General features: G+C 64.0%; 101 protein-coding genes, 9 tRNA genes, 1 other RNA gene and 1 pseudogene (1 of these 112 only partly in view). 43 read left to right on the top strand and 69 right to left on the bottom strand.

Annotation, left to right across the window (positions count from 1 at the left end; all coding sequences use genetic code 11):
- From CYJ10_RS18610 to CYJ10_RS18620, 3 genes are all read right to left on the bottom strand, one after another.
- A partial coding sequence (locus CYJ10_RS18610) for a DNA polymerase III subunit gamma/tau (protein ID WP_180862987.1) occupies positions 1–1764 on the bottom strand: 1764 nt, incomplete at its 3' end.
- Between the two features lie 128 nt (positions 1765–1892).
- Positions 1893–3569 (bottom strand): L-lactate permease, encoded by a 1677-nt coding sequence (locus CYJ10_RS18615; protein ID WP_101682976.1) that lies wholly within the window; start codon positions 3567–3569, stop codon positions 1893–1895.
- A gap of 336 nt (positions 3570–3905) precedes the next feature.
- Entirely contained in the window at positions 3906–6410 is a 2505-nt protein-coding gene (locus CYJ10_RS18620) for an adenosylcobalamin-dependent ribonucleoside-diphosphate reductase (RefSeq protein WP_101683179.1), read from the bottom strand.
- Between the two features lie 160 nt (positions 6411–6570).
- Between CYJ10_RS18620 and ffs the strand changes: the two genes are divergently transcribed.
- Positions 6571–6669: signal recognition particle sRNA small type (gene ffs, locus CYJ10_RS18625), an RNA gene on the top strand.
- Between the two features lie 246 nt (positions 6670–6915).
- Here ffs and CYJ10_RS18630 read toward each other — a convergent pair.
- The 3 genes from CYJ10_RS18630 to CYJ10_RS18640 all read right to left on the bottom strand — a co-directional run bounded on the left by CYJ10_RS18630 (position 6916) and on the right by CYJ10_RS18640 (position 13850).
- Positions 6916–10572, bottom strand: a complete 3657-nt coding sequence (locus CYJ10_RS18630; RefSeq protein ID WP_101682977.1) for a UvrD-helicase domain-containing protein — start codon at positions 10570–10572, stop codon at positions 6916–6918.
- Positions 10569–13511, bottom strand: a complete 2943-nt coding sequence (locus CYJ10_RS18635) for a PD-(D/E)XK nuclease family protein (RefSeq protein WP_101682978.1) — start codon at positions 13509–13511, stop codon at positions 10569–10571. The genes CYJ10_RS18630 and CYJ10_RS18635 overlap by 4 nt, the downstream gene beginning before the upstream one ends.
- Before the next feature lie 69 nt (positions 13512–13580).
- Positions 13581–13850 (bottom strand): hypothetical protein, encoded by a 270-nt coding sequence (locus CYJ10_RS18640; RefSeq protein WP_101682979.1) that lies wholly within the window; start codon positions 13848–13850, stop codon positions 13581–13583.
- 463 nt (positions 13851–14313) lie between these two features.
- On the opposite strand from CYJ10_RS18640, the gene trxA reads away from it, so the two are divergent.
- The 6 genes from trxA to CYJ10_RS18670 all read left to right on the top strand — a co-directional run bounded on the left by trxA (position 14314) and on the right by CYJ10_RS18670 (position 20865).
- Positions 14314–14640, top strand: a complete 327-nt coding sequence (gene trxA / locus CYJ10_RS18645) for a thioredoxin TrxA (protein ID WP_066734371.1) — start codon at positions 14314–14316, stop codon at positions 14638–14640.
- 181 nt (positions 14641–14821) lie between these two features.
- Positions 14822–16084, top strand: coding sequence for a transcription termination factor Rho (gene rho / locus CYJ10_RS18650; RefSeq protein WP_061959700.1), 1263 nt, complete (start codon positions 14822–14824; stop codon positions 16082–16084).
- A gap of 96 nt (positions 16085–16180) precedes the next feature.
- Positions 16181–17026 carry a M90 family metallopeptidase gene (locus CYJ10_RS18655; RefSeq protein WP_101682980.1) on the top strand — a complete coding sequence of 282 codons (846 nt, stop codon included), beginning with the start codon at positions 16181–16183 and terminating at the stop codon, positions 17024–17026.
- A 171-nt stretch (positions 17027–17197) separates the two neighbouring features.
- A complete protein-coding gene (locus tag CYJ10_RS18660; RefSeq protein ID WP_101682981.1) occupies positions 17198–17455 on the top strand; it encodes a type B 50S ribosomal protein L31 in 258 nt (85 codons plus the stop codon).
- A 156-nt stretch (positions 17456–17611) separates the two neighbouring features.
- The gene (locus CYJ10_RS18665; protein WP_101683180.1) at positions 17612–19396 is read left to right on the top strand and encodes an ArnT family glycosyltransferase; all 1785 of its coding nucleotides are present in this window, start codon (positions 17612–17614) and stop codon (positions 19394–19396) included.
- 83 nt (positions 19397–19479) lie between these two features.
- Positions 19480–20865, top strand: coding sequence for an MATE family efflux transporter (locus tag CYJ10_RS18670; RefSeq protein ID WP_101682982.1), 1386 nt, complete (start codon positions 19480–19482; stop codon positions 20863–20865).
- Between the two features lie 278 nt (positions 20866–21143).
- Here the strand turns inward: CYJ10_RS18670 and CYJ10_RS18675 are convergent.
- The 7 genes from CYJ10_RS18675 to gltX form a co-directional block, all read right to left on the bottom strand.
- Positions 21144–21220, bottom strand: a tRNA-Asp gene (locus CYJ10_RS18675).
- Positions 21221–21282: 62 nt separating this feature from the next.
- Positions 21283–21358: transfer RNA gene (locus CYJ10_RS18680), tRNA-Glu, on the bottom strand.
- A gap of 112 nt (positions 21359–21470) precedes the next feature.
- A tRNA-Ala gene (locus CYJ10_RS18685) sits at positions 21471–21546 on the bottom strand.
- A gap of 164 nt (positions 21547–21710) precedes the next feature.
- Positions 21711–21787: transfer RNA gene (locus CYJ10_RS18690), tRNA-Asp, on the bottom strand.
- 68 nt (positions 21788–21855) lie between these two features.
- A tRNA-Glu gene (locus tag CYJ10_RS18695) sits at positions 21856–21931 on the bottom strand.
- A gap of 8 nt (positions 21932–21939) precedes the next feature.
- Positions 21940–22015, bottom strand: a tRNA-Ala gene (locus CYJ10_RS18700).
- 211 nt (positions 22016–22226) lie between these two features.
- Positions 22227–23624: a glutamate--tRNA ligase gene (gltX, locus tag CYJ10_RS18705; RefSeq protein WP_101682983.1), complete on the bottom strand. Its 1398-nt coding sequence runs from the start codon at positions 23622–23624 to the stop codon at positions 22227–22229.
- Between the two features lie 216 nt (positions 23625–23840).
- Between gltX and CYJ10_RS18710 the strand changes: the two genes are divergently transcribed.
- Entirely contained in the window at positions 23841–24791 is a 951-nt protein-coding gene (locus CYJ10_RS18710; protein WP_101682984.1) for a patatin-like phospholipase family protein, read from the top strand.
- Between the two features lie 203 nt (positions 24792–24994).
- Here CYJ10_RS18710 and CYJ10_RS18715 read toward each other — a convergent pair whose 3' ends face one another.
- From CYJ10_RS18715 to CYJ10_RS18735, 5 genes are all read right to left on the bottom strand, one after another.
- Positions 24995–25669: a C40 family peptidase gene (locus tag CYJ10_RS18715; RefSeq protein ID WP_066734394.1), complete on the bottom strand. Its 675-nt coding sequence runs from the start codon at positions 25667–25669 to the stop codon at positions 24995–24997.
- 349 nt (positions 25670–26018) lie between these two features.
- Entirely contained in the window at positions 26019–27689 is a 1671-nt protein-coding gene (locus tag CYJ10_RS18720; protein WP_445347043.1) for an ABC transporter ATP-binding protein, read from the bottom strand.
- Complete coding sequence (locus tag CYJ10_RS18725; RefSeq protein ID WP_101682985.1) at positions 27686–28804, bottom strand: ABC transporter permease; 1119 nt, start codon at positions 28802–28804, stop codon at positions 27686–27688. Before CYJ10_RS18725 ends, CYJ10_RS18720 begins: the two co-directional genes overlap by 4 nt.
- A complete protein-coding gene (locus tag CYJ10_RS18730; RefSeq protein WP_092594140.1) occupies positions 28801–29850 on the bottom strand; it encodes a microcin C ABC transporter permease YejB in 1050 nt (349 codons plus the stop codon). The genes CYJ10_RS18725 and CYJ10_RS18730 overlap by 4 nt, the downstream gene beginning before the upstream one ends.
- A gap of 34 nt (positions 29851–29884) precedes the next feature.
- Complete coding sequence (locus CYJ10_RS18735; RefSeq protein WP_101682986.1) at positions 29885–31771, bottom strand: extracellular solute-binding protein; 1887 nt, start codon at positions 31769–31771, stop codon at positions 29885–29887.
- Positions 31772–31986: 215 nt separating this feature from the next.
- Here CYJ10_RS18735 and fabI point away from each other — a divergent pair, with 215 nt between their 5' ends.
- The gene (gene fabI, locus CYJ10_RS18740; RefSeq protein WP_101682987.1) at positions 31987–32769 is read left to right on the top strand and encodes an enoyl-ACP reductase FabI; all 783 of its coding nucleotides are present in this window, start codon (positions 31987–31989) and stop codon (positions 32767–32769) included.
- Positions 32770–32855: 86 nt separating this feature from the next.
- Here the strand turns inward: fabI and CYJ10_RS18745 are convergent, their stop codons facing one another.
- Positions 32856–33755: a LysR family transcriptional regulator gene (locus CYJ10_RS18745; protein WP_101682988.1), complete on the bottom strand. Its 900-nt coding sequence runs from the start codon at positions 33753–33755 to the stop codon at positions 32856–32858.
- A gap of 101 nt (positions 33756–33856) precedes the next feature.
- Here CYJ10_RS18745 and CYJ10_RS18750 point away from each other — a divergent pair, with 101 nt between their 5' ends.
- From CYJ10_RS18750 to CYJ10_RS18760, 3 genes are all read left to right on the top strand, one after another.
- The gene (locus tag CYJ10_RS18750; RefSeq protein WP_101682989.1) at positions 33857–35848 is read left to right on the top strand and encodes an alkyl/aryl-sulfatase; all 1992 of its coding nucleotides are present in this window, start codon (positions 33857–33859) and stop codon (positions 35846–35848) included.
- 35 nt (positions 35849–35883) lie between these two features.
- The gene (locus CYJ10_RS18755; RefSeq protein ID WP_101682990.1) at positions 35884–37533 is read left to right on the top strand and encodes a GMC family oxidoreductase; all 1650 of its coding nucleotides are present in this window, start codon (positions 35884–35886) and stop codon (positions 37531–37533) included.
- Positions 37534–37843: 310 nt separating this feature from the next.
- Entirely contained in the window at positions 37844–38071 is a 228-nt protein-coding gene (locus tag CYJ10_RS18760) for a DUF2188 domain-containing protein (protein ID WP_101682991.1), read from the top strand.
- Between the two features lie 37 nt (positions 38072–38108).
- On the opposite strand, the gene CYJ10_RS18765 is transcribed toward CYJ10_RS18760, so the two are convergent.
- The 3 genes from CYJ10_RS18765 to hmpA form a co-directional block, all read right to left on the bottom strand.
- The gene (locus tag CYJ10_RS18765) at positions 38109–38345 is read right to left on the bottom strand and encodes a DUF2795 domain-containing protein (protein ID WP_101682992.1); all 237 of its coding nucleotides are present in this window, start codon (positions 38343–38345) and stop codon (positions 38109–38111) included.
- Positions 38346–38373: 28 nt separating this feature from the next.
- Positions 38374–39231, bottom strand: a complete 858-nt coding sequence (locus CYJ10_RS18770) for an SDR family NAD(P)-dependent oxidoreductase (protein ID WP_308302980.1) — start codon at positions 39229–39231, stop codon at positions 38374–38376.
- 106 nt (positions 39232–39337) lie between these two features.
- Entirely contained in the window at positions 39338–40549 is a 1212-nt protein-coding gene (gene hmpA / locus CYJ10_RS18775; RefSeq protein WP_101682994.1) for an NO-inducible flavohemoprotein, read from the bottom strand.
- Positions 40550–40966: 417 nt separating this feature from the next.
- Between hmpA and CYJ10_RS34845 the strand changes: the two genes are divergently transcribed.
- Positions 40967–41191 (top strand): GDCCVxC domain-containing (seleno)protein, encoded by a 225-nt coding sequence (locus CYJ10_RS34845; RefSeq protein ID WP_101682995.1) that lies wholly within the window; start codon positions 40967–40969, stop codon positions 41189–41191.
- A gap of 37 nt (positions 41192–41228) precedes the next feature.
- On the opposite strand, the gene CYJ10_RS18785 is transcribed toward CYJ10_RS34845, so the two are convergent.
- Both CYJ10_RS18785 and CYJ10_RS18790 read right to left on the bottom strand, forming a co-directional pair.
- Positions 41229–41585 (bottom strand): c-type cytochrome, encoded by a 357-nt coding sequence (locus tag CYJ10_RS18785; RefSeq protein WP_374703282.1) that lies wholly within the window; start codon positions 41583–41585, stop codon positions 41229–41231.
- A gap of 75 nt (positions 41586–41660) precedes the next feature.
- Complete coding sequence (locus CYJ10_RS18790; protein ID WP_101682997.1) at positions 41661–42542, bottom strand: LysR family transcriptional regulator; 882 nt, start codon at positions 42540–42542, stop codon at positions 41661–41663.
- A 150-nt stretch (positions 42543–42692) separates the two neighbouring features.
- Between CYJ10_RS18790 and CYJ10_RS18795 the strand changes: the two genes are divergently transcribed.
- Positions 42693–43376 (top strand): peroxiredoxin-like family protein, encoded by a 684-nt coding sequence (locus tag CYJ10_RS18795; protein ID WP_101682998.1) that lies wholly within the window; start codon positions 42693–42695, stop codon positions 43374–43376.
- A 612-nt stretch (positions 43377–43988) separates the two neighbouring features.
- On the top strand, positions 43989–44831 hold the full coding sequence (locus CYJ10_RS18800; protein WP_101683182.1) for a lysophospholipid acyltransferase family protein: 843 nt from the start codon (positions 43989–43991) through the stop codon (positions 44829–44831).
- A gap of 165 nt (positions 44832–44996) precedes the next feature.
- On the opposite strand, the gene fliD is transcribed toward CYJ10_RS18800, so the two are convergent.
- The 3 genes from fliD to CYJ10_RS18815 all read right to left on the bottom strand — a co-directional run bounded on the left by fliD (position 44997) and on the right by CYJ10_RS18815 (position 47262).
- Positions 44997–45482 carry a flagellar filament capping protein FliD gene (gene fliD / locus CYJ10_RS18805; RefSeq protein WP_101682999.1) on the bottom strand — a complete coding sequence of 162 codons (486 nt, stop codon included), beginning with the start codon at positions 45480–45482 and terminating at the stop codon, positions 44997–44999.
- 267 nt (positions 45483–45749) lie between these two features.
- Positions 45750–45826: transfer RNA gene (locus CYJ10_RS18810), tRNA-Arg, on the bottom strand.
- 161 nt (positions 45827–45987) lie between these two features.
- Complete coding sequence (locus CYJ10_RS18815) at positions 45988–47262, bottom strand: sensor domain-containing diguanylate cyclase (protein ID WP_101683183.1); 1275 nt, start codon at positions 47260–47262, stop codon at positions 45988–45990.
- A gap of 426 nt (positions 47263–47688) precedes the next feature.
- On the opposite strand from CYJ10_RS18815, the gene CYJ10_RS18820 reads away from it, so the two are divergent.
- Positions 47689–47765, top strand: a tRNA-Pro gene (locus CYJ10_RS18820).
- A gap of 149 nt (positions 47766–47914) precedes the next feature.
- Here the strand turns inward: CYJ10_RS18820 and CYJ10_RS18825 are convergent.
- A complete protein-coding gene (locus CYJ10_RS18825; protein ID WP_101683000.1) occupies positions 47915–48175 on the bottom strand; it encodes a hypothetical protein in 261 nt (86 codons plus the stop codon).
- 662 nt (positions 48176–48837) lie between these two features.
- On the opposite strand from CYJ10_RS18825, the gene infA reads away from it, so the two are divergent.
- The 3 genes from infA to CYJ10_RS18840 all read left to right on the top strand — a co-directional run bounded on the left by infA (position 48838) and on the right by CYJ10_RS18840 (position 50804).
- Positions 48838–49059 (top strand): translation initiation factor IF-1, encoded by a 222-nt coding sequence (infA, locus tag CYJ10_RS18830; RefSeq protein WP_008641674.1) that lies wholly within the window; start codon positions 48838–48840, stop codon positions 49057–49059.
- A gap of 182 nt (positions 49060–49241) precedes the next feature.
- Positions 49242–49718 (top strand): SixA phosphatase family protein, encoded by a 477-nt coding sequence (locus CYJ10_RS18835; protein WP_101683001.1) that lies wholly within the window; start codon positions 49242–49244, stop codon positions 49716–49718.
- 234 nt (positions 49719–49952) lie between these two features.
- The gene (locus CYJ10_RS18840; RefSeq protein ID WP_101683002.1) at positions 49953–50804 is read left to right on the top strand and encodes a GNAT family N-acetyltransferase; all 852 of its coding nucleotides are present in this window, start codon (positions 49953–49955) and stop codon (positions 50802–50804) included.
- Between the two features lie 125 nt (positions 50805–50929).
- Here CYJ10_RS18840 and ppx read toward each other — a convergent pair whose 3' ends face one another.
- Positions 50930–52462 (bottom strand): exopolyphosphatase, encoded by a 1533-nt coding sequence (gene ppx / locus CYJ10_RS18845; RefSeq protein ID WP_101683003.1) that lies wholly within the window; start codon positions 52460–52462, stop codon positions 50930–50932.
- Between the two features lie 113 nt (positions 52463–52575).
- Between ppx and ppk1 the strand changes: the two genes are divergently transcribed.
- Positions 52576–54696, top strand: a complete 2121-nt coding sequence (gene ppk1 / locus CYJ10_RS18850; RefSeq protein ID WP_101683004.1) for a polyphosphate kinase 1 — start codon at positions 52576–52578, stop codon at positions 54694–54696.
- 103 nt (positions 54697–54799) lie between these two features.
- Here the strand turns inward: ppk1 and phoR are convergent, their stop codons facing one another.
- From phoR to CYJ10_RS34195, 12 genes are all read right to left on the bottom strand, one after another.
- The gene (gene phoR, locus CYJ10_RS18855) at positions 54800–56152 is read right to left on the bottom strand and encodes a phosphate regulon sensor histidine kinase PhoR (protein ID WP_101683005.1); all 1353 of its coding nucleotides are present in this window, start codon (positions 56150–56152) and stop codon (positions 54800–54802) included.
- Positions 56153–56292: 140 nt separating this feature from the next.
- Positions 56293–57000: a phosphate regulon transcriptional regulator PhoB gene (phoB, locus tag CYJ10_RS18860; protein ID WP_101683006.1), complete on the bottom strand. Its 708-nt coding sequence runs from the start codon at positions 56998–57000 to the stop codon at positions 56293–56295.
- 37 nt (positions 57001–57037) lie between these two features.
- Positions 57038–57742, bottom strand: coding sequence for a phosphate signaling complex protein PhoU (phoU, locus tag CYJ10_RS18865; protein ID WP_066735943.1), 705 nt, complete (start codon positions 57740–57742; stop codon positions 57038–57040).
- A 57-nt stretch (positions 57743–57799) separates the two neighbouring features.
- The gene (pstB, locus tag CYJ10_RS18870) at positions 57800–58588 is read right to left on the bottom strand and encodes a phosphate ABC transporter ATP-binding protein PstB (protein ID WP_101683007.1); all 789 of its coding nucleotides are present in this window, start codon (positions 58586–58588) and stop codon (positions 57800–57802) included.
- 54 nt (positions 58589–58642) lie between these two features.
- Positions 58643–59545 carry a phosphate ABC transporter permease PstA gene (gene pstA / locus CYJ10_RS18875; RefSeq protein ID WP_101683008.1) on the bottom strand — a complete coding sequence of 301 codons (903 nt, stop codon included), beginning with the start codon at positions 59543–59545 and terminating at the stop codon, positions 58643–58645.
- The gene (gene pstC, locus CYJ10_RS18880; RefSeq protein WP_101683184.1) at positions 59542–60507 is read right to left on the bottom strand and encodes a phosphate ABC transporter permease PstC; all 966 of its coding nucleotides are present in this window, start codon (positions 60505–60507) and stop codon (positions 59542–59544) included. Before pstC ends, pstA begins: the two co-directional genes overlap by 4 nt.
- A gap of 130 nt (positions 60508–60637) precedes the next feature.
- The gene (pstS, locus tag CYJ10_RS18885; protein ID WP_101683009.1) at positions 60638–61669 is read right to left on the bottom strand and encodes a phosphate ABC transporter substrate-binding protein PstS; all 1032 of its coding nucleotides are present in this window, start codon (positions 61667–61669) and stop codon (positions 60638–60640) included.
- A 314-nt stretch (positions 61670–61983) separates the two neighbouring features.
- Positions 61984–63330 carry a phosphoglucosamine mutase gene (gene glmM, locus CYJ10_RS18890; RefSeq protein WP_101683010.1) on the bottom strand — a complete coding sequence of 449 codons (1347 nt, stop codon included), beginning with the start codon at positions 63328–63330 and terminating at the stop codon, positions 61984–61986.
- 4 nt (positions 63331–63334) lie between these two features.
- Entirely contained in the window at positions 63335–64204 is an 870-nt protein-coding gene (folP, locus tag CYJ10_RS18895; protein ID WP_101683185.1) for a dihydropteroate synthase, read from the bottom strand.
- A 115-nt stretch (positions 64205–64319) separates the two neighbouring features.
- On the bottom strand, positions 64320–66221 hold the full coding sequence (ftsH, locus tag CYJ10_RS18900) for an ATP-dependent zinc metalloprotease FtsH (RefSeq protein ID WP_101683011.1): 1902 nt from the start codon (positions 66219–66221) through the stop codon (positions 64320–64322).
- Between the two features lie 198 nt (positions 66222–66419).
- The gene (locus CYJ10_RS18905) at positions 66420–67091 is read right to left on the bottom strand and encodes an RlmE family RNA methyltransferase (protein ID WP_101683012.1); all 672 of its coding nucleotides are present in this window, start codon (positions 67089–67091) and stop codon (positions 66420–66422) included.
- Positions 67091–67252: a hypothetical protein gene (locus CYJ10_RS34195; protein WP_180862989.1), complete on the bottom strand. Its 162-nt coding sequence runs from the start codon at positions 67250–67252 to the stop codon at positions 67091–67093. The genes CYJ10_RS18905 and CYJ10_RS34195 overlap by 1 nt, the downstream gene beginning before the upstream one ends.
- On the opposite strand from CYJ10_RS34195, the gene CYJ10_RS18910 reads away from it, so the two are divergent.
- Complete coding sequence (locus CYJ10_RS18910; protein WP_101683013.1) at positions 67252–67755, top strand: YhbY family RNA-binding protein; 504 nt, start codon at positions 67252–67254, stop codon at positions 67753–67755. The two genes, CYJ10_RS34195 and CYJ10_RS18910, sit on opposite strands and share 1 nt — an antisense overlap.
- A 112-nt stretch (positions 67756–67867) precedes the next feature.
- Here CYJ10_RS18910 and CYJ10_RS18915 read toward each other — a convergent pair whose 3' ends face one another.
- The 16 genes and pseudogenes from CYJ10_RS18915 to gloB form a co-directional block, all read right to left on the bottom strand.
- Complete coding sequence (locus CYJ10_RS18915) at positions 67868–68371, bottom strand: DUF4149 domain-containing protein (RefSeq protein WP_101683014.1); 504 nt, start codon at positions 68369–68371, stop codon at positions 67868–67870.
- 15 nt (positions 68372–68386) lie between these two features.
- Complete coding sequence (gene greA, locus CYJ10_RS18920; protein ID WP_101683015.1) at positions 68387–68863, bottom strand: transcription elongation factor GreA; 477 nt, start codon at positions 68861–68863, stop codon at positions 68387–68389.
- 243 nt (positions 68864–69106) lie between these two features.
- Positions 69107–72355, bottom strand: coding sequence for a carbamoyl-phosphate synthase large subunit (gene carB / locus CYJ10_RS18925; RefSeq protein ID WP_101683016.1), 3249 nt, complete (start codon positions 72353–72355; stop codon positions 69107–69109).
- A gap of 68 nt (positions 72356–72423) precedes the next feature.
- Positions 72424–73101, bottom strand: coding sequence for a leucine efflux protein LeuE (gene leuE / locus CYJ10_RS18930; RefSeq protein WP_101683017.1), 678 nt, complete (start codon positions 73099–73101; stop codon positions 72424–72426).
- A gap of 48 nt (positions 73102–73149) precedes the next feature.
- Positions 73150–74298 (bottom strand): glutamine-hydrolyzing carbamoyl-phosphate synthase small subunit, encoded by a 1149-nt coding sequence (carA, locus tag CYJ10_RS18935; protein WP_101683018.1) that lies wholly within the window; start codon positions 74296–74298, stop codon positions 73150–73152.
- 329 nt (positions 74299–74627) lie between these two features.
- Entirely contained in the window at positions 74628–75041 is a 414-nt protein-coding gene (locus CYJ10_RS18940) for a RidA family protein (RefSeq protein WP_101683019.1), read from the bottom strand.
- A 57-nt stretch (positions 75042–75098) separates the two neighbouring features.
- Positions 75099–75524: an acyl-CoA thioesterase gene (locus CYJ10_RS18945; protein WP_101683020.1), complete on the bottom strand. Its 426-nt coding sequence runs from the start codon at positions 75522–75524 to the stop codon at positions 75099–75101.
- A gap of 23 nt (positions 75525–75547) precedes the next feature.
- Positions 75548–77251 carry an AMP-binding protein gene (locus CYJ10_RS18950; RefSeq protein ID WP_101683021.1) on the bottom strand — a complete coding sequence of 568 codons (1704 nt, stop codon included), beginning with the start codon at positions 77249–77251 and terminating at the stop codon, positions 75548–75550.
- Positions 77252–77283: 32 nt separating this feature from the next.
- A complete protein-coding gene (locus tag CYJ10_RS18955; protein WP_101683022.1) occupies positions 77284–78456 on the bottom strand; it encodes an acyl-CoA dehydrogenase family protein in 1173 nt (390 codons plus the stop codon).
- A 9-nt stretch (positions 78457–78465) separates the two neighbouring features.
- Positions 78466–79317, bottom strand: a complete 852-nt coding sequence (locus tag CYJ10_RS18960; protein WP_101683023.1) for an enoyl-CoA hydratase family protein — start codon at positions 79315–79317, stop codon at positions 78466–78468.
- A 166-nt stretch (positions 79318–79483) separates the two neighbouring features.
- Positions 79484–80278, bottom strand: coding sequence for an SDR family NAD(P)-dependent oxidoreductase (locus tag CYJ10_RS18965; protein ID WP_101683186.1), 795 nt, complete (start codon positions 80276–80278; stop codon positions 79484–79486).
- A 2-nt stretch (positions 80279–80280) separates the two neighbouring features.
- Positions 80281–82656, bottom strand: coding sequence for a bifunctional salicylyl-CoA 5-hydroxylase/oxidoreductase (locus CYJ10_RS18970; protein WP_101683024.1), 2376 nt, complete (start codon positions 82654–82656; stop codon positions 80281–80283).
- A 176-nt stretch (positions 82657–82832) separates the two neighbouring features.
- Positions 82833–84722, bottom strand: a complete 1890-nt coding sequence (locus CYJ10_RS18975; protein WP_101683025.1) for a propionate--CoA ligase — start codon at positions 84720–84722, stop codon at positions 82833–82835.
- 85 nt (positions 84723–84807) lie between these two features.
- Positions 84808–85767: pseudogene (locus CYJ10_RS35245) on the bottom strand (glycerophosphodiester phosphodiesterase family protein).
- A 131-nt stretch (positions 85768–85898) separates the two neighbouring features.
- The gene (locus CYJ10_RS18985) at positions 85899–87602 is read right to left on the bottom strand and encodes a transglycosylase SLT domain-containing protein (RefSeq protein WP_101683026.1); all 1704 of its coding nucleotides are present in this window, start codon (positions 87600–87602) and stop codon (positions 85899–85901) included.
- Between the two features lie 178 nt (positions 87603–87780).
- A complete protein-coding gene (gene gloB / locus CYJ10_RS18990; RefSeq protein WP_101683027.1) occupies positions 87781–88581 on the bottom strand; it encodes a hydroxyacylglutathione hydrolase in 801 nt (266 codons plus the stop codon).
- A 10-nt stretch (positions 88582–88591) separates the two neighbouring features.
- Between gloB and CYJ10_RS18995 the strand changes: the two genes are divergently transcribed.
- The 5 genes from CYJ10_RS18995 to CYJ10_RS19015 all read left to right on the top strand — a co-directional run bounded on the left by CYJ10_RS18995 (position 88592) and on the right by CYJ10_RS19015 (position 91534).
- Complete coding sequence (locus tag CYJ10_RS18995; RefSeq protein WP_101683028.1) at positions 88592–89392, top strand: class I SAM-dependent methyltransferase; 801 nt, start codon at positions 88592–88594, stop codon at positions 89390–89392.
- Positions 89393–89416: 24 nt separating this feature from the next.
- Entirely contained in the window at positions 89417–89854 is a 438-nt protein-coding gene (rnhA, locus tag CYJ10_RS19000; RefSeq protein ID WP_101683029.1) for a ribonuclease HI, read from the top strand.
- A 48-nt stretch (positions 89855–89902) separates the two neighbouring features.
- A complete protein-coding gene (dnaQ, locus tag CYJ10_RS19005; RefSeq protein WP_101683030.1) occupies positions 89903–90640 on the top strand; it encodes a DNA polymerase III subunit epsilon in 738 nt (245 codons plus the stop codon).
- Between the two features lie 139 nt (positions 90641–90779).
- Positions 90780–90854, top strand: a tRNA-Val gene (locus CYJ10_RS19010).
- A 431-nt stretch (positions 90855–91285) separates the two neighbouring features.
- Positions 91286–91534, top strand: a complete 249-nt coding sequence (locus CYJ10_RS19015) for a hypothetical protein (protein WP_101683031.1) — start codon at positions 91286–91288, stop codon at positions 91532–91534.
- A gap of 100 nt (positions 91535–91634) precedes the next feature.
- Here CYJ10_RS19015 and CYJ10_RS19020 read toward each other — a convergent pair whose 3' ends face one another.
- The 7 genes from CYJ10_RS19020 to CYJ10_RS19045 form a co-directional block, all read right to left on the bottom strand.
- On the bottom strand, positions 91635–92207 hold the full coding sequence (locus CYJ10_RS19020) for a DUF2213 domain-containing protein (RefSeq protein ID WP_101683032.1): 573 nt from the start codon (positions 92205–92207) through the stop codon (positions 91635–91637).
- Positions 92208–92271: 64 nt separating this feature from the next.
- A complete protein-coding gene (locus CYJ10_RS19025; protein WP_101683033.1) occupies positions 92272–93108 on the bottom strand; it encodes a hypothetical protein in 837 nt (278 codons plus the stop codon).
- Positions 93109–93236: 128 nt separating this feature from the next.
- Positions 93237–95366, bottom strand: a complete 2130-nt coding sequence (locus CYJ10_RS19030) for a lytic transglycosylase domain-containing protein (protein ID WP_101683034.1) — start codon at positions 95364–95366, stop codon at positions 93237–93239.
- A gap of 53 nt (positions 95367–95419) precedes the next feature.
- Entirely contained in the window at positions 95420–95971 is a 552-nt protein-coding gene (locus tag CYJ10_RS19035) for a hypothetical protein (RefSeq protein ID WP_101683035.1), read from the bottom strand.
- A gap of 1 nt (position 95972) precedes the next feature.
- Positions 95973–96233, bottom strand: coding sequence for a hypothetical protein (locus CYJ10_RS19040; RefSeq protein ID WP_101683036.1), 261 nt, complete (start codon positions 96231–96233; stop codon positions 95973–95975).
- Positions 96233–96385, bottom strand: coding sequence for a hypothetical protein (locus CYJ10_RS34200; RefSeq protein ID WP_180862991.1), 153 nt, complete (start codon positions 96383–96385; stop codon positions 96233–96235). Before CYJ10_RS34200 ends, CYJ10_RS19040 begins: the two co-directional genes overlap by 1 nt.
- Before the next feature lie 33 nt (positions 96386–96418).
- On the bottom strand, positions 96419–97084 hold the full coding sequence (locus CYJ10_RS19045) for a hypothetical protein (protein WP_101683037.1): 666 nt from the start codon (positions 97082–97084) through the stop codon (positions 96419–96421).
- A 224-nt stretch (positions 97085–97308) separates the two neighbouring features.
- On the opposite strand from CYJ10_RS19045, the gene CYJ10_RS19050 reads away from it, so the two are divergent.
- From CYJ10_RS19050 to CYJ10_RS19085, 9 genes are all read left to right on the top strand, one after another.
- Positions 97309–97638 (top strand): helix-turn-helix transcriptional regulator, encoded by a 330-nt coding sequence (locus CYJ10_RS19050; protein WP_101683038.1) that lies wholly within the window; start codon positions 97309–97311, stop codon positions 97636–97638.
- Positions 97635–97922 carry a hypothetical protein gene (locus tag CYJ10_RS19055; RefSeq protein WP_101683039.1) on the top strand — a complete coding sequence of 96 codons (288 nt, stop codon included), beginning with the start codon at positions 97635–97637 and terminating at the stop codon, positions 97920–97922. Before CYJ10_RS19050 ends, CYJ10_RS19055 begins: the two co-directional genes overlap by 4 nt.
- On the top strand, positions 97919–98050 hold the full coding sequence (locus tag CYJ10_RS34860) for a hypothetical protein (RefSeq protein ID WP_257993420.1): 132 nt from the start codon (positions 97919–97921) through the stop codon (positions 98048–98050). Before CYJ10_RS19055 ends, CYJ10_RS34860 begins: the two co-directional genes overlap by 4 nt.
- 2 nt (positions 98051–98052) lie before the next feature.
- Positions 98053–98502 carry a hypothetical protein gene (locus CYJ10_RS19060; RefSeq protein ID WP_101683040.1) on the top strand — a complete coding sequence of 150 codons (450 nt, stop codon included), beginning with the start codon at positions 98053–98055 and terminating at the stop codon, positions 98500–98502.
- Between the two features lie 441 nt (positions 98503–98943).
- Entirely contained in the window at positions 98944–99168 is a 225-nt protein-coding gene (locus CYJ10_RS19065; RefSeq protein ID WP_101683041.1) for a hypothetical protein, read from the top strand.
- 199 nt (positions 99169–99367) lie between these two features.
- On the top strand, positions 99368–101038 hold the full coding sequence (locus tag CYJ10_RS19070; protein WP_101683042.1) for a VapE domain-containing protein: 1671 nt from the start codon (positions 99368–99370) through the stop codon (positions 101036–101038).
- A gap of 661 nt (positions 101039–101699) precedes the next feature.
- A complete protein-coding gene (locus CYJ10_RS19075; protein ID WP_101683043.1) occupies positions 101700–102221 on the top strand; it encodes a hypothetical protein in 522 nt (173 codons plus the stop codon).
- Positions 102222–102409: 188 nt separating this feature from the next.
- Entirely contained in the window at positions 102410–102847 is a 438-nt protein-coding gene (locus tag CYJ10_RS19080) for a hypothetical protein (protein ID WP_101683044.1), read from the top strand.
- 66 nt (positions 102848–102913) lie between these two features.
- Positions 102914–103468 carry a hypothetical protein gene (locus CYJ10_RS19085; RefSeq protein ID WP_101683045.1) on the top strand — a complete coding sequence of 185 codons (555 nt, stop codon included), beginning with the start codon at positions 102914–102916 and terminating at the stop codon, positions 103466–103468.
- Positions 103469–103921: 453 nt separating this feature from the next.
- Here the strand turns inward: CYJ10_RS19085 and CYJ10_RS19090 are convergent, their stop codons facing one another.
- Positions 103922–104809, bottom strand: coding sequence for a hypothetical protein (locus CYJ10_RS19090; protein WP_146002074.1), 888 nt, complete (start codon positions 104807–104809; stop codon positions 103922–103924).
- 393 nt (positions 104810–105202) lie between these two features.
- Here CYJ10_RS19090 and CYJ10_RS19095 point away from each other — a divergent pair, with 393 nt between their 5' ends.
- On the top strand, positions 105203–105697 hold the full coding sequence (locus CYJ10_RS19095) for a hypothetical protein (RefSeq protein WP_146002075.1): 495 nt from the start codon (positions 105203–105205) through the stop codon (positions 105695–105697).
- 81 nt (positions 105698–105778) lie between these two features.
- On the opposite strand, the gene CYJ10_RS19100 is transcribed toward CYJ10_RS19095, so the two are convergent.
- Positions 105779–106810, bottom strand: coding sequence for a site-specific integrase (locus CYJ10_RS19100; RefSeq protein ID WP_101683048.1), 1032 nt, complete (start codon positions 106808–106810; stop codon positions 105779–105781).
- 259 nt (positions 106811–107069) lie between these two features.
- Positions 107070–107864, bottom strand: a complete 795-nt coding sequence (locus CYJ10_RS19110; protein WP_101683187.1) for an aminoglycoside adenylyltransferase family protein — start codon at positions 107862–107864, stop codon at positions 107070–107072.
- A 244-nt stretch (positions 107865–108108) separates the two neighbouring features.
- Between CYJ10_RS19110 and CYJ10_RS19115 the strand changes: the two genes are divergently transcribed.
- The 7 genes from CYJ10_RS19115 to CYJ10_RS19145 all read left to right on the top strand — a co-directional run bounded on the left by CYJ10_RS19115 (position 108109) and on the right by CYJ10_RS19145 (position 113453).
- Complete coding sequence (locus CYJ10_RS19115; RefSeq protein WP_101683188.1) at positions 108109–110484, top strand: ATP-binding protein; 2376 nt, start codon at positions 108109–108111, stop codon at positions 110482–110484.
- An 85-nt stretch (positions 110485–110569) separates the two neighbouring features.
- Entirely contained in the window at positions 110570–111289 is a 720-nt protein-coding gene (locus CYJ10_RS19120) for a methyl-accepting chemotaxis protein (protein WP_146002076.1), read from the top strand.
- Complete coding sequence (locus CYJ10_RS19125; protein WP_257993421.1) at positions 111286–111837, top strand: hypothetical protein; 552 nt, start codon at positions 111286–111288, stop codon at positions 111835–111837. Before CYJ10_RS19120 ends, CYJ10_RS19125 begins: the two co-directional genes overlap by 4 nt.
- Before the next feature lie 37 nt (positions 111838–111874).
- Complete coding sequence (locus CYJ10_RS19130) at positions 111875–112240, top strand: response regulator (protein WP_101683050.1); 366 nt, start codon at positions 111875–111877, stop codon at positions 112238–112240.
- A gap of 193 nt (positions 112241–112433) precedes the next feature.
- Complete coding sequence (locus CYJ10_RS19135) at positions 112434–112712, top strand: DUF3562 domain-containing protein (RefSeq protein ID WP_146002077.1); 279 nt, start codon at positions 112434–112436, stop codon at positions 112710–112712.
- A 27-nt stretch (positions 112713–112739) separates the two neighbouring features.
- Complete coding sequence (locus CYJ10_RS19140; protein ID WP_308302981.1) at positions 112740–112970, top strand: hypothetical protein; 231 nt, start codon at positions 112740–112742, stop codon at positions 112968–112970.
- 24 nt (positions 112971–112994) lie between these two features.
- On the top strand, positions 112995–113453 hold the full coding sequence (locus tag CYJ10_RS19145; protein ID WP_101683052.1) for an MEKHLA domain-containing protein: 459 nt from the start codon (positions 112995–112997) through the stop codon (positions 113451–113453).
- Positions 113454–113607: 154 nt separating this feature from the next.
- Here the strand turns inward: CYJ10_RS19145 and CYJ10_RS19150 are convergent, their stop codons facing one another.
- A complete protein-coding gene (locus tag CYJ10_RS19150; protein ID WP_374703279.1) occupies positions 113608–113964 on the bottom strand; it encodes a DUF6932 family protein in 357 nt (118 codons plus the stop codon).
- Positions 113927–114090, bottom strand: partial view of a DUF6932 family protein gene (locus tag CYJ10_RS19155; protein ID WP_101683054.1) — the 3' portion only. 136 nt of this gene lie beyond the right edge of the window; the window shows 164 of its 300 coding nt (coding positions 137–300); its start codon lies beyond the right edge, outside the window — the gene reads right to left on this strand; its stop codon occupies positions 113927–113929. Before CYJ10_RS19155 ends, CYJ10_RS19150 begins: the two co-directional genes overlap by 38 nt.

The following is a 114090-nucleotide window of genomic DNA, read 5'->3' on the forward strand; positions in this document are numbered from 1 at the left end:
CGCGCGCTCGCGCACGGGTTCCGGCGCAGCCGCTGCCTGCTGGACGCCTGCCGCCGGGGCGGCGGGCTTCGGCGACGCCGGGGCCGCTTGCACGGGTGCCGCCGTGGCGGTGGTCGCCGGGCGCGAAGCCGAAGGCGGACGCAGCGGCTGGGCCGCCGGGCGCTGGCTGGCCGCGGCGACGGCAGCGGCGCCAGCCATCGGCGGCGCGCTGGCACCGGCCGGGCGCGAAGCACCCTTGCCGGCCGATCCCTGTCGAGCAGCTTCCAGGGCAGCACGCGCCGGTGACATGGCCGTGCGGCTGCTGGCCGCCGGCGCGGCCGGAGCGTCAGGCATGACGGGGATTTCGGGCACAGCGGCAACCGCAGGCGCGCTGGCCATGGGCGCCGCAACGGGTTCCGCCATCGGTGCCGGCGTAGGCGGCGTAGGCGGCGTGGCGGCCCTGGCCACATCGGCAACCGGCATCTCAGCCTTTGGTGCCGCAGTCTGCGCCACGGGCGCTTGCGGCGTGGCGGCCTTCGTCGGCGTGGCCACAGCAGCCTGCGCAACCGGCGCAACCGGCGCAGCGGCCATGGCACGCGGCGATGCGACCGGCGGGCTGGCCGGACGCGGCCGCGCCACCGCCTGGCCGCCACCGCCCTGCCCGCCCACCGGCGCGGCAGGCGTGGCCGACGGCCGGAAGGCCAGCATGCGCAACAGCGTCATCGTGAAGCCGGCATATTCGTCCGGCGCCAGCGCAAGCTCGCTGCGGCCAAGGTTGGCAATCTGGTAGAAGAGCTGGATTTCCTGCGCGTCGAACTGGCCGGCCAGGCGGCGCACGTCCGCGGCCTCGGGCCATTCGTCCTGCACCGATGCCGGCACGGCCTGCGCCAGCGCGATCTTGTGCAACAGCGAGCCCAGGTCTTGCAGCGCACCGGCAAACGACAGGCTGCGGTCAGCCATCGAATCGGCAATGCCCAGCATCGTGGCGCCGTCTTCGGCGGCCAGCGCATCGAGCAACTGCACGAGGTAACTCTGGTCGATCGCGCCCAGCATGCCGCGCACGGCGTCTTCGGACACCTGGCCGGCGCTGTAGGCGATGGCCTGGTCGGTCAGCGACAGCGCGTCGCGCATCGACCCATGGGCGGCCTGCGCCAGCAGGCGCAGCGCGTTGCCATCGTGGCTGATGCCTTCCTGGCCCAGGATATGGTCCAGGTGCGACACGATATGCCCCGGCGGCATCTGCTTCAGGTTGAACTGCAGGCAGCGCGACAGGACGGTGACCGGAATCTTCTGCGGATCGGTCGTGGCCAGGATGAACTTGACGTGCCCGGGCGGCTCTTCCAGCGTCTTCAGCATCGCGTTGAAGGCGTGGTTGGTCAGCATATGCACTTCGTCGATCATATAGACCTTGAAGCGGCCAACCGTCGGCGCATAGACCGCCTTGTCGAGCAGCTGCGCCATCTCGTCGACGCCACGGTTCGACGCCGCGTCCATCTCGATATAGTCGACGAACCGCCCGCTATCGATCTCCATGCAGGCCTTGCACTGCCCGCAGGGCTGGGCGGTGATGCCGCCGTTGCCGTCCGGGCCGGTGCAATTGAGGGCCTTGGCCAGGATCCGGGACAACGTGGTCTTGCCGACACCGCGCGTGCCGGTGAACAGGTAGGCGTGATGTAGCCGCTGCTGTTCCAGCGCATGCGTGAGCGCGCGCACCACGTGCTCCTGGCCGACCAGCGTGGTGAAATCCCGTGGGCGCCATTTGCGCGCTAGAACTTGATAACTCATGGCGGCGATTGTAGCAAAAGGCGGGCCTCAGCAATCGGGAACCGGCCCGGCAAACCCTGGCCGGCCGGCGCCCACAAAAAAGCCCCGCCTTGGGGCGGGGCTTCGTGTCACATCGGGCTGGCCAGCCGTCAGTGAATCACCATTTGCGTGAACGGATGCACATACGCCTGCAGCGTCACGAACAGGCCGACCAGGATGGCCAGCGAGATCGAGTGGAAGAACACATAGCGCAGGATCTCGCCCTCGTGGCCGTACCACTTGGTGGCCGTGGACGCCACCACGATCGATTGTGCGTCGATCATCTTGCCCATCACGCCACCGGAGCTGTTGGCGGCCGCCATCAGCGTCGGCGACAGGCCCAGCTGCTCGGCCGTGGTCTTCTGCAGGCCGCCGAACAGCACGTTCGACGCCGTGTCCGAGCCCGTCAGCGCCACACCCAGCCAGCCCAGCATCGTGCCGAACAGCGGGTACAGCACGCCGGTCTGGGCAAACGCCAGGCCCAGCGTGGCGTCCAGGCCCGAGTAGCGGGTCAGGTAGCCGATGCCGAACATCGCGCAGATCGTCAGCAGCGAATAGCGCACGAGCTTGATGGTTTCCCAGTATTCCTTGAACAGGCGCGGGATCGAGTAGCCCATCAGCAGGCCGCCCACCACCGCCGACACCAGAATGCCGGTGCCCGCCATCGACAGCACGTTGAAGCTGAACACGGCGCCTTCGGCGATTTCCTTCGGCACCACCGGCGGGCCCTTGATAATGGCCTTGTCCAGGCCCGGAATCGGGTACTTCCACTGCCAGAGGCCGTCCATCAGCTTCTTGAACTCCGGAACGCCCCAGACAAACACGAACACGGTCAGGATCACCCACGGCATCCAAGCCTTGACCACCGAGATGCCGGCCGAAGCGGCCGTGGCACGGGCCTCGGCCTCGATGGCTTCGGGATGGTCGACCTTCGAGTCGTCGTGGCGGCCCAGGATACGCGTGGACGTCCAGATTTCCTTCGGTTGCCAGATCTTCAGGAAGCCGGTCAGGCAGCCCATCGAGATCAGCGCCGAGATCACGTCCACCAGCCACGGGCCGTGGAAGTTCGACACCAGGAACTGCGGCACCGCGAAGCTGACGCCCGCCACCAGGATGGCCGGCCAGATCGCCAGCATGCCGCGGAAGCCCGCGAACGCCCAGATCAGCCAGAACGGCACCAGCACCGAGAAGAACGGCAGCTGGCGGCCGATCATCGCGGAAAGCTGCACCTGCTCGATGCCCGTCACCGACGACAGGCCGATGATCGGTGCGCCCAGCGCGCCGAATGCCACCGGCGCGGTGTTGGCGATCAGCGCCAGGCCCGACGCGGCCAGCGGCGAGAAGCCCAGGCCGATCAGGATGGCACCGGTCACGGCCACCGGCGTGCCGAAACCGGCCGCGCCCTCGAAGAATGCGCCAAAGCTGAAGGCCACCAGCAGCAGTTGCAGGCGGCGATCCTCGGTCACGCCGGAGATCGAGTTCTGCAACACCTTGAATGACCCGTTTATCGTGGTCAGCCGGTGCAGGAAGATGATATTGAGGACGATCCAGCCAATCGGGAACAAGCCGGACACGATGCCGAGCCCCGCCGCCTTGCCGGCCATGGCCGCCGGCATGCCGAACACGAACGACGCGACGACGATACCCACTACCAGCGCCAGGCCGGCCGCCAGGTGCGCCTGCATATGAAAGAACGCCAGCGCGGCAAGCAGCACGGCGACCGGAACCCCTGCAGCAATGGTCGAAAGCGCCATGCTGCCTAGCGGGTCATAGACTTGACTCCACACGATTGAATCCTCCTCTGGTTGATACGGCTGCCTGCCTCTGACGGGCCTGGACCTCCGGACGACATATGCCCCACCGAGCGACGCAAGCGCCGCCCGCCGGACAGAAAGGGGATTGTAAGGACGGGTTCCCGGCTCACCGCCCAAAATCCGGTCATCGACCCGATGAACCGGATTCAGGGATCAGGGTTTATTCGGGGGCAGTCTGGTGCACCTCACATCCTCGCGCGCAGCGTACTCCTTAAAACGATCGTTCGATATAGGTGATGTGATGGAGGCGCGGCCCAAATCGATGCACGGCTGTGCATCCTGGGCCGCACCTTGCCGGCAGGTGCCGGATCAGCCGCACTCGCCCACGTAGCCGCAGTTGGCGCACTTGGCGCAGCCGTCGACCTTGTGCAGGGCATGCGCGCCACACTCGGGGCAGGGCTTGCCGGTGCCAATGCCGGTCACGGCCGTGGCGGCCTGGGCGGGCGCCGTCGGCCGGGCCAGTATCACCGCCGCCTCGCCGCCGTCGCGCCGGGCCAGCCGGGCCGCCAGCGCAGTCACGGGCACCTGACCGCCCTCGTCATCCAGGAAGCCACGCTTGATGAGGATGCGCTGTAGCGCATAGCTCAACGCCGCCACCTCGGAGTCATGGAAACGCGGCACCTCGGTGCCGTCCTGCCGCACCACCGATCCATAGCGCACGGTGCCCTTGTCCCACACCACATTGCGCATGTCGGCCAGCGCCTTGGCGATCGGGCCGCCCGAGCGCGCCACCATCGACAGCAGCCGCATCGTCGACGTGATCCACTGCTGCCCCTCGCTGCGCTGGCCGGCCGGCATGAAGAACTCGATCGGCCGTTCGATCGTCACAGGCTGGCCGTCCACCGTGCCCGCGACGCGCATGAAGTTGACGGTCAGATAGACGGTCTTGTGGCCTTCGTAGGTCAGGTATTCGACCTTCGAGGTCACGCCTTCGAGGTCACCCAGCGGACGGCTGCCGAACAGCCGCGTGAGCGGATCGTCGCCGTTCTGCAGCGCACCCGGCGCAGTCGCGGCCCCGGGCGCCTCGGCCGCCGGCGCCACCGACAGCACGGCGCCCAGCACCTGATTGGGCCGGTAGGTGGCCAGCCCCTTCAGGCCGGCCTTCCAGGCTTCCAGGTACAGGTGTCGGAAGGCCTCGTACGGATAGTCCTCCGGCACGTTCACGGTCTTGCTGATGCTGGTGTCGATGTACGGCTGCACGGCTTCCAGCATCCGCATATGATCCAGCGCCGACATCTGCAGCGCCGTAACGAAGCTGTCCGGCAGGCGGTCCATGTCCCCGCCCATATGCCGATACCGTCGCCAGGCGTGGTCGGCCACCTCGAACGTGCGATAGCTGTCGTCCGGCATGCGCTTGCGGCGGTTGTACGTCCACGAGAACGCAGGTTCGATACCGTTCGACGCGTTGTCCGCGAACGCCAGCGTGATGGTGCCCGTCGGCGCGATCGACAGCAGGTGCGAATTGCGCAGCCCGTGCGTGCGAATGGCATCGCGCACGGCGTCCGGCAGGCGGCTGACAAAGCCGCCGCGCAGATAGTCGTCGGCATCGAACAGCGGGAAGGCGCCCTTCTCGTCGGCCAGTTCCACCGACGCCAGGTACGCGTGATCGCGCATCGATTCGGATATCCGGCCCGCCAGCGCGCGGGCCGCGTCGGTGTCGTAACGCAGCCCCAGCATCACCAGCGCGCTGCCCAGCCCCAGGAAGCCCAGCCCGATGCGGCGCTTGGCCTGTGCCTCGGCCTGCTGTTCGGGCAGCGGCCAGAAGGTGACGTCGAGCACGTTGTCGAGCATGCGCGTGGACACCCGCACGACCTCGGCAAATGCGGCGAAGTCGAAGCTGGCCGCGTCGGTGAACGGCTGGCGCACGAAGCGCGTCAGGTTGATCGACCCCAGGCAGCAGCAGCCATACGACGGCAGCGGCTGCTCGGCGCACGGGTTGGTGGCCTCGATCGTCTCGCAGTAATAGAGGTTGTTGTCGGCATTGATGCGCGACAGGAACAGGATGCCCGGCTCGGCGTGGTCGTAGGTGGCCTGCATGACCTGGTCCCACAGCCGGCGCGCCGGTACCCGCCGATATACCCACTGGCCATCGTCGCGCCGGTAGGCGCCGGCCGCGATCACGTCCATGCCCGGCTCGGCCTCGTGCACCAGTTCGATCTCCTCATCGGCCTCCACGGCCCGCATGAAGGCATCGGTGACGCCAATCGAGATATTGAAGTTGGTTAGGTCGCCGCGATCCTTGGCGTGGATGAAGCTCTCGATGTCGGGATGGTCGCAGCGCAGCACGCCCATCTGCGCCCCGCGCCGCGCGCCGGCCGACTCCACCGTGGCACACGACGCATCGAACACCTTCATGAACGACACCGGCCCCGACGCCCGCGAATGCGTGGCGCGCACCAGCGCGCCGCCGGGCCGGATCGACGAGAAGTCATAACCCACCCCGCCGCCGCGCCGCATGGTTTCTGCGGCCTGCGCCACGGCCGTGTAGATACTGGGCTTGCCGCTGCGGGATTCCGACACCGAATCGCCCACGGGTTGCACGAAGCAGTTGATCAGCGTGGCCTGGATACCCGTACCGGCGGCGGAGTTGATACGCCCGGCCGGCACGAAGCCGTTTTCCAGCGCCCAGAGGAAGCGCGCGGCCCAGGTGTCACGATGATCGGCCGGCTCGACGTCGGCCAGCGCACGCGCCACACGGCGACGCACATCGTCGATGCTGCGCTCCTCGCCCTTGGCGTATTTTTCCTGAAGAACTTCAATGGAGATGTCTTGCGGCACGAGTGCGCCGCGGAGGATCTGGTCGTTTGCGTTCATGCCCCAACCTGTCTGGATGAAAAGTCGGCTGAAAATGCCGTCCGCCATGCTGCCAGCATGGCCAGGCGACACCCCGGTATCAGATCAAACTCCCGTCGAACAACCTCGTAGAACAACGAAATTGGAAACGTTGCGCCAGGTTGGGTTACAATGCCGGTCGGACGGGCCTCCTCGCATGGCGGCGCGGTCAACCTGGTCAGGTCGGGAACGAAGCAGCCACAGCCGTTTTCCACCAGTGCCGAGGGTCAGGCTCGTCCCCCTTCTTCCTGCTTTATCTTTCTTCGCGCGACGTTCTTCGCGAAAATTCCACGAAATTGATGCTTTCCTGCCTAATGGCGGGATACGGGCGTTCGTGCGCCACACGATGATGAGCCGCGCGCCGAAACGCCCGGCCCGGCCTCGCCCCCGCCGCGCGGGCGGGGGGCGCAAACCTGCGGAATCGAAATAGCAGCGCCTGAATAGCAACGCCCAAACAGCAACGCCTATTCTGCGCCTCTTTTCCAGATCAGAACAACGACCCCTGCTGCGTCGTGGCGATTGGCACCGGCGACCGTGACGGCGCCGTGGCGCGCAGCACATCCGCATCGATCCACTCCCCGGCGGCCGTTGCCACGCCGGCGTCGATCCGCTTGCCCGGGAAGACCGGCTGCACCGCCGCCACGTAGCGCGCCAACTGCGCGCCATAGGCCGCGTGCTCCTGCGGCAGCAGGCGCTGCTTGTAGTCGATGATGACCACCCGGTCGTCGAACTCCACCAGCCTGTCGATCCGCAGCAGACGGCCCCGGCCATCGTAGAGTTCCACCTCGTTGCGCGCCGACACCGCGTCGGGGGCGAACAGCAGCGGCCGCAACGCAGGCGCCGCCAGCATGGCGTGCAGGTCGGCCACCGCCGCTTCGGCCTGCCGCTGCCAGCGCTCGCGTGCCTGGGGCGCGCCCGCCCCGGCCAGCGGGAACCAGCGCATCACGGTGGCGGCGTCCGGCACGCCGGCATAGACGTCCGGGTAGCGCGTCAGCCGCTCCAGCAGCGCGTGCACCAGTTCGCCATGCGCGGCGGCCTCGGCGTCGAACACGGTGGCTTCGGCTTCGTCCTCGAAGGCGCCCTCGGTTGATTCCGCCTCCCCTTCCGCTGCTCCATCGGCCACCCCATCTGCCACCGCGTCAGCCGCATCGCGATAACGCAGCCGAAAATCGGTGTAGCGCACGCGCTCGCTGGCCGCGCTGAACGTATCGGCGGCCGCGACTTCGGCCTCGGGATAGGCCGTCACCTCGTCACCGATGCCCGCCCCGGCCAGCCGCACGTACCAGCTGCCGGCGATCTCGGCGCCGTTGGCCTCTTCCTTCGCGGCCTTGCTGGCACGGCCTTTGACGCCGCTGACCAGCAGGCCCTGCTGCGCACGCGTCATGGCCACGTAGAGCAGGTTCCAGTTCTCGCGCTCGGCCAGTGCGGCTTCGGCCTCGAACATCGGCGCGCGCGCCAGTCCGCGCTCGCTGCGCTTGCCGTAGGCCGAGAAATGCCGTGGCGCCAGCGATGCCGGCGGCCAGTCCACCAGGATGCCGCCGCGGTCGGCGGCCGGATCGCTGTGGTTGGCATCGAGCAGCACCACGAACGGTGCCTCCAGGCCCTTGGCCGCATGCACGGTCAGGATATGCACGGCGTCGAGCTGGCTGTCGCCGGCATCGTCGGGCTCGGCCTCGGTGTCTTCCACGCCCTCGCCCATGCCACCCTCGTCGGGGCTTTCGTCCTCGTCGCCGCGCCGTATCTCCTGCAGCTCGTCGATGAACTTCGGCAGGCTCGGGTAGCGGCCGCCGTCGAGGTCGAGCGACAGCTTCAGGAAGGCATCCAGATTGGCCAGCACCTGCTCGCGGATGGCCGACGGCGCAGCCTCCGCGTAGCGGCGGCGCACCTCGCCGTGGTGATAGATATGGTCGATCAGGTCATGCACGGGCTTGTGCGGCGCCAGCGCCAGCCAGGCGCGCAGCCGGGCGATGCCGGTGCGCAGCGCGTCCGACACATGCTCGGGCAGCCCAGTCGCGATGCGCGACCACCAGCCGCCCTCGCCTTCGATCATCGCCAGCAGGATCAGGTCGTCGTCGGTGGCGCCCACGATCGGGCTCTTGAGCACGTGCGCCAGATCGAGATCGGATTCCGGCGTCATCAGGAACGCCAGCAGCGCCGAGATATCGAGCGCTTCCAGCGTGGTCAGCAGACCGCCCCGGCGCGGGCTCAGGCACGGGATGCCGGCTTCGCGCAGCGCGCGCTCGTAGTCAGGCAGGTACGTCTTGCGGCGCACCAGCAGGTGCATGTCGCGCCAGGTGGCGGGCCGCGACACATCCCCCTCGCGCACGGGCACCTGCTCGCGCAGATAGTGCAGCCAGGCGGCCACGCGGCGGCCTTCCTCGAAGCGCAGCGAATCCCCCTGCTGCACGCGCGGCTGCGTCAGCGTATCGCGATGGCCGTCACCGTCGGGCTGATCGTCGTCGGCACCCGCTGCCTCGTCGGCTGCGCTGGCGGCGTCCTCGGCCTCGACCAGCGGCAGCAGCCAGATGGGTCCGCCCGGATCCTTCAGCGCCGTGGTCTGCGTCTCGTAGAGCGGATAGCGGCCGTCGGCGCGGGCGTGATCGAACACGGCGTTGACCCAGTCCAGCACCTCGGGGCGATTGCGGCGCGTGCGGTTGGTGCGCAGCACCGTGGCACGGAAGTCCGCCTGCAGCATGTCGCGCGCGGCATCGAACAGGCGCGCATCGGCGCGGCGAAAGCGATAGATCGACTGCTTGGGGTCCCCCACCAGGAACACGGTCGGCTTGTCGCCCAGGCCCTGGTAGCCGGCCAGCCAGCCCTGCAGGATGCGCCATTGCAGCGGGTTGGTGTCCTGGAATTCGTCGAGCAGCAGATGGCGATAGCGCGCATCGAGCCGCACCTGCAGATAGGTGGCGGTTTCCTCGTCGGCCATCAGCCGGGCAGCCAGCCATTCCAGATCGGCGAAATCCATCGCGCGCTGCTCACCCTTGTAGCGCTGGTAGCGCTCCAGCAGCGCATCTCCCAGCCGATACAGCGCCAGGTTGATGGCCAGCACGGCGGCCTCGCAGCGCCGCGCGGCAATGTCGTCGAGCCGCGCGCAATGGTCGGCCACGCGGGCGATCAGGCCTTCGGCGCCGCCTTCGCCGCCACAGACCTTGACCAGCGCCGTGGTGGCCTTCATCGCGCGCGGCTTGCCGGCGTCGGTGAAGAACGCGGCGCGCAGCTGGCCGAAGGCGTGCGTGGCGGCGTCGCCTGGCGCGGCACCGGCATCGCGCCAGGCCCGGATCGCGCGCAGGCCGTCCACCAGCCGCGACGCGTGGGTCTGCTCGGTCTTGCCGGCCCGGCCCAGGGTCAGCGCCAGCTGGGCGCAATCCTCAAGCCAGTCGTCATCGGCCAGCGCCTCCACCAGCACGTCGATGGTCGCGTCATCGCCAAGATCATGGGTCAGCCGCTGCGCCGCATCGCCGTCATGATCGGCGGCATCGCGAAACGCCCACCACTCGTTGCGCGCATGGAACATGCGATCCAGCAGGCTACGCGCCTGGAAGTCGCCAATCGCATCGACCAGTTGCTCATAGGCTTCGCGCAGGTCCGCATGCTGCGGATGGGCCAGCGCGCGCCAGAACGGCGCCCAGGCCTCGCGCCTCATGCGCAGGGCGTCTTCGCGCAGCGACGCGCCGGGCACGATGCCCGACGACAGCGGCGCACCACGCAGCAGCGTGCCGAACCAGCCGTGGAAGGTGTCGATGGCCATGCGGCCTGGCGAAGCCAGCACCTGCGCATGCAGCAGGCGAGCGCGCGGCAGCGCGGCGCGTGCGGCATCGGGATCCAGCCCGCGCATTTCCAGTTGGGCCAGCACTGCGTCGTCCGACCCGCTGGCCAGTTGCGACAGCACTTCCAGCAGGCGTTCGCGCATCTCCTCGGCGGCCTTGCGCGTGAAGGTGATGGCAAGGATCTCGTGGGGTGCGGCGCCGGCGAGCAGCAGGCGCACCAGCCGCGCCACCAGCAGCCAGGTCTTGCCGCTGCCCGCGCAGGCTTCGACCACGACGGAGCGTGCCGGGTCGCAGGCGGCGCGCGTGAAATCGGCCTCGCCCACGGGCTGGCCATCGCGCAGATAGGCGTGGATGTCCTGGCTGGCGTTCATGATCGAAGATCCGGCAAGGCGGTGGATTCCCAGAAGCCCTTGCGGCACAGGCCGCGCGCTTCGCAATAGGTACAGGCGGCGGCATCGCCGAATGCGGGCAGCTTCGCGCCCTGCCGCAGGCGGCCCACGTCATGACGCAGTTGCCGCTCCAGCCACGTGACGGCGGCCTGGAATTCGGGCAGGTCGACCTCGCGCTGCGCGCCAGGTGCGCTGTCGCGGCCACCCTGCTTCACGCCTTCGAGCGCCACCCAGCTGCCCGCCACGGCATCGGCGCGCAACAGGCCGTAGAACGCGAGCTGGCAGTCTTCCTCGGCATCGCCCACCTTGCGGCGCAGGCGGCTGGCGGGCTGGGTCTTGTAGTCGAGCACCGCGTGGGCGCCGTCCGGCCCCTTGTCGAGGCGGTCGATCCGGCCGGCCAGCCGCAGCGGCATGCCGTCGGGCATCGCCACGTCGACGCCGGCATCCAATTCGCCGCCACGCCAGTGCCAGCCCATTTCCTCGCGGGCGGCCTGCCATGCCACATACGACGGCAGCACCTCGCACCAGCGGCGGTAGTAGCTGATCGCGTTGCCGTCCTCGGCCATCTGCTTGCCGAACACGGTGTCGGAGATCTGCTGCAGCCGGGCCAGCCGCCGCGCGTCGTCGCGCTCGCCGGCGTCGTGGATTTCCTGGTGGTACTGCAGCAGGACGCGGTGCAGCAGGTTGCCGATGTCGCGCTTTTCCAGATCGTCGTTGAGCGATTCGAGCCCGGCCAGGCCCAGCATGCGGCCCGCGAAGAACTGATAGGGACAACGGCGCAGCATGTTGTACGCGGCCGCGCTCCAGCGGGCCGGCACGCGTTCCGGCGCGATCGGCGCGGGCATGTGGCCCGGCTGCGCGAAGGTGTCCAGCAGTTGCGGCGCGGCGCCGGCCTCGATCGGGGCCCCGGCACGCGCGCAGCAGGCGGACAGCCGCTCGATCCAGCCCGACACGTGATGGGGCTCGCCCCGGCTGCCGAAGCGTTGCCAGGTCAGCACCACGTCATCGTTGTTGAGCAGCACCTCGGCCAGGTCGCGCGCCTGCTGCGCGAAGCGGGCCTCGCGATCTTCCAGCCCCAGTTCGCGGCGCATCTGGTTCGAGAAGAACATCAGCTCGGCCGCGCTCGACGGCAGTTGGGCATCGTCGCAACCCACCACCACCACGCCGTCGAAGCGGCGCATCCGCGCGCCGTTGAGCGGCAGGATCGTGATACGCGACTGGCTTTGCGCCAGCGGTTCCTTGTAGGCCACGGTTTCGAGCAGCGCGGCCAGCATCGCGCGGAATTCCTGCTGGTTCAGCGTGGCATGGCTGCCGGTTTCGTCATCGGCCAGTTCGGCCAGCCGCGCCAGCGCATCGAGCAGTTGCTGGCCGGCATCGTCGGCGGCCAGCGCGGGGCGCATCGCCAGCGCGTCGAGCGTGGCATCGAGCCGGCCCAGCCAGACCGACAGCGGCTGCTGGGCGTGGCCGCGCGGCCATTGGCCGGCTTCATCGGCCAGCGTGGCGATCAGGCCGCGCGCGGCGGCGCGCACGTGCAGCGTTGTATCGCTGGCTTCCATGGCCTCGGCGTCGACGACCGTCGTCCCCTCGCGCTCCGCGAACAGGTGGCGCAGGCGCGTCCAGCCGCCAGTGATCGCGTCGCGCCGGATCTGCCGCTCCAGCAGCGCAATGGCTGCGCCGCGGTGGGCAGCGTCGGGCAGACAGAACGGCGACTTCAGCAGGTCAAGCAAGGCGGCGGTATCGCCATCGCGCACCAGCACGTCGAACCACCGCATCAGCGCGGCGGCGGCGCGCGTGGTGGACAGCTTCCAGCCCGTTTCATCGCGCACCGGCGCCCCGGCACGGGTCAGCAGTGCGCGCGTGCGGCGTGCCACCACGCGATCGTGTGCCACCAGGGCCACGTGCTTGCGGCCCTCGTTCAGCCATTGCACAAGCTGCGCCGCAGCCGCGGCCGCTTCGTCCTCGAAACGGGCGCTGCCGATGACCCGCACACGCGGGCGCTGTTCGGGCAGCGTCTGGGGCAGCGCGGGCATCGGGGTATCCGTGGGGCGCCGATCATCGGCGTGAGGCTCGCCGGCTTCGGCCCCCTCCTCGCCCGGTTCCGCCCGTTCGGCACGGCGCGCCTCGGGCCACAGGGCCAGCAGCGTCTGATACCAGTCGGCGTCGGCAGGCGCTTCGCCGCCGGTCCAGTCGTAGCCCACTTCCAGCGTCGGCACGAGTTCACCGGCTTGCTGCAGGAAGCTGGCCTCGATGGGTTCGGGCGGCGTCGGGCCGATCCACACCACTGGCCCCGCTACCTGCTGCGCCAGCCGCTGCAGTGCACGGCGACGGGCCGGCAAGGGGTCGTCCGGGCCGGAAAGCATCTGCCAGAACGCCAGGACGATCTGGGCCTCCTGACCAAGAAAGCGCTCGGACAGATGGGCGTAGGTGCGCTGTAATGCACCCTGCAGCAGCGCGGCACGATCGTCGCCGTCGATATCGTCATCCTCGCGAATGGCGGCGTCCTCCAGCCATCGCGCGCTCAGTTCGTCGCTGATCGACAGCAGCGTCTGCGCCAGCCCCCAGGCGGCGCCCTCGGTCTGGGCGCCGAATGCGCTGCGCAACCAGTCCTGCGCGCGAATGGCCTGCTGCACGGCCAGCAACCGCGCCGCATGACTGCGCGCGGGCGCCGGCTCGACGTCGAGATCGGGGGGCAGGTCCAGCAGCCAGTGGCCCAGCGTCAGCACGCGCGGCAGCAGGCGCGGCTGCCCGGCGGCGCGCGCCGCGGCATCGAGCGCCTGGCGCACGCCGGGAATCTGCGCGGCAGTGGGCACGACCACGTGCGCGGCCGATGCGGCGGGGCCGCAGTGGTCAAGGAAATAGCACGTCGCCGTGGCGGCCTGTTCGAGAAACGACGGGCCAGGTGGAAACGAAAGCCGGGTCATGGAGGGTAGGAACCGATACGTATCAGCGATGCAGGGCGACCCGGGCGCCCCGGATGCACGTGGAAAGCGTCAGTTACCGCCTCGGCCGCCGCCTTCCAGCCGGGCTCGCAGTTCGCGGGCGGTTTCCAGCAATCCCTCGTAGCCGGAGCGCGCATGCTCTGGCAGGTCGGGGTCGCCAATCAGCGTGCCGAGGGTTTCCATCACGCTGTACACCAGGCCCTTGGCGGCCCCGGTGGCGATGCTTTCGGATTCGACCGCACTGTGCAGATGTGCCAGCGCTTCGCTCAGCTGGTCCGGATCGGGGGTATCGGTATCGGGCTTGCGAGGATCGGGCGTCATGATCGATGGCCTATGTCGGAAGATGCAGGGTTGGCGCATCCGGCCTGCCATTCTACGCGCAGCGCGGATGCGATCCGTCCAAGTGCATTCTAGATCATGCCCCGCGCCTTTTTCTACGGGAAATCCCGAGCCGGCGGCACCCACGCGGGCACAAATACCTCCAATGAGGGATGCCGATTGAGTCCGTCTCTCGGGTCGATTGAAACTATCATCGGCAACAGAAGCCGCAGCACGGCACAATGTGTTCGTGACCACCGCGAGCGCCTGTTGGCACGCGATGCGCGGCGGGTGACTCCGGGGCTTGAAATCCGGCAAGCTGGTAACATATCGGCGTCAATGGCGGCGCGTGTCGCCACGCATTGCCGTCCGGCGACCCTGCATGATCTCGTGTAAGGTAGCGGTTCAGCCCCACGGCAGTTGCCCGCCTTCAACATAAACTGAGCAAAACCTGAGGTTCCCCGCCATGAGCGACCAAATCAAGTATGTGAGCGACGCATCGTTCGACACCGACGTGCTCAAGTCCGACAAGCCCGTGCTGCTGGACTTCTGGGCTGAATGGTGCGGCCCCTGCAAGATGATTGCCCCGATCCTGGACGAAGTCGCGAAGGACTACGGCGATCGCGTGCAGATCGCCAAGATCAACGTGGACGAAAACCAGCAAGTGCCGGCCAAGTTCGGCATTCGCGGCATCCCGACCCTGATCCTGTTCAAGAACGGTGAAGTCGTGGCCCAGAAGGTTGGCGCGCTGTCGAAGTCGCAGCTGACCTCGTTCCTGGACGCACAGGTCTAAGCTACCGACCTCCGGCCGGCGCCTTGCGCCCCGGCCTGGCATGATCCGGCCTCGCGTGCGCCAGTTCTGGCGCGCCGGCCGGATTGTGCTAAGATGCGACCCAACAACTTCCCCGAGCGTTCGCTCATTCCTTCCCCCTCCCTAGGTCTTGCCCGTTCGGGCCCTTCTGTACCCCTTGTCTATGCACCTGACAGAACTCAAATCGCTTCACGTGTCTGCGCTTCTCGAAATGGCGGCTACGCTCGAGATCGACAACGCACAACGGATGCGCAAACAGGAACTGATGTTTGCGATCCTGAAGAAGCGCGCCAAGATGGGCGAAACCATCTACGGAGACGGCACGCTGGAAGTTCTGCCCGATGGCTTCGGTTTCCTGCGCTCGCCGGAAACGTCGTACCTGGCCAGCACGGACGACATCTATATCAGCCCGTCGCAGATCCGCCGCTTCAACCTCCACACCGGTGACTCGATCGAAGGTGAAGTGCGTACGCCGAAGGACGGCGAGCGCTACTTTGCACTGGTCAAGGTGGACAAGGTCAACGGGCAGCCGCCCGAAGCGGTGAAGAACCGCATCATGTTCGAGAACCTGACGCCGCTGCATCCGAACCGGCCGCTCACGCTCGAACGCGACATCCGCGCCGAAGAGAACATTACCGGCCGCATCGTCGACATGATCGCCCCGATCGGCCGTGGCCAGCGCGCGCTGCTGGTGGCGTCGCCGAAGTCCGGCAAGACCGTGATGCTGCAGCACATCGCCCACGCGATTGCGAACAACCATCCGGAAGCCGACCTGTTCGTGCTGCTGATCGACGAACGCCCGGAAGAAGTGACCGAAATGCAGCGCTCGGTGCGCGGCGAGGTGGTGGCGTCGACGTTCGACGAACCGGCCATCCGTCACGTGCAGGTGGCCGAAATGGTCATCGAGAAGGCCAAGCGCCTGGTGGAACTGAAGCGCGACGTCGTGATCCTGCTGGACTCCATCACGCGCCTGGCACGCGCCTACAACACGGTGGTGCCGGCCTCGGGCAAGGTGCTGACCGGCGGTGTGGACGCCAACGCGCTGCAGCGTCCGAAGCGTTTCTTCGGTGCCGCGCGTAACCTGGAAGAAGGTGGTTCGCTGACCATCATCGCCACCGCGCTGATCGAAACCGGCAGCCGCATGGACGACGTGATCTACGAAGAGTTCAAGGGTACCGGCAACATGGAAGTACACCTGGAACGCCGCCTGGCGGAAAAGCGTGTCTACCCGGCCATCAACCTGAACAAGTCCGGCACGCGCCGCGAGGAACTGCTGATCAAGCCGGAAATCCTCCAGAAGATCTGGATCCTGCGCAAGTTCATCTCGGACATGGACGAAGTCCAGGCAATGGAATTCATCCTGGACAAGATGAAGCCGACGAAGAACAACGCAGAGTTCTTCGACATGATGCGTCGCGGCGGCTGACATCGGGCAGTTGCCACCGGCATGAAAAGGCGTACCCTTCGGGTGCGCCTTTTTTCTTTTCCGACCCCGCTCCGACCCCGCATTCACGCCTTCGACATGTTCGGCAAACTGTCCAGCTACCTGCGCGCCCGCTCGCGCGAACGCAAGCTCGCGCACTACGCCATCCCGGACGACCTGTGGGCCCACACCGTGGCCGCCCTGCCGTTCGTCCAGCGCTATGGGGCCGATGACCTGGCCACCTTGCGCGAACTGGCCACGCTGTTCATCGCCAGCAAGGAATACTCGACCGCGCACGAACTGGAGCTGACCGACGAGATGGTAGTAGGCGTGGCCGTGCAGGCCTGCGTGCCGATCCTGAAGCTTGGCATCGAGTGGTATCGCGGCTGGCACGGCATCGTGCTGTATCCCGGCGAATTCCTGATCCGCAAGACCGTCGAAGACGACATCGGCCTGGTGCATGGCGTGGAAGAGGAAGCCAGCGGCGAAGCCTGGGAGCACGGCCCCGTGATCCTGTCCTGGCAGGACGTGAACATGCCCGGATCGGGCCTCGACAACGGATCGGACTCGTATAACGTGGTCATCCACGAATTCGCCCACAAGCTCGACATGCTCGACGGCGAACCCGATGGCGTGCCGCCGTTTTCGCGCGTGCTGCATCCCGGCGTCGATGCCGAACAATGGGCTGAGACTCTTCTCACGCAGTACGATGTGTTTGCCGAAGCTTGCGAAGTGCTGCCAGATGCCGCCTGGGACCACCCGGAGCGGCTGCCGCCAAGACTGCGCGTCATCGACCCCTACGGGTGCGAGGCGCCGAGCGAGTTCTTTGCCGTGGCGTCCGAGTCATTTTTCGTCGATCCCAAAGGCCTGAATGAGCACTGGCCCGTGCTCTATGACGTGCTCAAGCAGTTTTATCGGCAGGACCCCGCAGAGAGTGGCGCATAGATCACCAACAGTCGCGTTCTGACGACATCGGAAATCGGGCCCCGGATATTGCCCAGGCTCTTGTTTTTCTGCCATAATCCCGGTTTGCCCGTTATCGGCAAGTGGTTCGCTCGTCGCAAGCAGCTGCGACACCACGGAGCGGACTGGCTACCCAACCTGAAAGGAAGCACCATGAAAGAAGGCATTCACCCGAATTATCGCGAAGTCCTGTTCCACGACGTGTCGAACGACTTCAAGTTCGTGACCCGCTCGACGATCCAGACCAAGGACACGATCGAACACGAAGGCAAGAGCTACCCGCTGGCCAAGATCGAAGTGTCGTCGGAATCGCATCCGTTCTACACCGGCCAACAGAAGATCATGGACACGGCTGGCCGCGTCGAGAAGTTCCGCCAGAAGTTTGGCAGCAAGCTGGCCGCCAAGAAGTAATTGGCCGACGCTTCCAAGCGACTGCGGCGCGCAACAGGACAGATGCTCCTGGCACGCGCAACCTGACAAAGAGGCAGCATCGGCTGCCTCTTTGCATTTGTGGCCCACAATAGCGTTTCGCGCACGCTCAAGCTGGGCTACCCCGATTTACTGCCGATGTCCCAAGCCACCAAGACCTCTCCCGTCCACCTGACCGCTGCCGCCACCGGCGCCCTGCCGCGCTATCTGCTGCTGGCGATCTGCATCATCTACGGACTGACCGGCCTGTTCGGCCGCGACCCGTGGAAGAACGAAGATGCCGCGGGATTCGGCGTGATGTGGCAGCTCGGCTCGGGCAACCTGCAGGACTGGCTGATGCCCAATATCGTGGGCCGCCCGTTCAGCGAGGACGGCCCGCTGGTGTACTGGGTGGGCGGGCTGATGATCCGCCTGTTTGGCGGCTGGCTGGGCGCCCCCGATGCCTCGCGGCTGGCCACGGCCCTGTTCTACTTCGGCACGTGCGCCTTTATCTGGTATTCGACCTATCTGCTGGGACGCCGCGACGAAGTCCAGCCGTTTGCCTTCGCCTTTGGCGGCCAGCCTGACGCGCGGTCCTATGGCCGCGCACTGGCCGACGGCGCACTGCTGATCTTCCTGGCCTGCGTGGGCCTGGCGATGCGTGGCCACGAAACCACCGCGCAGGTTGGCCAGGTCTGCTTTATCGCCTTGATGCTGTACGGCATGGTCCGCAGCCTGGACAAACCGGTCCAGGGCAGCCTCTGGTTTGGCGTGGGCCTGGCCGCACTGTGCATGGCCAGCGGCCCGATTCTCGCCGCGGCATTGCTGGGCGCGGCACTGATCGCCGGCGCCGTATCGCAGCCGGTGCCGCTGAAGCGGCTGCTGATCATCGGCGTACCCATCGCGCTGGCCCTGGTCGCCGCCTGGATGGCCACGGTCTACTTCGGCGCGACCACCACCGACGACGGCGTGACCTATATCCGCGAGTGGGCTCGCTACGACCGCCGTACCTACGGTCTGCCGACCCTGCCCACCGCAGGTTTTATCGCGCGCAACTTCCTGCTCTTCGCCTGGCCGGTCTGGCCGATCGCGGCCTTTGCCTGGCTGTCGTGGCGGGGCATGCGGCGGGCGCCTCACGTGACGCTGCCGCTGGCCATCCTGGCCATGCTGTTCCTGCTGCTGGTGCTGCAACGCAGCCCGGGCGACGTGCAGTTCATCCTGCTGCTGCCGCCGATGGCGATCCTGGCGGCCTTCGCGCTGCCCACGCTGCCGCGCGCGGCCATCAATGCCGTGGACTGGTTCGCCCTGCTCTTCTTCACGATCTTCGGCGGCACGGTGTGGTTCATGTGGATCGCCAAGACCACGGGCTGGCCGCCCAAGGTGGCCAACAACGTGTTCCGCCAGATTCCAGGCTTCGAGCACACGTTCACGATCAGCGCTGTGGTCATCGCGCTGGCCGTCACGGCCGCATGGGTGCTGGTCGTGCGCTGGCGGCTGTCTCGCGCGCCCAAGCAGATCTGGCGCCCGGTGGTGATTTCGGCCGCCGGCACCACGCTGATGTGGGTCATGGCCATGACGCTGTGGCTGCCATCGATCAACTACGGCAAGACCTACCGCGACGTGGCCAAGGCGGCGGCCCTGGCGCTGCCGTCGACGTACCAGTGCGTGCAGCCGATTCGCATGGGGGATGCCCAGCTGGCATCGTTTGCGTATTTCGGCCAGATCCGCTTTGGCGGCCCCGCCGACGGCTGCGACGTGCTGCTGCGCCACGATGCCGTGGACTACGGCGCGCCAAGCAATGTCTCGCACTTCGAGTGGCGCCTGATCTGGGAAGGCCGGCGCCCGGCAGACCGTGACGAACGGTTCCGCCTGTATCGGCTGGTAGATACGTCGCAGGCCAAGCCTGCGCAGACCCCGGCGCGACGCCGTCTGCCACGGCAGTAATCCCTCCAACGCGCGGGCGGCTGGCCGCCCGCGAACGCTGGCCCGGCCTCCGCGCCGGGTGCGCCCCCAACCCACCTTCCACGATGAGCAGCGCGCTGCAGGATCTTCGTCGCATCGTTCACCTTGCCGCCCCGGTACTGGTCGGGCAACTGGCCGTTATCGCCTTCGGCGTCACCGACACCATCATGGCCGGCCAGGCCTCGGCGGCCGATCTGGCTGCGGTCGGGCTGGGCGGCTCCATTTACGTCACGGTCTATATCAGCCTGATGGGCGTGCTGCAGGCGCTCGCGCCAGTTGCCGGGCAGCTTTACGGCGCCGGACGCACCGCCGAGATTGGCGTCGAAGTCCGCCAGGCCGCCTGGCTTGGCCTGGCGCTGGCCATCCCCGGGATGCTGCTGTTGCTGTTCCCCGGCCCGCTGCTGGCCTTCGCCCAGGCGCCGCCGGAGCTGGTCGACAAGGCGTCGCGCTACCTGCACATCGTAGCGTTCGGCCTGCCTGCGGGCCTGGCGTTTCGTATCTATATGGCGCTGAACAATGCGCTGTCGCGGCCGATCATGGTCACGGTGCTGCAGATCGCCGGCCTGATGCTCAAGGTGCCGCTCAATGCGTGGTTCATCCACGGCGGTTTTGGCGTGCCGGCGATGGGCGGGCCTGGGTGCGCGCTGGCGTCCACGCTGATTACCTGGACGTGGTGCCTGTCCGGTCTGACCATCCTGCGGCTTGGCGCCGCCTACCAGCCGCTGGCGATTTTCGCGCGCTGGGAATGGCCGCGCTGGGATCGCATCCGTCCGCTGCTGCGGCTCGGGGTGCCGATGGGGCTGACCTACCTGATCGAGATCACCTCGTTCACGCTGATGTCGATCTTCATTACGCGGCTCGGCACTGAGACGCTGGCCGGCCATCAGATCATCGCCAACCTGAGCGCGGTGGCGTACATGATGCCGCTGTCGCTGTCGATTGCCACATCCACGCTGGTGGCGCAGGCCATTGGCGCCCGCGACATGCTTGGCGCACGGCGCATTGGCTGGCGGGGCATCCGTTTTGGCGCCAGCCTGGCACTGGTCACGGGCGCGCTGTTGTGGCTGCTACGCGAGCCGCTTCTGCACGCCTACGCCAAGGACCCGGCCGTCATCGCCAAGGCATTGCCACTGGTGCTGTTTGTCGCGTTCTACCAGGCCTTCGATGCCATCCAGGTGATGAGCGCCTTCATCCTCCGCGCGTACAAGATCGCCTTGATTCCCACCCTGATCTACGCCGGCTCGCTATGGGGCGTAGGCCTGGGCGGCGGCTACGTGCTCGGCTTCGGCTTGATCGACGCCATGCCGGCCTTTACGCGTGGCGCAGCCGGCTTCTGGATGGCCAACAGCGTCAGCCTGGCCATCGCCGGCACGCTACTGGTGCGATATTTCAGGCAGGTGAGCCGGGTAAAGGCAGCGGAGTTGCCAGCAGAGCCGGTCAAGGCGATGTGATCGCCAGGCTTCTCGGGATCTGAGGACAAAGAAAGCCTGCCTGTGCAGGCTTTCTTTTTGGCTGCCAGGGACATTTGCGGCCGAAAAAAACCTGCTTGCGCAGGCTCTTTTAGGTGTGGCGATGCTGCCCGCAGGGCTAACGGGGCTCGCCGACATCCGACAGGCCGCGGATCCGACTGCAAGCGAATCCCTTCTCGCCCCGCCGGGAGCGGCGCAGGCAGATCCCCGTGTTTCTCACAGGCGAAAAAAAAGCCTGCTTGCGCAGGCTTTTTTAAATTTGGCGGAGCGGACGGGGCTCGAACCCGCGACCCCCGGCGTGACAGGCCGGTATTCTAACCAACTGAACTACCGCTCCGTTTTCTGCTGTTACCCGGGTATCCCGGCTAACCGCTAGGCGTTTGATTACGCCTGGCTGTTTGGCGTCCCCTAGGGGATTCGAACCCCTGTACTCACCGTGAAAGGGTGATGTCCTAGGCCTCTAGACGAAGGGGACAGAAATCTGTTGCAAGCAACGTCTTCCGTCGTTTGCTGCGAAGTCCGGCATTTTACCAGAATTTTCGCAACTTGAAGCAACTTTTTTACTGCACCGGTTGCTTCCCAAACCTTGGTGGAGCTAAGCGGGATCGAACCGCTGACCTCTTGCATGCCATGCAAGCGCTCTCCCAGCTGAGCTATAGCCCCGAATATTCGGCACTGCCTATAATCGCAACGACTTGCGAAGTCGCGATTATATTTTGATTTTTGAAGCCAACAACTTTGCTTCAGGTAAATCGAAAGATGATTATCAGATAATCACCTCTCACCCAAATAAAAACCCGCTTGGTTTCACCCAAGCGGGTTCAGTCTGGCGGAGCGGACGGGGCTCGAACCCGCGACCCCCGGCGTGACAGGCCGGTATTCTAACCAACTGAACTACCGCTCCGTTTTTGCGGTTGCCACCCGAAGCTTCGCTTCGGACAGCCAACTGGACGAATGGTTACGTCCAACATCTGGCGTCCCCTAGGGGATTCGAACCCCTGTACTCACCGTGAAAGGGTGATGTCCTAGGCCTCTAGACGAAGGGGACAGAAACTTTGGTGGAGCTAAGCGGGATCGAACCGCTGACCTCTTGCATGCCATGCAAGCGCTCTCCCAGCTGAGCTATAGCCCCATAGTTACTGCCATTTACTACCACTGCTTGCCGCCAGATTTACTGCTTTCCGGCGAAGCGGCGATTATAAATCAATCACCATTTTTTGCAAGCCCCTTTTTCCTAGTTTTTCAACCGGGCTGCTTGACTTGCGTCGTGCAGCAGGGAGAACGAGATTATGCGGAAGTCTCGACCTGAGCGCAAGCCCCTACCGAGACATTTCTGCACATTTTTATGCAGCAGCCAGGCGGCGCAGCACCGTGTCGCGGCCGAACAGCTCCAGCACCGCATCGATACCCGGCGTTTGCAGCTGGCCCGCCACCAGCAGGCGCACCGGCATGGCCAGCTTGGGCATCTTCAGCCCGAACTCGGCCAGCACGGCCTTGAACGTGGCGCTGATGCCTTCGCGCTTCCACTCGGGCAATGCGGCCAGTTGCGTCGCCAGCGCCTGCAGCGCCGGGCGAATCTCGTCGGTCAGGTGCTCGGCCTTCAGTGCGGCGTCGGCCTGCGGCTCGCCGCGATAGAACAGCATCGCGGTCTGCGCCACTTCCTTCAGCGTATTCGCACGGTCCTTGACCAGCGCGACCACACCCACCAGATCCACACCTTCCACCTTGCCGCCCAGCGCCTCGATGAACGGGCGCGTCAGGTCGGCCAAGCGCGCATTGTCGCCCATCTTGATGTAGTGATTGTTCAGCCAGGCCAGCTTTTCCGCGTTGTACTGCGCCGGCGATTTGCCCAGGTGGTCCAGGTCGAACCATTCCACGAACTGCTCGCGCGTGAAGATTTCGGCGTCGCCGTGCGACCAGCCCAGCCGGGCCAGGTAGTTCAGCACGGCCTCGGGCAGGTAGCCTTCTTCGCGGTAGCCGGTTACGGCCATCGCGCCGTGGCGCTTGCTCATCTTCTCGCCCTGCTCGTTCAGCACGGTCGGCAGGTGGGCGTACACGGGCACGTCACCGCCCAGCGCACGAATGATGTTGATCTGGCGCGGGGTGTTGTTGACGTGGTCGTCGCCACGGATCACGTGCGTGATCTTCATGTCGAGGTCGTCGATCACCACGCAGAAGTTGTACGTCGGCGTGCCGTCGGGGCGGGCGATCACCAGGTCGTCGAGCTCTTCATTCGAGATCTCGATGCGGCCCTTCACGGCGTCATCCCACACCACGCTACCGTCTATCGGATTCTTGAAGCGCACCACGGGTTGCACGCCGGCCGGCGGTTCGGGCAGCACCTTGCCCGGCTCCGGGCGCCAGAAGCCGTTGTAGCGCGGCTTTTCGCCAGCCGCGCGCTGGGCCTCGCGCAGGGCGTCCAGTTCCTCGGTGCTCATGTAGCAGTGGTAGGCCAGGCCATTGCCCAGCATCTCGCGCACAACCTCGCGATACCGGTCCATGCGCTGCATCTGGTAGAACGGGCCCTCGTCGATATCGAGGTCCAGCCACGCCATGCTTTCCAGGATCACGTCGACCGCTTCCTCGGAAGACCGTTCGACGTCGGTATCCTCGATACGCAGGATGAAGTCTCCCTTCATGCGGCGCGCAAACGCCCACGGGTAGAGCGCGGAGCGAATGTTGCCTAGGTGGATGAAGCCGGTCGGGCTCGGCGCGAAGCGGGTGCGGACGCGTTGTGTCATGGTCGGGGAGAAACAAAAAGGCCCACGCACGGATGCGCGCAGGCCGGATTTCGCTGAACTTCTGATCGTCGCATTATACGCCCTGCCCGATTCCAGACCGGCCACGGAATCATTTATGCTTGCCACCGGTCTGAATCTCGGCTGCGCGCGCCCGGCTACGCGATGCGCGCCCCGCCGATGCCCGGTACATCACTTCCGCCTTAGTTTCTCACCTCGATGCAACGACGACATTTTCTTGGCGCCTCGGCGGCCTTGCTGCTGGCAGCCTGCTCGTTCGGCCCGAAGCCGACCACCCCGGCCTCCACGCCCACAACGGCCGCCGTGCCGCCCGTCGCCACGCCGCCGCGACCGATCCGGATCGGTCTCGCACTGGGTGGTGGCGCCGCCCGTGGATTCGCCCATATCGGCGTCATCAAGGCGCTGGAAGCCCAGGGCATTCATGTCGATATCGTCACGGGCACCAGCGCAGGGTCGGTGGTGGCCGCGCTCTACGCCACCGGCATGGACGGCTTCCAGCTCAACAAGCTGGCGCTGACGATGGACGAAGCCGCCATCGCAGACTGGGCCCTGCCCTTCGGCACCAAATTTGGCGGCTGGCTCAAGGGCGAGGCGCTGCAGAACTACGTGAACCGGCTGGTCAAGAACCGCCCGATCGAGGCCATGAAGCTGCCGCTGGGCATTGTCGCCACCGATCTGAAGTCCGGCGAGCGCATCGTCTTCCGGCGCGGCAATACCGGCCAGGCCGTGCGCGCGTCCAGCAGCGTGCCGGGCGTGTTCCAGCCGGTGTCGATCGCCGGCCACGACTACGTCGACGGCGGCCTGGTCGAACCCGTGCCGGTGGATGCGGCGCGCGAGATGGGAGCCGACTTCGTGATCGCCGTGAACATCTCCGCCGATCCGTCGAACCAGAAGAACAACGGGCAAAGCGGCGTGCTGCTGCAAACCACCGCCATCATGGGGCAGTCGATCAACCGCATGGCGCTGTCGCGCGCCGACGTTGTGATCCGCCCCGATCTGCCTGACATGGGCGGCAGCGACTTCGCCTCGCGCAACCGGGCCATCCTGGCTGGCGAGCAAGCCACGTCTGCGGTGATCGGCGCGCTGCGCGAGAAGCTGGCGGCGGCGCGACTGCGCCCCGCACAGCCGGGCACGATCGCCATCCAATAGGAAAGGTGCCGGAAAGGCGCCGGAAAGGTGCCGCCCGTCGGTTGTCACATGTCCTGTCACATCGCCCCCGCGCCTGACAGAAATCGTCACCCTGATGACAGAGGATGTCACCCTTTGGTGGGGTATATGTATTAAGACATAGCACTGACGGACAATAAAAAAGGACTGCCGAAGCAGTCCTTTTTTATTGTGCGAACGATGCGTCAACCGCCAAACATCGTACGACCCTGGGCATTCGGATCGAAGCGCTTGAGCGTCTCGATCATGCTGCCCGTGTTTTCGACCGAGCCACGGGCCGAGTCGTCGATGCGACGGGCACCGTTGTAGCGCGTGACCCAGTACGACGCACGCATGTCGTCAACACGGATCTTGCTGCCGGTGGACGGCGCATGCACGAACTTGTTGTCGCCAATATAGATGCCGACGTGCGAGAACGTATGGCGCATCGTGTTGAAGAACACGAGATCGCCCGGACGCAGCTCGTTGACTGCCACGGTGGTGCCCACCTGGCTCATTTCGACGGAACGGCGCGGCAACATGAAGCCGAAGGTGTCGTTGAACACGTAGCGGACAAAGCCGCTGCAGTCCAGACCCGATTCGGGGCTGTTACCGCCGAAGCGATAACGCACACCAATCAGGCCCAGCGCGTTCATGACCAGGTCGCCAGCCTTGCTGGCAACGTTGCTGGTGGAGTTCATCACCGACGACAGCAAGCCACGCTTGCCTTCCGGATGCGCGTCCGCGTCTACGCGGGCCTCGATCCGGGCGTCGGGGTCCTTGAACACCGTATCCGCCAGCACTCCATTCGACACAGTCGCACCGCAGGCAATGGCAATTCCGATAGCGGCGCGCGCCAGGGAATGAAGTACCGTTTGCATTGGCTCTCCTGATGATCGGACAAATCTGACCGGCAAATCAGACATAGCCGGACAGCGTGAAAACATCAGGGCGGAACGTACGCAAGAAGTACGCCAGCGGACAACTGCACCTGCCGCGTGCAACATCGACCTTCCCCAAGGCCTGCATGCGGCGGACGAACCACCCCCGACAAAACTCATCGCGGGATAGTAAAGTACCCACCCTTGACGTGTCAAAGATGGTTACAACTTTCCCGCAAAGCGCCAGCAAATCAATGAATTAGCGCAAAAAACGTATTCTGTTTCTCGGATTCTTTATAAAGATTCCGTGTTACTTCGGCGTGACAAAGCGTGCTGCAATGCACATCATTCAGGCCGCACCCAACTGCGCAGCAGCCATCAGCTTTCTTGTATACGGATGCTGCGGCGCACCGAGTACGGTTTCCGTCTCGCCTGACTCCACCACTTCACCGTTCTTCATGACGATGACTCGGTGCGCCATCGCACGAATCACGGCCAGATCGTGGCTGATGAACAGATAGCTGAGGTTGTACTTGTGTTGCAGCTGTGACAGCAGCGCCAACACCTGCTGCTGGATCGAGACGTCAAGTGCCGAAGTCGGCTCATCCAGCACCAGTACCTGAGGTTTCAGGATCAGCACGCGGGCGATGGCAATGCGCTGGCGTTGGCCGCCGGAGAATTCGTGCGGATAGCGGCCCAGCGCCGTGCGGTCCAGGCCCACCTCTCGCAGCGCCTCGATCACGCGTTCGCGCATGGCTTCTTTCGTCAGGCCCGGCTGGTGCAACGCCAGCCCCTCGCCCACGATTTGCTCGATCGTCATGCGCGGAGACAGCGAGCCGAACGGGTCCTGGAACACCACCTGCATGCGCTTGCGCAGCGCGCTGCGTTCCTTTTGCGTACAGGCGTCGAAACTGCGGCCCAGGAACTGGATTTCCCCGCCGCTCTTGCGCTGCAGTGCCAGCACCGCGTGCGCCAGCGTGGTTTTGCCGGACCCCGATTCGCCGACGATGCCAACGGTCTCGCCCTCGCGCAATTGCAGCGTGACGTCTTTGACCGCGGCAAACGCCTCCTTGCCGAACCAGCCCGCAATGCCAGCCCGCTTCTTCTGGTAGTTCACACACAGCGCGTCGGTTTCCAGCAGCACCGGCGCCAGCGGCACCAGCGGCAGCACCTCGCGCCGGGGCCGGCTGTCGATCAGCTTGCGCGTATAGGGATGATGGGGGTTGGCAAAGACCTCGGCGGTCTCGCCGGTTTCGACCAGCACGCCCTTTTCCATCACGCCCACACGCTGCGCGAACGCGCGCACCATGTTCAGGTCGTGCGTGATCAGCATGACGGCCATGCCGAATTCGGCCTGCAGGCTGCGCAGCAGATCCAGGATCTGGGCGCGGATCGTGACGTCGAGCGCCGTCGTGGGCTCGTCGGCCAGCAGCAGTTTGGGGCGACAGGCCAGCGCCATGGCGATCATCGCGCGCTGGCGCTGCCCGCCCGACAACTGGTGCGGAAAACTGTTGAAGCGGTTGGCCGCGTCGCTGATGCCGGTACGCTCCAGCAGCGCAATGGCGCGTTCGCGCGCAGTGCGGCGGTCCAGGCCCTCGTGCAGCGCCAGCGTCTCCACGATCTGGTTGCCGATCGTATAGAGCGGGTTCAGCGCCGTCATCGGCTCCTGGAAGATCATCGCGATCTCCGACCCGCGGATGCCGCGCATCTCGCGATCGGATACCTGGAGCAGGTCCTTGCCCTCGAAGCGGATGGCGCCGTGGTAGCGCGCGTCTTCGACCAGCCGCAACATGGCCAGCGCCGTCACGGTCTTGCCGGAGCCGGACTCGCCCACCAGCGCGTAGCGCTCGCCGGCGCGCAGGTCGAAGCTGACGTCGCGCACCGCGTGCGTGGCGTGCTCGCCTTCGCCAAAGGTCACCGACAGGTGATCCACGCACATGAGCTTGGTGCCGGGCTCGGGGATATCCACCGGGTCCGGAAACACCGGATTCATCGCCGTTACGGGATTCGCGGAGTTCATGGGGTGGCCTCCGCCGCCGCGCCACCGGCCGGCACCTTCGGCTCCACCCGGCCCCGCAAGTGGGCCAGGCCCAGACGGGTGTCGAATGCATCACGCAGCGCGTCACCCATGAAGGTGAGCAGCAGCAAGGTCACCACCAGCACGGCAAACGTCGACAGCGAAATCCACCAGGCGTCCAGGTTGGCCTTGCCCTGGGCCAGCAGTTCACCCAGGCTCGGCGTGGTCGGCGGCACACCCAAACCCAGGAAGTCCAGGCTGGTCAGCGCCAGGATGGCCGCGCTCATGCGGAACGGCAGGAACGTGATGACCGGCGTCAGGCTGTTCGGCAAGATATGACGCCACATGATCTGCACGTTCGACAGCCCCAGCGCCCGCGCGGCCTTTACGTAGTCCAGCGACCTGTTGCGGTAGAACTCGGCGCGCACGTAGTCGGACAGACCCATCCAGCCGAACAGCGACAGCAGGATGATCAGCAGCGCCAGGCTAGGCTCGAAAATCGACGCAAAGATGATCAGCAGGTAAAGCTCGGGCATCGAACTCCAGATTTCGATGGCGCGCTGCGAAATCAGGTCGAAGCGCCCGCCAAAGAAGCCCATCAGCGCCCCGGTCAGCGTGCCGATCAGCACGCCGATGACCGTCAGGGCCAGCCCGAACAGTACCGATACTCGGAAACCGTAAAGCAGGCGTGCCAGCACGTCGCGGCCACGGTCGTCGGTGCCCAGCCAGTTGTCGGCCGACGGCGGCGCCGGGTTCGGCTCCTTGGCGAAGTAGTTGATCGAATCGTAGGAATAGTGATTCGGGGGATAGATGGCGAAGTTGCCATTCGACGTGATCCGGTCACGGATGAACGGGTCCAGGTAGTCGGCCCGCGTCGGGAAATCGCCATCGAACGTGGTTTCGGGGTACGACTTGACGATCGGGAAGTAGTACTCGCCCTTGTAGCGCACCACCAGCGGCCGGTCGCTCGACAGCAGTTCGGCACCCATGCTGAAGACGAATATGAATACGAACAGCACCAGGCTCCAGTAGCCCAGCCGGTTGCGCCGAAAGCGCTGCCACGCACGCTGGCGCGGCGACAGCGAATGCGGCAGGCCGTTCTTGGCGGCAGCTTTCATCGGTGCATCCCCTCGAAATGGATGCGCGGATCCACCATGACGTAGCAGACATCCGAGATCAGGCGCGTCACCAGCCCGATCAGCGTGAACAGGTACAGCGTGCCCAGCACCACCGGATAATCGCGGCGCAGCACGGCCTCATACGACAGCAGGCCCAGGCCGTCGAGCGAAAACAGCGTCTCGATCAGCAGCGAACCCGTGAAGAACGCCCCGATGAAGGCGGCCGGGAAGCCCGTGACCAGCGGGATCAGGGCGTTGCGGAACACGTGCTTCCACAGCACGCGCCGCTCCGACAAACCCTTGGCGCGGGCGGTCAGCACGTACTGCTTGCGGATTTCTTCCAGGAAGGCGTTCTTGGTCAGCATCGTCACCACCGCGAAGCTGCCCACCACGGACGCCGTGATCGGCAGCACCAGGTGCCACAGATAGTCCATGACCTTGCCCATCAGCGACAGCTGGTCCCAGTCGTCGGAAGTCAGCCCGCGCAGCGGGAACCACTGCACGAAGGTGCCGCCTCCGAACAGCACCAGCAGCAGCACGCCCAGCACGAAGCCAGGAATGGCATAGCCCACCAGCACGATCATGCTGCTGATGACGTCGAATCGACTGCCCGCCCGGATCGCCTTGGAGATCCCGAGCGGCACCGATATCAGATAAGTCAGAAAGAATGTCCAGAGCCCCAGGCTGATCGACACGGGCATCTTCGACTTGACCAGCTCCCAGACGCTGCGGTGCTGGAAGTAGCTCTGGCCCAGATCGAACTGGGCAAACCGCTTGAGCATCATGAAATAGCGCTCCAGCGGCGGTTTGTCGAAGCCGTAGAGCGCCTGGATTTCCTTGATCTTGTCGGGGTCCACGCCGCGCCGGCCGCGGTATTCCGCGCCGCCGCCACTGGCTTCCCCACCGCCGCCCCGGCCCTTCATCTCGAGCATCATCTGCTCGACCGGGCCGCCGGGCACAAACTGGATCACGACAAAGGTAAGCGTCACCACCCCGACCAGCGTCGGGATCATCAGCAGGATGCGCTTCAGCAGATAGGCAAGCATTGGCCGTCCGATTGGGGATGACTGGATGACTGAATTACTGGGTCTTCGGCGCCAGGTCCTTGCGCCACCAGCTTGAAAGAATCCAGCCCTCCGCGGTGTAGTAGTACGGCAGGCGGGTCGGATACCCCAGTTCCCGGCGGTACGACACACGGTGGAAAGCACTGTACCAGTTCGGCACGATGTAGTAGCCGTGCATCAGCACGCGGTCCAGCGCGCGCCCGGCGGTGATCAGTTCGTCGCGGGTTTCGGCGTGCAGCACGGCGTCCACGAGCTTGTCCACGGCCGGCGACTTCAGGCCGAACAGGTTGTCCGATCCGGGCATGGCGGCGGCCTCGGCCGCAAACCGGTCGCGCAGCTCGTTGCCGGGGCTCTGCGAATCCGGGAAGCGGATCGACACCATGTCGAAGTCGAAATCCTCCAGCCGCTTCTGGTACAGCGCGAAGTCGGTGGTGCGCTGGTGCACCTCGATGCCGAGCTTCTCCAGATTGCGCACGTAGGCCGTGATGACGCGGCTCATGGCACCGCCATCGTCGAGGAACTCGAACACCATCGGCTCGCCCTTGGCGTTGCGCAGTGCGCCGTCGTCGTAGGTCCAGCCGGCCTGGGCCAGCAGGCGGCGCGCGTCGCGCAGGTTGTCACGCAGCGACCGGGGCGCCGCCGTGCTCGGCTGCACCACGTCTGCGCCAAACACTTCGGCCGGCAACTGGGCGCGCAGGGGCTCCAGCAGCTTCAGCTCCCCGGCGCCGGGCCGGCCGTCGAAGGTGGTGCTGGCGGCCAGTTCGCTGTTCGAGAACCAGCTATCGAGCCGCTTGTAGGCGCCATAGAACAACTGGCGATTCAGCCACTCGAAATCGAGGGCCAGGATCAGGGCCTGACGCACGCGCACGTCCTGGAACATCGGCTTGCGCATGTTCATCACGAAGCCCTGCATGCCGGCGCCGTTGCGGTGCGGGAATTCGGTCTTGATCAGGTTGCCGTCGCGGAACTTGGTGCCAACGTAGCTCTTGGCCCAGTTCTTCGAGCGGTATTCGACGATGGCATCGAACTCGCCCGCCTTGAATGCCTCCAGCTTGGCGGTCTCGTCCTTGTAGAGCCGGTAGACCACGCGCCCGAAGTTGAACGTGCCGCGCCGCACGTTGAGGTTCTTGCCCCAGTAATTCGGATCTCGCTGGAATACGATGCCGCGACCGGCGTCGTAGCGCTCGATCTTGTACGGGCCGCTGGCAATCGGTTCCTCGAACGTCAGCTTCTCGAACGGCACCTTGGCCGTCCACTTCTTCGAGAACACGGGAAGCTGCCCGACGATCAGCGGCAATTCGGCGTTGCGCTGCTTGAAGTCAAAGCGGATCGAGCGTTCGCCGGTCACCACCACGGCCTTCACGTCGGTACACATGCTGCGGTAGCCCGGGCTGGCGGACTTGCTCATCAGCATGTCGTAGGAATACTTGACGTCGGTGGCCAGCACCGGATCGCCATTGACGAAGCGGGCCTCGGGCCGGATATGGAACGTGACCGACAACTGGTCGGGGGCCACCGTCACGTCGTCGGCCAGCAGGCCGTAGGCGCTGGCCGTCTCGTCGGCGCTGCTGATCAGCAGCGTCTCGAACATCAGCGAGGTCAGGCCCGGCGCGGACGTGCCCTTCAGCGTGAACGGATTGAATTTGTCGAAACTGGTACGGCGGTCGGGATTGGCCAGCGTCAGCGTGCCACCCTGCGGCGCATCGGGGTTGACATAGTCGAACTGGCCAAAATTGGGCGGATACTTGAGATCGCCGTGGAGCGCGAAACCATGCGCGCCGTAGCCCAATGAGGGAAAACCCGCACCCAGCACGGTCAACAGTGCCAGCGCCCATTGCACTACCGCGCGTCGACGGAAGCACTGCCCTGCCGCCAGACGCGGCCAACGTGCATGAATCAGCATCCGGTTGCAGACCTCCACAATGCCCGAGACGGCCCGACGGCTTGTGGCCGGGCGAAGTTGTGCGACAATTTTACATGCGTTCGGGTGGCGCCCAACCATCCGGACATTCCCTCTACGCGGCGCAACAAACAGCGGGGATTTGCCTCCCTGCCATGCACCGGACACGGGCCAGTGCATGAAGCATGCCCGTCCCCCACAAACAATCTGGAGAATTTATGGGATTTCTGGCAGGTAAGCGGATCCTGATTACGGGCTTGCTCTCGAACCGTTCCATCGCCTACGGCATTGCGTCGGCCTGCAAGCGCGAAGGCGCCGAGCTGGCCTTCACGTACGTGGGCGAGCGTTTCAAGGACCGCATCACGGACTTCGCCAAGGAATTCGGCTCCGACATGATCTACGAATGCGACGTCGGCAGCGATGAACAGATCGCCGCCACGTTCGCCGCTTTGGGGCAGCGCTGGGACAAATTCGACGGTCTGGTGCATTCGATCGGTTTTGCACCGCGCGAAGCCATCGCCGGCGACTTCCTGGACGGCCTGTCGCGCGAAGGCTTCCGCATTGCGCACGACATCTCGGCGTACAGCTTCCCGGCACTGGCCAAGGCCGCCCTGCCGCTGCTGAACGACAAGGCTTCGCTGCTGACGCTGACGTACCTGGGCGCCGAGCGCGTGGTGCCGAACTACAACACGATGGGCCTGGCCAAGGCGTCGCTGGAAGCCAGCGTGCGCTACCTGGCATCGGCCGTGGGTCCGAAGGGCATTCGTGCCAACGGCATCTCCGCTGGCCCGATCAAGACGCTGGCCGCGTCGGGCATCAAGGACTTCGGCAAGCTGCTCAAGCACTTCGAGGACGTGGCCCCGATGCGCCGCAACGTGACGATCGAGGAAGTCGGCAACGTGGCCGCCTTCCTGCTGTCGGACCTGTCCAGCGGCGTGACCGGTGAAATCACGTACGTCGACGGCGGCTACAACATCGTCGGCACGGCCGTCGAAGAGTAAGCGGCCAACGCCCCGCCACGCGGCAAGCCTCTCCGCCGCACCGAAAAGCGCCCTCTGGGGCGCTTTTTCTTTTACCAGCCCCATCTTCACGTCCGCGCGACGGCCTCGATCACGGCCACCGCCCGTTCAGCCGCCGGCGACAGCGTCCGCTGCGCCAGCCGCACGATCGCAAACTGCATCGTGATTTCGGGCAACTCCGGAATATCCAGCGCCACGAGCCGCCCGGCCTCGACCAGTTCCTCGCGCACGGCCCGCGCCGGGGCCAGCAGCAAGGCGTCGGCATGGCGCACCAGGTGCGTCAGCGCGCGGAAATCGTTGCTTTCCACCTGGAAGGGCAATTCCTCGCCCGGCTTGCAGCGCAGCAGCTTGCGCAGCCGTTCGTGGGTCTCGGGCGGGAATACCACCGAGACCAGCGCCGATTCGCGCAGCGTGGCCAGGCTCACGGGCCCGGCCGCCAGCGGATGCCCCACGCGGGCATAGACGCCGCCCGGCCCCGCCGGCAGTCGTGTCACCTCCAGTTCCGCAGCCGTGGGCACGGTGCTGTGCTCCACCACCACGAAATCCACCTGCTCGGCGTGCAAGGCATCGAGCAATGCGGCCGGATGGCTGACCTCGGTGGTGATGCGCAGCTTCGGCCATTGCCGGTGCAACTGGCTCAGCAGCTCCGGCAGCAGGATGGCCGCCGGAAACGCGCCCAGCCCAATCTGCACGCTGCCAATCTCGTGCTGGCGCACCAGCGCCAGATCGCGCGCCAGGCAGCCCGACTCGAAGAGAATGCGCCGGGCGCGCTCGGTCACCATGCGGCCCACCGTAGTCAGCGTCACGCCACGTGCGCCACGGTCGAACAACACCGCGCCGGCCTCTTCCTCCAGCGCCTGGATGCTGCGCGTCAGCGCCGGCTGGCTCAGATGCACGCGCCGCGCCGCCGCAGCCAGCGAGCCCTCTTCCGCCACCGCCACCAGATGTTCGAGCCGTTTCAGGTTCATGTATGCACCATACGCATTACTGCGATACGAAATTTGCAATTGAATTATAGGTGCGGCGCGCTTTCAATGGATGCCTTGCCCAACCGAGGAGTCGATTTCCCATGCGCCTTGCCCGCACTGCCATGCTGGCCGCAGCCGTCCTGGCCCTGCCCGTCGCCCCGGCCGTATTGGCCGCACCGGTGGATCCGAATGCCGCCACGCCGCTGACCGAGCAATCGAACGCCGAATGGCTGCGTCGCCTGCCGTTTTCGGATCGCGCCGACTTCGAGGACGCCAAACGCGGGCTGGTTGCGCGCTTTCCCCAGTCGGCCATCAAGACGGCGGACGGCAAGGCGGCGTGGGATTTCAACGCCTACGCGTTCGAGTCGGCGGCGGACGCCCCCAAGACGGTCAACCCCAGCCTGTGGCGGCTGGCGCAGTTGAACAACGAAGCGGGCCTGTTCAAGGTCACGGACCGCGTGTACCAGGTGCGCGGTGCCGACATCGCCAACATGAACATCATCGAGGGCGACACCGGCCTGATCGTCATCGACACGCTGCTGACGGCCGAGACCGCCCGCGCCGCGCTGGATCTGTACTACGCCCACCGCCCCCGCAAGCCGGTGCTGGCCGTGATCTACACCCACAGCCACGTCGACCACTTCGGCGGCGTGCGCGGCATCGTCAACGAAGCCGATGTGAAGAGCGGCAAGGTGGATATCCTGGCGCCGAGCGGCTTCATGGACGAAGCGGTCAGCGAGAACGTACTGGCCGGCAGCGCCATGAGCCGCCGCGCACAGTACATGTATGGCACACAGTTGCCGAAAAGCGCCACGGGCCAGGTCGATACCGGTCTGGGCAAAGCCACGGCGCGCGGCACCATGACGCTGCTGGCGCCCACGTCGTCGATCACTAAGCCGATCGAGACGCGGCGCATCGATGGCGTCGACCTCGAATTCCAGCTGACGCCCGGCACCGAGGCGCCGGCGGAAATGAACGTCTACCTGCCGCAGTTCCGCACGCTGTGCATCGCCGAAAACGCGGTGCGTACCCAGCACAACCTGCTGACGCTGCGCGGCGCGCAGGTGCGCGATGCCAAGGGCTGGTCGTACTTCCTGGGCCAGGCGCTGCTGCGCTACGGCGAGCGCACCGACATCCTGATCGGCCAGCATCACTGGCCCACCTGGGGCCGCGAGCGCATCGTCGAAATGCTATCCGACCAGCGCGACATGTACGCCTACCTGAACGACCAGGCGCTGCGCCTGATGAACCAGGGCTACACGCCGCTGGACATCGCCGATCAGCTAAAAACCCTGCCGCAGCCGCTGGCCAGCAAATGGTATGCGCGCGACTACTACGGATCGGTCAGCCACAACGTTCGCGCGGTGTACCAGCGCTACCTGGGCTTCTATGACGGCAACCCGGCACACCTGAATCCGTTGCCGCCCGAGCAGGCCGCAAAGAAGACCATCGAATGGATGGGTGGCCCGGACGCGGTGCTGGCCCGCCTGCGCGACGCCTACGCGCGTGGCGAGTACCGCTGGGTCAGCCAGATCGGCAATGAACTGGTGTTTGCCGATCCGTCGAATGCCGCCGCCCGCGCGCTGCAGGCCGATGCACTGGAACAACTGGGCTACCAGAGCGAGAACGCCACCTGGCGCAATATCTACCTGACCGGCGCCCAGGAATTGCGCGATGGCGTAGCCAAGCCGTCCAGCACGGGCACCAGTTCGTCGGACCTGGTCCGCGCGCTGAGTGTGCCGAACTTCTTCGATTTCCTGGCGGTGCGACTGAACGCCGACAAGGCCGCCGGCAAGACCATGACGCTGAACTGGCAGTTCACCGACCTGAAGCAGCGCTATGCCATGACGCTGCGCAACAGTGCGCTGACCTACGTGGCCGAAGCCCAGCACGCGCAGCCCACCGCCGCGGTCACGCTGACCAAGGCCACGCTGGACCAGATCAGCCTGAAACAGCTGACGCTGCCGCAGGCCATGCAGTCCGGCGCGGTCCGGATAGACGGTAATCCGCAAGCCGTGGCAGGCTTGTTCGGCATGCTCGACACGTTCGACCCGAACTTCAATATCGTGACGCCGCACGGCTTCCAGAAATAACACCCCACAAGAACAACGCCGAGGAGACACCATTCATGGGCGACACCAGCTTCGACTACATCATCGTGGGCGCCGGCTCGGCCGGCTGTGCCCTGGCCGGACGGCTGGCGGACCAGCCAGGCGTGACCGTGGCCCTGCTCGAATCGGGGCCTGACGACCATCACCCCAGTGTCTGGACCCCGCTGGCCATCGCCAGGACGGTGCCCCACCCGGGGCCGCGCAACTACGGCTTCCGTACCGTACCGCAGGCCGGCCTGAACGGCCGCGAGTCGTACCAGCCGCGCGGGCGCGGGCTGGGCGGCAGTTCGTCGATCAACGCGATGCTCTACGTGCGCGGCCACTGCAGCGATTACGACCGCTGGGCCGAACTGGGCTGCGAAGGCTGGGGCTACGACGCCGTGCTGCCCTACTTCCGACGCAGCGAGTGCAACCAGCGCAATGCCGGCCGCGACGACGCCTGGCACGGCGGCAGCGGCCCGCTGCATGTCAGCGACCTGCGCACGCCGAATCCGTTCTCGCGCCGCTTCGTGCAGGCCGCGGCGCAAGCCGGCCTGCCGCTGAACCAGGATTTCAACGGTGCCGAACAGGAAGGCGTGGGGCTGTACCAGGCCACGCAGTTCAACGGCGAACGCTGGAACGCCGCGCGCGCCTACCTGCATCGCGGCAACCGCGCCGACGCCGGCCACAACGGCGGCCGCCAGAACCTTTGCGTGATGACGGGGACGCAGGCGCTGCGCATCGTGTTCGAGGGCAAGCGCGCGGTGGGCGTGGAAGTGGCGCGCAACGGCCAGACGCAGACGCTGCGCGCGCGGCGCGAGGTAATCGTCAGCGGCGGCGCCTTCCATTCGCCGCAACTGCTGATGGCATCGGGCGTCGGCCCGGCCGATCACCTGCGCAGCGTGGGCGTGGCCGTGGTACACGACCTGCCCGGCGTGGGACAGAACCTGCAGGACCATCTCGACGTCATCATCGGCAAGCCGGTCACGTCGTGGCACCTCTACGGCTATTCGCTGCGCGGCGTGGCGCGCATGGCCGGCGAGGTCATGCGCTACCGCTGGCGGCGCACCGGGATGCTGGCGTCACCCGTGGCCGAGGCTGGCGCCTTCGTCCGCACCCGCCCCGGACTGGGCGCCCCCGACCTGCAACTGCATTTCGCGCCGGCGCTGCTGGGCAATTCCAACGTGCTGCGCCATGGCAGGCCCGGCCACGGCTATTCCTGCCATGCCTGCGTGCTGCGTCCCGAAAGCCGCGGCACGGTGGAACTGGCATCGGTCGACATGCGCGAAGCGCCAAGGATCGATCCCCGCTTCCTGTCGGCGTCGTCCGACCTGGACGGCATGGTGGCCGGCGTGAAGCTGATGCGGCGGATCTTCGCCCAGTCGGCCTTGGCGGACGCGGGCGGCAACGATCCGCTGGCCGCCCTGCTCGGGCCCGGCGAAGGCGACGATGCGGCGATCCGCGACTTCGTGCGCGCCCATGCCGACACCATCTACCACCCGGTGGGCACCTGCAAGATGGGGGTCGACGCGATGGCCGTGGTGGACCCGCAACTGCGGGTCCACGGCGTGGAACGCCTGCGCGTGGTGGACGCCTCGGTCATGCCCACGCTGATTGGCGGCAACACCAACGCGCCCACCATCATGATCGCCGAGCGCGCGGCCGACCTGGTACGCATGGCAGCCTGAGTCAGCACCCGCCGCAAACAAGGGGCGGCCCGAGCGGGCGGCCCCGATGTCACCGTATCGGCACCCCCTGCGCACAGCGCGACGGGGCCATGACGGGCCGATGCAGATTGGCGCTGTAGGCCATACCACCACTGGCAAGAAATGCGTCCACCCCCGGGGCGACGCCGACGCACGTTGCGCGCCCATGCCTCGCCCCGCTCGCGCCCCATTCGTGCCAAGGCCGCGCCAATTCGTGCCAAAGCCGTGGCAAAGTCGGCGCCAGCACGGAAGGTGCGGGCGGCAACTGGACAGCGTCAGGCGGGAGACTCTCATGGCCACGCATAACGTACACGTCGTCCGAACCGAAAAGCACGGCTGGGCCGTGGAGGTGGAAGGCACCGACGGGGCCACGTCACACTATCCATCGCAGCAGGAGGCCATTGCCGCCGGCGCGGTAAAGGCCAGGCAGGACAAGGTCGAACTGGTCGTCCACGGCGAGGACGGCCAGGTGCAACGCACGGCATCGTTCGACCCTATCGTCGACGACATGCGCAAATAGCCGCGCGGCCCGATCCACCGGCTGGCGGCCCGCCCGCCTACCGGGCGGGGTCGCCCTGGTGCGCAGCCACCGCTTCGGACACCTGCGTGAAGCCTTCGTAGTTCTGCTCCGGGATGCGCATCAGCGCGTTGATGATGTGGTCGTCCGCATGGTTGTCGCGGGCGGTGGAGATCAGCGCACCGCGCGTGGCGGGATAGTCGAGGCCCTTGAGCGCCTTTTGCAGTGCGGTCGGATCCGGGCTGCCGGAAGGGGCTTGCGGCTTGCTGTCGGCCATGGTTTTGCTCCTGTCGGTGACGCGCGCTTCAGCGCACGGCATCTTTCGAATTCCGGTCCTTGTCGAGCGGCTCGGCCATCTTGCGGTGCTGTTCGGCCAGCAGCTGCGACGGGGTGATCGACGCAATGGCCGCCCGGAGCTTGTTCTGCCAGCCGGTCACGACCTCCGCCTCGCCCCGCATCATGGCCTCGAAGCCTTGCAGGGCCACATCCGCCGGATCGTCCTTCTTCGCTTCGCCCATGCGGGTATCCAGCATGTCGGCGCGGCGGAAGAACTCGGTCTCGGTGGCGCCCGGCATCAGGCAAGTGACGCTGACGTGGAAATCGGCCAGTTCGTGGCGCAGCGCAAACGCGAACGAATCCAGAAACGCCTTCGTGCCGTTGTAGACCGCCTGGTAGGTGCCGGGCATCAGGCCCGCAATCGAACCGGTAATCAGGATGCGGCCGGCGCGGTTCTCGCGCATGTGTCGCCCAACGCTGTGCAGCAGGTACAGCGTGCCCACGATGTTCGTTTCGAGCACCCGGGCGATATCGCAAAAATCCTGGTCTACAAACGCGTGCCCCAGGCCCCGGCCGGCGTTGGCACACAGCACGTCGATGCGCCGCCCACGCACGCTGGCTAGTAATTCGTCCACACCTGCGCGGGTGGAAAGGTCCGCGACCAGCGACTCCACAATCACGCCGTTGTCTTGCAGCTTGGCGGCGGCATCCGAAATCTCGGGTTCGTCAGCGACGACGATCAAATCCATGCCGCTGTCCGCGCAGCAGTGCGCCAGATGGAAGCCAATGCCGGTGGACGCGCCGGTGACAATGGCGAGCGGGCGCAGGTCAGGGATATCCTGCAGCCCCAGCTCGGCATACTCCATATCGCTGTTTGACGAGTTCACGGCCGCCTCCCTGTCGGAACGTATCTATCCGGCAGCGTGCAAATGCCATACCAGCGGCCATACCGGCGGCCACGCGCGCGCAGTGCGCGTTCGCGGCTGTGCGCGGCTACTCGGCGAACAGGTCGGGGCCAAATACCTCGTAGTGAATATGTGCCTCGCGCAACCCTAGCTGCTTCAGCGCATCGTGCTGCATGCGCATGAACGGGATCGGCCCGCAGATGTAGTAGTCGGCATCCGGCAGCTGGATGGCCTGCTGAATCTTCGCGACGTCCACAAACCCGGCATGGTCGTAGTCACGGCCCGCCACATCGTCGGGCAAGGGGCTGTCATAGAACACGATCAGCTTGAAGTTCGGTTGCGTCCTGGCGGTCTCGCGCAGGCGGTCACGCATCGCATGGACGGTGCCGTTGCGCGCCCCATGCACGAACACCACTTGCCGGTCAGGGTCCTGGATGGCGCGCTTGAGCATGCTGATCATCGGCGTCAGGCCCACGCCCCCGCTGATCAGCACGATTGGCGTTTTGGCGTGTACATCGATGTGGAACGTGCCATATGGCGCCGCGACCTTGATCTGGTCGCCCGCGGCCACATGGTCGTGGAGCAGGTTCGACACGTAGCCGGCCGGCTTGCCCTCGTCCCGCTCCCGCTTGACCGAAATACGGTAGCTTCGCGCGTTCGGCATGTCGGACAGGCTGTACTGGCGAATCTGCTGCAGCCCCAGTGCCGGCACATCCACCGCCACGCTGATGTACTGCCCCGGCTCAAAATTCAGCACCGGGCCGCCATCGACCGGTTCCAGCACGAACGATGTGATCACGCTGCTCTCGGGCCGCTTGTCGCGCACCACGAAAGTACGCCACCCCGCCCAGCCGCCCGGCTGGCTGGCCGACTGCTCGTAGAGCCCGCTCTCCATGCCCATCAGCACATCGGCCAGGTTTCCGTAGGCCTGGGCCCATGCCGAAATGATCTCGTCCGTGGCGGCGCTGCCTAGCACTTCCTTGATGGCGGCCAGCAGATGCTCGCCGACGATCGGGTACTGCTCGGGCTTGACGCCCAGGCTGGCGTGCTTGTTGGCGATATTGCCAAGCACAGCCATCAGGCTGCTGGGATCGTCGATATTTTCCGCGTACGCATAGACGGCGCGCGCCAACGCCTGCTGTTGCTGGCCCTGTTCCTGGTGCGCTATGTTGAAGACGTTCTTCAGTTCCGGATGCGCCACGAACATGCGCCCGTAAAAGTACTTGATGATGTCGAGGCCATGCTGCGCCAGGACTGGCGCGGTAGCCTTCACGATCTCCTTGGTCTGCTGCGTCAACATGTCTTTCGCTCCTGTCGAGATAGGGAGAGCGCCCGGACGCCGCCTGGGCCATCCGCATCGCGCGTCATGACGGCCGTCGCCACGCGCCTGTCCCAAGCCCCAAGCCCCGCGCAGGGCAACGCTGTTCTGATCGGATTGTAGGAATCAGGGAAGCCAGTTTCGGGGAGCGTCCGCGAAAACTGTCACTTTGAAGCGCAACTGGAGGATCGAAAACCGTGCAGGGATCACTATCGACAGGCTCCGCCAACGCTGCGGGGTCGATTGCGGATTTTGAAGGTCCCTTCTGGATCAATCAGAGGACCTTAGCGTGCGTGCCGGCTAAGATCGGCCAGAAAGCGTCATTCCTCACGGCAGTAAAATCCTTGACGATTCAATCCTCCTTTTTGCACCTGAGGGCATTGAAAGTGACGACGACCCATCCTTGAATCCACGTTGACCTGCCCGCATTGCGGACACGTGTCGATCGAAGTGATGCCGACCGACGCTTGCCTCTACTTCCATGAATGCACGAGGTGCAAGGCATTGCTTTCCCCGAAGTCTGGCGACTGCTGCGTCTTCTGTTCGTTTGGCTCGGTCAAGTGCCCGCCCATTCAGGAAGCACGCGCTTGCTGCGCGGGCTCCGCTACGCCAGCCAAACGTTAAGTGCGGCCCGAAAGCAGCCTCCTGCACTGACCGGAAATCATCGGCTTTTTAAGATCTCGTCATTCATGTATTGATTGATATCGCGCAGATCCTGGATCCGCCATGAGAACGGCGGTAGCTTTACGCCATTCTCTTTCAACGTTTTAGGAATCAAATCTCCATTCGGTCGAAGCACTATCGACGAAACAATGACGCCCGGATAATCATTCAGTCGTTTCTTGAAAGCGGACGTTTTCAGGTTTGGGGTTAGCGGATTGCTTTTGGTGGCCAATGCTCCCGATCCTTTGAGATCGGCGCCGTGGCACATGGCGCACCTCTGAAAATAGATATTTTTCCCATTGGAATTATCTGCGAACGCTGACGATGCTGAAATCACCAGCGCGGCGATGAGTATTTTTTCATTTTTATGTGGCGTTGCCGTATAAATGAGATCGGAATCGAGCAGGAGCCTGGGAGGCGCCAGCGTATATCAAAGGTCAACGAGGTTTTTCGCAAGATAATCCACGAATGCGCGTGCCGACGGCTTGGCAGCGCGCCCTGCCGCAAATACCGCATTGACCTCCATTGGTTCGAGCGCCCACTCCGGGAGGATATGGACGAGGGTGCCTTGAGATATTTCCTCCTGGCACCCCCACCGCCCAAGACACGCAATGCCGAGTCCGGAGACTGCCGCCGTCGCCGCAGCTTCGTTGACATTGACCACCAGCCGGCCGTCGAGGTCCACCGATGTTTCGCGGCCTTCGCGCTGGAAAATCCAGCCGGCCATCGCCGCCGGGCCGACGACGATGGAATGGGAAGGCAGTTCCGCCGGCGAGACCGGGACACCGGCACGCTGCAGGTAGCTGGGCGAAGCGACCAGAATGCGGTGGGACGTGCCAATTTTTCTGGCGGTCGCTGAAGAATCCGGCAGCGCACCGAAGCGCAGGGCGACATCGACGCCCTCCACCACCAGGTTTTGCCGCTGATCGCTCATCGTCATGTCGACACGCAGTCCGGGATGCAGGTCCATGAAACCGGGCAGCCGCGGAATGATCTGTCGCATCGCCAAGCTCGCCGGCACGCCTACGCGCAGGATGCCGCGCAACTCTCCCGTGCCTCTGGCGGCATGGTCCGCTTCATCGAGCGCGGCAAGGATCGGCTCGATGCGTGCCAGGTAGTCGGACCCGGCCTCGGTCAGCGAGACAGCCCGCGTCGTACGCGTCAGCAACGCAGCGCCCACTTCGGCCTCCAGCCCAGAGATGATGCGGGACACGGAGGGTTGGGATAGCTGCATGGCACGCCCCGCAACGGAAAAGCTGCCACCACGGGCCACGCGCACAAACAGGCGCAGCGCAAAAAGCCGATCACTCATAGCGCCTCCCAAGCCTGGGTTATTCATTTGCAGAACGGATATATCTTAGTTGATGCTGTCGCATACCGCATCGCCGGCAAATGAACGAAATTATCTCCAACGAAGCGGCGCACATCGCCAGACGCTTCGCCCCAAGACCTGGAGTCGATCATGTCCCTGCAAGCCAAACTCGATGCATTCAAAGCCGCGCTGGAATCTGGCGCCCCGCCCTACAACGTCCCGCGCTTTGTCGTGGACGCCATTCACCGGCAAACCGATGAGCTGATCGAAAGCGGTCAAGCCGGCCGCGCCCGCAAGGCTGGCGATGGCGACCAGGCGCCCGTGTTCTCGTTGCATGACGCCCACGGCAATACGGTCGATCTGGGCGACTTGCTCGCGAAGGGGCCTGTCGTCGTGACGTTCTACCGTGGCGTCTGGTGCCCGTATTGCAATATGGATTTGCAGGCGCTGGAGGCGGCCCGTCCGGAGATCGAGGCACGCGGCGCAACGATGGTCGCCATCTCGATGCAATCGGCGGTCAACAGCCGAAAGGCCGTCACGCAGAACAAGCTGGGGTTTCCGATCCTCAACGACCCGCGTGGCGCGGTGGCCGACGCATTCGGCCTGCGATTCGCCCTGCCCGATTACCTCATTGACATCTACAAGAATGCCTTCAAGACCGACCTTGCCGTGATCAACGATGATCCATCGTGGACGCTGCCCATGCCGGCGCGCTACATCATTGGCCAGGACGGCGTCATCGCTTACGCCGAGGTGAATCCCGACTACACGCAGCGCCCCGATCCCAGTGAGCTTTTGCCCACGCTGGACCGCCTGCGTCAGATTGCGGCGTAACGCCACGGCTGTTCATCACCCGAAGACGGGTGTTTTGGCCGCCAATCTGGAAAATTGAATTCGCCACCGCAGAGCAATACGTGACGCGTACGCGATATAAAATTCCATCCGCAGATGCCCATCGACAAGGGGCCATCTGCAGGGTGAGGGAGAATGACTCCCTTCACTTTTTCGGTAAGCATGGCTCTTTGCCGATAAGGGTGCAGCGCTGAACAGCTGCACCCCGTTTTTAGGGCGCGATACGTCTGCGCGATCGACCGGGTCTATCGGGGTTCATGGCAGTTCCGACATCCTCGCCCGCCCACACCGAATAGCCGCCAGCAAATACGAGACACCAGAACAAGGCGTACACCGTTGCCGCGCAACCGAGGGACGGGACACAGCTCATCAGAATGTGGTCCAGCGCACATAGCGCCCTACAGCGTTGCGCCGCGCGCCTCGCCCCTTTGGCCATGTTTTCGGCATGCTCACAATATCCATGCCGTGCAACAGTCTTTTCCAACTCGGTGCTTTATCCGCGCGGCCGGCTACGGTAAAACCACCGTCCCGTACTCGCAAAAGACGACCCCCGTTTTCGCCCAGGTCTTGGACTCCAACACTCGCTCTCACTGGCTGCCCACACTTTGCCGCGCGCTGGCAGTGCTACCCCTTCCCGTGCTGCACGCCACCGGTCGTGCGCTAGGCCGTCTCGTCTACGCCTTGCCCGGCCGATATCGGCAGCGCCTGCAGGAAAATGCCGCGCAGGCCGGCTATCCGGATGCCAGCTTCGCGCGCCGCTCGGCCGCAGAAGCCGGCGCCATGATCCTGGAGACCTGTCGCATCTGGTTTCGTAATGACGACAGTATCGCGCGCGTGATCTGCGACGACTGGGACGTGATCGACACCGCCCGCGCCGAAGGCAAGGGCATCTTGTTCCTGACCCCGCACCTGGGCAGCTTCGAGATCACGGCACGCTACGTTGCCAGGCGCATGCCGCTTACGGTGATGTTCCGCACGCCCCACCAGGAATATCTGCGTGCGCTGATGGACAGCGCGCGCTCCACCTCTGATCTGACCGCCGTGCCAGCCGCTTCGCAGGGCGTGCGCGCCTTCATGCGGGCGCTGCGTCAAGGCGGTGCGGTGGGCTTGCTGCCCGACCAGGCACCGAGCCTTGGCGAGGGCGTGTGGGTACCTTTCTTTGGCCGCCAGGCATTCACCATGACGCTGCCGGGCAAACTGGCTGCGCAGGCTAAAGTGGCGGTGATCCTCGCGTCGGGCGAGCGCCTGCCACGCGGGCGCGGATGGCGCCTGCACCTGATGCGGCTGCCCGGCGAGATGCCGGATGAACCCGCAGCCCAGGCCACCCTGCTCAACGGCGCGATGGAAACGCTGATCCGGCGATTTCCCGAACAATACCTTTGGAGCTACAACCGCTACAAGGCGCCTCCGGGCGCGCCGCCTCGGCCAGCCGAATAAACACACCGCCAAACCGTCCGCATGCCCTGAGCCGGCCCTGGTGATGGACTTCGGCGAAAGACGTGCAGCAGGCCGAGCCGGAACTTGACGGGATTCGGTCCCGCCAACTGGACGATCTCACGCAGACGATATGTCTCGGATCGGGCTCGCCAACGACCTCGGCCGTTATCGGCGCAGCAACCTCATCTGCGCCGAGAACGCAGCGTTCGCGCTATTTGACTGGTTCAAAAACATGTCGAGCTGCGCGTACTGCGCCCGATACGTCTCCATCAGTGCGGAAGCCCGGCGCGTCTCAGTGTCATAGCGGCTGGAAATGCCGTTCAACGTTTCCTGAACCTCGTGCTCGCTCTTTGCGATGGCGCCGCTGTCAGCGAGTGCGTTGTCGACAAAGCCACCGGTCGCGGCCGCGAGCCCTGATTTTCCGTCATCGCCCAGCAACACTTTCTTGACGACGTCCGGATGCTCTTCCATCGCCCGCTCCAAGGCTTTCGTATCCACTGACAGGGTCCCGTCGGAGCTCTGGGTGATGCCAATCGACTTCAACGTTGAAGGGTCAGCATTGTTGATGACGCTGTCGAGCGCGGCCTTGACATTGCGTAGCGCGTCATCGCCGAGCAGCGCGCTGCCTGTCTTCCTTCGTGGTCTTGTCAAACGATGATTGGCTTCGCAGCGCGGCCTGAACGCCGTTGAATCCCTTCACAAAGGACTGAACAGCATCAACCACCTTCGCCTTGTTCCCGGAGCCCCCAATATCCGATCATTCAATTTCCGGAGTTCGCCATGACGCGATCTTTCACTACGCGTTCGCGACTTGCGGCGCGGGTGATCTCAGAGGGATAAAAATGGGGCGACTTCTTCACGTTTGCAAGGTTGTCTCCACCAAGCAGTGGCAAACAAGTCGCAAACCGTTGATTTGATTGGCCCGCCCTAGAGGAGTCGAACCTCTGACCGCTCGCTTAGAAGGCGAGTGCTCTATCCAACTGAGCTAAGGGCGGATGGCCGGGGCCATGAGGGCCTTGCCGTTGCGGCAAGGCGTGCATTCTACCGCACTGGTTGCGCAAGGGGAACGCGCCGGCGACGACCCGATGCGGGCCATCGTTGCAGCGACCCCAGGGGTCGTCGGTCCGGCGAAACGGAAGGCGTGGGCGCGCGCGCCTCAGGACGATTCTCGCTCGCGCACACGCGGGCGGCGGGGCATGCCGACGCCTTCGGCCGTGTCGTGCGACGACACGCAGTTGCGGCCCATCTGCTTGGCATCGTAGAGCGCGCGGTCGGCGCGCCGCATGACCGCATCGGCATTCTCGCCGACCTGGCGTTCGGCCATGCCGATGCTGACCGTATAGGCAATGGGATCGGGGTCCGACGGGCACGGGGTCGAACGCACCAGCGCGCTCAGGCGCACGCTGATGGCGCGACCGGTTTCCAGCGTAGTGTCGGGCATCACAATCGCAAATTCCTCGCCGCCCAACCGGCCAAGCACGGCACGCGCCGGCGCCGCCTTGCGCAGCAAACCCGCGAAATGGCGCAGGACGCTATCCCCCGCCAGATGCCCGTAGAGGTCGTTGATAGCCTTGAAGTGATCCAGGTCGATGAAGGCCACGGTGAAGGCGGTGCGCTGGCGTTCCGCCTGCTTGCACGCCAGCTCCAGCTCTTCCCAGAAGGCGCCGCGCGACAGCACGTCGGTCAGGTCGTCATGCCGCGCACGGCGTTCGATGATGCGCCGCAGGCGGTCATGCGCCATCAGCGCGAAGCTGATCGACAGCCCCACCACGCCGAACACAAAGCAAAGCGTGATGTTGCCGCGCTCGTCCGGCGTCACCAGCGGGTGGCCGTCGACCAGCGTCGACAGGGGCGCCCAGGCCTGGGCGCCCGCGAAAACGGTGCAGGCCAGCGCCACGAGGGTGAGCGAGAGAATGGCCAGGCGGCCGGTGCCGCGCTTCGCCGGCAAACGCGGCACGACGACCCGGATCATTTCCAGCAGCAGCAGCATCTGGATCACCGACGATCCGAGCATCAGCCCGGCGACCGTCGCCGGTGACATCGGCATCGACAATTCGGCCGACAAAGCACCGGGCGCCAGGCCCGCCAGCCCGCCGAGCGCATGCAAGGCCAGCACAACCAGGCCAGGCAGATTCAGCACGGCCAGCACAATGGGCCGCCCCGCTTTGCCAACAAAATGGCGCGTGCCGTGGACCATCATCGACAGCCCGGCGGTCAGCGCCAGTTCGGGCAGCGCCGCCAGCGGCCATTCGGGACGATATCCATGAACGGCCAACAACACCGCGGCCAGGGTCACTACCAGATCGCCGATTGCCCACGAGGTGAGCCCGCTGCGCTCCATACCTGCAGAGCGCCGCAACACGGCACAGACGATCGCCATCTGCAGCACGAACAAGGCCGCGATCAGCACTACCACCTGCGACTGAAACATCTTCATTCCCGTTCACAAAGGCATCGCCGGTGCTCCGCACGGCACCGGACTACCTTCTGTTTGCGGCCTGCGAGCAGCCGTCCTGTTTTGTTTTTCCGCAGGTCCGGCAGCCTCGCGTCACGTCGATGCAGGGCATCGCGGGCGAAGCATGGCTCAGGCACGGCTCAGCGCACCCGCGTCGCTAGCGGGGCTGGCGTGCCATAGTTGTGATAGTCGGGACCAGGTCCGGGTGGGCACAGCATTGCCAGGCGTGAAGGGCCGGGTCGGACCGTTTGCGGTGTGCGGATTATGTCAGCGCGACGCATCAAGTCAAGCCAAATACGATCCCGCCTGAAGCGGGGTACGTGCCCGCCACTCGGGCGCGTTGCAATCTTCCGCACACCGCATTTGACCTGGCCGCATGTGTCGCGATAGAATCGCCGGCTTCGGAGCGTAGCGCAGCCTGGTAGCGCATCTGATTTGGGATCAGAGGGTCGTAGGTTCGAATCCTATCGCTCCGACCATATTTGCAAGTTGTACTGGCAGTCCGATCAAGGGCTTACGTCGCAAGACGTGAGCCCTTTTTCTTTTTCGTCTTATGCGAGGTCTGGTTCAGGCCTCGCATAAGACCTCGCAGCCGTGCCCGCCGTTGGCAATCAGGCCTCTTTGGCAATCAGGCAATCCCGTGCCGACTTCCCTGGCCTGCCGTTTGCCGGCCATGTCGCGGACCAACCTGGCTGACGGTCGTCTCATGCGCTGGCATTTCAAGCTCTTCGACCTGCGCTTCCAGCAGACGCAGTTGCCTGCGCGCCTCGGCCGCCCTGAACAGGTCCCATACTGCGCAGACCGCACCCAGACCATATAGCTCGATCGGCGCCCCCAGGATGATGCATGCCACCAGGGCAAAGATTGCGCACATGTTGCCGTTCCCCATTTCTGTCTTGTTGTGTCGTGAATGCGTCCCTTTTTGGCGGGACGGCGGCATTCTGCAGGACAAAGGTTACGGAAACCATGTTGGATGCATCATCCTTGCGGTGGATTGTCGATATGGAGCGGTGTGGGGTCGGTATGGGGTCGGCGTGGATGCCGCGCCAATGCGGCAGCGCACAATGCCATCGGGCGCCTGTACATGGCGTTTGCGCAACAGCGATCCCACCCATGCTGCGCCCGCGTAGGCGGTGCGATCGTGCTACAATCGCGCGTCAGTTCGGGGTATCTGAGCATGCCCTGTTAACCGGGAAAGCGCCGCCTGGCGCACTGGAAACCCACCGGCCCGCCCTCATATTGTTCGGATATGGCAAGGCGGAAGCGTTGCCGGCCCCGGAAACACCTTGCCCGCTGTCCCCGTGATGTACACGGATGCGCCAGACGCCCGCGCAACCGCAAGTGGCAAGGCAATCGTCAGGGTCATCCGCGCCCCTACTCGATTCTCTGACCCGCCTGGCTTCCATGGTTTGCCAAGCCCGTCAGCTTGCTTCCCGACGACGTATCGCGCGGCTGCCGCCATGGCGGCAAGACGTGGATGCGCGCGACCGGGCGCCCACAGATACTCAGCAACTTAACGCAGCTTGCGTGGCTGCCACAAAGGAAAACAGATTGGCTAAGGAAGAACTCATTGAATTTGGCGGCGTGGTGTCGGAAGCCCTGCCCGACAACCGTTATCGCGTGACGCTGGAAAACGGCGTGGAAATCTGGGCATACGCCTCGGGCAAGATGCAGAAGCACCGCATCCGCATTTTGGCCGGCGACCGCGTCACCCTGGAAATGTCGCCTTACGACCTGACCAAGGGCCGCATCAACTTCCGCCACAAGTCCTGAGTTCGCGGCGCGCAGCCGATGCGCCGCTGTCACGCGGTTGACATCGCTGCTACCGACACTGACGGGCTATCCGTGGGTTTCGCCCACTGGATGGCCCGTTTTGTTTTTGGCGGCCCGTTCGCGCACTTGCGGCACGCGCCGTGCGTCACCATACTCAAGGCTCGACGAAGCCCCTGCCGAACATGAACCTGATTCTGTGGCGTCACGCCGAAGCCGAAGATCTGCCCGATGCCCTGAGCATCTCGCGCAATGCGGATCTCCAACGGCCGCTGACCCGTCGCGGCCGCAAGCAGGCCGAGACGTCTGCCAACTGGCTGCGCGCCCATTTGCCCGCCGGCTACCGCGTGGTCTGCAGCCCTGCGCTGCGTACGCGCGAAACCGCGGCGGCCCTGTCCGGCGAGGCCGAAATCCTGGATGACCTGGCCCCGGGTGCCGACGTGGGCGCCGTACTGGCCGCGATCGACTGGCCGCAGGGCAACGACCACACGGTAGTGGTCGGCCACCAGCCATGGATCGGACAACTGGCCAGCCTGCTGCTCGCCGGCCAGGAACTGCCCTGGAGCGTGAAGAAAAGCGGCATCTGGTGGCTGGCCGGCCGCACGCGCGAGAATGAAGCGCAGGTCGTGCTGCGCGCGGTCATCCAGCCCGACCTCCTCTGAATCATTTTTAAGACAACGACGACGGAAATGAGTCCTCGTTGTCACAAACTCTCCACAAGTTAGTCCTTTTGGACGATCGACGATGTGCGCTAGCGTAGGCCTGACCTATGGTTAAGGCTTGTGCCAGGCGACAACGATGTGTCAGTCACGGAAGCGTCATCATCGGTTCACGGCGCTGTCACCCGGCCTCTCTACATTGTTTCCAAGCCGTTTCGTCACCAAAAGGACACACTGATGCGAGATTTACCGACGCCTACCCAGCCGCTCTTCGACTCCTTGCCCACTGGCCTGACTGGCCAGTCGGCGCGGAGGCGTCTTCCTCGTCAGCCAGCACAACTCCAAACCCAAGTTCAAGCTCCGGCACCTGCTTTCAGCGTGGCGTGGGCACGTCATCAGGACGAAGTAGCCGAGGCCCAGCGCCTGCGCTACAAGGTATTCGCCGAGGAAATGGGCGCCCGCCTGCAATCGTCGGCCAATGAAACAGACGTCGACATGTTCGACGCCTATTGCGACCATCTGATCGTACGCGACCAGGAGACGCTCAAGGTCGTGGGCACCTACCGCGTGCTGCCGCCGCACCAGGCCAAGCGCATCGGCTGCCTCTACGCCGAATCCGAATTCGATCTGGTCCGCCTGGCGCACCTGCGCCCGAAGATGCTGGAACTGGGCCGTTCGTGCGTGCACCGCGACTATCGCTCGGGCAGCGTGATCATGGCCCTGTGGGGCGGCCTTGGGGAATACCTGCAGCGCTACAACCTCGAATCGATGCTAGGCTGCGCCAGCGTGCCGATGAGCGACGGCGGCCACTATGCGGCCAGCCTCTATCGTCAGTTCGCCGAGAAGTCGCTGGCACCGATCGAATATCACGCCTTCCCGCGCGTGCCGCTGCCCGTGGACGACCTGAACCAGACGCTTGACGTCGAGCCGCCCGCGCTGATCAAGGGCTACCTGCGCCTTGGCGCCAAGATCTGCGGCCTGCCGGCCTGGGATCCCGATTTCAACGTTGCCGATTTCCTGACGCTGCTGCGCGTGCGCGACATGAACCCGCGCTATGCCCGGCACTTCCTGGGCATGCAATCGGCCTGACCGCTGATCAGCAGCCCCCTCTTACCGGACGAAACGGCTGATCGATCCGGTACTGGAAACAAGAACGGCGACTTATTGGAGTCGCCGTTTTTCGTTGTTGCGTTCGTGGGTCGATTACGCCCGCGTCAGACGTACACAACCTTGTAGCGCTTGCCCACCCTCTCCCACTCGTCGGCTTCCTGCGCCAGGCTGTACTCCACCAGCGGGTTGGCATCGATCCACGATTTCGGCAGACGCACCTCGAAGCCCTCGTCCAGTTCGTCCGAACGTTGCCTGACGTGGATGTGCGGCAGCTTCATGTCGCCACGCCGGCGGCATAGCACAAACGCCAGCCGCAGGCTGAACAGCATTCGCCAGTCCACGAACTTGCCGCTGCCGGAGAGCTTGCCGAGCTTGCCCGCGTGGCCGAGCAGCAGCGTGGCCAGGCGCGCCTGGTCGGTCTTCGAGAAACCGGGCATGTCGGCATGCGTGGCGATATAGGCCGAGTGCTTGTGATAGCCACTGTGCGAAATCGTCATGCCGATCTCATGCAGGTTGGCCGCCCAGCCCAGCAACGCAAGGTTGTCCTCGCGGCGCTCGTTGCGCGGCTCGGGAAACTCCGCCAGCAGATTGCGGGCCGCTTGCCCCACGCGGGTGGCCTGCGCGCGATCGACGGCGTAGCGGCGCATGAACTGGTCGACGGTCACGGTCCGCATGTCCTCGTGGTGGCTGCGGCCCAGCAGATCGTACAGCACGCCCAGGCGCAGCGCACCGTCGGTGACGTCCATGCGGTCGATATCGAGTTCGGCAAACACGCCGAGCATGATCGACAGGCCGCCGGGCAGTACAGGGATCCGGTCAGCTTTCAGGCCGGTCAGCTTCACGCGATTAGTGTTCTCGGCCTTCACGAGCGCCCGCTTCAGGCGCTCCAGCCCTTCTCGCGTGATGCCGTGCTCGGACGCACTGTCGTTCATGCCGTTGAGCTCGATCAGTTCGGCCAGGGCACGCGCCGTACCCGACGACCCAACCGCCTGCTGCCAGCCGGCCGCCTTGTACTGGCGCACCAGCACCTGGATCTCGCGGCGCGCGGCCAGCTCGGCCTGTTTGAACGCGTATTCGTCGACGTTGCCGCTCGGAAAGAACTGGCGGCTGTGCGATACGCAGCCGATGTACAGGCTTTCCATCAGCTTGGACTGATAGCCGCTGCCAATGATGAATTCGGTGGAGCCACCGCCGATATCGACGACCAGCCGGTTGCCCTGGCAGGCCGGCGCATCATGCGACGCGCCCAGGTAGATCAGGCGCGCTTCTTCGCGGCCGGCGATCACTTCGATCGGGAATCCCAGGGCGGCCTCGGCTTCGATCAGGAAGTCCGAAGCATTCTTGGCCACGCGTAGCGTGTTGGTGGCTACCGCGCGCACCTGCTCGGGTGCGAAGTCGCGCAGGCGATCGCCGAAGCGGCGCAGCGCGTCAACACCCCGGCGGCGGGCGGGTTGGTCCAGATACTTGTCCGGCGTCAGGCCGGCAGCCAGCCTGACGGGCTCGCGCAGCGCGTCGACCTGGAAGATCTGGCTGGCGGGGCCCGAGGCGGTGGGCGTTTCATCCACCCGCCCGATCATCAGGCGGAAGCTGTTGGAGCCCATGTCGACGGCGGCCAGCAAGCGGGGATTCTGTGTCATTGCGTCAGTGTTACGCGGGGATCGGCCCTGGGCGGGCCAAAACCCGAAAGATTATGTCCCTGTCATGTCTGCATCATGACAAAATCAAAGTGTCATCAAAATGACACGGATCTATGAAAAAGTCGCCTCATCGCCAAAATAAGGTCATAGACATGTCGACGACGCCGCCTGGCTCGCTCTGGAACCGCGAGCTGGGCATTCTGGAATTCAACGCGCGCGTGCTTGCGCAGGCCGCCGACCCCAATGTCCCGTTGCTGGAACGGCTGAAGTTCATCTGTATCGTATCCAGCAATCTGGACGAGTTCTTTGAAATCCGGATGGCCGGCCTGAAGGAGCAGATGCGGGACAACGCATCGGGTCTGACGCCCGATGGCCTCTCGTTCCAGCAGGCCTACCAGCTTGTCACGGAGCGCACGCAGCGGCTCGTGGCCTCGCAGTATGACATGCTGCAGAACGTCATTTTCCCCGCGCTGGAAAAAGAAGGGGTGTTTTTTCACCTGACGGGCACCTGGACCGACGCCCAGCGCGACTGGGCGCGGGACTTCTTCGTACGCGAACTGGGCCCGGTACTGACGCCCATCGCGCTCGATCCCGCCCACCCGTTCCCGCGCGTGCTCAACAAGAGCCTGAACTTCGTGATCGAGCTGTCCGGCAAGGACGCCTTCGGCCGCGACGCCGATCTGGCCATCGTGCAGGCCCCGCGCGCGCTGCCGCGCGTGGTGCGCATGCCCGAGAAGCTGTCCGGGTATCCGTACGGCTTTGTGATGCTGTCGTCGTTCATGCAGGCGTTTGTCCACGAACTGTTCCCGGCCATCGAGGTGCAGGGCTGCTACCAGTTCCGCGTCACACGCAATTCCGACCTGTTCGTGTCCGAGGACGAAATCACCGACCTGCGCGAAGCGTTGCAGGGCGAATTGCCTACACGTCACTTTGGCGACATGGTTCGCCTGGAAGTGTCGTCCGACACGCCGCCGGCGCTGTCGCGGCGTCTGCTGCTGGAGTCGGGCCTGACCGAACAGGACCTGTACCGCGTTGGCGGCCCGGTGAACCTGGTGCGGTTGATGCAGATTCCCGACCTGGTGGACCGCCCTGCCCTCAAATATCCGCCGCACGTGCCGGCCGTGGTCAAGGCCTTCCAGCCGGGTACGAGCATGTTCGACGTGATCCGCCAGCGCGACGTGCTGCTGCACCACCCCTACGAGAGCTTCTCGTCGGTGCTGGACCTGATGCAGGCGGCCGCCAACGATCCGAACGTGGTGGCGATCAAGCAGACCGTCTATCGCACCGGCAACGAGTCGGCCGTGATGGAGGCGCTGATGACGGCGGCCCGCAACGGCAAGGAAGTGACCGTGGTGGTGGAGCTGCTGGCGCGATTCGACGAGGAAACCAACATCAACTGGGCCGAGCGGCTGGAATCGGCGGGCGCCCATGTCGTGTACGGCGTGGTCGGCCACAAATGCCACGCCAAGATGCTGCTGATCGTGCGGCGCGAGCCCGCGAGCCCGAAGGCCAAGCATTCGGTGCTGCGGCGCTACGTCCACCTGGGCACCGGCAACTATCACCCCCGCACCGCCCGCCTGTACACCGACTTTGGCCTGCTCACCACCAACGAGCAGGTCTGCGAGGACGTACACCACGTGTTCCAGCTGCTGACGGGCACGGCCGGCACCATCCGGCTGAACCACCTGTGGCAGTCGCCGTTCACGATGCACAGCAACCTGGTGGAGCATATCCGCGCCGAGGCCCGCAACGCGCGCGCCGGCAAGCGGGCACGCATCATCGCCAAGATGAACGCGCTGCTGGAGCCGACCATCATCGACGAGCTTTACAAGGCGTCGCGTGCAGGCGTGAAGATCGACCTGATCGTGCGCGGCGTCTGCGCCCTGCGCGCCGGCGTGCCGGGCCTGTCGGACAACATTTCGGTGCGCTCGATCGTCGGCCGCTTCCTGGAACACCACCGTGTCTATTACTTCCACGCGGGCGGCGACGATGTGCTGTACCTGTCCAGCGCCGACTGGATGGACCGCAACCTGTTCCGACGCGTCGAGGTAGCCTTCCCGATCCTGGATCGCACGCTAAAGGCACGTGTGATCAAGGAAGGGTTGCAGGTGCATCTGCACGACAATGCGTCGGCCTGGATCATGGAACCCGACGGCGAGTACGTGCGCCGGCCGTCGCGGGCCAAGCTCCAGCGCGTCAGCCAGCTGGAACTGCTAGTGAAGTTCGGCACCTGAGCCGAACGGGCTTCGGCATGAAAAAGGCCGCTACCCTGACCGGGAGCGGCCTTTTTCCATGGCGCCGGGTCGTGCCCAACACCGCCCCGGGGGCCGCCGGCCCTTATGCCGCGTGGCGCGAGGCGTCGCCCAACTGGGGCAGCGGTTGCGCGGCATCCGGTTCGTAGCCGCTGCGGTCCACGGGGAACACGATGCGGAACGTACTGCCGCGGCCCACCTCGCTAGTCACGCGCAGGTCGGCATGGTGGCGCGACAGCACGTGCTTGACGATGGCCAGGCCCAGGCCGGTACCGCCCGTATCGCGCGACCGGCTACGATCCACTCGGTAGAACCGCTCGGTCAGGCGGGGGATGTGTTCGGGCGCAATGCCCAGGCCCGTATCGTTGACCGAGAACACCGAGTGGCCATCGGTAAAGGTCATGCGGATGGCGATGCGCCCGCCGTCGGGCGTGTAGCGCACCGCGTTCGACACCAGGTTGCCCAGCGCGGAGAGCAACTCGCCTTCGGCGCCGCGCAGCACCACCGCCGTATCGATTTCGGTCTCGATGTCGTGCCGCCCTTGCGACAGCGCCTCGGCATCGTGCACCAGGTGCGCCGCCAGTGCGGCCACGTTGACGCGGTCGTGCGACGGCGGCTGCGCGTCGGATTCCAGCTTGGCCAGCGCCAGCAGGTCTTCGACGATATGCTGCATCCGCATCGACTGCACCAGCATCATGTCGATATAGCGCTTGCGGTCTTCCTCCGACACCGGCAGGTCTCGCACCGTCTCCAGGAACCCGGTCAGCACCGTCAGCGGCGTCTTCAGTTCGTGCGAGACATTGGCGACGAAGTCGCGGCGCATGGCCTCGGTGCTTTCGACCTTGGTGATGTCCTGCGTCAGCACGAGCTTGCGGTTCTCGCCATATGGCAGGATCTGCACGGACGTGATACCGCGCTTGTGCTCGCCCATGTCGCGCATCACCAGCGGTTCGTCATAGCGCTCGCGCGTTAGGTAGTGGACAAACTCGGGGCGGCGGATCAGGTGGGTGATGCGCTGGCGCACGTCGCGCCGCGCGTTCAGGCCGAAGTGCTGCTCCGCCACGCCGTTGCACCATTCGATCTGGTCGGCGTCATCAAGCATCAGCACGCCATAGGGCGACGCCTGGATGGCCTGGATGAACCGGGTGTGCTGCTGCTCCACCTGCAGCACCTGGGTGCGCCAGCGCTTGACCAGCCGGTGCAGGCGGTAATACACCTCGCCCCACAGCCCAAGTGCGCTGGGGATCTCACCGTAGGCCGGGGCATCGAGCACGCGCCACAGACGGTTGATCTGGAACAGGTAGTACCCCAGCAGCAGGAACAGCGAAGCGGAAAGGAAAAGCAGGCCGGACACGGCGCCGGCTACGGCGTACAGGCCCGCGGCAATCAGCACGAGACCGGCGAGGATGGCCGCGGAGCGGGCCCAGATGACATTCATGCGAGGAGTAGAAGAGGTTCAGACTGGGGTTCGCACTGCGACAGAGTCTGCCACAACACGCACCCCAGCGTTGCATTCAGCCGGCATTATCCGACATCGGCCGGCGCGGCCCCCGCTGCTGCGCCGCCGGCCGGTTTCGGTCAGTGGCTAGGCGACCGCGCCAGGCGATAGCCGCTGCCCCGGACCGTCTCGATCATGTTGCTGTATCCCCCCGGGCTCAGCGCGGCACGCAGACGCTTGATATGCACGTCCACCGTACGCTCTTCCACGAACACGTGGTCGCCCCAGACCTGATCCAGCAATTGCGACCGGCTATGCACGCGCTCCGGGTGCGTCATCAGGAAGTGCAGCAGACGGAACTCCGTCGGCCCCAAGTCCAGTTTGATCGGGCCGGTGTCGTCCTGACCGGTCACGCGATGCGTGGCCGGGTCGAGTCGCAGCCCATTGATGGCCACCACGTCGTCGGTCAGCTGCGGCGCGCGGCGGCGCAGCACGGCCTTGATGCGCGCCAGCAATTCCTTCGGCGAGAAGGGCTTGGTCACGTAGTCGTCCGCACCTGCTTCCAGACCCATGACCTTGTCCTGCTCTTCGCTGCGGGCGGTGAGCATGATGATCGGGATCTGCTTGGTGCGGTCGTTGGTCCGTAGCTCCTTGGCGAAGGTGGCACCCGACTTGCCCGGGAGCATCCAGTCCAGCAACACGAGGTCCGGCAGGACATCGCTCATCAGCGACAGCGCCTGCTCGGCGTTGTACGCACGAATCGGATAGTGCCCCGCGTGCTGGAGATTGACGGCGATCAGTTCAGCGATCGCCGGTTCGTCTTCGACAACGAGAATACTGCTCGGCATATGTAATAGTTCTCCGCTTATCAGTGCTGGCGCGTTTTCAGCTCAACGCTTCGCGCTCCATGTCTTCACGCGAGGCATGGCGAACGTCCGTGCCCTTCACGATGTAGATGATGAATTCGGCAATGTTCTTCGCGTGGTCGCCGATACGCTCGACGGCCTTGGCGATGAACAGGAAGTCCAGCGCCACCGAGATCGTGCGCGGGTCTTCCATCATGTAGGTGATCAACTTGCGCACGAAGGCGCGGAATTCCTCGTCGATGGCCTTGTCGTCCTTAACGATGCGGGCAGCCGCCACGGTGTCCAGGCGCGCGAACGCGTCCAGGGCCTGGCGCAGCAGGTTGATGGCCATCTCGCCGGACAGCTTCACCTCGGCGTAGTTGATGTTGTGCGCGGCCGCGTCTTCCATGATGTGCTTGGTACGCTTGGCGATCTTCTCGGCCTCGTCGCCGGCGCGCTCGAGGTTGGTGATCGTCTTCGAGATCGCCATCACCAGGCGCAGGTCGCGGGCGGTGGGCTGGCGGCGGGCGATGATGTTGCCGCAGTCGGCATCGATCTCGACTTCGAGCGCGTTCAGCTGCTGCTCGCGGACCATGACCTGGTCGGCCAGGTCACCATCGAAGTCGGCTAGCGCGCGCATGGCCATCTCGATCTGCGACTCCACCAGGCCACCCATCTGCAGCAGCTTGGTGTTGATCGCGTTGAGGTCGGCGTCGAACTGGGTCGACAGGTGCTTGTCAGTCATGATGTTCTCCTGGCCGCTTGTCCGTTTGCTGGATATGTCCTGCGATGCCGTCGCGGATCAACCGAAGCGGCCGGTAATGTAGTCTTCGGTTTCCTTGCGGTGCGGCTTGATGAAGATCTTCTCGGTCTCGCCGAACTCGATCAGCTCGCCCAGGTACATGTAGGCGGTGTAGTCCGAGCAGCGCGCGGCCTGCTGCATGTTGTGGGTCACGATCACGACCGTGTACTCGTCCTTGAGCTCCGCGATCAGTTCTTCGATGCGGCCCGTGGAAATCGGGTCCAGCGCCGAGCAAGGCTCGTCGAGCAGCAGCACTTCGGGGCGGATGGCAATGCCGCGTGCGATGCACAGGCGCTGCTGCTGGCCACCCGACAGGCCGTAGCCCGACTGGTGCAGCTTGTCCTTGGCCTCGTTCCACAGCGCCGCCTTCGACAGTGCCCATTCCACGCGGTCGTCCATTTCCGAGCGCGACAGCTTCTCGAACAGGCGTACGCCAAAGGCAATATTGTCATAAATCGACATCGGGAACGGCGTCGGCTTCTGGAACACCATGCCCACCTTGGCGCGCAGCAGCGAAATATCCTGCTTGCTGGCGAGCAGGTTCTCGCCGTCCATGTTGATCTCGCCCTCGGCGCGTTGCTCCGGGTACAGCGCGAACATCTTGTTGAACGTGCGCAGCAGGGTCGACTTGCCGCAGCCCGACGGGCCGATGAACGCCGTGACCTTGCGGTCCGGGATCGACATGTTGATGTTCTTCAGCGCGTGGAACTGGTTGTAGTAGAAGTTCAGGTTCCGCACGTCGATCTTGGCGCGCACGGTATCGGGAATATCGATGACGGTAGAGGTCATGCTGATGTCTCGCTTGAATTCGGTAGTCAGGTCAGGCGTGATGCGTGGCGCCGCTTATTTCTTGAACAGGACGCGTGCGACGATGTTCAGCGCAAGCACCCCGACGGTAATCAGGAACACGCCGGCCCAGGCCAGTTGCTGCCATTCCGTGAACGGGCTCATGGCGAAGCGGAAAATCGTCACGGGCAGGTTGGCCATCGGCTTGTTCAGGTCCGCGCTCCAGAACTGGTTGGACAGCGCGGTGAACAGGAGCGGCGCGGTTTCGCCGGCGATACGGGCCACGGCCAGCAGCACGCCGGTCACGATGCCCGCATACGACGACTTGACCGTGATCGACATCACCATCTTCCACTTCGGCGTGCCCAGGGCCACCGCGGCTTCACGCAGTGCGTTCGGCACCAGGTTCAGCATGTTCTCGGTGGTGCGCACCACGATCGGGATCTGCAGCAGCGCCAGCGCACACACGCCGGCCCAGCCCGAGAAGTGACCCATGCGGGTCACCACCAGCGCGTAGACGAACAGGCCAATCACGATCGACGGCGCCGACAGCAGGATGTCGTTGATGAAGCGGGTAAAGGAGGCCAGGGGCGACTTCTGGCCATACTCGGCCAGGTAGATACCGGCCAGGATGCCCAGCGGCGTCCCCACCAGCGTCGCCACGCCCACCAGGACGAAGCTGCCGAAGATGGCGTTGGCCAGGCCACCGCCGGCGGTGTTCGGGGCCGGCGTCATCTGCGTGAACAGGTCGAGCGACAGGCCGCCCACGCCCAGCGAAATGGTGGTCCAGAGAATCCACGCGAGCCAGAACAGGCCAAACAACATGGCGCCCAGCGAGGCCGCCAGGGCAATGGCATTCATGCGTCGGCGCGAACCCTGGAGCCGTGTGCGGACGGCTTCGGAATCGGGGCGGACGGCGGGAATGGACGAAGTAGACACGGCTTGACTGGCTTGGTTCATTTGCCACCCTCATTCTTCGCAAGGCGCAACAGCAGGATCTTGGACAGCGCCAGCACCACGAACGTGATGAAGAACAGGATCAGGCCCAGTTCCATCAGCGCGGCGGTGTGCAGACCGGCACCGGCTTCGGCGAATTCGTTCGCCAGCGCCGAGGTGATGCTGTTGCCCGGCGAGAACAGCGACACGTTGTCGAGCAGGTTGGTGTTGCCGATCACGAACGTGACGGCCATGGTCTCGCCCAGCGCGCGGCCCAGGCCGAGCATGACGCCGCCGATCACACCGGCACGCGTATAGGGCAGCACCACGCGCCACATCACTTCCCACGTGGTGCAGCCGATGCCGTAGGCCGACTCCTTGAGCAGCACGGGCGTGACTTCAAACACGTCGCGCATCACCGAGGCAATGTACGGGATGATCATGATCGCCAGGATCACGCCCGCGCACAGCAGGCCGATGCCCAGCGGCGCACCCTGGAACAGCTTGCCGATCACCGGCACCTGCCCCACCGTATTGGCGAGCGGCTTCTGGAAATACTCGCCGAAGATCGGCGCGAACACGAGCAGACCCCACATGCCGTAGACGATGGACGGCACGGCGGCGAGCAGCTCGATGGCAGTACCAAGCGGCCGGCGCAGCCAGACGGGCGACAGCTCGGTGAGAAACAGTGCGATGCCGAAGCTGACCGGCACGGCGATGATGAGGGCGATCAGCGAGGTGACCAGCGTGCCGTAGATCGGCACGAGCGCGCCGTACACGTCGGCGGGCGGGTCCCATTCGGCGGTCCACAGGAACGACAGGCCGAATTGCTTGATCGAGGGCCACGCGCTGATGGCGAGCGATACGATGATGCCGCCGAGCAGCAGCAAGGTGACAATCGCGGCGCCGCGGGTCAGGCCGCCGAACAGGATGTCGCCAAGGCGGCTGGGAGGCCGGACGGCTGGGAGATCGGACGTAGTCGCCATGATGGGAATCGGTAGGTGGAACATGTGCCGCGGTGACGCCAGGGCCACCGCGGCCCCGTCACGCCAGACCCGCCCCGCGCTCAGGCGGACCGGGCTTGCGTGCCGGGCCATACTTCAGTACAGCAACAGCTTAGTACAGGGCCTTGCCCGAACCGTCCTTGATGCTCTGCTTCCAGGTCGCGCGGATCTGGTTGGCAACGGCGTCCGGCAGCGGCACGTAGTCCAGGTCCGAAGCCATTGCACCGCCGCTCTTGTAGGCCCAGTCGAAGAACTTCAGCACTTCCTGGCCCTGGGCCGGCTTTTCCTGGTTCTTGTGGACCAGAATGAACGTCGCGCCAGCGATCGGCCATGCGCCCTTGCCCGGCTGGTTCGTCAGGATCTGGTAGAACGTCTTGTTCCAGTCGGCACCGGCAGCGGCGGCCTTGAAGGCGTCGTCGCTCGGCTGCACCACTTCGCCTGCCGAGTTCTTCATCGTCAGGTACGTCATCTTGTTCTGCTTGGCGTAGGCGTACTCGACATAGCCGATCGCGCCATTCAGACGCTGCACGAAAGCGGCTACGCCTTCGTTGCCCTTGCCGCCCGTGCCGCCACCCGGCCAGTTCACGGTCGTGCCTTCGCCTACCGAGCTCTTCCAGTCATTGCTGACCTTCGACAGGTAGTTCGTGAAGATGAACGTCGTGCCCGAGCCGTCAGCGCGGCGCACCGGCAGGATGTCCTGGCTCGGCAGATGGGCCTTCGGGTTCAGGGCCTTGATCGCGGGATCGTCCCACTTCTTGATCTTGCCCATGTAGATGTTGGCCAGCACGTCGCCGGTGATGGTCAACTCGCCCGGCTTCACGCCTTGCAGGTTGATCACGGGCACCACGCCGCCGATCACGGTCGGGAACTGGACCAGGTTGCCCTTGGCCAACTCGTCGTCCTTCAGGGGAGCGTCCGAAGCGCCAAAATCGACCGTCTTGGCGTTGATCTGCTTGATGCCGCCCGACGAACCGATGGATTGATAGTTGACCTTGTTACCCGTTGCTTTTTGGTAGGCGTCAGCCCACTTGGAATACACGGGCGCCGGGAAAGAAGCGCCTGCACCGGTAATTTCCGCCGCGAACGCAGTACCCGCCACCACAATCGACACGATGCCTGCTACGGCAGTCTTGACCAGCTTCATATGTCCTCCAGAGAACATTGGTTGGGAATGACAAATTTTTGACAAGGCGAACTGTATGCCGCTTGTATGACAGTTCCATGACATCTCGAAATCTTCTTCAAAGACCCCGTCAAATGGCCGATATTCCGCACCCGTCACGAAACCGTCTTTTCGCCGTGCTTTAATCGCCACTCCATTGTCAACCCCGCTTTCATCACCCGGCGGACCGGAAGCTGTCGGTTAATTGCTAAATCTTGCAAAGAAAACGCCACGGACCAGGCGGCCGTGGCGTCAGGGTGTCGCGTCCGGGATCTTGCCGACCCCGTGGGACGATATCAGGCGGCTCGCAACGCGTTCGCCAGCATCTGCGCGGCGCGCTCGGCGGTTTCCACCTGCTCGGCTTCGACCATCACACGCACCACCGGCTCCGTGCCCGAGGCACGGATCAGGACGCGGCCACGACCCTCCAGTTCGGGCTCGACCTGCTCGCGGGCGGCCTTCAGACCCGCGTGGCTCTGCCAGTCGAAGCCCTTCTCCACGCGCACGTTGATCAGCGTTTGCGGGAACAGCTGCACGCCATCCAGCAGTTCCGCCAGCGTCTTGCCGCTGCGGCGCAGCGCGGCAAGCACTTGCAGCGCCGACACGATCCCGTCACCCGTAGTGTGCCGATCCAGGCACAACAGGTGACCCGAACCTTCGCCGCCCAGCTGCCAGCCGCGCTTGTTCAATTCCTCCAGCACGTAGCGGTCACCAACCTTGGCGCGAACAAAATCCACGCCCAGGCGCTTGAGTGCCAGTTCCACGGCCATGTTGGTCATGAGCGTGCCAACCGCGCCTTCCACCTTCTGGCCCGACGCCTGCCGGTCGCGCACGATCAGGTACAGCAGCTCGTCGCCGTTGTAGAGACGGCCCTGAGCGTCCACCACCTGCAGGCGGTCAGCGTCACCGTCGAAGGCCAGACCCAGGTCCGCGCGATGGGTGCGCACGGCTTCCACGAGCTTTTCCGGCGCGGTTGCGCCATAGCCGGCGTTGATGTTCCGTCCGTCGGGCTGGTTGCCGATCGGAATCACCTCGGCGCCAAGCTCGTGGAACACGTGCGGTGCGATGTGGTACGCCGCGCCGTGCGCGCAGTCCACCACGACGCGCAGACCGTGCAGGTCCTGCTCATAAGGGAACGTGCTCTTGCAGAACTCGATGTAGCGCCCGGCAGCATCGTCGATACGCTTGGCGCGGCCCAGATCCTCCGAGCGCACGCACATCATCGGCTCTTCCAGCAGCGATTCGATCTTCGACTCCACCTCGTCCGGCAGCTTGTCGCCCGAGGCCGAAAAAAACTTGATGCCGTTGTCGTAGTACGGATTGTGGCTGGCCGAAATCACCACCCCAGCGGCCAAGCGCAGCGCGCGCGTCAGGTAGGCGATGGCGGGGGTTGGCAGCGGACCGGTCAGGCGCACGTTGACCCCTGCAGCCGTGAAGCCGGCTTCCAGGGCCGCTTCGAGCATGTAGCCCGAGATTCGGGTGTCCTTGCCGATCAGCACGGTCGGCCGGCCTTGCGACGTTTTCTGCCCCAGCGCCAGTACCTTGCCTGCGGCATAGCCAAGCCGCATCACAAAATCGGGCGTGATCGGCACCTCGCCAACCCTGCCCCGTACGCCGTCCGTCCCGAAATACTTGCGTGTCATCTGATCATTCTCCTTGCTGCCCCTGCGGAGCAACGGACTCATGGCGGATCGCCCACCAGACCTTCAGGGCGTCCACGGTTTGTTCTACGTCATGCACGCGCACGATATATGCGCCTTTCTCGGCGGCGCAGACCGCCGCGGCAATACTGGCCGCCACCCGGCCCTGCGGCGGCTTTCCGCCGACGATGGCCCCGAGCGTCGACTTGCGCGACAGCCCGGCCAGGATCGGCAGCCCATCGATCGCCAGTCTCGGCATCTGCCCGAGCAGGCGCAGATTATGATCCGGCGTCTTCCCAAATCCAAACCCCGGATCCAGCGAAATACGCGAATCATCCACGCCCGCCGCACGCAGGGTTGACACCCGCTCGCGCAGAAAATCCGCCACTTCCGCCACCACGTCGGCGTATTGCGGCTCTTCCTGCATGGTCTGGGGATCTCGCTGCATGTGCATGACACACAGGGCTGCCTGCCCGGCCGACACCGCCTCGACGGCGCCGGGCATGCGGAAGCCCCAGATATCGTTGATCAAATCGGCTCCGCCCGCCAGTGTGGCCCGCATCACCTCGGGCTTGTACGTGTCGATTGACAACGGTTTGCCGCAACCGGCCAGCGCCTCGACGATCGGCATAACGCGGTCGAGTTCCTGATCTAGTGGCAATGCCGCCGATCCCGGCCGGCTCGACTCGCCGCCAATATCGATGATGTCCACGCCCTCGACAATCATCTGCTCGGCATGGCGCAGGGCCGCGTCGCGCGAGGCATGCTGTCCACCATCCGAGAACGAATCGGGGGTCACGTTGAGGATGCCCATCACCAGCGGGCGACGATTGCGGGCAAATCGATAACGCCCGCACTGGAAGAACTCGATCGGCAAGATGTACACCTGAAAAACAAAAAGCCGGCGCACCAGGCACCGGCTTCGGAGGCTATCAGAATCCGCCGCGTTTGAAACCGTTGCAAACGGTCTGTTACGCGGCGGTGCAGCCCAATTACACCGTATCGTCGACGCGCGCCGTGGCAGGCGCATTGGTCGGGGCTACGGGCGAACCACCCGGAGGCGTGCTGCCGCCACCGCTCGGACCCTGCAGATGACGCGGGGGACGCGGCGGCTTGCCAGCCATGATGTCGTTCACCTGGTCGGCATCGATCGTTTCCCACTCCATCAGCGCGTTGGTCATGGCTTCGACCTTGTCGCGATTCTCTTCCAGCAGACGCCTGGCCAGCGCGTACTGCTCGTCGATGATGGTGCGGATTTCGCCGTCCACCTTCTGCTGCGTGGCTTCCGACACCGTCTTCGACGACAGCTTGCCGAACATGCCATCCTGCTCGGTATCCACGTAGACCATGGCACCCAGCGAATCGCTCATGCCGAAACGGGTCACCATGTCGCGAGCGATCTTGGTGGCGCGTTCAAAGTCGTTCGAGGCACCGGTACTCATGGCGTTGAGGAAGACCTCTTCGGCAGCACGACCGCCGAACAGAATCGCAATTTCCTCAAGCATGTTGTCCTTGTACTTCGAGTACTTGTCATGCTCCGGCAACTGCCAGGTCACGCCCAGCGCCCAGCCACGCGGCATGATCGTGACCTTGTGGACCGGGTCGGCCTTCGGCAGCAGCTTCGCAACCACCGCGTGGCCGGACTCGTGGTAAGCCGTGGCCTTGCGCTCTTCTTCGCGCATGACCGTCGACTTCCGCTCCGGACCCATGTAGATCTTGTCCTTGGCGTCCTCGAAATCCTGCATGTCGACCACGCGCTTGTTGCGGCGGGCGGCGAACAGCGCGGCCTCGTTGACCAGGTTGGCCAGGTCGGCACCCGAGAAGCCCGGCGTACCACGTGCGATCACCGATGCATCCACGTCGTTGCCGATCGGCACCTTGCGCATATGCACCTTCAGGATCTGCTCGCGGCCGCGGATGTCCGGCAGCCCCACGTAGACCTGACGGTCGAAACGACCCGGGCGAAGCAGTGCTTTATCCAGCACATCGGCGCGGTTGGTCGCGGCGATCACGATGACGCCCGAGTTGGCCTCGAAACCATCCATCTCGACCAGCATCTGGTTCAGCGTCTGTTCGCGCTCGTCGTTACCGCCGCCCATGCCGGCGCCACGATGGCGGCCGACCGCGTCGATTTCGTCGATGAACACGATGCAGGGGGCCTGCTTCTTGGCGTTCTCGAACATGTCGCGGACACGGGCAGCACCCACGCCGACAAACATTTCCACGAAGTCAGAACCCGAGATGCTGAAGAACGGCACCTTGGCTTCGCCGGCGATGGCACGCGCCAGCAGCGTCTTGCCGGTACCCGGAGGGCCAACCAGCAGCACGCCGCGCGGAATGCGGCCGCCCAGCTTCTGGAATTTCTGCGGGTCCTTCAGGAAGTCGACGAGTTCGACCACTTCCTCCTTGGACTCGTCGCAACCCGCCACATCGGCAAAGGTCACGGCGTTCTGGTTCTCGTCGATCAGCCGTGCACGGGACTTGCCGAAGGAGAAGGCACCGCCTTTCCCGCCGCCCTGCATCTGCCGCATCATGTAGAACCAGAAGACGATGATCAACAACGTCGGTCCCAGGTAGTACAACGCCTGGACCAGCACGTTCGGCTCGTCATCGGCCTTGCCGGTTACCTGGACGCCGTACTTCATCAGGTCGCCGACCATCCAGATATCACCCGGCGAGATGATCGTGTACTTGGAGCCTTCCTTGGGAGAGACCACCAGGTTACGGCCCTGCACGTCGACGCGCGACACCTTGCCGTTCTTGGCGTCATCCATGAACTGCGAATAGGTGACACCGTCCTGGGCACGCGGTTTGTCGAACTGCTTGAAGACGGTGAACAATACCAGCGCGATCACGAGCCAGATTGCCGCCTTTTGAAACAGGTTGTTATTCAAGGCCGAACTCCTTTGCAATTGCCTTGCCAACGGATAGCTGCATTGCATTGTAATGCAGCGCCCGTCCCCACAGGGAAATCTGATTCTATGAGCCTGATAGTGCCCGAGCCGCCAGCTCCGGGCAAGCGGGGCAGTGACCGGCACAAACCCGGATACCCCTGCTTTCGTGGGGGCGGTCGAACACCATCATGCATCCTGTCAGTCCACTGATTTCAGGTAACGCCCAAGAATAAAGGTTTCTGAAGACTTGTCGCGCGACGCCTTGGGCTTGCGCTTGGCGACAACCTTGAACTGACGCTTGAACTTCTCAACGATCTGGCTGTAGCCGGACCCGTGAAAGCACTTGACCAGCAGCGACCCCTCGGGCTTCAGGTGAGCCTGGGCAAATTCCAGCGCCAGATCGCACAAATATTCGATCCGCGCCGAATCGGCCGACGCTACACCGGACAAATTGGGGGCCATGTCCGAGATAACAAGGTCGATTCTCGACCCGCCCGACGCCTCCAGCACTACATTTTCCAGCTCCCGGAATACTTCCTCCTCTCGGAAATCGCCCAGGATGAACGTCACATCGGCCACAGGATCCATCGGCAGGAGGTCGATGGCAACCACGGCACCGTCGATCTTGCCGTCCGTCGCCCGGGGCGACGCTGCCAGCTTGTTGCGGGCGTACTGGCTCCAGCTACCCGGCGCGGCACCCAGGTCGACGATGACCGAACCGGGCTGGATCAGCTTGTCCTGATCGTCGATCTCCTTGAGCTTGTAGGCGGCGCGGGCGCGATAGCCCTCGCGCTGCGCCATCTTCACGTAGGGATCGTTAATGTGGTCGTGGAGCCACGACTGGTTGAACTTGTTCTTGCCCTTGGCCATTACTGAGACTTGCCTTCTTGCGGGGAAATCCGGCTGCCCGGCCACAACGTGTGGCCAAAAGCAGGTTTTTCTCCCGATTTGGTGATCTTTGCCGCCTCCCGGCGACCTTTTTTTGCATGGTTGACGGATAATACGCGCCAATCCGAAATTTGCTGCTCCAATGCCCGCTCTACAACTGATCTCTGCCCAACGCTCCGAACTGCGCTCACGCGCCCACGGCCTTAACCCCGTGGTCATGATCGGCGCCGAAGGCCTGACCCCCGCCGTCCTGGCCGAAATCGACCGCAGCCTTGCGGCACACGACCTGATCAAGATCCGGGTGTTCGGTGACGAGCGCGACGCGCGTATCGCCATTTATGACGCCATTTGCGACGAACTCGACGCCGCGCCGATCCAGCATATCGGCAAGCTGCTCGTCATCTGGCGCCCGGGCCCTGCCCGCCTGAAGGAAAACCAGCCGGACGACATGGGTGCCGCCCGACGTCCCCTGGGCGGCGGAGCCGCCCCGCGCACCGTCATGGTCCGCAAGTCAACCGGCTCGGGCCAGCGCCGCACACCTCGCACCGCTGTGAAGGTGCTCGGCAATGAACGCGTGACCCAGGCTGGCAACGTCAAACGTGCCCGCGCACGTCCGTCGAGCCAGAAGAAGAAATCGCTGGGCTGACCGGCAGGGTCAGATTGGCCGCACGCCAATCGGTTCCCTGAGACAGCAAGAAAGGCGGCCATGGCCGCCTTTTTCAATGCCCCAGGCGTTCTCTCCCGGGACTTCCGGACGCTTACTCTCCCGCCGTACGTGGCGCGCTGGCACGCCACACCAGCACCAGGGCCAGCAGGCTTTGCAGCAGGTAGAACACGCTCGACACGCCGTGCAGCGTGCCAAACTGGCTCTTGTACGGCGAGTCCGAGACACCCAGGTTCATCGCCTGGGCCTTGACCTTGAGCCCTTCCATGAACGGCTGCAGGCCAAAATAGCCGGCCAGCACGCAAACCAGCATGGCCAGCACGATCCAGCGCAGCGTCCGGTAACGCGACGCGCCGCGGCGGATCAGCACATTGCACAGCACCAGCTGCAGCACGCCCACCGTCACGCCCAAGATCGCCTCATAGCGGAACAGGTGTCCGGCAATCATGCCGGCCGTCTCGCGGCTCGGCAGCACGGCGAATAGCGTCGGCGCCACCATGTAACCTACCGTCCACAAGCTTCCCGCCCAGACCACGGTCAACAGCAGGAAGATGCGATGCGGCAGCGGCGGAAGATTCGAGTACGAAGACGAGAACACCCGTGCCCCGCCGCGTCAGATGTAACGGACGGTGATGACTTCGTATTCGCGTTCGCCACCCGGGGCGAGCACGGTGGCGACATCGCCCTCGAACTTGCCAATCAGGGCGCGTGCAATCGGGGAGCTGACCGAAATCTTGCCGGTGTCCAGATCGGCTTCGTCGTCGCCGACGATCTGGTAGCTCACGGAATTACCCGATTCCAGGTCTTCCAGGTCAACGGTGGCACCGAAGACGATGCGGCCGTCGGTGTCGAGCTGGGTGGGGTCGATAACCTGGGCGGCGGAGAGTTTGGACTCCACTTCCTGGATACGGCCCTCGATAAATGCCTGCTTTTCCTTGGCAGCGTCGTACTCGGCGTTTTCCGACAGGTCGCCCTGGGCACGTGCCTCGGAGATGGCGTTGATCACCGCAGGACGTTCGACGGCCTTGAGGCGCTGCAGCTCTTCCTTCAGGAGTTCGGCGCCACGCTTGGTAATCGGAATGGTGCTCATGTCTCGTTCAACAAAAAAATGAGCCGCAGCGGAGCTGGAACCATGCTCCGGCAGCAATCTGCCGGTCAGCACTTCCGCTCGACCGCGGCTTTCAGATGGGATCGAACCGGCACCGGGGCGCGGATCGATCAGCGAATTCGACGTAGTTTAGGCCAGAACCGCCGCCGGCATCAACCCGGCGGCAGCGCCGCGGCACGGGGTGTTCCCCCGCACCGCAGCATTGGCGGCACTGACAGGCCTGGATCAGGCCAGTTGCTTGTGCAGGCCCTGCAGGTCGTAGACCTCCAGGTTCTGCATGTGCTTCAGGCCTTCCACGGCGGCATTGGCGCCGGCGATGGTGGTGTAGTACGGCACGCGGCCAGCGAGCGCGGCGATACGGATCGACCGCGAATCGGCGATGGCCGTGCGCGTTTCGTCCACGGTCGTGAAGACCAGGGCGAGTTCGCCGTTCTTGATCATGTCCACGATGTGCGGACGGCCGTCCTTCACCTTGTTGACCACCCGGACCGGGATGCCGGCCGCCTCGATGGCCGATGCCGTACCGCGCGTGGCGACGATCGGGTAGCCCAGGTCGTGCAGCATGCGGGCCACGGTCACGGCGCGCGGCTTGTCGCTGTCCTTGACCGTAATCAGCACGGTGCCCTTCTCGGGCAGGCGCGAACCGGCTGCCAGCTGGCTCTTGAACAGCGCTTCGCCGAACACCTTGCCCACACCCATCACTTCACCGGTGGAACGCATTTCAGGTCCGAGGACCGGATCCACGCCCGGGAACTTGTTGAACGGGAACACGGCTTCCTTGACGCTGAAGTACGGCGGCACGACTTCGGCGCCGATACCTTGCGAGTCCAGCGACTGGCCGGCCATGCAGCGCGCGGCGATCTTGGCCAGCGACAGGCCGGTCGCCTTCGACACGTACGGCACCGTACGCGACGCACGCGGGTTCACTTCCAGCACGTAGACGACATCTTCGCCATTCTTCTGCTGGATCGCGAACTGCACGTTCATCAGCCCGATGACATTCAGGGCCTTGGCCATCGCGGCGGTCTGGCGCTTCAGTTCGTCGACGGTAGCCTGCGACAGCGAGTACGGGGGCAGCGAGCAAGCCGAGTCGCCCGAGTGCACGCCCGCCTGTTCGATGTGCTCCATCACGCCGCCGATGAACACGCGCTTGCCGTCGCACAGGGCGTCGACATCGCACTCGATCGCGTCGTTCAGGAAGCGGTCCAGCAGCACCGGCGAATCGTTCGAGACCTTCACGGCCTCGCGCATGTAGCGTTCCAGGTCGCGCGGCTCGTGCACGATTTCCATCGCGCGGCCACCCAGCACGTACGACGGACGCACCACCAGCGGATAGCCAATTTCCTCGGCCAGGCGCAGCGCCTCATCCTCGGCACGGGCCGTGCGGTTCGGCGGCTGACGCAGACCCAGTTCCTGCAGCAGCTTCTGGAAACGCTCGCGGTCTTCCGCGGCGTCGATCATGTCCGGGCTCGTGCCGATGATGGGCACGCCGTTGGCTTCCAGGTCCAGCGCCAGCTTCAGCGGGGTCTGGCCGCCGTACTGGACGATCACGCCAACCGGCTTTTCCTTGTCGACGATTTCCAGCACGTCTTCCAGCGTCAGCGGCTCGAAATACAGGCGGTCCGACGTGTCATAGTCGGTCGACACGGTTTCCGGGTTGCAGTTGACCATGATGGTCTCGTACCCGTCTTCGCGCAGCGCCAGCGCGGCGTGCACGCAGCAGTAGTCGAACTCGATACCCTGGCCGATCCGGTTCGGGCCACCGCCCAGCACCATGATCTTCTTGTTGGTAGTCGGGTCCGCCTCGCACTCGCCATGCTCGGCTTCGTACGTGCCGTACATGTAGGCGGTGTTGGTGGCGAACTCGGCCGCGCAGGTATCCACGCGCTTGTAGACCGGGCGCACGTTCTGCGCCACGCGCGCCTCGCGCACGGCCTTGGCGTCGGTCTTCAGCAGACGGGCCAGGCGGCGATCCGAGAAGCCCTTCTGCTTCAGGAACCGCAGTTCAGCGGCCGACAGGCTTTCCAGCGTGCGGTTGCGCGCCAGGCCTTCGGTCTTGACGATGTCTTCGATCTGGGCCAGGAACCACGGATCGATGTCGGTCTCGGCATGCACTTCTTCCAGCGACATGCCCAGGCGGAACGCGTCGCCCACGTACCAGATACGGTCAGGGCCGGCTTCGCCGATTTCCTCGATCACTTCGTCGCGGTCGGTGGACTTCTCGTCCAGGCCGTCCACGCCCACTTCCAGGCCGCGCAGCGCCTTCTGGAACGATTCCTGGAAGGTACGACCCATGGCCATCACTTCACCGACCGACTTCATCTGCGTGGTCAGGTGGCTGTCGGCCGCCGGGAATTTCTCAAACGCGAAACGCGGCACCTTGGTGACCACGTAGTCGATCGACGGCTCGAACGACGCCGGGGTCTGGCCGCCGGTGATTTCGTTCTTGAGTTCGTCCAGCGTGTAGCCCACGGCCAGCTTGGCCGCGACCTTGGCGATCGGGAAGCCCGTGGCCTTCGAGGCCAGCGCCGACGAACGCGACACACGCGGGTTCATCTCGATCACGATCATCCGGCCGTCCGCCGGGTTGATCGAGAACTGCACGTTCGAGCCGCCGGTATCGACGCCGATCTCGCGCAGCACGGCCAGCGACGCGTTACGCAGGATCTGGTATTCCTTGTCGGTCAGCGTCTGGGCCGGGGCCACGGTGATCGAGTCACCGGTGTGGATGCCCATCGGGTCCAGGTTTTCGATCGAGCAGATGATGATGCAGTTGTCCGCCTTGTCGCGGACCACTTCCATCTCGTATTCCTTCCAGCCGAGCAGCGATTCCTCGATCAGCAGCTCGCGCGTGGGCGACAGGTCCAGGCCGCGCTTGCAGATTTCTTCAAACTCTTCGCGGTTGTAGGCAATGCCGCCGCCGGTGCCGCCCAGCGTAAACGACGGGCGGATCACGATCGGGTAGCCGGCCGAGCCGGTTTCCTGGGCGATGCGCGACTGCACGGCTACGGCCTCGTCCATCGAGTGCGCAATACCAGACTTGGCCGAACCCAGGCCGATCTTGGTCATCGCGTCCTTGAACTTCTGGCGGTCTTCGGCCTTGTCGATGGCTTCCGGCGACGCGCCGATCAGTTCCACCTTGTACTTGTCCAGCACGCCATGACGATGCAGGTCCAGCGCGCAGTTCAGCGCGGTCTGGCCGCCCATGGTCGGCAGGATGGCGTCCGGGCGTTCCTTCTCGATGATGCGCTCGACCACTTCCCAGGTGATGGGCTCGATGTACGTCACGTCGGCCGTGTTCGGGTCCGTCATGATGGTCGCCGGGTTCGAGTTGACCAGGATGACCTTGAAGCCCTCTTCACGCAGCGCCTTGCAGGCCTGTGCGCCGGAGTAGTCGAATTCGCACGCCTGACCGATGATGATCGGGCCTGCGCCGATGATAAGGATGCTCTTGATATCTGTGCGCTTTGGCATTGCACGCTCTCTTTATTGGCCGGTCCGCAAGTTCCCGCGGACCGTACCGGGTATCAGGTTTTGGATCGTCAGCCCAGGGTGGCCGTGGCCAGCTTGGCACCGAAGCCGATGAACATCGCGCCGACCCCGCTCGACATGCCTGCGGACAGGCGCCGGCGGCGGCGGAACGCATCGGCCAGCCGCGCGCCCACGAAGATGATCGTTGTCAGGTACGCGAAGCTGCAGATCTGGCAGACCAGGCCCAGCGCCACGAACGACAGCGCCGGATACGCGAACTGCGGGTCCACGAACTGGATGAAGAACGAGATGAAGAACAGGATGGCCTTCGGGTTCAGCAGGCTGATGACCAGCGCCTTGGTGAACGGGTTGGAAGACTTGTCCACCGGCACGGCGGCCGCCTGCGCGGCAGCGGGGTCGGCCGGCTTCGCCCAGTTGCGCACTGCGCCGCGCAACATCTGGAAGCCGATCCAGCCCAGGTAGCCGGCGCCCACGTACTTGATCACGTGGAACAGCGCCGGGCTGGCCTTGAGCAGCGACGCCACGCCCGCGGCCGACAGCACCATCAGGATGGCATCGCCGACGAACACGCCGCACGCGCCCCTGTAGCCGGCACGCACGCCGCGCTGTGCGGCCACCGACAGCACATACATCGAGTTCGGCCCCGGCAGCAGCACAATGAAGATCGTGCCGAGCACATAGGTCCAGAAATCGGTGATGCCGAAGCTGGCGTGCATGAAAGCGGTCATGGCAGGTGGATCCCGTTCAGGTCTCTCGTTGCATCAAACGCGCCGCGTTCAGGCGGCAGCCTTGGCGCGGGCGTCCTGCATCAGCTTCGTAAAGCGGTCGAACAGGTACGCGATGTCATGCGGACCCGGCGACGCTTCAGGGTGGCCCTGGAAGCAGAATGCAGGCTTGTCGGTCAGCGCAAAGCCTTGCAGCGTGCCGTCGAACAACGACGTGTGCGTAACGCGTGCGTTGGCCGGCAGCGTCGACGCATCGACCGCGAAGCCATGGTTTTGCGACGTAATCACCACACGGCCATCATCATGATCCTTGACCGGGTGGTTCGCGCCATGGTGGCCCGTGCTCATCTTGAGCGTCTTCGCGCCCACAGCCAGCGCCATGATCTGGTGACCCAGGCAGATGCCGAACGTGGGGATGCCGCGGGCGATGAACTCGCGCGTGGCGGCGATGGCGTAGTCGCACGGTTCGGGGTCGCCGGGGCCGTTCGACAGGAAGATGCCGTCCGGATTCAGCGCCAGGGCGTCGGCCGCGCTGGCTTGCGCCGGCAGCACCGTCACCTTGCAGCCGCGCTCGGCCAGCATGCGCAGGATGTTGAACTTGACGCCGTAGTCATAGGCCACCACGTGGAACTGCGGCTTATCCAGCTTGCCGTAGCCCTCGCCCAGCTTCCACTCGGTCTGGGTCCATTCGTACGGCTCCTTGACCGACACGACCTTGGCCAGGTCCATGCCCGAGAGGCCCGGGAACGAGCGCGCCAGGTCGATGGCCTTCTGCACGTTGTCTTCGCCCGCCAGGATGCAGCCGTTCTGGGCGCCCTTCTCGCGGAGGATACGGGTCAGCTTGCGGGTGTCGATACCGGCGATCGCCACGACCTTTTCCTGCTTCAGGTAGTGGGCGAGCGTGTGTTCCTTGCGGAAGTTGGAGGCCAGAAGCGGCAGATCCTTGATGATCAGGCCGGCGGCATGGACTTTCGTGGCTTCTACATCCTCAGGATTGACGCCGTAATTGCCGATATGCGGATACGTCAGCGTGACGATCTGCCGGGAATAGCTGGGGTCGGTGAGGATTTCCTGATAACCGGTGATGGCGGTGTTGAACACCACTTCGCCGATCGTATGGCCGGAAGCGCCGATGGAATAGCCACGAAAGACCGTGCCGTCTGCAAGCGCGAGGATGGCGGACGGAAAAGACGGTAACACGGGTAGGCTCCTGCTGGACTCACCCCGTGACCGACCTGCTCAACGCCTCTTGCCCCGTGGGCGGCCCAATGAAGGGACCGGCTGACGCATGGCTTTTTCATCACATTTTTGCGGTGCATGAAAAACGCGCGCAATCGGGGCGGCGGAAGGTGGAATACGGTAGGCGCTAGGGTGAAGGGTTCTGAAAGCGAAACTTTCGAATTATATCCCGCTGCACCCAATTTCTCAAGTATTCAACAACTTACGACGGGCAGAAGCGGCGTACGGCTTACCTGTCATGGGAATGACATGGCGCCGCGCCGCCGCCTTCCGCTGATTCACCGGGTGATTTATACCGTCGGCGGCACCACCACCGTAACCTCGATTTCCACCTTGGCGCGCGGCTCCACGAGATCAGCCACTTCCACGGCCGTCATGGCCGGAAAATGCCGGCCGACGATATCGCGGTAGTGCTGGCCGATGGCCTTGTAGGCGCCTACGTATTCGGCCTTGTCCTTCACATACCAGGTCATGCGCGCGATGTGCTCGGGCCGCGCCCCGCCCTGCTCCAGCACCGCCACGATATTGCGCAGCGCCTGCGCCACCTGCAGCGCGAAGTCGTCGGTCTCGAACTTGCACTGGCCGTTCCAGCCAATCTGGCCGCCCACGAAAATCAGGCGGCTGCCTACCTGCATCTCGGCCATGATGCCGTTGGCGTAGCCCTTCGGCGCTGCCCAGTCGGGCGGTTGCAATGTCTTCAGCATGTTCGGTCCTCTCGGTGTTGCCAATCCGTTCGTTCAGTTCGTTCAGTTGATCCCGGGTCACGCGGCGGGCGCGAGATAGCGCCCCATCGCGGTGCGTACGGGTTCGGGCAGCGGCTGCGACGTCATCGCGCGCGTGTCCACGCAGACCAGCCGCTGACTGATGGCCATGCGCGTATCGCCGTCCGGGCCGGCAAAGCGGATATCCACCGCAAAGCTGCTGCGACCGATGTGCGTGACGCGCAATTCGCGGGTCAGCAGCTCGCCCAGACGGCTCGGCGCCTCGAAGCGGCATTGCAGCTCGGCCGTGGGAATGCCCGCGTGCGCCGCCCCGTGCATGGCGTCGAACGGCCAGTCCAGGGCGTCGGCAAACCAGTCCTCGATAAAGTCGTTCAGCATCTCGAAGTAGCGCGGGTAGAACACGATGCCGGCGGCGTCGCAATGCTTGAAGCGGATGCGCACGTGGTTGCGGAATACGTTATTCATGACGGTCGCTCATGACGGTTCGCTCACGGCTGCCCGCCCTCGTTGGCCATCTGCCGCAGCCGGAAGCGTTGCAGCTTGCCGGTCTCGGTGCGCGGCAGCACGGCCACGAACTCGATGCGGCGCGGATACTTGTAGGGCGCGATCTCGCGCTTGCAGTAGTCCTGCAGGGCGGTACGCGTCACCTCGTCGGCCGCCACGCCGGGGCGCAGCACCACGTAGGCCGTCACCACCTGGCCGCGCTCCACATCGGCGGCGCCCACCACGCCGCACTCGGCCACGAACGCGTGCTTCATCAGCGTGCCCTCCACCTCGGGCCCGGCGATGTTGTACCCGGCCGAGATAATCATGTCGTCCGAGCGGGCCTGGTAGAAGTAGTAACCATCCTCGTCGGCCATGAAGGTGTCGCCGGGCAGGTTCCAGCCATCGCGCACATAGACCTCCTGGCGCGGGTCGTCGAGATAGCGGCAGCCGGTGGGGCCACGCACCGCGAGCTTGCCCACGGTGCCGGGCGGCACCGGCTGCATGTTGTCGTCGACGATGCGCGCCTCGTAGCCGGGCACCACGCGGCCCACCGCACCGGGCCGCACATCGGCGCCGGCGCTGGACACGAAGATGTGCATCATCTCGGTGCCGCCCAGCCCGTCGGTCATCTCGATGCCCGTGGCGGCCTTCCACGCCTGGCGCGTGGCGTCGGGCAGCGCCTCGCCGGCCGACACGCTCTTCTTCAGGCTGCCGATATCGAACTGCTTCGCCAGCGTGGCCATCTGCCGGTAGAAGGTAGGCGCCGTAAACACCACGGTGGCGCGATGGTCCTGGATCAGCTTGAGCAGCGTCTCCGGCGTGAGCTTCTCGGCCAGCGCCGTGCTGGCGCCGATGCGCAACGGGAAACACAGCATGCCGCCCAGCCCGAACGTGAACGCGATCGGCGGCGTGCCACAGAAGACGTCGTCCGGCGTGGGCTTCAGCACGTGGCGCGGGAACAGGTCGCACATCGCCAGCACGTCGCGGTGGAAATGCACGGTGCCCTTGGGCTGGCCCGTGGTGCCGCTCGTGAACGCGATCAGGCAGATGTCGTCGGCGGCGGTGTCGCAGGCGGCAAAGGTATCGGGCTTGCCGTCCATCGCGGCTTCCAGCGATCCCGCGCCAGTGCCGTTGAAATAGCGCACCGTGGTCAGCGTCGGGCAGTAGTGCTCGCCGTCGGCGCGCTGGTTGGCGTCAAGCTCCTCGCGCAGCCGGGCGTCGCACAGCGCGGCGGTAACCTGGGCCTTGTCGATGATCTGACGCAGTTCCTTGGCACGCAGCAGCGGCATCGTCGGCACCGCGATCAGGCCCGCCTTGAGCGTGGCCAGCCAGCTGGCCGCCATCATCAGGTTGTTCGGCCCGCGCAGCAGCACCCGGTTGCCCGGCACCAGCTTCATGTCTTCTACCAGCACATGGGCGATGCGGTTGACCAGGGCCGCCAGTTGCGCGTAGGTCACCGTTTCGATGCGTCCGTCGCGCTCATGGCGTACGGCCACGCGCTGACCGTTGCCACCGGCAACATGGCGGTCCAGCAGTTCCACGGCGGCGTTCAGCCGTGCCGGGTAGCGCGTATCGTCGTTGAACTGGAACACCGGCCAGGTGTCGGGCGGCGGCAGGCGATCACGGGCGAAGGTGTCGACGTGCGCCGTGGCGGCACTGGCGCTGGCACGCGCGGCGGCGCTCGTGACGATGGTGGGGGCGACCATGCTTGTCTCCTGTTGGATTCGGATTCGATGCGTCAGGCCTGGCGCGCCGCCAGCGTCTCGCGCGCGATGATCAGCTTCTGCACCTCGGTGGCGCCTTCGTAGATCCGCAGCGAGCGGATCTCGCGGTACAGGCTCTCCACGCGCGTACCCACCTTGACGCCCAGGCCGCCAAAGATTTGTACGGCGCGGTCGATCACCTGCTGGGCGTTCTCGGTGGCCACCATCTTGGCCATGGCCGCCTCGCGCGTGGTGCGCTGCTGGCGCACATCGCGCAGCCAGGCGGCGCGGTAGGTCAGCAGCGCGGCCGAGTCGATGGCCGTGGCCATCTCGCCAATCGCGGCCTGCGTCAGCTGCAGGTCGGCCAGCATGCCGCCGAACATCGGCCGCGACGTGGCGCGCGCCAGGGCGTCGTCCAGGGCGGCGCGACCAAAGCCCAGCGCGGCCGCGGCCACCGATGCGCGGAAGATGTCCAGCGTCATCATCGCCACCTTGAAGCCCTGCCCCGCCTCGCCCAGCCGGTTGCCCACCGGCACGCGGCAGTTGTCAAAGCGCAGCGTGGCCAGCGGATGCGGGGCGATGACGTCGATACGCTCGGCGATCGACAGGCCCGGCGCATCGGCATCCACCACGAACGCGGTAATGCCGCGCGCACCCGGCGCCTCGCCGGTCCGCGCGAACACGCAGTAGAAATCGGAAATGCCTCCGTTCGAGATCCAGGTCTTGGCGCCGTCCAGCACATAGTGCCTGCCGTCATCGGACAGGCGCGCGCTGCATTGCATCGCCGCCACATCGGACCCAGCCTCGGGCTCCGACAGTGCAAAGGCCGCAATCGCCTCGCCCCGGGCCACGCGGGGCAGGTAGCGCTCGCGCACCGCGTCGCTGCCGGCCAGCGTGATCGCGCCGGAACCCAGGCCCTGCATGGCGAAGGCGAAGTCGGCCAGGCCATCGTGACGCGCCAGCGTTTCGCGCAGCAGGCACAGCGCGCGTGAATCCAGCGCCGGCAAGGCGCCACCAAAGGCGGCCGGTACGCAGTAGCGCAGCCAGCCCGCCTGGCCCAGCTGGCGCACCAGTGCCCGGCACGCGGCGTCGGCATCGTGATGATCGATGTCGCGCAGGTGCTCTCCGCACCAGCCATCCAGTTCACGTTCAAGCTGGCGGTGCGCGTCGTCGAAGAACGGCAGGTCGAGATAGGTCTTGTCGCTCATGCCGGCTCCTCAATCGCCCTCGAACACGGGCTTCTGCTTGGCCACGAACGCGTCGTAGGCACGGCGGAAGTCGCGCGTCTGCATGCAGATCGCCTGGGCTTCGGCCTCGGCCTCGATGGCCTCGTCCACCCCCATGTTCCATTCCTGGTGCAGCAGCTTCTTGGTCACGCCATGCGCGAAGGTGGGGCCCGCCGCAATCTGGGCGGCCAGCGCCTGGGCCTGGGCCAGCACGGCGTCCGACGCATGCAGCGCGTTGAAGAAGCCCCATTGCAGGCCTTCGTCGGCAGTCATCGAACGACCCGTGTAGAGCAGCTCGCTGGCGCGACCCTGCCCGATCATGCGCGGCAGCAGCGTGCAGGCGCCCATGTCGGCGCCAGCCAGGCCCACGCGGACAAACAGGAAGGCCGTCTTGGCCTGCGCCGTGCCGATCCGCAGGTCCGAAGCCAGCGCCATCATCGCGCCCGCGCCGGCGCAAATGCCGTCGATCGCACTGATCACGAGCTGCGGGCAGGCGCGCATGGCCTTGACCAGATCGCCCGTCATGCGCGTGAAGTCGAGCAGTTCGGGCATCGACATGCGGGTCAGCGGCCCGATGATCTCGTGGACGTCGCCGCCCGAGCAGTAGTTGCCGCCCGCGCCGGTGATCACCACGGCCTTGATGTCCGTGGCGTAGCACAGGCCGCGGAACAGGTCGCGCAATTCGGCATAGGAATCGAACGTCAGCGGATTCTTGCGCTCCGGCCGGTTCAGCGTGATCGTGGCCACCTTGCCGTCGGCCGACACCGACCACAGGAAGTGCTTCGGCTGGTAATCGGCAAATGCGCGCTTGTGGTGGCGCATATCCAGTGCAATGTCGCTCATCGGTTGTCTCGCTCCAGTGTGTGTTCTCGCCTCTTCCACGGTTTGGAAGAGGGGGCGGGAGAAAGGGCACGACGGCTCGAACCGCGCCCATCGCTTTGTGAAAGGCTCGCCCTCTCCCCCAGCCCCTCTCCCGCCTTGCGGGAGAGGGGAGCAAACATTCGGTACCTCAACCCGCCATCACCTCGCCGCCCGCCACCGGCACCGCCTGCCCCGTGATGGCGGACGCTGACGGGCGGCACAGCCACGCTACGGCGTCGGCCACCTCGTCGGGCTGCACCAACCGCCGCTGCGGGTTGCGCGCGGCCAGTTCGGCACGCGCCTGTTCTTCCGTACGGCCGGTCTTGCCGACGATATTGGCCACGGCGTCGCGCACGATATCGGTCTCGGTATAGCCGGGGCACACCGCGTTCACGGTGATGCCCTTGGGGGCCAGTTCCAGCGCCAGCGCGCGGGTCAGCCCGATCACGCCGTGCTTGGCCGCGCAATACGCGCTGACGTAGCCGTAGCCGATCAGGCCCGCCGTGCTCGCCACGTTGACGATGCGCCCCCAGCCCTGCTCCAGCATCGCGGGCAGCGCCGCCTGGGTACACAGGAAGGTGCCGGTCAGGTTGACGTCGAGCATGCGCTGCCACAGCGCCAGGTCGGTCTTGGCGAACGGTGCGCTATGCGCCTGGCCCGCGTTGTTGATCAGCAGCGTGATCGGGCCGCGCTCGCTGGTGGCCTGGGCAAAGGCGCCGGCCACCTCGTCGGCATCGGTAATGTCGGCCGTGGCCGCCCCCAGGGCCGCGCCGTCCACGGCCAGCGGCTCCAGGGCCTGCATGGCTGCATCCAGCACCGTGCAGTCGCGGCCCACCAGCGTGACGCTGGCGCCCTCTTCCAGCAGCCGGCGCGCGATCGCGGCGCCAATGCCGCGCCCGCCGCCGGTGACCAGCGCATGATGGCCCTGCAACGCCAACGCCATGATCATTTCCCCGGTTGCTGCGCGTACGATGCGGCACGCGCCAGGTTGGTTTCCAGCTGCCGTTTGCCCGCCACATACTGCTTGGGCCAGGCGACATCGCGATAGCCCAGTCGCGCGGCTTCGTGCAGCGTCCACGCCGGGTCGGCCAGGTGCGGCCGCGCAATCGCGCACAGGTCGGCGCGGCCAGCCGCCACGATGCTGTCGACGTGATCGGCCTCGAAGATGGCGCCGACGGCAATCGTCGGGATGCCGGCTTCATTGCGGATGCGGTCGGCAAACGGCGTCTGGTACATGCGGCCATAGACCGGCGCCTGGTCGGGGCTGACCTGGCCGGACGAGCAATCGATCATGTCGGCGCCGGCCGCCTTGAAGGCGCGGGCGATCTCCACGGCGTCGTCGGCCGTGATCCCGCCCTCGACCCAGTCGTGCGCCGAAATCCGCACCGACATCGGCTTGTCCTGCGGCCAGACGGCGCGCACCGCGGCAAAGACCTCCAGCGGAAAACGTAGCCGGTTGGCCAGCGAGCCGCCGTAGTCGTCGGTGCGCACATTGGTCAGCGGCGAGATGAAGCTCGACAGCAGGTAGCCGTGCGCGCAGTGCAGTTCCAGCCAGTCGAAACCGGCCTCTGCCGCGCGGCGGGCGTTGGCCACGAAGTCGTCGCGCACACGGTCCATGTCGGCCCGCGTCATCTCGCGCGGCACCTGCGACACGCCCGGCATGTAGGGCAGCGCCGACGCCGATTCCAGCCGCCAGTTGCCGTCGGCCAGCGGATAGTCCATCTTTTCCCAGCCCAGTTGCGTGGAGCCCTTGCGCCCGGCGTGGCCCAGCTGCATGGCAATACGGGCATCGCTGTTGGCATGCACGAAATCGACGATGCGCTTCCAGGCATCGCGCTGTGCGTCGTTCCACAGCCCCGGGCAGCCCGGCGTGATGCGCGCATCGGGCGACACGCAGGTCATCTCGGCCACCACCATGCCGGCACCGCCCATGGCGCGCGAGCCCAGGTGCACCAGGTGGAAATCCCCCGGCACGCCGTCTGCCGACGAATACATGGCCATCGGGCTCACCACCACCCGGTTCTTCAGCGTAACGCCGCGCACCGTGAACGGCGTGAACATGGGCGGCAGGCCCGCGTCACCGCCGCCGGCGCGCAGCTTCAGGGTCTCCTGTGGCACGCCGGCCTGGGCGGCTAGCCATTGCTCGAACCCATCGACATAGCCCGCGTCGCGCACGCGCAGGTTCTCGTGCGAAATCCGCTGCGAACGCGTCAGCAGCGAGTAGGCGAACTGCTCGGGCGCCATGCCCGCGTAGCGCTCGACATTCTCGAACCACTCGGTGGAATTGCGCGCGGCGTTCTGGATCTTCAGCACCTCCACGCTACGCGTGGCCTCGTAGCGCGTCAGCGCGTCGGGCACACCATCCACCCCGGCGGCACGGTGCGCGCCGATCTCGTTGGCCAGGTCGATCGCGTCTTCAAGCGCCAGCTTGGTGCCCGATCCGATCGAAAAATGGGCGGTGTGCGCGGCATCGCCCATCAGCACCACCGGCACGCGGCGGCCATCGGCCAGCGTGTTCCAGTGCACCCAGCGGTGGCAGATCACGCGCGGGAAGCGGATCCAGCTCGCCGATCCGCGCAGGTGCGTGGCGTTGCTGATGAGCCGGTGGCCGTCCAGGTGGCGCGCGAACAGCGTCTCGCAGAACGCCACGCCTTCTTCCTGGCTCATCTGCTCGATGCCGGCGGCCCGCCATACGGGCTCCGGGGCTTCGACGATGAACGTCGAGGTGTCGTTGTCGAACCGGTAGGCATGGGCCTGGAACCAGCCATGCTCGGTCTTCTCGAAGGCAAACGTGAACGCGTCGAACGGCTTGTGGGTGCCTAGCCAGACAAAGCGGCACTGGCGCGTGTCGATATCGGGCGCGAAGGTTTCGGCGTAGCGGGTGCGGATGCGGCTGTTGATGCCATCGGACGCGATCACCAGATCGGCGTTGTACTGCTGCGCCAGCGCCTGGTCGTCGCTGACGTCGGTCTCGAACACCAGCTTGACACCGAGCGCCTCGCAGCGCGCCTGCAGGATATTGAGCAGCCGCTTGCGGCCGATGCCGATGAAACCGTGCCCGCCCGAGCGGATCGTGCGGCCGCCGATATGGATGTCGATGTCGTCCCAGTGATTGAACGCCGCGTTGATCTCGGCCGCGCTCACCGGGTCGGCCTGCTTCAGGTTTTCGAGCGTGGCATCGGAAAACACCACGCCCCAGCCGAACGTGTCGTACGGCCGGTTGCGCTCCACCACCACCACCTCGTTCGACGGGTCCTGCAGCTTCATCAACAGGCCGAAGTACAGCCCTGACGGGCCGCCACCAATACAGAGCACTCGCATCTGTCAGTCTCCTGCACGCCATCGGCACGGGGCCGGGGCATTCTACATCAGGGTTAAATATTTTATGCTTAAAATATTAGGGCGCTTGGCGATGGCTGGCAAGAACAATTTTAGGTGGGGCCTGGCACGGCCCCCTCCTCCGCGCGCGCAGAAAAGGGAAGCCATCGTCACATCAATCAGCCCAAGGCGTCTTTCACCTGATCCAGGGCCGTCGGGTCCTCGATCGTCGTCAGGTCGCCCGGATCGCGCCCTTCCGCCACGGCCTGGATGGCGCGGCGCAGCAACTTGCCCGAGCGGGTCTTCGGCAGCGCGTTGACGAAGAACACGCGCGCCGGCCGCGCGACCGCGCCCAACTGCTGCTCCACGGTCTTCATCAGCTCGCCCTCGAAGATCAGGCGGTCTTCATCGGAGCCGGTGCGGCTGGCGTCGCGGGCGATACAGAAGCCCAGCGCCACCTGCCCCTTCAGCGCGTCCTGCACGCCCACCACCGCCACCTCGGCCACGCCCGGATGGGACGACAGGCTTTCCTCGATCTCGCGCGTGCCCAGCCGATGCCCGGCCACGTTGATCACATCGTCGGTGCGCCCGAGGATAAAGACATAGCCATCGTCATCGCGCACGCCCCAATCGAACGTCGAATAACACTCCCTGTTTGGCACGGCCGACCAGTAGGTGCGCACGAAGCGGTCATCGTCGCCCCAGACCGTGGTCATGCAGCCGGGCGGCAACGGGTAGTCGATGGCCACCACGCCTTTCTGGTTTGGCGCGCATTCTTCACCGGTCATCTCGTCGACGATGCGCAGGTCGTAGCCATAGGCCGGCACGCCGGGCGAGCCCAGCTTGGCCGGCAAGGCCTCCACGCCGCGCTGGATCGCGATGATCGGCCAGCCCGATTCGGTTTGCCAGTAGTTATCGACCACCGGCTTGCCGATGCCGTCCTGGATCCAGCGCGCCGTGGGTTCGTCCAGCGGCTCGCCGGCCAGGAACAGCAGGCGCAGGCTGGACAGGTCGTACTGGCGCAGCAGCGCCGGGTCCTGCTTCTTGAGCACCCGGATAGCCGTGGGCGCGCTGAACATGATGTTCACGCCGTGCTGCGCCACGATCTTCCAGAGGATGCCGCCGTCGGGGCGGATCGGCGTGCCTTCGTACATGACGGTCGTCATGCCGGCCAGCAGCGGCGCGTAGACGATATAGCTGTGGCCAACGACCCAGCCCACGTCGGACGCCGTGAACATCGTGTCGCCGGGCTTGCCACAGAAGATGTATTCCATCGACGTGGCCAGCGCCACCGCATAGCCGCCGGTGTCGCGCTGCACACCCTTGGGCTTGCCCGTGGTGCCCGAGGTGTACAGCACGTACGATGGCTCGCTGGACTCCAGCCACACGCACGGCACCTGCTGGCCGGCCATTTTGTCGCGCCAGGCGGCGTAGTCCTCGTCGCGGCCGGCCGTGTGCGGCATGTCGGCCAGCTTGCGGTCCACCAGCAGCACCTTGTCCGGATGATGGCCGGCCAGCCGGATCGCTTCGTCCAGCAGCGGCTTGTACGGCACCACCTTGCCCGCGCGCGACCCCGCGTCGGCGCTGACGATCACCTTGGGTTTCGCATCGTCGATGCGCGCGGCCAGGCTAACCGAGGCAAACCCGCCGAACACCACCGAATGCACGGCCCCGATGCGGGTACAGGCCAGCATCGCGAACATGGCCTCGGGAATCATCGGCATATAGGCCAGCACCCGGTCGCCACGCTGCACGCCCAGCGCCTGCAGCGTGGCTGCCATGCGGCTCACCTCGTCGTGCAGCTGGCGATACGTGTAGATGCGTTCGGAATCGGTCTCGGTGGACACATAGACCAGCGCACGCTGGTCGGCCCGCTCGGCCAGGTGGCGATCGATGGCGTTGTGGCAGAGATTGGTCCGCCCGCCAACGAACCAGCGCGCGAACGGTGGGTGGCTGTCGTCGAGCACGCGCTCGAACGGGGTTTCCCAGTCGATACGCGTGGCCTGCTCGGCCCAGAATCCCGCCTTGTCGGACAGGGAACGCGCGTGCAGGGCACGGCTTGCCGTCATGATGTCTCCTCCGCTTGTCATTTGTCGTAATGCGGTGCGGATGGCTTCGGCCGGGCCTGAGGAGGGCTGGGCTACCGCGCGGCGCCTACTTGCTGCATCGCGCAGAGTCCTGCACCACCTGGGCACGGATGCCGGCCATCTTTTCTGGAGAATCTACCATGACGGCGTCGAGGCCCAAGCGTTTGGCCTGGCAGTAGGCCGCCATATCGTTGACGCCGAAAGCCACAAGGTTGGATGGCGTCCTGGCGCGGTAGCAGTTCATGGCGTCCCGGGTCCAGAACACGGCATTGACGGGCGAGCGCCCTTCTCCCAGCGTGAACTGCTCCACCACCTCCACGTTCCGCCGCAACTCGAAGCCGGCCCACGTGCCAGAAGCCGGCGGTGTGCCGCATGCCTGGCCAAGCGTGGCGGTTACCAGCCGGTTGCGCGTGGCATCGCGCGACTCGAACAGACGCGCGCTGGGCCACGCGGCGAATGATTGCGGGAAGTCCGCTTCGGTCGAATACATCAACACGCGGTCCCAGGCGTTTTCCGATGCCAGCACCTGCACCACCGCAAAGGTCTACGGCGCCGCCGGCATCGATTTCATGTCGAGCACCACCGGCACCGCTGCCGGAATCGCGCGCAGGGCGTCGCGCAATGTCGGGATACCCACGGGCTGGGCGCGATAGGGATATCGCTGGGTGCCATCGGGTGCGGTCTGGACAAAGTGCCATCCCGCATTGAGCTGGGCAAGCCCGGCGGCGGTCCAGTCGGCCACCTTGCCGGTGCCGTTGGTCAGTGCGTCAAGCGAGGCAGGACGGTACAGCACCGGTACGCCATCGGCGCTCAACTGGACAGACAGCCAGATCATGTCCGCGCGCTGCGCCAGCGATGACTCGATGGCGGCAAGCGTGTTTTCCGGGCGATCCGCAGTGCCCGCGCGATGGGCCATCAGTTTCGGGGCGGGAAATTCAGGATCTGCTTCGGCTTGCTCGGTCTCGCAAGCGGCGCCGAGGCAGGCCACGGCCAGGGGCAAGATGGACAGGGATCGAATAAGAGACATGGGCGAAAGAGACGCTTCTGAGGAAAAGCGTCACTTTGGTCGCCCCGGACCTGTGCGGTCGTTGATGACCGTCAAGCAGGCGGCCAGTCATGCAGACCGCCCCGCAACGCCAGCGGGGCGGTTATGGCCGATCAGCGAGAATGGCCCTTGGCGGACTTGGCCGACGGCGCCGACTTGGCGGGTGCGGCCGGCGCCGGCTTGCTGGTCGACTTGGTGGCGCCCTTGCGCGGCGCGGCCTCCACCACCACGCGCTTGCGCGGCTCGGCCTTTTCAGCCTTCGACGACTTGGAAACCGATGCCTTCTCGGCTTTCTCTGATTTCGCCGCCACGGTCTTGCCGTGCGCAGCCTTGCCACGGGCCGGCGTATCGTCGCCATCGTCGCCGCGCTCGGCACGTGCCGCAGCCGCCGAATTCGGACGGACCATGAGCACCAGGCTCTGGCCGGCCACGAGTTTGCTGCCCGACAGCTTGTTCCACGATTGCACCTGCCGCACCGACACCCCGTACCGGTGGGCCACCGACGACACCGTGTCCTTGCGGCCCGCCTTGACCACCACGCGGCGCGCGTCGGGCACATCGGGCTCGACGGCCAGCATCGCGGTGTCCACCAGCGACGCGCTGATGTCCTGGTCGTGGCGATCGGTACGCGGAATCATCACCGTCGACCCCGCCTTCAGACGCATGCCCTTGGGGATGCGGTTGATCTCGCGCAGCGTGTCGGCATCGACATTGAGCCGCGCGGCCAGGGCTTCCACCCGCTCGCGGCTGTCCACCGAGATGGCCGTCCACGTGGACAGGCCGCCGCGATAGGTATTGAGGTTGTACTGGAAGCGCTCGGCGTTATCGAACGGCAGCAGGATCTGCGGGTTGGCCGCCCCCAGGATCACCGGGCGGTTGAAGGACGGATTCAGCGCCTTGAACTCGTCCAGCGGCATATTGGCCAGCTTGGCCGCCAGCGCCACATCGATGTCGCGCGACGTGGTCACCGTCACAAAGTACGGATGGTCGGGAATGTCGGGCAGCTTCACGCCATACGCGGCCGGATTGGCGATGATGTTCTTCACCGCCTGCAGCTTCGGCACGTAGTAGCGCGTCTCGTTCGGCATGGTCAGGCTGGCGTAGTCCGTGGGCAGCCCGCGCGCCTGGTTGCGCGCGATGGCCCGCGACACGGCGCCCTCGCCCCAGTTGTAGGCGGCCAGCGCCAGTTGCCAGTCGCCGAACATGTCATAGAGCCGCGACAGGTAGTCGAGCGCCGCGTCGGTGGACGCCAGCACATCGCGCCGCTCGTCGCGGAACATGTTCTGCTTGAGGTTGTACGTCTTGCCCGTGCTGGGAATGAACTGCCACATCCCGGCCGCCTTGGCCGTGGACTCTGCCTGGGGATTGAACGCGCTCTCCACGAACGGCAGCAGTGCCAGCTCGGTCGGCATGTTGCGGCGCTCCAGCTCTTCCACGATGTGGTAAAGGTAGCGGCTCGACCGGCTGACCATCCGCTCCATATAGTCGGGGCGGGCGGCATACCACTGCGTGCGGTCATCGACCAGCGTGCCTTCCAGGTCCGGCATCGCAAAACCCTTGCGGATGCGGCCCCAGATATCGGACGACGGCCCGCGCAGCCAGTCCACGCTGGACTGGTCGACGTTGACGACGTTGGAATTGGAAAGCGACCCGGCGCGGCCGGTGCTGTTCAGGGTGTTGAGCGGGTCCTTGGCAGGACCTGACTCCAGGGCGGTCGGCGTGCCGGCCATCTCGCCGGCAGGCGGAGTGGGTGTGCTGGCGCAGGCTGCAAGCAGCGCGGCACACGCAACTACCGCCAGAAATCGACCAAATCGCATTAAGTTCTCTGAAAGTGACGCCAAAAATTTCGCCTGATCCTATGGAAAAGGCAGGGTGGCGTCAATGAGATTTTCCCCAAGATGCAATTTGGACATCTTGCGATACTTCAAATGCGGACCGGGGCTGCCCGCGCCGACGCCGCAAACCGCTGCCCCGCCTCCAAACGTCTGGAATGTCTTAGCGGAAGTTGTCCTTCCATCCCCGCAACGCGCCGAACGCCGCGGCGTCGTTGCTGACATCGCCACCCTGGTGCTGCACGGCCCGGCGCACGGCCGGCTCGCGCGAGCGCAGGAACGGATTGACCGCACGCTCATGGGCCACCGTGGTGGGCACCGTGGGCGTATCGGCCTGGCGCAGCGCATCCACCCGGGCCGACCAGGCCGACAGGTCGGCATTGCCAGGCTCCACGGCCTGCGCAAAGCGGACATTGCTGCGCGTGTATTCGTGGGCGCAGTACACCCGGGTATCGCCGGGCAGGGCGGCCAGCTTGTCCAGCGACGCCAACATCTGCGCCGGCGACCCCTCGAACAGGCGCCCGCACCCGCTGGCGAACAGGGTGTCGCCGCAGAACACCACGTGGCCCGCGCCGGGCAGGTCGCCCACATAGGCCACGTGGCCGGCGGTGTGGCCCGGCACGTCCAGCACCCGGAAGCGGGCCGCCGGATGCGCCAGCGTGACCGTATCGCCCTCGCGCACGGCCTGGGTGCGATGTCCGATGCGTTCGCCAGCGGGCCCGATGACCGGCACCGGGGCGCCGTCGGGGCCCGCCGGATGACTTTCCAGCAAATCGGTTACACCCCCCTGGTGATCGCCATGGTGATGGGTGATTACAATAGCGCCCAGTGCCAGCCCGCGTTGCGCCAGAAAGCGCTCCACCGGCTCGGCCTCGCCTGGATCCACCACCGCGGCACTTTTGCCGTCGTGGATGGCCCAGATATAGTTGTCCTGAAAGGCGGGGATCGGCTCCACTTTCAACATGTGTGCTCCTATGTCCAACCGACCGATTATAGATTGGGAAGAATGGCTGGCGTCGCCACCCGGGCAGTACATGCTCCGGTGGGAGTCGCAGCAATATGACCGGACGGTAACGGACATCTTCGGCTATCACGCGGTGCAGCTGGGGCTGCCCCACATCGACACGCTGCGTGAGAACCGCATGCCGTTCTCGGCGCTGGCGCTCGATGGCCGCGCCGGCCCGCACGGGCCGCGCGAGACGCACCCCGACTCGCGCCAGTTGCTGTGCCGGTTCGACGAACTGCCGTTCGACACGCAGAGCATCGACCTGCTCACCCTGCCCCATATCCTGGAGTTTTCCGAGGACCCGCACGAAGTGCTGCGCGAGGTATCGCGCGTGCTGATGCCCGAGGGGCGCGTGGTGGTGACTTGCTTCAACCCGATGAGCCTGTGGGGCGCGCGCCAGGGCCTGAACCGGCTGGGCGCCACCCCCTTCCTGCCCAGCGACGCACAGACCATCGGCTTCGTGCGGATCAAGGACTGGCTCAAGCTGCTGGGTTTCGAGATCATCCGCGGCCGCTTTGGCTGCTATTGCCCGCCCTACCGCACCGATCGTTGGCTGCAGCGCGCCGACTTCATGGAAAAGGCGGGCGATCGCTGGTGGCCGATCTTCGGCTCGGTCTACATGATCTCGGCGGTCAAGCGCGTGAAGAACATCCGCCTGGTGGGCCCGAGCTGGAAAAACGCCAAACCCACCCTGACGCCTGTGTCGGCCCCGGTGGCCACGCCCACGGGCACGCACGGCAAACACCACAAGACCACGCCCGGCGCATAACGCCGGGCCATCCTGAATCCATCCATGCAAGAAGTCACGATTTATTCCGACGGTGCCTGCAAGGGCAATCCTGGCCCTGGCGGCTGGGGCGCCGTGCTGGTGTCCGGCGGCCACGAGAAAGAGCTGTTCGGCGGCGAAAGCCCTACCACCAACAACCGCATGGAGCTGATGGCCGTGATCGAGGCGCTGCGCGCGCTCAAGAGGCCCTGCGTCATCAATATCTATACCGATTCGCAGTATGTGCAGAAAGGCATCAGCGAATGGATCACCGGCTGGAAGAAGCGCGGCTGGATGACTGCCGACAAGAAGCCGGTCAAGAACGCCGACCTGTGGCAGATCCTTGACGAAGCCCGCCAGCCGCACGTGATCGAATGGCACTGGGTGCGCGGCCACGCCGGCCACCCGGGCAACGAGCGAGCAGACCGCCTGGCCAACCGTGGCGTGGAATCGATCGGCACCTGACCCAGCAATTCGTCGCCCGGCCTGGCCGAGCGATTACAATCCTGCCCCATGCGACAGATCGTTCTCGATACCGAAACCACCGGCCTGAACCACGCCACCGGCGATCGCCTGATCGAAATCGGCTGCGTGGAACTGGTGAACCGCCGCCTGACCGGCCGAAACCTGCACTTCTACATCAACCCGGAACGCGACGTCCCCGAGGATGCCGTGGCCATCCACGGCCTGACGGCCGACTTCCTGGCCGACAAGCCGAAGTTTGCCGAGGTCATGCATGAAATCCAGGATTTCGTGCGCGACGCCGAGTTGATCATCCACAACGCCGCGTTCGACATGGGCTTCCTGGAGATGGAGTTCAAGCTCCACAAACTGCCCCCGTTCCGCGACCAGGTGGCCAATGTGATCGACACCCTGCGCGAAGCGCGCCAGATGTTCCCGGGCAAGCGCAACTCGCTGGATGCCCTGTGCGACCGGCTGGGCGTCGGCAACGCACACCGCACGCTGCACGGCGCACTGCTCGATGCCGAACTGCTGGCCGAGGTCTACCTGGCCATGACGCGCGGCCAGAACTCGCTGGTCATCGACATGCTCGACGGCGCCGCCGCCCAGGGCGAAACCCGCGCCACGGCCGACCTGTCGGCCCTGACCCTGCCCGTGCTGCTGGCCACCGATATCGAACTCTCGGCCCACGCGAGCGTGCTCAAGGAACTGGACAAGGCCAGCGGCGGCAAGACCGTCTGGAACATCGAAGTACCCGCCGAAGTGCCCGCCGACGCCACCGTGCAATAGTCCCGTGCTGGCCAGTGCCGAAGCCCTCACAACTTTTTTAAAGAAAGTTCAAAAAAGGGCTTTACAAGGTACTGACCCATCGGCATAATCTCGTTTCTCCACTGCACGACGCCAGCAACAACGGCGACGAAGCAGCAAGGGGTGGTTAGCTCAGCGGTAGAGCACTGCCTTCACACGGCAGGGGTCACAGGTTCAATCCCTGTACCACCCACCAGTACAATGGTTAGCAAAATCAACGGCTTACGGTCTAAACACCCGTAGGCCGTTTTGCTATTCTCAGCCCGTCTATCACGCTTTCGCGTCCCTCCGAGTCCCACGGCAGTCCCGCGTTCGGGATGGGTTATCGCCCAGCCAAATTGCCGGGCGAACCTTGATTCTACCGGGACTCAAAAAGGCGGTCCTCTCTGCGCCAAGCAACCGCCTAGCAGGATTCGCGGCCCGGCCCACAGAACCACACGCAATCCCAACGCGGCCATCCGACCATGCCGAGCTACAGGCGACCCGCCGCGCGTGGCTTCTGCGCCCAGCGAACACGTTGCGGCCTAGTAAACCTGTGTCTGGCCGCGTACGATCTTCCATAGACATCCCGGCCCAGGGCGCCCTTCCCCACGGACCAACAACACAAGCTTGCGAGGACTGTGCCAAATGGGCGCCCTACGGAAACCGAAGACTGACCCGGTCAGGAAGATCGTAAGGCTGAAGGCTGCCAAGTCGCAGACCAAGGCTGCGGCCAGCGCCAATGTCACCCTCCTGGTCCTGCGCATCAACATCGCGCTGTGGATCGGCCACGCCGTGATGAAGAGCATCAACGATCAATGGCCGGGCATCCCGGGATTCACGTTCCTCACGAATCTGATTGCCCACCTGCTGGCTACGGTGAGCGTGATTCAGTGAGCGGCTACTAACGTACACGTTTTAAGGCGGAAGTTGGCCGCTGGCCGGGTAGTTGGCCGCGACTTTCCGTTGGGAATTCGCGGCTTTTTCGCGCAACCGGCTACGCGGCCTCCAGCAAGCCTAGCAATGCAGCGCTGGGAGTCCACAACTCAGCGCCACCCAGACGCGCACCGGGAACATTGGGGCGGTCAACCATAGCGACGTGGCAAACTTTGTGCGTGAAAACGACGTGTAGCACGCCATCAACGAGATTGATCGTATGCGTTGAACATACGCTGATCGCGTGCGTCCCTGCGGCGATATAGCCCAGCGCCTCCCGGCTTGTGACTACGATGTCCAACACAATCCAATCGCCGTCCTTGTACGCAGGCCCCACAACAAATCCGTGCGCGGCCTCTACATCGCCTTGGTTGTCGTGCCCGATAAGGAATGGCGTGCCATGCGCGGACTCCAGCGCGGCCTCATCGTACTGCGCGAGGTCGTATTGCTCCGTGCCCTCTGGAAATCCCGACTCGGACTCGATGCAGACCCATTCATTAGGCCCCATCGTTGCAATGCGGCAGGCCTTGAACAACACCCAGCCGCGCTCCTCGCACACATCAGGCTGAGGCCCAAGCGTGATGAGGTCTGGCCACGTCAGAGATACATCCTTGAGATCGTCAACTGTTCGCACGATCAACTCCAAGCCAAAGAAAAGGCCGCCACATGGACGGCCTGTAGGTCAGTTGGAGTGCCGATCAGCCGATCATGGTCAGGTGACCGGGCTTACCGAAGTCGAAGCCTGCCGCACGCATGGCGGCATCCGCTGCATCAATGGAGGCGTCCATGACCTTGCCCGACTTCGCACGGAACCGAGCGACATCAGCACCGGCATTCGACTTCAGACCGTTGAGTACGCGAGCACGGTTGGCTTGTTGGCGCGCATCAAACGCCGCGTCTTGCGCGCCCATCGCGCCCAGCATGGTCGCGGTTTCGTTCATCGCGGCCTCCTCTGCATCCATGCCCTGCTCGGTGTTCTCGTCCAAACGCTGCGCAATGGCGTTGTTCGGATTCTGCAAGCTGGGCGCGGTCTGTTCGTAGCTCTCTCCGGTTGCATTGGCCGCATTCGTCTGGCCTTCGCCACCCCAGCCTTGATCATCTTCCGTGGACGCGCCGGTGGCCGTGGTATCGGTTCTATCAGCGCGCTTTGCCGAAACAGCCTTCACAGCAGCCAGAATTTGCTCGACCACTGCAATGGCGTTTCGCAGCGATTCCATATCTGCACCATCCTGCACCTTGCCATCGTGATCGCCTTCGGTGCCTTCGCCGGGCTGACGTGGGCTGGTGCCTTCGACCGTGGCAGAGACGCCTGCGGTGCTTGCACTCAGGCCGCTGACGTTGCCTGCGTTGGCCAGTTGATTGGTAGTCGCGGCTTCATCGTTCGCGTGCATCTTCAACAGCATGCCGCGAGCGGTCTCGCTGCCCTGACGCATTGCGGCCTGAAGTTGACGGGCTTGCACGGTATTGCGCGACACGCTGTGCACGCGACCGTTTGCCGAATCGCAAACGAAGGCATGGAATTCTTTCTTGCTCATTTCCTACTCCTGATTGATTTGCTTGAGGTTGGATCGGTGGCCGGTTCGTTGCGCTCGCGGCCACCCTTCGAGCGTACCGATGACCAGTGTTCAGAGGGCCGAAGCCCACGAACACCTAGCGCCCGGCGTCACAGCTTGTTCCCGCTACTGGCTGCGTTAAGGCCCTCAATGACGCCCTGTTTCACTTGCCGCTCAAGATCCCAACGGGGCATGCCTCCAGCCCCATCCTGAGCATGGGCATTCACCGTAATCGCAATCGTTCCGACCGTGATGGACCGTCCGCCCTCACGCGCCTTGTCTTCGACCGTGCCGCGATTCTCTCTGAGGGTGTTCAGCGCAATTGATTGATCGGTGATTTCCCGCTTGATGCGGTCGTACTCCGTCTTGGGCAGGTTTGCTTGCTTAGATTGCTGCTGCAGTTGGAAAATCTTGTTCTGTAGCCCGGCCTCCATCTGGTTGGCCTGCCATGTCACATCGCCGCGATTGATGCCGCCCATCTGCAACTGTCGCGGCGTAACACCGAGTCCAGAAGCAATGTTTTCGTACGTTTGACGGAGGCGGATGTTTGCCTTGGACTCGCCGCTCGCAGACACACCACCGAAGCCCAAAACCTTGTCCGGATAGGCCATCGTCTTTGCGCCCCAACCGGACTGATCCAAGCCACCGTGGTACATCCTCAGGGCTTGCCGCGTATCGCCGCCTGCACGGCGCAGGTAGTCAGCGAACAGACGGGCACCGCCATGGATGTTCTGTTCGGGGTCAAACGGATTCGTAATGCCGAATGCCTTGGAGTTGGCAGGCATCAACTGCATTAGGCCCTGCGCGCCCGCCGCACTGACTGCATTCGGATTGAAGGTAGACTCCACGCCTGCAATGCGCTTGAGGATTTCAGGCGTCACACCGTCCTTGGAATACTTCTTTGCGGCGGCCTCAAAGAGGGCGTCGAATTGACTGGACTGTATGGGCTTCGCGCCTTGTCCCGCCGTGCCCGGTGCGGAAAGCCCTGCCGCCTTGCCGATTTCGCCCGCCCAGGCGGCCATAGCTTGGCGCTCGTCCACTGCGTTAGAGAACGCGTTCACAGCGCCGCTGAACATGTTGACGGCCAACTGGAATTCGTCCTGGGACTGCCTTCCGTGTTTGGCCCCCTCATCCGCCGCATCCACTGTCTTGTTGGCGGCATCCTGATTCTTCTCTGCATTCTTCTTTTGGACCTCAGCATTGATCGCGTCAGCCTTGGCCTTCTTCTCGCCTGCATCGCGCTCTTTACGCTCACGCTCCGCATCCTCATCGGTGCGGTATTGCGGATCATTCGCCCAACGGTCACGCTGTGCCTTTGCGGCATTACGACCGGCACGGCCTGACACGGCTTTGGCTGCCCGCTCCTCCGGCGCTTCCTTCTTACGCTCATCAGCGAAAAAGGAAACGATAGTGGTGATGGTGGGCAGCAATTTCTCTGCAAGCTGATTGGTCAGCCGCAGGAACTGTTCCGACAGCTTGGCGGTCGCGTCGTTGAACTTGTCCAGTTCTTGCTGCGACTTGGCACGGCCTTGGATTTCCTCATTGGTCATCTCTGTGACCGTGCCCATGGAGGCGCCCGCCTTACGCATGGCCTTGGTGACGTCCGGAGATAGGCCAAGCTGCGCACCCCATGCCTGCGCCTGTGCTTCTGTGCCGCTGGCAAACTTCGTGGCCACGTCCGTGATAACGGCATTGCCGGAACGCGAACCCTTTCCGGGCGCTCCCACATCAATGCCGAGCACCTGAAATAGCTTTGCGTCAGCGCCCATCCGAGTCGGATCGGCATACGCCGCGCTGGCCTTGCTCGTGATGTTGCGGACGGCCTCTGCTGTCTGCTCGCGCGTGACGTACCCTGCGCCGTTCTTCTGCAACTTGCGCTGATACTCCTCAATGCGCATTCCAGACACGCCAACGTCCTGCCCGACAAGGCGCTGATTGTTGTATTGCTCGCGCATCTTCATCAACGCGGACACACCAGCCCCAAGCGCGCCCACAGCGGCAGCGGCCAGACCAAAGGACTTGCCCATGGAGGAAACGGCGCTAGTAACCGCATTGACCCCGGGCACAAGTCTGCCGATCTCATCTGCCGCGCCCTTGGCGAAATCCTTTAAGCCGTTCCCCGCATCCTTTGATTTCTTGCTTACATCATCAACCTTCTGGTTGAGCTTCTCCAGCCGTGCAATGGAATCTTTGAGCTCCACTGTGTAGGCGAGCACGAACTTGTCGAGTCCATCTGCCATTTACTACTCCTAAACATTGATTTGCGGTTGGGCGTGGCTGGGTGGCGAGTCGGTCAAATGGTCGCGGCCTGCACAGGCTCCGGCTGAAAGTCGGCCCACAGAGCATCGTGTCGAACAGGGTCAGCATCATTGGTGAATACGCGCTCGCCTTCGGAATCACGCGGACCGCGCAGAGATTCGTACACAGCGGCACGGACCTGCCTCACCTCGCGGAAGTTGGCGCTGACATCTCGCTCTACGGGATGGATGACAAAGCGGCCCACGCTGAACTCGTACACTGAGCCGTCCGCGTGCTTCACGTACAGGAGCGCCTCATCACCAGGCTTTTGCGCGATGGCTGCGGCCATAAGGTTTCCTTCGGACTCGCTGCCTGCCTTCACGCAGAACAGCACCGGATAGCCGATGGTGCGGCGCGATTGGCCGCGCTTCAGGTCGATGGTCAGGAACTCGCCAGCGCGCACGATCTCAGACGGATGGGAGTCCACCGCAGGCCGGCGGTCAAAGGTATTGGAAAATTCGATCAGAGCGCCCTTCGGGAAAACGTGTCCGTCCATCAGGATGGCTTCGGTGCGTTCACCAATGAGCCAATAGTGTTGTTCGTGCATTTCAAAGACTCCTGAATTTGGTGAGGTCGTACTGCACGCGGCGCGCAGGTTGGATGCGCTCGCAACCTAGCGTCTTCATTGCCTCGTCCATCTCCGCGCCGGTGAACCGCAGGTCCAACCTGAGCCTGTATCCCGCTTCACGGAGAGCGCGAAGGGAGACGACGCGCCGCATGCAGCCATTCAGTTCAACGCGCGTGAAGGCTTGCGCTTCCCCGACCAAGGCAGGAAGGTAGGCCAACAGCGCGGCGTTGCACTTGGTCATCAGATGGCGCCCTTATCGTCCTTGATGCCAAAGAAGGTGGCACACCACCGAACGTATTCGCGGCCCCATTCAGGCGGCATTGCATCAATCAGGGTGCGGGACGGTTGAAACTTGAGTTCATTACCGTTCTCATCGGTGTAGGTTTGGTCCATTTCTAATCTCCTTTCCGGTTTGCGCGAGCTTGGTCAGTACACAACCGCAACGCCTTGATCGTTCACCACGGTGCCGTGGCCCGTGTCGTTGCGCAGATCGCGCGGCGCTTGCTGCCACAAATTTGTTTCATTGCGCTTGTCGGACATGGCGACAAAGTCGCCTCCGGTCTGCCGCGCGTGCTCCCGACTCTCCCGGCGATGCTCGCGTGCCTGCTCTTGAGCCAGGCTGGCCATCGCCTCCTCGTCACGCGTGCGGTGGTGCTGTTCATACTCGAACGGCATCGCGCTGTAGTCAGCCGACCACTTGCCGAACACCTCATCAGCGTTGGCCGGGAGATTGAGGTTGATCGACATCGCGTGCTGCCGCGACATCACCGTGAACTCCTCAGCACGCGCCGCCCATTCCTTGGCGAGTTCGTCTGCCGGGATTTCGGCAAGCACCGAACGCAGGCAGCGGCCATAGAAGTCGCTCGCCTCAAAGACTTCCATTGCCGAGTTCACCGCATCCGGGTGACCGTTGAACGTCTCGCGGAACGCCGTATAGAAGCTGTCCACTGTGCCGTGGCCGCGCACGCGGAGTTCCACGTAGATACGCAGCGCCTTGAGGCCGGCCAGATGACGAAGGACCCAATCTTGCGCGAAGTGAGAAGGTGCCAGCGCTAGGTCTTGGCCGATGATTTGAATAGCATAATTACGCATTTTGTTTAACTCCGATATGCGACTTTATTTATATTTATTTAGCCTGTTGTCGCGTTAAGGCGTACAAGAATCGTATCCGTTTCAGAGACAGTCATACCGTACACAGATGGCCTAACGATGGGCTAATACCTAGTTTTCAACGGGATATTCAGCCTTTACATCGGAGGAAGCATGTGAACACTGCCTCTTAACCGGGGGCATGGCATTAGGCCGATAATCCGCTCATGAACAGGACAAACGAGCGAGGAAATTTAATGTCAAATTCCCATAAAAATATTGTGACGCCGGGCGACATGCTTGCCGCCCTGATTGCGAAGGCTGGTGTGACCCGGCAAGAGTTCGCATCCCGTATGGGCGTGGATCGCAATACGGTGTATCGCCTGCTCAGCAACGAACGGCCCATCACGGCCATGTACGCACTGGCCATCGAGCAGGCGCACCCACACCCGGACAACCTCGCATCGCAGTGGATCGGCGCGCAAGCCGCGTATGACCTCTACATGGCCCAGTCAGGCGGCAAGAAACAGAGAAAGCAAACGGAGGTTGCGCAATGAGCACAAGCAAACGACAGTTGCAACAGCGCGAGTGCATCCTGTCCATCCGGCACCCCGGCCTGCGCCTTCGCAAAATGATGGAATTCGCGGGAATTCAGCGATGTGAGATGGCCGCACGCATGCATATCTCAGAAGGCGAGCTTCAGCGACTGATCCTTGGTGACAGGCCGCTGACTTGGTATTTGTCGCGGCGCATCGCAAGCTCACTGGTCCGAGGCTACAACCGACTGGGAGACTGGAAGGCGCTACAAATAGAGGTTGACGGCCAACGGAGCGGGCGATGAACGAAGCCATCAACCTGCTGTACGAGGCTGGGCAGGTCGCGGCGCTGCTGGCCCTGATCGTTGCCTGCTGGCTTCCAAAGGCCGCCCTTCTTCAACTGGCGCAAGCCATCAACCCATTCCGGAGGTAATCGTGACTATTGCTTATCTGAACAGTGACAACAGCGTGGAATTCGAACGCGTGCACCAACTGATCGCGTACATGGAGAAGAACCACATGGACCGCATCGGTGTATATGCGCTGCAAAGGACGAAGGGCGTGCATCCCCTTGATGCGTGGGTCACAGCGTTCGCCGCAATCGTGACGTTGCAGCGCGGAACAAGCATTGTTCCTTTGCTCTTGCAAGAGATGGACTTGACCGTGCAACCGACCGTCGCAGCCAACATGGCGGCCATCGAAGTCCACGATGGTGTAGGCGCATTCCTTCACGGTGAACCAGTGTGGACGGTGAAGGATTCCGAACAGGCACTGCAACAGATAGCAGGAAGCGGCAAGCGCCTTGTCACCCGGAAGGCCGCAGAGGCGGAACTGGCAACGGTGCGCGAGCGGATCAAGGCCAACGGCCATTCCGTGCAGCACTAAAGAACAAAGGCCCGACAGCTTGTGACTATCGGGCCTCCAACCTCAACCAACTCAGGAGCAACAACGATGCGAGCGCAAGAGGAGTATCGGCGCGGCCTGTGTTCCTGGCAACGCTATCGCTCCGGACATCACGGATGCAAGGCACGAGGAGAAAAAGGAGGCCGCACAGTGGGACTTCCGGCGACTACAGCCAGGGGATGGCTACCGGCACTGTGCGGCACGAACGGAGGTAAAGCGAGCGAAGGACAAGCAACAACTGCAGCCAGACGGAACCGGAACTGAACCTTTGGCTTGTCACAGCCGGGATTGGCCGTAACACAGAAATCGTACTGGAGTCGAGTGAACATCGGACGCAGCTGTGTGTCCGTCGCTGACATGCCACATGGACACTCCAAACGCAGCGTCGCGTTAGAGAATAGGCCAGACGAACAGGAGAGCGCGATGCGATCAACCTACTCAATCGATCCCAAGATCAACGCGGCAGCAATGGAGGCTCTCAAGGCTCAGGGCTTCTCGCTGGCCGATTACATCCGCCACGCCCTGGCTCACGTAGCAGAGGGAAATCCTGTGCCGTTCGCTCGCCGCGACTTCGGGTTTCGTGAGGGCCGCCCCAAGGGCTGGAAGCCGAAGCCGAAGCCCAAGCCCCCGGAGCAAGACGCGGCCTAATCGGCCCACAGGAACACCGTACGACCGCTACCGGGCGGACTCCCGGACCCAATAGGCCCAGCGCGGCCTACCCAAGACGTGATCGCCAGACTCCGGCTAACAGCAGCTTGACCAGTCGATACGCAAAAGAAAAGCCGCAACGGCCAGTAACCGGTGCGGCTTCAAATTCGATTGGCTATGCAAGTAACCGGAGTTAAGTATGGCGGCCAGCAATGTAGGCGGCAACGAGAATATTGAGCACACTGGCGCGCCGGTGGATGGTGAGGTTGATACCTCTCCGTGGGGCGAAGAAGATGAATACGCCGGGATGCTTGAGCACGGGCGACGGGAAGAGCAAAAGGCCGTGCTGCGGTTAGCCGATAACAAACTGCGTGGCGAGGAGGCTGCGGCGCTGGCACGCCTTGAACCTGATCTGGTGAAGCGCGCCAAGGCTCTGAAAAGGCTGGGTGCCTTTGACTTTCCTGAAGAGAAGCCAGTGAACAACGGCGGCATGGTTGTGATGCGCGCGTCCAAGACTGACCTTAACTTCTGGGCATTCTATGATGCCATGTTCGGCACCGAACTCCCCAGCAGGCCGCACTTTGATACTTTCCGTGGCGCTCCTGTGGACCACACCGGCAATGAATTTGATGCGCGCTCGCCGATCATGGAGATGGTCAAGGCGGTGAAGGCCGCAGAAATCCATGAGGTCAGCGCAGAGGATATCCGCCGCACCTACAGAGAGTGGATGCTGAATGATCGCATGAATGATCTCGCGCACAACTTCTCTGCTCGCATTCCGCAATGGGACGGAAAGTCGCGGCTTGACACGTTCCTGTTCCAATACATCGGGGCATTCGACAATGACACAAATCGGGCATTCGGGAAGTATTTCTGGCTGTCCCTGTACAACCGCATCACCGATCCGGGGTGCTTCGCGCCAATGGCCCTTGCGCTATTCGGGCGGCAAGGTTCAGGCAAATCAAACATCGGACGGATGATCTGTAAGGAGGTGGTCGGACCAATTGTCGGCCCCAAAGCAGAAACGGTGCCGATGAACCTTGGTGTGAAGACAATGAATCCATTTCTGCGAGCCATCACCGGGAAGAGCATTATAGCCAACGTCGGTGAAATGACCGGCTTCGGTCGTGCAGATATCAACTTCATCAAAGACTTCATGACGCGCGCAAATGATTTGATGGACCAGAAGTATGAGAAGCACATTGGTCAGCCGCGCCAGTGGATCGTGATGATGGACTCGAATAAGTACGAGGGCCTTCAGCGCGATGACACAGGCAATCGCCGCTTCTATCCGATGTTTGTTGGGCAGTTGCCGGACAAGGATGGTCAGCCGCAATGGTCCAAAGACTTCACCATCAAAGAAGAGATGTTCAATGAATCATTCTGGCAGATCATGGCAGAGTGCCGCGAGTGGATGAAGACCGAAGGCGGGGGTGATGGCTACAAGAACATGGTTGAAGATGTTTCAGAATTGGTTCTCAAGTTCAACGATGATGAGCGCGCAATGGATCGCGGCACTGTGCACGACCCGGAGTTGGAAGATGCCTTTGTTCCAGGGTTGCTTAAGTGCAGAATGCGCTATGTCAAAAAGCGCGACGGCTCAGGGAGGGGCGGCGTGCGAATTGACATAGTGGATTTGAACAAGGCAATCATGTCTCTCTACACCACCAGCAAAGGCCCGCAAAAAAATCACCTTGATACAAAGCTGACGGCCCTTGGTGGTGAATTCGCAAAGGACGGAAAAGGGACTTTTGTTTGGATTCCTTGCGATAACATTGACGCGTTTGTTGCAAAGTTGAATTCTGGCGGCGAGGAATATGAAGACACCGGGGAAGTTCGACACGCAGTTGATGAAAACCGCGGATTCTGATTGAATATTTAGTTATATTGCCTGCTGGCATTGGGCGGAACTCTTGAGTCAAATAGGCTCTTGATTCCGCCATTTTAATTGAAACGCGCGCAAATAATCTTGTATTGCCGCACCATTTGGCTGCGGATTTCGCCCTTAAGTGCCCCCTTAAGTGACAGCTAAGTACATTGGATTCTCTTATAAAACAACGGCTTATTTCCTTAAGTGCCTTAGGTGCCTTAAAGTTATCCGCAAATGCAAAACCCGCCGGATCCACTAGCCATATACATTTCAAATCCTTGTCACTTAAGGCACTTAAGGCACTTAAGGAAATAGAGAACACCGGAAACCCAGCAGCGGCACAGCTTAACAGTGAACGCCCTTAAGTGACAGCAGCAGCGAGACCAAGCACTTAAGGAATTAGAGGCACTTAAGCAATCATCAACAGTTCATCTTGGATTGTCCCAATCCACCAGCCATGCGGCTGGACCGCTCCCATCAGCACACCGACAGTCACTCGCGGCCCATCGCCCAACGCCAACCAGAACACGTTCGTGGATCGAACTGCACGCGGCACTCCCAAGCGCCAACGAACACGCCACCGCTCGCGGCGAACACTGGCCCCAGACATACTCGCTCGCGTACGCAGAACACAAGCGCGGCAGGCCCGGCGCGAACGACCATGAGCACGATCACACGTATCCCAGCGTCCGAGTTTGGCGACCCCGAATTTGCGAAGCTCAACCTGGACTACTTCCACGAGTATGTCACGTACCGTGTCCACGGATACGCTCCGCAGGTTGCCTTCATCCGCGTCTTCGGCAACGAACAGGCCATGCACAACGGTCACCTGAAGATCCACGAAATTGAGCACAACCCGTGGGTGCGTGCAACCCTCGCCAAGCGCCTGCACGAGGCCAAGAACCGTGACCTGTGGAATGACAAGATCGCCACGCTGGAACTCCTGAGCGTGCTGCGCGACCCTGCGGCAAAGCACCCTTCTCGTGTCACAGCCATCAAGGAGCTAAATGTGCTCCACGGCATCACGATCACCGACGAGAAGGGCAACACCCGTCGCGGCATGTCCCTGGACGAGTTTTACAAGGCCCACGGCACGCCGCCTGCCGGAGTACCGGCCACGAACCCATCACCGACACACGACCCGGTGGACGGGGCCAACGAACCGCGCCCCACGACCCATTGACCCAGCCGTAACGCCGCGCCCAATAGAACACCGATCCCACGGGCTACAGGACGCGGCCCGTCCCCTCCTAGTCCCGCACTCTCCTCCACCTAAGCACCAACCCCACAAATCATGAGCGATTCGCACCATAAGCAACCGCCCTTTGGAGGCAGGGTGCGTTTGAGCAGTCGCATACAGGAGCACCGACCATGAACCCATTCGCATGGACCGTTGACCACCTCAACCAACCGGGATTTAGTGCAGCGCTGTTGGAGGTGTCGGATCTTGATGCAAGGTGCGCAGCGCTGAAGTACGACATGGGGAAGGCGATCAAGGTTGAGACGTTGGACTGCGCGACGTTCAACCCGCGTTTCCGTGGCATGGACTCCGCGACACGACACAAGGAGGCTATCGCAGAGTCTTGGAAGCGTGAAGAGGTCGTGGCGGCCCGTCTCACGCGAGATGGCGTGCGGTGTACTGTCGATGGCGTATCAACGGACAGCAGGAGCTTGCGCGAATCGTTCCGGGTTCACGGCCTGCCAGACCACAAGCACATTCGATTCCGAATGAGCCTGAAGGCGTCACGCGCAGCGACGTTTGTATGGGAAGGCTTCGAGTATCACTTTGAACTTGTTGCGCTTGGCTGACGGCAACCTGCCAGGCGCACCGTTGTGTTGTACATTTGCCGGACAACAACACAAGCGGGTCGAACAATGTTCAAGAAAAGGAACAGGGAGTATTTGAGAGATGGCCGTCTGGCCGATGTTCTTGCGCTGATTCAAATCCTTGCGCTTCACGAAAAGACAAGACGCATCAACTCGCGGCTCGAAAACGAATTGCGAGGAAAGCCGAACACCGCAGACGACTGGGTCACCATCGGAAGACAGCACCGGGAATTCTTCAATGTGGTCACGCCCAAGGAAGAGGGCAAATCTCCCAACGTCGCATTGATTGCGCGAGACTCGCAAGAATGGGAACCGAGTGCGAAGGGCGAAGACGTGAAGCCAGTTCTTCCGCTGGAAACAACCATCAAGTTGATGGACATGGCAACGGAGCTTCACGATAGGCAGCACGCCAGCAGCCAAGCGTGGAGGAATTGGGTCTTGCCGATGATTGTTTCAGGGTTGGCGCTGGCCGGGTCTATCGGGTCAGCCTATCTCACCACCTTCTGGAAGCAGACTCCTGCCACAAATATCAACGTCTACACAACTGACGTCCCGGCTGCGTCCCGCGCACAAGCCGCTCCCCAGCCAGCCGCACCAAAGTAAGCGCCGAATCGACATTCCACAACCGCCCTCCAAAGGCGGTTGTCTGCGCACAGATGTTGAAATCCGAAGCAAAAACGAAAACCCCGGACAGTCCTCTAGGCTGCCGGGGTGGTCGGGTTACTCGGTCATTCCGGTCAGCGCGCTTTACTTCGCGCGAACGAGGAACATGAAGCACTCCGCGTTCTTCGGATACACGAGCTTGCCGCTACGCCAGTGCTTGAAGCACTTGCAGCAAACCCACCGATATCCCGGGGGTGCGGGTCGATTGGTGTTGTCCATTGCTGGACCTCCTTAATCGGATGACCCACTTGACACCGGTAACCCTCGCCCCAATAATGGGCTTGCATGTCGGGGGTTATTCCCGGCCTCCCTTTGGACAGGTCATATGTCACGGGGAGATCAAGAGCCTTACGCAGCGCCAACTGCGTAAGGCTTTTTCTTTGCGGACGCGACCTACTCTTCATCCGCATCGTCCGCAAGCTGCATGTCAATCATTGCCTTGAGCCGTGCCTTATCCGACTCATAGAACGGGATGGGCAACTCCAGCCACGCACAGCGGCCCTTCGGCAGCCGTATCGGCACACGGATTACGTCGGGGTTCGCCTCGGGGATCGGCATAGCCGGGCCACCGCCAGCAAACCCGAGGGCCGCTGCTTGCTGAGCCAAAACGGCATTCGCGCTCGCGACATGCGTTGCCGAACCGCCGCCCGCAGCGCCAGTCGGCTGACGCACCGGCTGCATACGGCCTTGATAGCTCGCCTCAATCCAGTTGTGGGGCGGTAGTTGCGGATCACGAGGAATCTCATCTACCTCCACCGGCTCCCGTTCCGACATCGCTTGGCCGTGATCTGAATCCAGGCGCTGCACCGGCTGCTCGTAGTAACGCGCGAACTCCACGGAGCGCCGGAAAACCCCCACGTATGCATCGGCACCGTTCGGGATGAAGCCGAGGCTGATGAAGTCATAGCGCAGGTTCGCATCGGACGGCAGGCGACCGCTGTACTTGTCCAGAAGCGTCGCAAAGATCTGCGGCGTGCGCAGCCAGCCGATCAACAGGGCTTGCTTCTGGGCCTCGTCCGGATTGAACTTGTAGTCCTCGAAGTCCTTCGTCACTGCGAGGTGCCCTTCCTTCGGGCGCTCGACAAGTCCGTAGTAGCGCAAGGAAGCGATCGCCTGAGCCGCAGCACCGTTAGTGGCGGTCTTGTACCCGAGAGCCTGTGCAACAACTTCCGCAGGCGTCGCATGACGTCCTTCAGCCGCGTACACCTTCTCCACGCGCTCCAGCGCGTCCGGCAGTGCCATTGTTGGCGCCCTGGGGCTCTTTTTCCTCACGTCGCTCATCGTTCACCTCCTATGCGATGTGTGGACTGTACATGGTTTTTTGGCGCCGTGCCAGCGGATTACGCGAAACTGCTTCCCGTTGTCGCAAAAAAACGTACAAATACTCCCCGACTTATTCGCTTACGTGACTTATAGAGCATTTATAAGAACTTCTATATTCGCGCTAATCGTTTTGCTAACAGAAATTGGCGGTCGCCTAGGCCGCCAAGTCCCTCTTACGTCCCCAAAATGGGCTAGATTGGCAACCTGCCTCCATATGATCGCCTGTAAGCGCCGTTGGTTACCGCCCAAGGAAGGCGGTTGCCTAGCCCCTACCAAGGCAGTGGATGCCACGCGCGGCAGAACCGCCAATAATTGCTGCGTCGGGACACACCTAAGGAAAGGGAGAAGACGGTGAACAACAAGACGGCAATAGGGGCCGCAATGCTGGTGGCGTATCTTGGGCTCACGCCAATATCAAACGCAAACGCCTATCCGGTCCAACCAAATCAACGCTCGAATGTTCCGGTGGACCACAGCAACGCATCGACCGTCTACAGAAACCTGCCGCGCACCATTGGCAATATCAAAAGCGTGGCCGTCCTTGTGGAGGGGAAATCAGTCGCATACATGAGCGACAGCGAGGCATGCATCCTCCAGACGACAAGGCCGCATTCGTATCCGCTAGAAGGGCTGAAGTTCTACACGCTGTGGCAAGGGCAGGACAACCTATATCGCGGCGAAGGATGTGTGGCCAAGGATGAGGAAGGCAGGTTGTTGTCCTTGGGGTGGGTGTATCCAAGGGATGACAAGGGCTTCACGCGCCCGTACGGTCAACGCTTCGAGTTCATCCGTGCTGACTGGAAGGATGCACCGGCCTACCTATGGAAGGAGAAGCGGAGGAAATAGCGTAGGTAGAAAGGAAGCGCCGCACGCCCTTGTTCGTGGCGTTGCCCGAAAGCGAGACGTGCGGCAGATCAACTACGCCTGTCACCCCAGTTTCAACGCAATGTCCTCCGGTCGCGGCGCGGCATACCGTTGGATCATGGATAGCGTCTTGTGGCCGCTAACCTGCGACACCTCCACAATATTCAGGCCCTTCTCCAGCATGCGGCTGACACCCTCTCGCCGCAGGTCGTGGAACCGCAGACCCTCTATCCCAACCCGCTTAGTCAGCCGCGCAAAGGCGTGCTTAAGGCTGCTCCGGTCATTCGCGTAACGCCACAGGACGTGCCCGAACTTCGGATGTGAGCCTGCACTGTCGGGTCGGTCCAACTGCAATTCAGTCAGCGCCTCAATCGCGCGTGTCGATAGCGGAATCGTTCGCGGCGTGCCGTTCTTGGTGATAGGGAACCGTGCCACACGCCCAACCATGTCAACGTGCGCCCATGTCAGCTTGAGTAATTCGCCCTGACGCGCGGCTGTCTCGATGGCCAAGATTACAGCGGGACGCAACTGCTTGTTCCGGGCGCGTTCACACCCCGTCATCAGCTTATCGAACTCGCCCGCCTTCAAGCGCCGGTCACGCGCGGCTGGTGCCTTCGGTCGGGTGATCTTGCACTCAGGCACCGGGATGCCCCAGTCCGTACGGGCACGATTCAGAGCGGATCGGATGATGTTGAGTTCACGCAGTACCGTCCCGGCGCTAGCCGTCTTCAATCGGTCGTCTCGGAACTTGGCGAGGATGGCCGGGGTGAGCTCCAGAATTGGCGTCTTGGTCCACTTGGCGGCGAGCCACATGTCGATGCGCTCCTGGTCGATCTTGCCGCCCCTCAAGGTCGGGCAGACCTCATCTCGAAATTTCTTGAGCACATCGCCCACGGTGGTTGCGGCGTGCGCGGTCTTGTCCGCTATGCCCAGAGCCTCGCCGGTATCGAAAGCCCGTTCAATCTGCCGCGCCCAAGTGATGGCGTCCGACCGCTTGGCGAAGGTCTTGGACTGGATCGGGTAACCCTTGCGCCTGCACTTCGCCTGATAGGTAACGGCGCCAGATGCAGATACGCGCTTGGAGATGGTAGCCATGGTTTGCGTCCTTTCGGAGTCCCTTGGACGCAAGACCGCTGTGAGCGGATGACGCTAAGTGATTGATTACGCTGAGCAAATAGTGCTTGGCTCTTGGGTTACCCACCAGCCTTCACACGGCAGGGGTCACAGGTTCAATCCCTGTACCACCCACCAGATTCGTCAAAGAGCCCAGCAGCGATGCTGGGCTTTTTGTTTTGGTGCTGTTTGGTGCTGATCATTCGATCGCCGATCAACCGATCTGCGAACCCGCCCTCGCCTACGCCACCAGAATTTCTTCAATAGCGGCGCGTGCGAAGCGGATGAACGCCGCCATCTGCCCGGCATCGGCCAGGGCTGTCTCCGGACCGCCATCCAGATACCCCGCCCTTGCCGCGATCAAAACGGGACGGAATGCCTCGGGCACCCGTTCCAGCACCCAAGTCGCCGCGACGTCCTTCGGGGCGATCTTTCCCGTTACCGCGCTGTACCAGATACGGGCCAGTGCCAGCACGACGTTGCGTTCGTCGTCCTGCCAATCCGCTTCGGTATTCCATTGCGCCACGGTATCGCGCAGCGCACGGTTGAAGTCTTGCGCGGGAACGGCGTCGAGAAGCGCCGCCGTCGGGGGGCCCACCAGTGCCACGCCGTGCTGGCGTGCCTTCGTCAGAAGGATGGCCAGGTCGTGATCGAAAACTGGCGGTTCGACGATACCTGCCTGCAAATCGGCGCGTAGCCATTCGCCGAACTGGATCTCGCGCCTGGCCGGATAGCGCCAGGGCACCACTTCGTCCCGCGCCACCAGGGTGACTTCCAGCGCGCGCCACCGCCCGTCACTGCCCGGCGGCACAGAGATCGTCAGTAGATCCAGCATCAATGCGCGTCTGGCCGATTCTTCAAGCCGCGTACGCACGATCACCAGCAGGTCGATGTCGCTACGCGACTTCAACCCGCAGTCAACGGCCGATCCAAACAGGTGGATGCCGATCAGCGTGCCACCGAGGTGTCGCGCGATCACGGCGCACGCCAGCAACGCCTGCTCTGAAATATCCGCGGGAACGATCGCGCGTGCCATCTCGGTCATCGGCAGACTCTTCCTAGTCAGATTTACCCGGCAAGCATACGGCCACTGGTCTCAAGGCGTCACGCGTTCGCCAGGCCTACCCCTACCTCTGAGGGGCAATGCACGACCGTGACATGTCATCCCGAGGTCACAGTGCAATCCGCATAATCACCTCCGAAAAACATGCCTCGCAAAAAGACGAGGCAGATCCCCTTCGTTGAAGGGCTTGACACTCGTAATGCCGGGGAGCTTTGCCATGACCATTCGTCAGCGCATTGTGCTGCTGATCGTCCTGATGTGTCTGGCGTTGGCCGCGATTGGTGGCTACGCCGTACTGCAGACACGTTCCAGCGCTTCTGAAGTGAAACAGGTCACCGAGGGTGTCGTGCCCAGTGCATTGGCTTCGGCCGATATCGTGTCGCTGGTCAAGGACATCCAGCTGGCCACCATGACCCTGGTCTACGCACCCGACGCCAACTTGCTGGCGCAGGCGCAGGAAGATCTCAAGGCCAGGCAGACCGCGCTGGGCGACGCGCTGGCCAGGCAGGCCAACAATGCGGTCACCCACGCGCAGAAGGGTCTGCTGGCGCAGGCCAACGAAAGCCTGACCAACTATTTCGACGCCATTCGCGAAACCGCTGAAATGAAGGCCGCGGGCCGCGACGAGATCGCGCAGGCCTTCCTGTTCGCCAACGTCGCACGCTATCGCGACGAGATGGAAAAAATCGTCGATACGCTACGCGTTGAGAAGAATCGTGAGAAAGACGATGCCATTGCCGCGCTGAACGGCAACTTGGCCAGCGCAGCCGGCACCATCGGCCTGGTTAGCGCGGCGGCCGTGGTGCTGCTGTCGATGATCGGCTGGCTGCTCCATCGCCAGATTGCCCGGCCGCTCACGCGCATGCAGTCCACCATGAGCGACATCGCCGCAAGCCAGGACTTCACGCGGCGTATCGAAGTGGGCCGCATGGACGAGATTGGCCATTCGATCGTGGCGTTTAACCAGATGATCGAGCGCATTCAGGAAAATGCATCGCTGTTGCGCCAAAAAACCACCGATATCCAGGCCATCCTGCAGAACATGCAGCAGGGCATCCTGACTGTGGTGGAAGGTGGCGTGGTGCATGCCGAGTACTCGGCCTACCTGGAACAGATCTTCGAGACTGGCGACATTGCCGGACGCCCGTTCATGGACCTGGTGTTCGCCGACGCCGGCCTGGGCGCCGATGCGCTGGCGCAGGTAGACGCGGCCATCGACGCGTGCCTGGGCCAGGACGGCATCAACTTCGTCTTCAACGAGCACCTGCTGCCCACCGAGATCGAGAAACGGCTGCCCAAAGGCCAGATCAAGGTGCTGGATCTGAGCTGGTCTGCCATCACCGGCGATGCCGACACCATCATCCGGCTGATGCTTTGCGTGCGCGACGTGACCCAGCTGCGCGAACTGGCGGCCGAGGCCAGCGAGCAGCGTCGCAGCCTGGAGATCATCGGCGAGATCCTGGCCGTCAGCGAAGAGAAATTCCACCGGTTCATGGAAACGGCGCACGGCTTCGTCCACGAGAACGAGCACATCATCCGGCAGTCCACAGAGGCCGACAACGCCGCCATCGCCGCCCTGTTCCGCAACATGCATACGATCAAGGGCAATGCGCGGACGTACAAGCTCCAGCATCTGACCGATGTGGTTCACGAGGCCGAGCAGCGGCTGGAACTGCTGCGCAACCTGGAACGCCAGGCCAGCGACTGGAATCCCGATGCGTTGCTGAAAGACGTGGCGCGCGTGCGCGACACGCTGGCCCGGTACGCCACGATCAGCGAGGACAAGCTCGGCCGCCGGGGCAATGCACGCGGGCCGACCGCACTGGCCGCCGACCGCCCCACCGATGCCGAGATGGCCCGCATCCGCGAAAGCCTGCGCCTGCTCGAAGGAGCGCGCACCGACAGTCTGGCGGAATTGCTTTCGATGCGGGCGGCGGTGCATCGCATCCTGCGCGTACTCGATGCCACCAGCCTGGCCGAAGTGCTATCTCCGGTAGTCGATGCCCTGCCCTCGCTGGCCGCGGAACTGGGCAAGGCCGCCCCGCAAGTCAGCATCCAGGACAACGGCTACCGTCTGCGCGCCGAGGTCACCGGCATGCTGGAGAACGTGTTCACGCACCTGCTGCGCAACGCGATCGACCATGGCATCGAGCCGGCCGAAGCGCGCCTGGCCGCAGGCAAGCCGCCGGCGGGCACCATCCATATCGAAGCCGGCGTCGACCAGCAACTGCTGCAGATGACCGTTGCCGACGACGGCCGGGGCCTGGCGCTGGACAAGATCCGCGCAACCGCCATCGACCGCGGCTGGATCGACGCGGATGCCGCGCTCAGCGACGACACCGTCGCCCATTTCATCTTCCGTCCGGGCTTCTCGACCGCCGAAACGGTGACCACGATCTCGGGCCGTGGCGTTGGCATGGATGCCGTGCGGGAATTCCTGGCGCGCTCCGGCGGCAGCATCGAACTGCGCTTCACCGACAACCACGTGGGCGCCCCCTTCCGGCAGTTCCAGACCGTGGTCAGCCTGCCCGAGCGGTTCGCCGTGGACAGCGTGGCCGTGCTGGCCGAGACGCCCTCGCCTATCGCGCTGTAGCGCGGCACAGTGGTCAGGATCGGCTTGAAAAGTGAAAAGACGGGAAGTTTGGAAGGTGGTTCGCGTCGGATAAGGAACAGGCAGTATGGGTGAGTATCTTGTAGGGGCATTGCTGGGCGCGGCCATCACGGCGGTGCCGGCATGGCTGGTGTGGCGCCACAACGCCCGGCACATGACGGAGCAGGCGCAAGCCGCGCAGGACAGCGTGCTGGCATCGCGCGATCAGGCCCAGGCCGAGCTGCACGCGCGCATGGCGCAATCGGAACGGGACAAGGACGCGCTGGCATCGGAAATCCTGCGCATGCAGGCATCGGCCGCCGAGCGGACGGTGTCTATCGAACAAATGGGCGCGGATCTCGCTGCTAGCCGTCAGGTGCAGGCCGATGCCCTGCGCCAGGCACGCCGGATCGCCGCCGAAACCACGCGGCTGCGCGGGCTGGCCGACACCTTCGAGCGCTGGCACGAGCAGATGATCTCGCTGATGGCGCGCAACCGGGCGATGCACGAGCAGAACATGGAGCTGTCGTCGATCGTCCGCCACGTGGTGATCGTGTCGCTCAATGCATCGATCGAGGCAGCGCGGGCTGGGACGGCGGGCCGGGGCTTTGGCGTGGTGGCCAGCGAGGTTCGCGCCCTGGCGGCGCGCTCCGAGGCGCTATCCAAGAGCTACGGCGACAGCCTGCATCAAAGCGACCTGACGACGACGGCCACATTTCAGGACATCCAGGCCGGCGGCAAGATGGTAACGGCGTCGCTGGCCAGTGTCGCCCTGCTGGCCGAGCAGTTCGAGGCGGCATACCAGTGAACGGCGCAATGATCAGCGCGCAGGCGCGGCAGAGCCTGGAACGCGTGCTGCATCGCGCGGTGGCATCGCGCCTGGTGCTGGCCGACGACGACGCCTGCGAGATCACGCGCCAGGAAGCGCAGCCGGCCCATGACGCACCCGACGACGTAGTGGTGGTTCTTACCATTTCGTCGATGGGGTTCCGGTACATGCTGTTCCTGCGCTTCTGCAACGATGCCGCATCTATCGGCTACTTCGCACGCGGCGTCGCCGGCAATCTGCACGACGCCCTGCTGGAACTGGCCAACCTGTGCTGCGGCGCGATCAACCAGGATCTGGTCCGGCATTTTCCAGACCTCGGCATGTCCACGCCGTACGTGCTGGGCGGCCAGAGCCTGGCCCACGTGGACAGCCTGCGCCCCGACTATCGTGCCGACTTCGACGTTGCCATCGGTGCATCGGTCCAGGTCGGCGTGACGATGTGCATGTTCACGCGCGTACCCATCGACTTCCATCTGGCGCAAGAGATTGAGGAAGACGCCAGCGAAGGCGAACTGGAACTGTTCTGACCCGTTTAGGAATGGATTGACCTGCAGGAGCAAAAGAATGGCGAAAATTCTAGTAGTGGATGATTCGAGCGCGGTGCGCGACGAGGTCGCGAGCTTTCTGCGCACGCATGGACTGGATGTGCAAACGGCGGTGGATGGCAAGGACGGCCTGTCGCGATTGAAGGCCGACCCGGGCATCCGTCTCATCGTCAGCGACGTGAACATGCCCAATATGGATGGCCTGACCATGGTCGAGAAGATCCGGGGCGAACTTGCCAACAAGAGCGTCAACGTGGTGATGCTGACCACCGAAAGCAGCCAGGCCATGAAGGACCGCGGCAAGGCCGCCGGCGTCAAGGGCTGGATCGTCAAGCCGTTCAAGGGCGTCGCCGTGCTCGAAGGGCTCAAGAAGCTGGCCGTCTGATTGGCCGCTTTTCCGATATGTGCCGGGTGTTTTTTACCCGGTTTGCGGTCTTCAACCTTTCGAGGACCGAGTGCTGCGGTCCATGCTCGCCGGGTTACTCGGATAAACATTAGAGACAAAGCCAATCAGAAGTTGATTCGAGAGAGACGGGCCGTCTACCATAGCCTCACGCCGATTCCCCATGGGGTGCCCAATGAATCACTCTGAAGACGCCATCCACGATGTCGCGCCAACGCAGACCGACCACGTGGCAAACGACGAGGGCCCCGCACGCAAGGCCAGACCAGCAGCAGGCGAAGATGCCATTGCCCGCATCGCCAGTTCGCTGGGGCTACCTGAGGAACAGGTGCGGTGGGAGTTTTGGCATGCCTGGGACGGCTTGCTGCTCGATGCGAAGTTTCCCGATTACCTGCTGGTGCTGACAGAGCGCAAGGCGGTTCAGGCACTACGCGGCAAACAGGTTCACCACTAGACAGGAAGCGACCAGGAAAACATGGCAATGTCGAAGACCACAAAGAAAAAGTACCTCAAGGCCCTGAACCGGAGCCTGAAGAAGGAAGCTGGGAAGGATTTCGGGTCGAGCTTTGTCTTCTATCCGATCGGCGCCAAGCCCAAGGACGCCACCGGCGTAACCGCCAGCGATGCCGCCAATCCGCAGGAACTGCAAGTCATGGAGGCCGTTCAGGCGCGCGTGTACGCGGAATTCAGCAGCACCTCCGTCGCTGCCTGACCGCTGACTGGAGGTTTGTCGTCCTTGCTTCCCCGTTATAGCGACCCCGCGTTCTACACGCTCCTTGCCAGCAGCTACGCACGACTGCTTGGCAAGCCACTGGTGCCCTACCCGATGCCAGCGGCCGAAGCCGCCGCATGGCTCTATGAAACGGCGCCTTTCGGCATCCTGGCCCACAACACCGCGCCCGATCCGGTGTTCGTTTACGGCAACAAGGCCGCCCAGCGGCGCTTCGAGTATGACTGGGACGAGATCACGCGCCTGCCATCGCGCCTGTCAGCCGAAGCACCGAACCGCGAGGAACGGCAACGGTTTCTCGAACGGGTACAGCAGCGCGGCTACGAATCGGGCTACAAGGGCGTGCGCATCACCAAGTCCGGACGCCGCTTCATGATCGAGGAAGCCACGCTGTGGCAGATGTTCGATGCCGACGGCGTGCTACACGGACAGGCCGTGATCATTCCGCGGACACGGGATTTGTGAGTGAGGCGTCGGATCCTTCGCTGAGATTGTCGCCAGTTCCTCATGCACTTGCCTGAGTCGATACTCGAGACTGGAGCGAGTGATGCCCTCCGGCAGCGAATGGATCATCCTCGTGAGAAAGTTTCGGTCAGCGTATAGCCGGTTGATCTGGTATTCAGGCATTTGCAGCTCCTTCATAGCACGGTTCAACGTTGATGGAGCCGGCACACAATGCCAGCCGATGCACGGCTGCGTCAAGAATGGCACTCGCCGACTCATCCAGCGCCGGATCAAGGTCGATCTCGAGGAAACCTTTCCACTGCAGGCTCCGACGATGTGACCAGAGGCTATACCAATAGGTCGACAGGCAAATCAAATCCCGCATGGATATGGTGGAGTCGACCCAATAGCCGTCGACCATGAAATGCCTCTTCACGAACTGCTGGTCTAGCAGATGTCTCGGTACCTGGTTCCCGAGCGTGTGATCGTGGTCTTCAAGGAACGTCACAACGTGTGATGTCGCGCGGGACACGCCATTCCAGCGATTCGATGTCCTCTGAAAAGCTTCCGTCGATCCATTGGAAACCGCGGCGGATGCCGGCTTCGTGCAACCCCTTCCTGAATGCCAGCAGTCCTTGCAAGAGCTTGCGGCGATGCA

It is taken from the genome of Cupriavidus pauculus (assembly GCF_002858765.1).
GTDB classification, from domain to species: Bacteria; Pseudomonadota; Gammaproteobacteria; order Burkholderiales; family Burkholderiaceae; genus Cupriavidus; species Cupriavidus pauculus_B.

Excerpts from the sequence above, each read along its gene's own strand:
- CYJ10_RS18620 (WP_101683179.1), bottom strand. The coding sequence starts at position 6,410 with ATGAACGCAAACGACCAGATCCTCCGCGGCGCACTCGTGCCGCAAGAC.
- CYJ10_RS18630 (WP_101682977.1), bottom strand. The coding sequence starts at position 10,572 with ATGAACGCCAGCCAGGACATCCACGCCTATCTGCGCGATGGCCAGCCC.
- CYJ10_RS18635 (WP_101682978.1), bottom strand. The coding sequence starts at position 13,511 with ATGACCCGGCTTTCGTTTCCACCTGGCCCGTCGTTTCTCGAACAGGCC.
- CYJ10_RS18640 (WP_101682979.1), bottom strand. The coding sequence starts at position 13,850 with ATGACGCCCGATCCTCGCAAGCCCGATACCGATACCCCCGATCCGGAC.
- trxA (WP_066734371.1), top strand. The coding sequence starts at position 14,314 with ATGAGCGACCAAATCAAGTATGTGAGCGACGCATCGTTCGACACCGAC.
- rho (WP_061959700.1), top strand. The coding sequence starts at position 14,822 with ATGCACCTGACAGAACTCAAATCGCTTCACGTGTCTGCGCTTCTCGAA.
- CYJ10_RS18655 (WP_101682980.1), top strand. The coding sequence starts at position 16,181 with ATGTTCGGCAAACTGTCCAGCTACCTGCGCGCCCGCTCGCGCGAACGC.
- CYJ10_RS18660 (WP_101682981.1), top strand. The coding sequence starts at position 17,198 with ATGAAAGAAGGCATTCACCCGAATTATCGCGAAGTCCTGTTCCACGAC.
- CYJ10_RS18665 (WP_101683180.1), top strand. The coding sequence starts at position 17,612 with ATGTCCCAAGCCACCAAGACCTCTCCCGTCCACCTGACCGCTGCCGCC.
- CYJ10_RS18670 (WP_101682982.1), top strand. The coding sequence starts at position 19,480 with ATGAGCAGCGCGCTGCAGGATCTTCGTCGCATCGTTCACCTTGCCGCC.
- gltX (WP_101682983.1), bottom strand. The coding sequence starts at position 23,624 with ATGACACAACGCGTCCGCACCCGCTTCGCGCCGAGCCCGACCGGCTTC.
- CYJ10_RS18710 (WP_101682984.1), top strand. The coding sequence starts at position 23,841 with ATGCAACGACGACATTTTCTTGGCGCCTCGGCGGCCTTGCTGCTGGCA.
- CYJ10_RS18715 (WP_066734394.1), bottom strand. The coding sequence starts at position 25,669 with ATGCAAACGGTACTTCATTCCCTGGCGCGCGCCGCTATCGGAATTGCC.
- CYJ10_RS18720 (WP_445347043.1), bottom strand. The coding sequence starts at position 27,689 with ATGAACTCCGCGAATCCCGTAACGGCGATGAATCCGGTGTTTCCGGAC.
- CYJ10_RS18725 (WP_101682985.1), bottom strand. The coding sequence starts at position 28,804 with ATGAAAGCTGCCGCCAAGAACGGCCTGCCGCATTCGCTGTCGCCGCGC.
- CYJ10_RS18730 (WP_092594140.1), bottom strand. The coding sequence starts at position 29,850 with ATGCTTGCCTATCTGCTGAAGCGCATCCTGCTGATGATCCCGACGCTG.
- CYJ10_RS18735 (WP_101682986.1), bottom strand. The coding sequence starts at position 31,771 with ATGCTGATTCATGCACGTTGGCCGCGTCTGGCGGCAGGGCAGTGCTTC.
- fabI (WP_101682987.1), top strand. The coding sequence starts at position 31,987 with ATGGGATTTCTGGCAGGTAAGCGGATCCTGATTACGGGCTTGCTCTCG.
- CYJ10_RS18745 (WP_101682988.1), bottom strand. The coding sequence starts at position 33,755 with ATGAACCTGAAACGGCTCGAACATCTGGTGGCGGTGGCGGAAGAGGGC.
- CYJ10_RS18750 (WP_101682989.1), top strand. The coding sequence starts at position 33,857 with ATGCGCCTTGCCCGCACTGCCATGCTGGCCGCAGCCGTCCTGGCCCTG.
- CYJ10_RS18755 (WP_101682990.1), top strand. The coding sequence starts at position 35,884 with ATGGGCGACACCAGCTTCGACTACATCATCGTGGGCGCCGGCTCGGCC.
- CYJ10_RS18760 (WP_101682991.1), top strand. The coding sequence starts at position 37,844 with ATGGCCACGCATAACGTACACGTCGTCCGAACCGAAAAGCACGGCTGG.
- CYJ10_RS18765 (WP_101682992.1), bottom strand. The coding sequence starts at position 38,345 with ATGGCCGACAGCAAGCCGCAAGCCCCTTCCGGCAGCCCGGATCCGACC.
- hmpA (WP_101682994.1), bottom strand. The coding sequence starts at position 40,549 with ATGTTGACGCAGCAGACCAAGGAGATCGTGAAGGCTACCGCGCCAGTC.
- CYJ10_RS18790 (WP_101682997.1), bottom strand. The coding sequence starts at position 42,542 with ATGAGTGATCGGCTTTTTGCGCTGCGCCTGTTTGTGCGCGTGGCCCGT.
- CYJ10_RS18795 (WP_101682998.1), top strand. The coding sequence starts at position 42,693 with ATGTCCCTGCAAGCCAAACTCGATGCATTCAAAGCCGCGCTGGAATCT.
- CYJ10_RS18815 (WP_101683183.1), bottom strand. The coding sequence starts at position 47,262 with ATGTTTCAGTCGCAGGTGGTAGTGCTGATCGCGGCCTTGTTCGTGCTG.
- CYJ10_RS18825 (WP_101683000.1), bottom strand. The coding sequence starts at position 48,175 with ATGGGGAACGGCAACATGTGCGCAATCTTTGCCCTGGTGGCATGCATC.
- CYJ10_RS18835 (WP_101683001.1), top strand. The coding sequence starts at position 49,242 with ATGAACCTGATTCTGTGGCGTCACGCCGAAGCCGAAGATCTGCCCGAT.
- CYJ10_RS18840 (WP_101683002.1), top strand. The coding sequence starts at position 49,953 with ATGCGAGATTTACCGACGCCTACCCAGCCGCTCTTCGACTCCTTGCCC.
- ppx (WP_101683003.1), bottom strand. The coding sequence starts at position 52,462 with ATGACACAGAATCCCCGCTTGCTGGCCGCCGTCGACATGGGCTCCAAC.
- ppk1 (WP_101683004.1), top strand. The coding sequence starts at position 52,576 with ATGAAAAAGTCGCCTCATCGCCAAAATAAGGTCATAGACATGTCGACG.
- phoR (WP_101683005.1), bottom strand. The coding sequence starts at position 56,152 with ATGAATGTCATCTGGGCCCGCTCCGCGGCCATCCTCGCCGGTCTCGTG.
- phoB (WP_101683006.1), bottom strand. The coding sequence starts at position 57,000 with ATGCCGAGCAGTATTCTCGTTGTCGAAGACGAACCGGCGATCGCTGAA.
- phoU (WP_066735943.1), bottom strand. The coding sequence starts at position 57,742 with ATGACTGACAAGCACCTGTCGACCCAGTTCGACGCCGACCTCAACGCG.
- pstB (WP_101683007.1), bottom strand. The coding sequence starts at position 58,588 with ATGACCTCTACCGTCATCGATATTCCCGATACCGTGCGCGCCAAGATC.
- pstA (WP_101683008.1), bottom strand. The coding sequence starts at position 59,545 with ATGAACCAAGCCAGTCAAGCCGTGTCTACTTCGTCCATTCCCGCCGTC.
- pstC (WP_101683184.1), bottom strand. The coding sequence starts at position 60,507 with ATGGCGACTACGTCCGATCTCCCAGCCGTCCGGCCTCCCAGCCGCCTT.
- pstS (WP_101683009.1), bottom strand. The coding sequence starts at position 61,669 with ATGAAGCTGGTCAAGACTGCCGTAGCAGGCATCGTGTCGATTGTGGTG.
- glmM (WP_101683010.1), bottom strand. The coding sequence starts at position 63,330 with ATGACACGCAAGTATTTCGGGACGGACGGCGTACGGGGCAGGGTTGGC.
- CYJ10_RS18905 (WP_101683012.1), bottom strand. The coding sequence starts at position 67,091 with ATGGCCAAGGGCAAGAACAAGTTCAACCAGTCGTGGCTCCACGACCAC.
- CYJ10_RS18910 (WP_101683013.1), top strand. The coding sequence starts at position 67,252 with ATGCCCGCTCTACAACTGATCTCTGCCCAACGCTCCGAACTGCGCTCA.
- greA (WP_101683015.1), bottom strand. The coding sequence starts at position 68,863 with ATGAGCACCATTCCGATTACCAAGCGTGGCGCCGAACTCCTGAAGGAA.
- carB (WP_101683016.1), bottom strand. The coding sequence starts at position 72,355 with ATGCCAAAGCGCACAGATATCAAGAGCATCCTTATCATCGGCGCAGGC.
- leuE (WP_101683017.1), bottom strand. The coding sequence starts at position 73,101 with ATGACCGCTTTCATGCACGCCAGCTTCGGCATCACCGATTTCTGGACC.
- CYJ10_RS18940 (WP_101683019.1), bottom strand. The coding sequence starts at position 75,041 with ATGCTGAAGACATTGCAACCGCCCGACTGGGCAGCGCCGAAGGGCTAC.
- CYJ10_RS18945 (WP_101683020.1), bottom strand. The coding sequence starts at position 75,524 with ATGAATAACGTATTCCGCAACCACGTGCGCATCCGCTTCAAGCATTGC.
- CYJ10_RS18950 (WP_101683021.1), bottom strand. The coding sequence starts at position 77,251 with ATGGTCGCCCCCACCATCGTCACGAGCGCCGCCGCGCGTGCCAGCGCC.
- CYJ10_RS18955 (WP_101683022.1), bottom strand. The coding sequence starts at position 78,456 with ATGAGCGACAAGACCTATCTCGACCTGCCGTTCTTCGACGACGCGCAC.
- CYJ10_RS18960 (WP_101683023.1), bottom strand. The coding sequence starts at position 79,317 with ATGAGCGACATTGCACTGGATATGCGCCACCACAAGCGCGCATTTGCC.
- CYJ10_RS18965 (WP_101683186.1), bottom strand. The coding sequence starts at position 80,278 with ATGGCGTTGGCGTTGCAGGGCCATCATGCGCTGGTCACCGGCGGCGGG.
- CYJ10_RS18970 (WP_101683024.1), bottom strand. The coding sequence starts at position 82,656 with ATGCGAGTGCTCTGTATTGGTGGCGGCCCGTCAGGGCTGTACTTCGGC.
- CYJ10_RS18975 (WP_101683025.1), bottom strand. The coding sequence starts at position 84,722 with ATGACGGCAAGCCGTGCCCTGCACGCGCGTTCCCTGTCCGACAAGGCG.
- CYJ10_RS18985 (WP_101683026.1), bottom strand. The coding sequence starts at position 87,602 with ATGCGATTTGGTCGATTTCTGGCGGTAGTTGCGTGTGCCGCGCTGCTT.
- gloB (WP_101683027.1), bottom strand. The coding sequence starts at position 88,581 with ATGTTGAAAGTGGAGCCGATCCCCGCCTTTCAGGACAACTATATCTGG.
- CYJ10_RS18995 (WP_101683028.1), top strand. The coding sequence starts at position 88,592 with ATGTCCAACCGACCGATTATAGATTGGGAAGAATGGCTGGCGTCGCCA.
- rnhA (WP_101683029.1), top strand. The coding sequence starts at position 89,417 with ATGCAAGAAGTCACGATTTATTCCGACGGTGCCTGCAAGGGCAATCCT.
- dnaQ (WP_101683030.1), top strand. The coding sequence starts at position 89,903 with ATGCGACAGATCGTTCTCGATACCGAAACCACCGGCCTGAACCACGCC.
- CYJ10_RS19015 (WP_101683031.1), top strand. The coding sequence starts at position 91,286 with ATGGGCGCCCTACGGAAACCGAAGACTGACCCGGTCAGGAAGATCGTA.
- CYJ10_RS19025 (WP_101683033.1), bottom strand. The coding sequence starts at position 93,108 with ATGAGCAAGAAAGAATTCCATGCCTTCGTTTGCGATTCGGCAAACGGT.
- CYJ10_RS19030 (WP_101683034.1), bottom strand. The coding sequence starts at position 95,366 with ATGGCAGATGGACTCGACAAGTTCGTGCTCGCCTACACAGTGGAGCTC.
- CYJ10_RS19035 (WP_101683035.1), bottom strand. The coding sequence starts at position 95,971 with ATGCACGAACAACACTATTGGCTCATTGGTGAACGCACCGAAGCCATC.
- CYJ10_RS19040 (WP_101683036.1), bottom strand. The coding sequence starts at position 96,233 with ATGACCAAGTGCAACGCCGCGCTGTTGGCCTACCTTCCTGCCTTGGTC.
- CYJ10_RS34200 (WP_180862991.1), bottom strand. The coding sequence starts at position 96,385 with ATGGACCAAACCTACACCGATGAGAACGGTAATGAACTCAAGTTTCAA.
- CYJ10_RS19045 (WP_101683037.1), bottom strand. The coding sequence starts at position 97,084 with ATGCGTAATTATGCTATTCAAATCATCGGCCAAGACCTAGCGCTGGCA.
- CYJ10_RS19050 (WP_101683038.1), top strand. The coding sequence starts at position 97,309 with ATGAACAGGACAAACGAGCGAGGAAATTTAATGTCAAATTCCCATAAA.
- CYJ10_RS19055 (WP_101683039.1), top strand. The coding sequence starts at position 97,635 with ATGAGCACAAGCAAACGACAGTTGCAACAGCGCGAGTGCATCCTGTCC.
- CYJ10_RS34860 (WP_257993420.1), top strand. The coding sequence starts at position 97,919 with ATGAACGAAGCCATCAACCTGCTGTACGAGGCTGGGCAGGTCGCGGCG.
- CYJ10_RS19065 (WP_101683041.1), top strand. The coding sequence starts at position 98,944 with ATGCGATCAACCTACTCAATCGATCCCAAGATCAACGCGGCAGCAATG.
- CYJ10_RS19070 (WP_101683042.1), top strand. The coding sequence starts at position 99,368 with ATGGCGGCCAGCAATGTAGGCGGCAACGAGAATATTGAGCACACTGGC.
- CYJ10_RS19075 (WP_101683043.1), top strand. The coding sequence starts at position 101,700 with ATGAGCACGATCACACGTATCCCAGCGTCCGAGTTTGGCGACCCCGAA.
- CYJ10_RS19080 (WP_101683044.1), top strand. The coding sequence starts at position 102,410 with ATGAACCCATTCGCATGGACCGTTGACCACCTCAACCAACCGGGATTT.
- CYJ10_RS19085 (WP_101683045.1), top strand. The coding sequence starts at position 102,914 with ATGTTCAAGAAAAGGAACAGGGAGTATTTGAGAGATGGCCGTCTGGCC.
- CYJ10_RS19090 (WP_146002074.1), bottom strand. The coding sequence starts at position 104,809 with ATGAGCGACGTGAGGAAAAAGAGCCCCAGGGCGCCAACAATGGCACTG.
- CYJ10_RS19100 (WP_101683048.1), bottom strand. The coding sequence starts at position 106,810 with ATGGCTACCATCTCCAAGCGCGTATCTGCATCTGGCGCCGTTACCTAT.
- CYJ10_RS19110 (WP_101683187.1), bottom strand. The coding sequence starts at position 107,864 with ATGGCACGCGCGATCGTTCCCGCGGATATTTCAGAGCAGGCGTTGCTG.
- CYJ10_RS19115 (WP_101683188.1), top strand. The coding sequence starts at position 108,109 with ATGACCATTCGTCAGCGCATTGTGCTGCTGATCGTCCTGATGTGTCTG.
- CYJ10_RS19120 (WP_146002076.1), top strand. The coding sequence starts at position 110,570 with ATGGGTGAGTATCTTGTAGGGGCATTGCTGGGCGCGGCCATCACGGCG.
- CYJ10_RS19130 (WP_101683050.1), top strand. The coding sequence starts at position 111,875 with ATGGCGAAAATTCTAGTAGTGGATGATTCGAGCGCGGTGCGCGACGAG.
- CYJ10_RS19135 (WP_146002077.1), top strand. The coding sequence starts at position 112,434 with ATGAATCACTCTGAAGACGCCATCCACGATGTCGCGCCAACGCAGACC.
- CYJ10_RS19140 (WP_308302981.1), top strand. The coding sequence starts at position 112,740 with ATGTCGAAGACCACAAAGAAAAAGTACCTCAAGGCCCTGAACCGGAGC.